Consider the following 115,343-nt stretch of genomic DNA (forward strand, 5'->3'; position numbering starts at 1 on the left):
TTCGAGCAGGGCAAGCTGGCCCTGGCCGATCTGCGCACGCTGGCGGCCAACAACGGCGAGCCCAAGCAGATCAGCGGCAAGCAGGAGCGTTACGAAAACCTCTTGAACCAGTATCTGTTGCGCTGACACTCGCCGTCGCATTAGCGTTGCCGACCCGTAGATCCTTACCCATTCGAGTTGCACTTACCAAAGGCATCCTATGAATAGCATTCCCCTTAGCAAGGCATCCGTAGATGGCGGCGAGAACACCAAGCTGATCATTCTGATCAGCTGCGTGGCCACCATCGGCGGCTTCCTGTTCGGCTTCGACAGCGGTGTGATCAACGGCACCGTCGATGGACTCAAGCAGACCTTCCATTCCAGTTCCGCCGGAACCGGTTTCGAAGTGGCCTCGATGCTGCTGGGCTGCGCGGTCGGCGCGTTCTTCGCCGGCCGTCTGGCCGATCGCTGGGGACGGCGGGCGGTGCTGATCATCTCGGCGGTGCTGTTCCTGTTTTCCGCATTGGGCGCTGGCATGGCCAACACCTCGACGGTCTTCATCATCGCGCGCGTACTGGGTGGTTTCGCGGTCGGTGCGGCCAGCGTGATGTCGCCGGCGTATATCGCCGAAGTGGCCTCGGCCCGCTACCGCGGACGCCTGGCGACGGTGCAGCAGATCGCGATTATCGGCGGCCTGTTCTGCGCCTTCCTCAGCAACTACCTGCTGGCGAAGACCGCAGGCGCTTCCACCGAAACGCTGTGGATGGGTTTTGCGGCGTGGCGTTGGATGTTCTGGATGATGGCGATTCCCTCTTTGATCTTCCTGCTGCTGCTGTTGCTGATTCCGGAAAGCCCGCGCTATCTGGTGGTCAAGGGCCGCAAGGAAGATGCGTTGAAAGTGCTGACCCGCCTGTACGGAGCAGGAGAAGCGAAGACCAAACTGGTCGAGATCGAAGGCTCTTTGTCGGCGGACCATCATCGTCCGCGTCTTTCCGATCTGGTCGACAAGGCGAGCGGGAAAGTCCGCAAGATCGTCTGGATCGGCATCGGTCTGGCCACGTTCCAGCAGTTGGTCGGCATCAACGTGGTGTTCTACTACGGTGCGGTGTTGTGGCAGGCGGTCGGCTTCTCCGAGAGCGACGCCTTGCTGATCAACGTGCTGTCCGGCGCGCTCAGCATCGGCGCCTGCCTGGTGACGGTGGTGTTGATCGACAAGATCGGCCGCAAGCCGTTGCTGTGGATCGGTTCGGCCGGCATGGCGGTGTCGCTGGGGTTGGTGACCTACGCCTTCGCCAGCGCCGGTCTGGATGCGCAAGGCAAGCTGGCGATGTCCGATTCGATGGGCATGCTCGCGCTGGTGGCCGCCAACGTCTACGTGGTGTTCTTCAACATGTCCTGGGGTCCGGTGATGTGGGTGATGCTGGGCGAGATGTTCCCCAACCAGATCCGCGGTTCCGGATTGGCGGTGGCGGGCGCGGCGCAGTGGACGTCGAACTTCGTCATCACCGTCACTTTCCCGATCCTGCTGACCAGCATCGGTCTGGCCGGCGCCTATGGCATCTACACGGTGGCCGCGGTGATCTCGGTGTTCTTCGTGCTGAAGTATGTGTACGAAACCAAGGGCCGGGAACTGGAACAGATGGAAGGCTGACACGGTTTTTGGGGGGCGTGGTCGGCGCTGCGCTTATCGGCGTCGGCGTCGGGCCGCGCAAGTCGGGTCGCACCATGACTTGCGCGCATCCGCTCGGCCTGGTTTGGAAGCAGGGCAAGGTCGGCCGGTACGGCTGGCCTGCACCTCATCTTATTTACGCTTGATGGAGCCACGACATTGAACACACTCGCTGCGTCTTCCTGTTTTCGTTTCCGCTCTCGTCCCGCTTTGCTGTTGGCCATTCCCGTGGCGTTGGCGTTGCTTGCCGCGGGCTGCCGGGACGAAGAAAAGCCCACCGCTGCCGCTACGACCGACGCCGCTTCGCCGTGGCCTGCGGTCGCCTGGCCGCTGGCCGAAGATCCGGCCCTCGAGAAGCGCATCGATGAGCTGATGGCGAAGATGACGGTGGAAGAAAAGGTCGGCCAGATCGTGCAGGGCGATATCGCCAGCCTGACGCCGGAAGACGTGCGCAAATACCGGCTGGGCTCGGTACTGGCCGGAGGCAATTCCGATCCCGGCGGCAAATACAACGCCACTCCCGCGCAATGGCTGGCGCTGGCCGATGCGTTCTACGAAGCGTCGATGGATACGAGCACGGGCGGCAAAGCCATCCCGATCCTGTTCGGCATCGATGCGGTGCACGGCCAGAGCAACATCGTCGGCGCGACGCTGTTCCCGCACAACATCGGTCTGGGTGCGACCCGCAATCCGGACCTGATGGAAAAGATCGGCAAGGTTACCGCCGTCGAAACACGTACCACCGGCATGGAATGGGCGTTCGCACCGACCGTGGCGGTGCCGCAAGACGATCGCTGGGGACGTACCTATGAAGGCTATTCGGAATCGCCCGAGGTGGTGGCCAGCTTCGCCGGCAGGATGGTCGAAGGCCTGCAGGGCAAGGCCGGTGCGCCGGACTTCCTGGATGGTTCTCATGTCATGGTGTCGGTGAAGCATTTTCTGGGCGATGGCGGCACCACCGGCGGCAAGGACCAGGGCGACACCAAGATCAGCGAAGCCGAATTGGCGCGCATACATAACGCCGGTTATCCGCCGGCGATCGCCGCGGGCGCGCAGACCGTGATGGCCTCGTTCAACAGCGTCAACGGCGAGAAGATGCACGGCAATCGGCATCTGCTGACCGAAGTGCTGAAAGGGCGGATGAATTTCGGCGGCTTCGTGGTGGGCGACTGGAACGGCCACGGCCAGGTCAAGGGCTGCACCAACGACAACTGCCCGGCCACGATCGTGGCGGGCCTGGACATGGCGATGGCGCCGGACAGCTGGAAGGGTTTCTACGAAACCGCGGTGGCGGCGGTGAAAGCCGGCACGCTGCCGATGGAACGATTGGACGATGCGGTGCGACGCATTCTGCGGGTGAAATTCCGCCTCGGTCTGTTCGAAGCCGGCAAGCCCTCGCAGCGGCCGCTGGGCGGCAAGTTCGAACTGCTGGGCGCGCCCGAGCACCGCGCGGTGGCGCGTCAGGCGGTGCGCGAATCGCTGGTGCTGCTGAAGAACCAGGGCGGCGTGCTGCCGCTGGATCCGCACAAGAACATCCTGGTGGCCGGCGATGGGGCCAACGACGTCGGCAAGCAGTCCGGCGGTTGGACCCTCAACTGGCAGGGCACCGGCACCACGCGCGCGGATTACCCGAATGCCGATTCCATCTGGGAAGGTCTGCAGGCGCAAGTGAAAGCGGCCGGCGGCAAAGCCGAACTGGCGGTGGACGGCAAGTACAAACAGAAGCCCGACGCCGCCATCGTGGTCTTCGGCGAAAATCCCTACGCCGAATTCCAGGGCGACATCGCCACCCTGCTTTATAACCCGGGCAACGACTCCGACCTGGAGCTGATCAAGCGCCTGAAGGCGGACGGAATCCCGGTGGTGGCGGTGTTCCTGAGTGGTCGCCCGCTGTGGATGAACCGCGAAATAAACGCCGCCGATGCGTTCGTCGCCGCCTGGCTGCCTGGGTCCGAGGGCGAAGGCATCGCCGATGTGCTGCTGCGCAAGTCCGACGGTGGCGTGCAGCATGACTTCAAGGGCAAGCTCGGCTTCAGCTGGCCGCGCACCGCTGTTCAGTACGCCAACAACGTGGGGCAGAAAGACTACGATCCGCAGTTCGCATTCGGCTTCGGTCTGACCTATGCGGACAAGGGCGACCTGGCGCCTCTGCCGGAGGATTCGGGTGTGTCCGGCGAGCAGTCGGCCAGCGGCGTGTTCTTCGCCAAGGGCAAGCCGTCCGTGGGCCTGGCGTTGCAGCTGTCCAGCGCTTCCCAAGCCAACATGCCGGCGACCACGATGCCGGCGGCGCTGGCCGATGGCAGCCTGAAACTGAGCGCGGTGGACTACAAGGCGCAGGAAGACGCGCGTCGCCTGCAATGGTCCGGCTCCACTGCGGCGAAGCTGGCGCTGGCATCCGGCACGCCACTGGATATCAGCCGCGAGAGCAATGGCGACGTACAACTGCAGTTGACCCTGCGCCGCGACAGTGCGATCACCGCACCGGTCTGGCTGGGCGTGGGCTGCGGCGAAGGCTGCAGCGGCCGCGTCGATCTGCACAAGACATTGGCAGCGCTGCCGCAAGGCCAGTGGAAGGTCGTCGGCGTGCCGTTGAAGTGCTTCGTGAAGGCGGGCGCGGACGTGAGCAAGCTGACCCAGGTGCCGGTGCTGGAGAGTGCGGCGGCACTGGATCTGTCGGTTTCGCGCATAGCGTTGGGCGCGTTGAACGAAGCGGAAGCAACGGCAGATTGCCCGGTCCAATGACCGGGCATCCGCATCATCGGTAGTACTCAAGGGGAGAGCATCGTGGGCCTGTCGACATTGGATATCGCCATCGTAGTGGCCTACTTGGCCGGCATCTTCGTGCTGGCGCAATGGGTTTCGCGCGAAAAAGGGGGCCATCAGAAGGATGCGAAGGATTACTTCCTGGCCAGCAAGTCGCTGCCATGGTGGGCGATCGGCGCTTCGTTGATAGCGGCCAACATCTCGGCCGAGCAGATCATCGGCATGTCCGGTTCCGGCTACGCCATCGGTCTGGCGATCGCTTCCTACGAATGGATGGCGGCGATCACCTTGCTCATCGTGGGTAAGTTCTTCCTGCCCATCTTCCTGCGCAACGGCATCTATACGATGCCGCAGTTCCTGGAGGAGCGTTACGGCACCAAGATCCGTACGCTGATGGCCGTGTTCTGGCTGGGGCTGTACGTCTTCGTCAATCTCACCTCGATCCTATGGCTGGGTTCGCTGGCCGTCGCCCAGATCACCGGCATGGACCAGATGCTGGCGTTGGCCTTGCTCGGAATTTTCGCGCTGGTCTACCAGTTGTACGGCGGACTGAAAGCGGTGGCGTTGACCGATATCGTGCAAGTGTCGCTGCTGGTGTTGGGCGGCCTGCTGGTGTCGGCGCTGACGCTCAGCAAGATCGGCGATGGCGCCGGCATCGTGGCCGGCTTCAGCAAGCTGTGGCAGGCGCACCCCGAGCATTTCCACATGATCCTGTCCAAGGACAGTCCCTTCTACAAGGACCTGCCGGGACTGAGCGTGTTGATCGGCGGCATGTGGATCATGAATGTCAGCTACTGGGGCTTCAACCAGTACATCATCCAGCGCGCGCTGGCGGCCAAGGACATCAAGGAAGCGCAGAAGGGCGTGGTTTTCGCCGCCTTCCTCAAGCTGCTGATGCCGGTGATCGTGGTGCTGCCGGGTATCGCCGCGGTGGTGTTGGCGAAGGATCTGCCGCGTCCGGATCAGGCCTACCCGACCATGATGACGATCCTGCCCAGCGGCATCCTGGGCCTGGTGTTCGCGGCGCTGGTAGCGGCCATCGTGGCTTCGCTCGCTTCCAAGATCAATTCGGTCGCCACCATTTTCACCCTGGACTTCTACGCCAAGCAGCACAAGAACCATGATGAAACCAAGCTGGTGCGCGTCGGCCGCATTGCGGCCACGGTTTCCCTCATTCTGGCCATTCTGACCGCGCGTCCGTTGCTGGGCAGCTTCGATCAAGGTTTCCAATACATCCAGGAATACACCGGCTTCTTCACTCCGGGCATCGTGGTGATTTTCGTGCTGGGCCTGTTCTGGAAGCGCGCCAACGAGGCCGGCGCGCTGGCCGCGGCGATCGGCTCGTTCGCGCTATCGGTGGCGTTGAAGCTGGCGTGGCCGTCGCTGCCGTTCATGGATCGCGTCGGCCTGGTGTTCCTGCTGGCCCTGGTGCTCGCGATCGTGGTGTCGCTGGCGAGCAAAGCCTCCGGGGTCAGCGACCGGATCAAGACCGGCGACGTCAGCTATGCGACCAGCCCGTCGTTCAATATCGCCAGCATCGCGGTGGTGGCGATCCTGTGCGCGCTGTACGCGAGTTTCTGGTGAAACAAGGGCTGCTGCTGGACCACGGTCTGTGTCCGCAGCAGCCTATCTCCCGATCGCATAACGCCGTTCAATGGGCGCTCGTCTTGGACAGCAGATTCAGCACCGCAACGCCGCTGACGATGAGGCCCATTCCGAGCAGCGCCCACGCATCGAGCTTCTGTCCGTGGAAGATCCAGGCGATGGCCGCGACCAGGACGATCCCCAGCCCGGCCCAGACCGCGTAGGCGATGCCGACGGGAATCGACTTCAGGGCCAGGGACAGGAAATAGAAGGCCACGCCGTAGCCGACCAGAACCACGGCCGAAGAAAACGGTTTGGTGAATCCCTCACTACTCTTCAGCGCCGAAGTCGCCACTACCTCGCCGACAATTGCAATAGCCAGAAAAAGCCAGTTCTTCATCGGGTATCTCCATAAGCGGGGCGGCATTCTGCTCGCCAAAAGCGAAGGAGAACAGTCTTGTTGTTCAGCCGAGGCTGTGAGCACTTTCATCGAAATCCGGCAGCGTTCTTCTGCGGTACCAGCGAAGCACTTCCGGCGCGAGCAGCGGCTCCAGCTCGATGCCCAGCGCAGCGTAGGCGTCCAGCGCGTCGCGCACGAAGCGTTGCGCCGGCGTCGGTCCTGCAGAACCCTCGAGTTCGTCCGGGGACAGTTGGGTCTGGGTCCACGCGTACAAACGATCGCTACGCGTTAGCAGCTCCGATCGCAGCCATGTCCGCAGCGGCGCGTGGACGGCATGGCCACGCTGTTCCAGCAGGTAGATCGCCCGCTCCAGTTGCGAGGAGGCGCCGCGGAACCATTCGGTATGCCCGGCGGCTTCCTTGCGCACGGTCAGCGGCGCGGGCGCGTTGTGAATGCGCAGCGGTCGCCGCAACTCGAGTTCCAGATCGCGTGCATCGCGCACGGTCTCGGTCTCCACCAGCACCGCGCGGTCGAGATCGAAGAATTCGAACCAGCGGCGATGCAAGGCCTGGATCCGCGACAGCGGGTCGCGCGAGAATCCTATCTTGCAGTGATCTTCCCACGCGCATGGGAAGACATAGACGAAGCAGTAGCCGTCCATCGTCGAGCCGGAGCCGGGCGCGGAAAACCGATTGGCATCCCGGGCTATACGGCTTGGTACGCAGGATGCGGCAACCCGGCCATGGGCGATGCGATCATCGAATCTCCGGCGCCTTTCGCCCGATGATTGATTTGCGGGCGCATGCGTTTCCATGTCTCGCGGATGACGGCCTCGGCGAGCGGCCAATCCAGGCACTGGTCGCTGTCCGTCGTCGCTTCGTATCTGGCGCGCATGGTGGGCAATAGCGCTTCCAGTCCGCTGCCATGATTCAGCAGATACATGTCGTATCCGAACTTGAGGGTGGGCAGATACTGGTCGAACGGACGGGACGTCCTGTGGAAGGCGGCCTGCGTGTAGTTCTGGCGCCAGTAGTCCAGTTCCGAATCGATATCCAGCATCACATTCTTGAATTCGCCCAGCGGAATCGCGGATCCCATTGTTGCCTCCTCCAGTGGAACCGATGTGCGGATCATCTTCATGAACGTCGCATCAGGGCTGCGTCCATGCTTTGTAAAATCACCGTTAAGCGATGGCCGGTGATCAAGATGTTCTCCGCCCTCGGGACCTGGCCGCCAGGGGCGGCCAGGCCCATCTTCTGCTGGAAGCGACGTCGCGCTCAGAGCAACCGATCGCGTGCCTGTTCGGCGCGTGAGGCGCCGATCGCGGTTTCCACCTTCTTCACTTCTTCGGGCGGCGGCAACACCGCAGGGAAACCCAGCGACTGGATCCAGAGTTCGCGGCACCAGCCTTTGGTGTGGTACAGGTGATGGTCCTCGTCCTTTTCCACCGCATCGAATGCGGTCTTGAGCACCTTGGCTTCGCCGCCGGTCGCGTGCTTGGCCACATGGCCGATCAGCTCCCAGTTCTGGTGGTCCTTGGTTTCGGCCAGGACGACGCATTCGGCCGCGACCAACTCCGCGGCAGCGGGATCGCCGGCCTCGATCGCCATCTTGATCGCCACGACCAGCGACTTGCCCTGCTGCGCGACTATCGAACGGCCGGGACTCCGTTGTTCGGTGTCCATTCCCAGCGCGCTGAACACGCGGACGAGAATCTCCTCGTGGGTTCGCGTTTCTTCCAGGTATTCCTGCCATTCCTCCTTCAGCTCTTCGTTCTGCGCTGCCGGTATCGCGGCCGTGTAGATCTGGATGCCGCCGCGTTCGGTCTCCAGCGCCTGCAGCAATAGTTCGGTCAACTGCTTCGAATCGTACTTAGATGTCCTGCCCATGGTGCTCGAACTCCTCGAATGGGAAAGGCCGGCGCCCGGGGGAGTCGCCGGCGTTATCGGCTGCGGTATCAGTGCTGTTGCTGGCGCTGGTGCTGCGGGTTCTGGTCGCCCTGTTGGCGTTGACGCCCCTTCTGCTGATCGTCCTGGCCCTGCTGGCGTTGGCCGGCCTGACGCTGGTCGTCCCGGTCCATCTGTTTTTGATTGCTGTCTTTACGCTGCTGCTGGTTAGGAGGGTTCTTGCTAGCCATTGTCGTATCTCAATCTTGCGACGCATTCCGTCGCGAGCAGGAATATAGGCAGTCGGGAATAAGAAGAGCGTGTGCGTTGGAAGCCCGCGTTTTCACAAAAGTTTTAGTGGCTTCAGGAATGGCCTCGAGCGGGCGGTTCCTGCCAGGCCAGGGCAGCGAAGACGGTCGATTAACACGCGGCCGATCAGGATGGCCGGCGTCGTGCTTCGCCACGGCAGAGGGCGGCCAACCCTTTAATGGCCAGCGAAGAAAGTGTGCATGCCGACTTGTAGGTGGGAAAGCTATGAAGCGCGCAAGCGCAATTGATGAATCTGATTCATGACTTCATGTGGTATTCGCGACCAATGCCCGCGTGCGCACCCGGTAGACTCATTTCGCTCAACAGGACGTAACAAGGTTTGGATTCAATGCGGTGATGGAACAGACGGCGGCATGGCGGTAGAGCAGGTTCGTTCGCCCGACCTTCGGACTAGGCTTCGCGGGCAACGGTGCGACCCGCGCAGCGCGTCAGACAATTCGGATTCGTAATTTCTAGGAGTTCCCTATGCATGATTCCGACGCTCCCAAGTTGACCCGCCGCGAGGTATTGATCGCCGGTGCCGCATCCGTGGCCGCGGCGGCCGTGCCCGGTGCCGGCTCATTGGCTGCGACCGCCACATCGTCTGCGGCGTCGAAGGCGCCGGTGATGGCCAAGACCTCCTTGACCGTCAATGGCAAAATTCGCGATCTCGAGCTGGATACGCGGACCACGCTGCTCGATGCCTTGCGCGAGCACCTGCACCTGACCGGCACCAAGAAAGGCTGCGATCACGGCCAGTGCGGCGCGTGCACGGTGATTGTCGACGGCCGCCGGATCAACGCTTGCCTGACTTTGGCGGTGATGCACGAGGGCGACACCATCACCACCATCGAAGGGCTCGGCACGCCCGAAGACCTGCACCCGATGCAGGCCGCCTTCGTCAAGCACGACGGTTACCAATGCGGGTATTGCACGCCTGGACAGATCTGCTCGGCGGTCGCGGTGCTGGACGAAATCAAGGCGGGAATTCCCAGCCACGCCAGCGCCAGCCTGACTTCCCGTCCCCGGGTAACGGCGGCGGAACTGCGCGAACGGATGAGCGGGAACATCTGCCGCTGCGGTGCTTATTCCAACATCGTCGATGCGATCAGCGAAGTCGCCGGGAGCCGCGTATGAAAGCCTTCAGCTACGAGCGCGCCGGTTCGCCGGCCGAAGCCGCTGCCGCCGCCGCACGCATCAAGGGTGCGCGGTTCATCGCCGGCGGCACCAACCTGCTCGATCTGATGAAACTCGAAATCGAGACGCCGACGCATCTGATCGACGTGAACCGCCTCGGCCTGGACAAGATCGAACGCACCCCGGACGGCGGCCTGCGCATCGGCGCGCTGGTGAGCAATACCGATCTGGCCGCGGATAGTGGCGTGCGGCGCAATTATGGGTTGCTTTCGCGCGCGTTGCTCGCCGGCGCTTCCGGTCAACTCCGCAACAAGGCGACGACCGCGGGCAATCTGCTTCAGCGTACTCGCTGTCCTTATTTTTACGACACCAATCAGCCGTGCAACAAACGTCTGCCGGGCAGCGGTTGCGCGGCGATCGGCGGCTACAGCCGCCAGCTCGGCATGATCGGCGTGAGCGATGCCTGTATCGCCACGCATCCCAGCGATATGGCGGTGGCGATGCGCGCCCTCGATGCGACGGTGGAGACGGTCAAGGCCGATGGCTCGGCCCGTGCAATCCCGATTGCGGAGTTCCATCGGCTGCCCGGTACCACGCCGCACATCGAAACGGCGCTCGAGTCCGGCGAGCTGATCACGGCGGTGACGCTGCCCAAACCGATTGGCGGCACGCACATTTATCGCAAGGTGCGCGACCGGGCTTCTTATGCCTTTGCCCTGGTTTCGGTGGCCGTGGTCGTTCAACGCGATGGTTCAGGACGCGTCGCGATCGGCGGCGTAGCGCACAAGCCATGGCGGGTCGAGGCCGCAGAAGCGCTGTTGCCGCAGGGCGCCAAGGCGGTGGCGGCAGGACTTCTCGACGGCGCCAAACCGACCCACGACAACGCATTCAAGCTGCCGCTGGTCGAGCGCACGCTCGGTGCGGTACTGGCACAGGCAAGGGGCTGACGCGATGAAATTCGATACCCCCGCGACCACCAACCCGATCGACCAGCTCAAGGTCGTTGGCAAGTCCACCGATCGGATCGATGGTCCGCTCAAGACCACGGGCACCGCACCTTATGCCTACGAGCGGCACGATGTAGCGCCCAACCAGGCCTATGGGCATGTGCTCGGCGCCTCCATAGCAAAGGGCCGGATCGCGTCGCTCGATACGAGCGCCGCCCGCGCCGCGCCCGGCGTACTCGCCGTGGTCACGGCCAAGAATGCCGGCAAGCTGGGCAAGGGCAAGTTCAACACCGCCAAGCTTCTCGGCGGCCCGGAGATCGAGCACTACCATCAGGCGATCGCGGTGGTCGTCGCCGAAACCTTCGAGCAGGCGCGCGCCGCCGCCCAGCTGATCCGCGTCGACTATGTCCGCAGCAAGGGCGCCTTCGACCTGGCGAGCGCCAAGAGCTCGGCGGTTGCGTCCACGCGCGAACAGGCGGACATTGCGGTGGGCGATTTTGCGGGCGCCTTCGCCGCGGCGCCCGTGCAGATCGATGCGACCTACACCACGCCCGACCATGCCCACGCGATGATGGAGCCCCATGCCTCCATTGCCGCATGGGAAGGCGACAAGCTGACGCTCTGGACCTCGAACCAGATGATCGACTGGAGCAAGAGCGACATGGCGACCACGCTCGGCTTGCCCAAGGAAAACGTCCGCCTGGTCTCGCCCTATATCGGTGGCGGCTTCGGCGGAAAACTGTGGATACGCGCCGACGCCCTGTTGGCGGCACTGGGGGCCCGGGCCGCCGGGCGACCGGTGAAGGTCGCGCTGACGCGGCCCTTCATGTTCAACAACACGACCCATCGCCCGGCGACGATCCAGCGCATCCGCATCGGCGCGACCAAGGAGGGCAAGATCACCGCCATCGGCCATGAAGGCTGGTCCGGCGATCTGCCCGGGGGCGGACTCGAGAATGCGATCGCGCAAACGCGGCTTCTCTATGCAGGCGCCAACCGCATGCTGGCTGCGCGGCTCGCCACGCTCGACCTGCCCGAAGGCAACGCGATGCGCGCGCCAGGCGAAGCGCCGGGTCTGATGGCGCTCGAGATCGCAATGGACGAAATGGCGGAGAAGCTCGGTATCGATCCGATCGAGTTCCGCATCCTCAACGATACGCAGGTGGATCCCGAAAAGCCCGAGCGGCGCTTCTCGCAGCGGCAACTGGTCGAATGCCTGCGGAGTGGAGCGCAGCGATTCGGATGGAACAAGCGTAGCGCCACGCCCGGCCGCACGCGCGAGGGACGCTGGCTGGTCGGCATGGGCGTCGCCGCCGGCTTCCGCAACAATCTGCTCGCCAAGTCGGCCGCTCGCGTCAGGCTGGACCGCAGCGGCGTGGTCACCGTCGAAACCGATATGACCGACATCGGCACGGGCACCTATACGATCATCGCCCAGACCGCCGCCGAGATGATGGGCCTGCCGCTGGACAAAGTGGTCGTGCGTCTGGGCGATTCCGCGTTCCCGGTCTCAGCGGGGTCGGGCGGCCAATGGGGCGCGAACAACTCGACCGCCGGCGTTTATGCCGCTTGCGTGAAGCTGCGCGAAGCCGTGGCGCAGAAGCTCGGCTTCGATGCCGCCACCGCGGAGTTCGTCGATGGCAAGGTCCGCTCGGGCGACCGCAGCGTGCCGCTTGGCCAGGCCGCGAGCGAGGCCGAGATCGTGGTCGAAGACCTGATCGAGTACGGCGATCTCGACAAGAAGTACCAGCAATCTACGTTCGCTTCGCACTTCGTCGAGACGGCGGTGGATGCGGCCACCGGCGAGATACGCATCCGGCGCATGCTCGCCGTGTGCGCTGCGGGTCGCATCCTCAATCCAAAATCGGCGCGCAGTCAGGTGATCGGCGCGATGACCATGGGAGCCGGCGCTGCGTTGATGGAGGAACTGGCGGTCGACAAACGACTGGGCTTCTTCGTCAATCACGATCTGGCCGGCTATGAGGTGCCGGTGCATGCCGACATCCCGCACCAGGAGGTGGTGTTCCTGGACGAGACCGACCCGATGTCCTCGCCGATGAAGGCCAAGGGCGTCGGCGAGCTCGGCATCTGCGGCGTCGGCGCCGCCGTCGCCAACGCGATCTACAACGCTACTGGCGTGCGCGTGCGCGAATACCCGATCACCTTGGACAAGTTGCTAGCGAAGCTGCCGTCGGTGGCCTAATCGCGCGGTTGCTCATATGGAGATGAGTATTGGCTATCAGCCACGGAGGGCGCCGACAACCCTTGAAGAACAAAGCGTTCGTGCAGTTGTCGTCGAGAATGAAGAAGAAAAGCGAGCGGCGATAACTTTTTCATCACACTTTCGCGCTGATCGATTGCTAGAAAGTCGTCCGGCCTTACCGGGAGACATGCGATGCGGATCACGATCATCGGCGCGGGATTCAGTGGCAGCACCTTGGCGACATTGTTGGCCTCAGAAGACGAGACCACGGAAGTCTGTCTGGTCGGCGTCGAAGACACTTTCGCGCGCGGCGTGGCCTACGGCGAAACGCGACCGGAGCACGTGCTGAATGTCCGTGCCGGGCATCTGGGTGCGGATCCGGACAATCCAGCGGAGTTCGCCGACTGGTTGAATCTGGGTCGGCAGGGACGGGAAGGTTTCCTACCTCGTCTGGCCTACGGCGAATACCTGATCGATCGCCTGCAGAAGGCGAAGGACCGGGCCAACAACCTGACCCTGCTGCGCCAGGAGGCCATCGCCATCAATCGGCTCGGCGATGGCTTTCGCGTGCACCTGGAGGACGGAAGCTATTTCGCCAGCGATCGGGTCGTGCTCGCACTGGGTGCGCTGCCGCCGCAGCGGCTGATAGGCATCGGACCCAGGCTGGCCCGGCATCCCCGCTACATCGCATGGCCTTGGCAGGACGATGCGCTGGGCCAGATCGATTCGCAGGCCCGCGTGCTGATCATCGGCACCGGCTTGACCATGGCGGACGTGGCGGCGAGTCTCGCGCGTAGAAATCACCGCGGGGAAATCGTGGCGATCTCCCGCCACGGGTTGCTGCCGCAATCGCATACGCCCGCGCCGGGCGCGCCGATCGAACTGCCACCCAGCGTTCACCAGGCGCTCCGCAAACACGATGTCCGCCAGCTCGTAGACGCCATTCGCTCCTTGTCCCATGTCGTACCGGATTGGCGTAGTGCGGTCGACGCACTACGGCCACACACCCAGACGTTCTGGCGCGGATTGTCGGCGCAGGAACGCGCGCGCTTCCTGCGCCATGTTCGTTCCTACTGGGAAGTCGTTCGCCATCGTGTCGCCCCCGAGGTGGGCGAGCTGTTGGAAGGCCTGCAGGTCTCGGGACAACTCAAGGTGCGCGCCGCGCGCCTGCTCAGGGCCGGGTTGCGGGCGAACGGCGCGGACGCGCTCATCCGCGAGCGCGGAAAGGAGCAGAACCGGGTCGAGCAGTACGACTATGTGATCCGCGCGACCGGTCTGGATACCGACATTCTCCGCACCACCCATCCGCTGGCATCGCATTTGCGCGAGGCGGGCCTGATCAGCGCCGATGCGCAGGGGTTGGGCGTCAATGTGACGGACGATCTGGAAGTACTGGATCAGCATGGCAGCCGCATTCCCGATCTCTATTGCGTCGGGCCGCTTCTGCGGGGGCATCTCTGGGAGATTACCGCCGTGCCGGAGTTGCGTACTGCGGCCAAGACGCTTTCACAACGGCTGCGCTCGAGCGACTCGTCGGCCACGACGAATGTCCGTGCCCGCACCCTGGAGCGCGAGCTGGTTTTGTCGCGGGGTTTCTGAAAGGGAGTGGCATCAGATGGTTGTGCATGGCGTTCGAATGAAACGCCGCCCCGGTGGAAGTGGTTGACCAATCGAATTAACGATTCGAGGCGGGAAGCACATTGCTCCATGTGAGGCAATGTGCGATGTCTTCCCGTTGAATAACTAGCTGAGACGCAGGCGCCTGGCATCTTGCTGCGGCGGTGCGCCGAATAGACGGCTGTACTCGCGACTGAACTGCGAGGGGCTCTCATAGCCGACAAGACTGCCGGCGTTACCTGCGTCGATATTCTGGTTGAGCATCAATTGCCGCGCTTCCTGCAATCTCAACTGCTTCTGGTACTGCAGTGGGCTGGTGCCGGTGATGGCGCGGAAATGCTGTCGGAACGTGGAGGGACTCATGTGCGCGCGAGCAGCCAGATCGTCCATCTGCAACGTCTGGGTAAAGTTCTGCTTCAACCAGGCGACCGTTTTGGCGATGTGCTGGCTGGGCGAACCGTTTGCAGCAAGGTGATGCAAGTGCGGGGAATGGGGGCCCGTCATTAGGCGTGTGGTGATCTCTTCTTGTATCAGCGGCGCCAGACGGGGAAGCAGTGCCGGTTCGTGCAGCAGTCCGATCAGCCGAATCAAGGCGTCGACGATGGACTGGTCCAAGGTTTCGATCGAGATCGATCGAAAGGCAGAGTCCCTCAGACGGTGCGGCAGCTCCATTTCGGAGGCCATCTGGACGATCTGGCGGCTCTCGAGCGTCAGCATCAAGCCCAGAAACGGCTCACGGATGCTGGCCCGCGTGACATGCGAGACGACCAGTAGATCGATAGTGGTCAGCATGGACTGCCCAGGAGCGTAGTCCATCACCTCCTCGCCCTGCATGACCTGCTTGGTGCCTTGTGCCACGACTCCCAATCCCAGGGTGTAGATGCAATGCAAGGGTTTGGTGGGCGCGTTACGGCGATGGAGCGAAAGCGCAGGAATGGCGGTGGTGTAGTCGCCGTCGGTATGGGCAACTCCCGAGATGGCTTGGGCCAGCGCGGCGATCGACGATGGCAGGGGAGGTAGATGGCTGCGCATGGCTGATTCCGGTGTATTTCCTGGCGGAAGCTACTTTAACGCGTGACTAACGTAAGCTGCGCGCCTTTTATCGCTGGATCGTCATTTTAGGCAAACAACGCGGCGGTTCCGGCAAACGGTTGAAGGGGCAGATGAGGAAACTGACTTACCTCGAAACTAACCCATCAACCAAGGAGACCGACATGGATAGCCCAAGTGACGCGCCCAGCTGGACCTTCTGTCCGTCCTCCAACAGATGCGCCATACCGACCAAGTAACTGCACAGGCGCAGACAAGTCTGGGCCCAGGCTTTTCGCAGCTAATTGACATCAGCGCGTACGGGTTCACTCCTGCGCGCACCAACAAGGGACACTCTCATGAAGAAAATATCTATCGGCGGACTGCAAGTCTCCCGCATAGGACTCGGCGCCATGTCGATGTCCGGTTACTACAACATTGGCGACGGCAGCGATGATGAATCCATTCGCACGATCCATCGCGCCATCGACCTGGGCGTTACCCATATCGACACCGCCGAAATATACGGCCCCTTCGCCAACGAGGAGCTCGTCGGTCGCGCCCTCAAGGGTCGCCGCGACCAGATCGTGCTGGCGACGAAGTTCGGCTTGGTCTCGCACGCCGGCGGTGGCCCCGGCATCATCGACAGCAGTCCGGCCAATGTACGGACCGCAGTCGAAGGTTCTCTGAAGCGGCTGGGCACCGATCACATCGACCTGTATTACCAGCATCGTGTCGATCCGGCCACGCCGATCGAGGAGACCGTCGGTGCGCTGGCTCAGTTGGTCGCCGAGGGCAAGATCCGCCACATTGGTTTGTCCGAAGCCGGTCCCGCCACGATCCGCCGCGCTCACGCCGTGCATCCGGTCGCCGCGCTGCAAACCGAGTACTCCCTGTGGACCCGCGATCCGGAAGCCGAACTGCTGCCGCTGCTGCGCGAGCTGGGCATCGGTTTCGTTCCGTACTCGCCGCTCGGCCATGGCTTCCTCACCGGTCAGATCCGTTCGCCCGACGATCTTTCCGACGACGATTGGCGCAAGACCAACCCGCGCTTCAGCGGCGAGAATTTCCAGCGCAACCTGCGCATCGTCGACGAGGTCAAGGCCGTTGCCGCAGAGACGGGCGCCACACCGGCGCAGATCGCTCTGGCCTGGCTGCTGGCGCAGGGCGAGGACATCGCCCCGATTCCCGGCACCAAGCGCGTCGCCCGCGTCGAGGAAAACACCGCCGCCGACGGCGTCGAGCTGAGCGTCGATCAGATCGAGCGGTTGAACGACCTCACGCCGGCCGCCGGCGAACGCCACGACGAAGGGAACATGGCCGTCATCGACCGCTGACATGCCGGCAGGGCACGGCAACTTCCCCGCTTGGATCCGAAGGATCAGCTCCAAACCGAGCCGCCGTCGTTTCGTCGGACGGCGGTATCATCTTCACCCAATGCGAGGTGCACCATGACAACGGAATCAAACAAGCAGGTAATGTCGCGCTTTCTGGAATTCATCAATACCGCCAGTGAAGCACTTGCCCAAGAACTCATATCTACCGACGCCGTCTTCCATGTGCCGGGGCGCGCCGATCCTGTGAAGGGACCTGAGGGTTACCTGGAGATCATCGCCATGATGCGCTCCGGCTTTTCTGACATCCAATGGACGCTGGAAGAGATGATCGCCGAGGATGACAAGATCGCGGCTCGCTTCATTATGCGTGGCACGCATAAAGGTCTCTTCTTTGGCGTTCCCGCGACCGGAAAATCCATTCAAGTTCAGGCCATGAACATCTATCGTTTGTCGGATGGGAAATTTGTCGAAGAGCGTGGGCAACCGGACTTACTGGGGTTATTGCAGCAAATCGGTGCGATTCCGTCCTAGTCATGTCCGCTTTGAGCGATAGCGGACATGGATATCTCGGATACTTGTGGAGTAGCGAGTGACAGTTTCCGAACCAAAGCAGGCATTCGAGACCCGTTAAGTCGGCCAATAGCAGCGATAGCTACGCCGTAGCCTGTAGTTGTTACGGAGAATTTACGCGGAATAGCTCCCTGCGAATGGAGCTTTTACGCACACCAAGCCGACACTTCGTTCCCTGGAATATCCGAGGAATACGCTGATGCCTGGCTGGTTGTCTTTGTTATGCGGAATCGTAGTGATCCTGGCGGCGGCTTATCTGCTGCTGGTGGTGCTGCGCCCGGAAAAGTTCTGAGCGGATTACGGACATGACCGAAATCCTGCTCGTCTTCGCGCTTGCCATCGGCCTGGCCTGGCCCTTGGGTCACTACCTGGCCAAGGTCATGCGCGGCGCTCCCATGCCTGGCGACCGCCTGTTCGGCTGGCCCGAGAAGTCGGTCTACAAGTTGCTCGGCACCGACCCTCGGCGCGGTATGAGCTGGCGCGGATATGCCAAGGCATTCCTGCTCAGCAACCTCGCGGTCGGCGTACTGGTCTGGCTGTTGTTCATGACCCAGGCCTGGCTGCCGCTCAATCCCGACGCCGTCCCCAACATGCGCTGGGATCTGGCGCTGCACACCATGGTGTCGTTCCTCACCAACACCAATCAGCAACACTATTCCGGTCAGGCACAGCTTTCCTATCTGTCGCAGATGGTCGGCATCGTCGGCCTGCAGGTAGTCACGCCGATGATGGGCTTGGCGCTGGTGGTGGCTACCTTACGCGCCTTGTTCGGCGGCAAGGAAAAGAATGCCCATGACACCGGCGAGGCCAATGTCGGCAATTACTGGGCAGACGTCACCCGCGCCACGGTTCGCTTCATGCTGCCGTTGTGCCTGTTGTGGTCTGTGCTGCTGACCTCGCAAGGCGTGCCTTCGACGCTGGCCGCAGGGCCGACGGCAACTCCAATCGATGCCAGCGCGCAGATGGCGAACACGCAGATGGTGAACCAGAAAATCCCGCTGGGACCGGTTGCGGCGATGGTCGCGGTCAAACAACTGGGGACCAATGGCGGCGGCTGGTATGGCCCCAACAGCGCGGTGCCGCTGGAGAATCCAACCCCGTTCTCCAATCTCCTGGAAGTCGTCGGCATCATTCTGATCCCGCTGGCCGTGGTCTTCATGGTCGGCCCGCTGGTCGGCCGCAGGAAACTCACCGCGATGGTCTTCGGCAGCATGCTGCTGATGTCGGCCGCCTCCACCGGCCTGGCGGTATGGTCCGAAGCGCATTCGGCCACTGCTTCCGACGCTGCGTTGATGGAAGGCAAGGAAGTGCGTTTCGGCGCGGAAGCGTCCGCGCTATGGGCATCGGTGACCACGCAGACTTCCAACGGATCGGTCAATGCGATGCACGATTCGCTAGCGCCGCTGACCGGGCTGGACACGCTGGTCAACATGCTGGTCAACGCCATCTGGGGCGGTATCGGCTGCGGGCTGCAGCAGTTTCTCGTCTACTTGTTGCTTAGCGTGTTTCTGGCCGGCCTGATGACCGGACGCACACCCGAGCTGTTCGGCCGCAAGATCGAAGCGCCGGAAGTCAAGCTGCTGGCGTTGCTGGTCCTGTTGCAGCCGCTGGTGGTGCTGGGGTTCACTGCGTTGACGCTCGCGATTCCGTCGATCACCGGCAACTCCAACCCGGGCTTCCACGGCATCAGCCAAGTGTTCTACGAGTACACCTCGGCCTACGCCAACAACGGTTCCGGATTCGAGGGCCTGGGCGACGCCACCTACTGGTGGAATCTGAGCTGCAGCGTGGTCCTGGCACTGGGACGTTATCCCGCCTTGATCGTGCCGCTGGCGGTAGCCGCATCGATGGCGCGCAAGCGTCCGGCGCCGGAAAGCACGGGCAGCCTGCATGTCGAAACGCCGACCTTCGCCCTGACCCTGATCGCGGTAGTGGCGATCCTCACCGTGCTGCAGTTCATGCCCGCGCTGGTGCTGGGCCCGATCGCCGATCACCTGTCGCTGACCGCGATGGCGCACTGAGAGCATTGAAATGAGCGAAACCACTTTCCACGGCCATCCACCGCGCAAACCCGCCCTGGTCGATGCTGCGGCGCTGCGCAGCGCGCTGCGCGACTCCTTCCTCAAGCTGTCGCCACGCCACCTGCTCAGAAGTCCGGTGATGGCCATCGTGATGGCGGGCACGCTGCTGTCGGCCGTCATCACGGCAGCAGGTGTGGCCGCGCCGGGCTTCGGCTGGTCGGTCACCGTCATCCTGTTCGTCACTGTGCTGTTCGGCAACTTCGCCGAAGCCATCGCCGAAGCGCGCGGCCGTGGCCAGGCCTCGTCGCTGCGGCGCGCGCGCAAGGATCTGGTAGCGCGCAAGCAGGGTGCGAATGGCGCCGAAACCAGCGTGCCCGCCGCCGACCTGCGCCCTGGCGATACCGTCATCGTCAGCGCCGGCGACCAGATTCCCGCCGATGGCGAGATCGTCCAAGGACTCGCCACCATCAACGAATCCGCCGTCACCGGCGAATCCGCACCGGTGCTGCGCGAAGCGGGAACCGACCGCTCCGGCGTGATCGGAGGCACCAAGGTGCTGTCGGACGAGATCGTCGTCCGTATCACCGCCGAACCCGGCCACAGCTTCCTGGATCGCATGATCGCGCTGGTCGAAGGCGCCAACCGGCAGAAGACGCCCAACGAAATCGCGTTGACCATGCTGCTGGCGGCGATGACGCTCACCTTCCTCATCGTTGTCGCCACGCTGCCGGCCATCGGCGCCTTCGTCGGCGTGCAGGTCGCGCCGCTGCTGCTGATCGCGCTGTTGGTATGCCTGATTCCCACCACCATCGGCGGTCTGCTTCCCGCCATCGGCATCGCCGGTATGAACCGCGCGCTGTCGGCGAACGTACTGGCCAAATCCGGCAAGGCGGTTGAAGTCGCCGGCGACGTCGACGTACTGCTGCTGGACAAGACCGGCACGATTACTCATGGCGACCGGCAAGCGACCGTGTTCCATCCGTTGGCCGGCGTCGATGCCTCGCAGCTGCGCGAAGCGGCGCTGCTGGCGTCGCTGGCCGACCCCACTCCCGAAGGAAAGTCCATCGTCAGGCTGGCGCGCGAACAGGGCTGTACCGCCCCCGAGCCGGATAGGGCGCATTACCTGCAATTCACCGCGCAGACGCGCATGTCCGGGGTGGATCTCGAAAGCGGCCGTTCGATCCGCAAGGGCGCCGGCGATGCCATCAAACGCCATGTGGAAGCGCTGGGTAGCTTGGTATCGAACGAGCTTACCGCGCGGGTCGAGCAGGTCGCGCGCAGCGGCGCCACACCGCTGGTGGTGAGCGAAGGCAAGCATGTGCTGGGCGTGGTCGAACTCTCGGACGTGGTCAAGCACGGCGTGAAGGAGAAGTTCGCCCGCCTGCGCGCGATGGGCGTGCGCACGGTGATGATCACTGGCGACAACCCGCTCACCGCCGCGGCCATCGCCGCCGAGGCGGGCGTGGACGATTACATCGCCGAGGCGACGCCGGAAGACAAGCTGGCACGGATCCGCAGCGAACAGGCCAAGGGCAGCCTGGTGGCGATGGTCGGCGACGGCACCAACGACGCGCCCGCGCTGGCGCAGGCCGACGTGGGCCTGGCGATGAATTCGGGCACGCAGGCGGCGAAGGAAGCCGGCAACATGGTCGATCTGGATTCGGATCCGGCCAAGCTGCTCGCCGTCGTCGAAGTGGGCAAGCAGCAGCTGATCACCCGCGGCGCATTGACCACCTTTTCGCTGGCCAACGACGTGTCCAAATATTTCGCCATTCTGCCGGCGCTGTTCGCGGCGGCCATTCCGCAAATGGCCGCGTTGAACGTGATGCATCTTTCCAGCCCCGCCAACGCCGTACTGGCCGCGCTGATCTTCAACGCGCTGATCATTCCCGCACTGATCCCGCTCGCCTTGCGTGGCGTTCGCTTCAAGCCCGCCAGCGCCACCGCGCTGCTGCGCCGGAACATGCTGATGTACGGCGTGGGCGGCGTACTGTTGCCGTTCGTCGCGATCAAGCTCATCGACCTGGCGCTGGCCGCCACCATCGGCGCTTAAGGAATCCACCATGAACTCCCTTGCCCACAATACGCAACTGCAGGATCGTGGCGCTTTGCGCGCATCGCTGGTCTTCGCCGCGGTCATCCTCTTCGGCATGGGCTTGCTGTACTCGCTGACCAGCACCGCGATCGGCCGTTCCCTGTTCCCGCAACAGGCCACCGGCAGCATCGTCACCCGCGACGGCAAGGCGGTCGGTTCCTCGCTGATCGCGCAACCCTTCGCCGATGCGCGCTATTTCCAGCCGCGCCCTTCCGCCGCCGGTTACGACCCGATGTCCGCGGCCGGCAGCAACCAGGCCCGCACCAATCCCGACTTGCGCAAGCGCATCGCCGAAATCACGGCCGCAGTGGCCGCGCGCGACGGTGTCGCCGCGCGGGACGTGCCCGGCGAACTCGTCACCCAATCCGGCGGCGGCCTGGATCCGGACCTCAGCCCGGCAGGCGCGCAGGTGCAGATCGCACGCGTCGCGCGGGCGCGGAACCTGGATCCGAAGCGGGTTGCGGAATTGGTCGCCGCGCATACGCAGGGTCCGCAGTTTGGATTCTTGGGCCAGCCGCGGGTGAACGTGCTGGAAATCAACCTGGCGCTGGATGCGAAAAAATGAAGCTGCACGAAGTAAGAAGATCGTCATCCCCGCGAAGGCGGGGACCCAGCGACTGTGATCTTCTACAGGCCAAGTCACTGGGTTCCCGCCTTCGTGGGAATGACGACTTCAAGATAAACGGCAGTGGCGCACAATAGGCGAATGATCGACCCCCGCACCCACCAGGCCGATGCCCTGATCGGCGAACTCCGCCGCGAAGGCAGCGGGCGGTTGACCATCTTCCTGGGCGCGGCCCCGGGCGTGGGCAAGACCTACGCGATGCTGTCGCGCGCTCGCGAACTGCGCAGACAGAATGTCGATGTGGTGGTGGGCATCGTCGAGACCCATGGACGCAGCGAAACCGCGGCGCTCATCGACGGTCTGGAATTGATGCCGCGCGCGCGCCTGGAATACCGCGACCGCATCTTCGAGGAAATGGACCTCGATGCGATCCTCGCGCGCAAGCCGGCGATCGTTCTGGTCGACGAACTGGCCCATCGCAACGCCGCCGGCAGCCGCCACGAACGCCGCTGGCAGGACGTGGTGGAACTGCTGGACGCCGGCATCGACGTCTACACCACCATCAATATCCAGCACCTGGAAAGCCTCAACGATGTGGTGTTCCGCATCACCGGCGTGCGGGTCAGCGAAACCGTTCCGGATCTGGTCTTCGACCGCCTGCGCGACATCGTGCTGGTCGATTTGCCGCCGCGCGAACTGATCGAGCGCCTACGCCAGGGCAAGGTCTATGTGCCGGATCAGGCGGCGCAGGCGCTGCAGACCTTCTTCTCGCCTTCCAACCTGATCGCGCTGCGCGAGCTGGCCATGCAGACCGCCGCCGACCGCGTCGACAGCGATCTGCGCGAAACCCAGGCCGCACGCGGAATTTCCGGCATGAACGTGCGTCGCCGCGTACTGGTCGCCATCGACGGTCTGGGCCAGTCCGAATACATGGTGCGCGTAGCCCGGCGCCTGGCCGAGCGGCGCGATGCGCCCTGGACCGTGGTCACCGTGCAGACCGGGGTCATCGACGAAGCGCGCCAGCAGGAACTCGACCAGGCCTTCGCCCTGGCGCGCAAGCTCGGCGCGGACACCGAAGTGCTGCGCGGCGCCAGCATCGCCGATGCCCTGCTGGATCACGCGGGGCGCAGCGGCGTATCGGCCATCGTGCTTGGGCGCACGCGCGAACGACCGGTGGCGCGCATGTTCAATCGCACGCTCACCCAGCAGCTGTTGCAGCGCGGCGCGCACTTCGAGCTGACCATCGTCAACACGCCGGAGGCGCGCGCGCGTTCACGGCGGGAATCGCACGCGCCGCGCCTTTCGTTCACGCGCCACGACTCGGCGCTCGTGTTGATGGCCACCGTACTGGCCGTCGCCATCTCCTGGCTGGCCGAGAGATGGGTGGGGCTGGACGATCTGTCCATGGTGTTCATCGTCGCCGTGGTCCTGGTCGCGGCGCGCACCCGCATGACCGCCGCGGTGGCCACCGCCGTGTTATGTTTTCTGGCCTACAACTTCTTCTTCATCGAGCCGCGCTTCACTCTGCACATCAGCGCGCGCCAGGGCGTGACCACGGTATTTCTGTTTCTCGTCGCCGCGCTGGTTGCCGGACGACTCGCCTCCAGGCTGCGCATGCAGGTGGTGGCGTTGCGGGCGGCGAACACGCATGCCACCGCCCTGCAGGAACTGGGACGGCAACTGGCCAGCGCCGCCGACCTAGGGCAGGTTCTCACCGCCGGACGTTCCGCCTTGCAAGCGGCGTTCGGCGGACCGGCTTGGGTCCGCATTGGCGACGACGTCGCCGTTTCCGAAGGTGCGAAGCTTACCGACACCGATTTTGGCGCCGCCGAATGGGCGCAGCGCCATGGCCAGGCCACCGGCCGCTACACCGATACGCTGGCCGGTTCGCCATGGTGGTTCCTGCCGTTGCGCAACGATCGGGGCACGTTGGGCGTGATGGGTTTGCGCTTCGCCGCGGACAACACGCGCCTGGCCTTCGAACAGCGCCGCCTTGCCGAAGCCATGGCCGACGATATCGGCCAGGCCGCTTTGCGCACGCGTCTGGTCTCCGATCTGGAAACCGCGCGCGTCAGCGGCGAGACCGAGCGTTTGCGTTCGGCGCTGCTTTCGTCGGTGTCGCACGATCTGCGTTCGCCGCTGTCCTCGATGATCGGATCGGCCAGCAGCCTGGCTAATTACTCTGAGGCGATGACTGCCGAAGACCGCAAGAGTCTGCTGGAAACGATCCAATTGGAAGGCGAACGTCTGGACCGCTACATACAGAACTTGCTCGACATGACACGGCTGGGCCACACCGGCCTGACCTTGAATCGCGACTGGATCGGCGTGGACGAACTTATCGGCTCGGCGACCAGTCGGCTGATTCGCTATCAGCCGCAGGTAAAGCTGAAGATACAGATCGAACCCGACATGAAGCCGATCTGGGTGCATCCGGCGCTGGTGGAACAGGCCTTCTTCAACATACTGGAGAACGCGGCCAAGTTCTCGCCACCGGACCAACCCGTTGAAGTCGACGCGCGGTTGGTCGAGGGCAAACTGCGCATCGATGTGCGCGACCATGGGCCGGGCATACCGGAAGAGGAGCGCGCGCGCATCTTCGACATGTTCTACAGCGTTGAGCGTGGCGATCGCGGACGCCATGGCACCGGCCTGGGACTGACCATCAGCCAGGGCATGATCGGCGCGCACGGCGGCAGCGTGGAGGCGCTGCCGGGTAATGATGGCCGCGGCACCACCATCCGGATTACCCTGCCGCTCATAGAACCGCTGCCGCAGAAGAGCGATGCCCAACCCGACTGATCCGATTTCCCAGATTTCCGCGCCGCCGGCGCGGGTGCTGGTGATCGACGATGAACCCCAGATCCGCAAGTTCCTGGACATCAGTCTGCGCGCGCAGGGCTATCAGGTGGTGCTGGCGGCGAACGGCGAGGAAGGCCTCGCGTCGCTGGCCACGCAGGGCGCCGATCTTGTCGTCCTGGACATAGGCCTGCCCGACAAGGACGGACATGAGGTGCTGGCGGAGCTGCGCCAGTGGTCGCAGGTGCCGGTCATTATGCTTACCGTGCGTGCGGACGAAGCGGAGAAAGTCGCGGCTTTGGATGCTGGCGCCAACGACTACGTCACCAAGCCATTCGGTGTGCAGGAACTGATGGCCCGCGTGCGCGGGCTGCTGCGATTGCATGCCGCCGACCAGCACGAGGACATGGCCGTTTTCGACGATGGCCACTTGCGCATCGACATCCCGCGTCGTGAAGTGCACTTGGATGGCGAGCCTGTTGCGCTGACGCGCAAGGAATACGCGTTGCTTGCGCTGCTGCTACGTCACGCCGGTCGGGTAGTCACGCAGCCGCAACTACTGAAGGAAGTATGGGGGCCGAGTCATCTGTATGACACCCACTACTTGCGCATTCTCGTCGGGAGGCTGCGACTGAAGCTGGGAGAGGAAGCAGCCGCGCCAAGATACATCGCGACGGAGCCTGGCGTGGGCTTGCGCTTTATTGGCTAGAAGCGCTCGATTCACCAGCAGCTGGCTATCGAGCAGAGGAGAGGAGAGATGACGCGATATCTGATCTCGTTCGATGACGGATCGATGACGTTTCCCGAGGAGGATTTCCCCGCTGTGGCCGAGGCGTCGCACGCAGTTGTGCGTGAGGCCAAGGCGGCTGGGGTCTGGATTTTCGGCGGTGGTATCCTGAACCAGCAGGCGAGCGTCATCGCCAGCGATGGCTCGGTCTCCGATGGACCGTACCCGGAGACCAAAGCGGTAATCGGTGGCTTCTCTATCATCGAGGTTCCATCCCGGTACGAAGCGCTGAGATGGGCGGCGAAGATAGCCTCGTCCTGTCGTTGTGCCCAGGAGGTGCGCGAGATTATGGACGATCCTGAGTCCTGATCGGACTTGTGGCGCCGCCACCGCGCATCAGCAGTTCATGAAGATGCGGGTGCTATTTTTCTGGCTTCGCGCCTTTCGCGTAAACACAGCTTTCAGGCACGGATTTGACGTGATAACGCTTGTAGTTGCTTGCGCTGCGGTCCATGCAGCCGGCAAGGTTGAGCAGTTCCACTTTGCGGAACTCGATGGGATGCGATTCGCTCTGCAATGAGATGTAGCCGCCTTCGATCAGCTTTCCGTCGGGTTTGTCGGCGGGATCGAAATCCGCTACTGCGCCGCCGCCGAATTGCGGCAATGCGTACTCGAGCACTTCTTCGCCATTGACGACATGGGTGATCTGGCCGCTGCCCAGCACCAGTACTTCGGCGCGGACCCATTGGTCGCCGTCGAAGGTCTTCGACGCGGAGTTGAGGCAATGTTCGGGATAGATCGAACCCTCATACACGACATCCGTTCCCGGCGTGCATAGATTCATGGTCGAGCGCGCTTTGCCATCGCTTAAGCCCCCTAAGAATTGCACTTCGATGGAAATGGGGAAGTCCTGATTAAGCCCCATCGTGCGCGGGTGCGGCGAATGCAGCATCGCGCCGCTGTTGCGCAGCGCCCAGACCCCGGGGCCATGTGGCGCTTGCTCACCGACGAAGCGGTATTCCACCACCAGGCGATAGTAGGAAAACGGATCCTTGTAGAAGAGGTGCCCAAACTTCTTGCCGAAAGACTCGTACTGGTCGTAGCGCACCTTGAGCAGCCCGTCTTCGACACGGAATGTGTTTGCGAAGTTGTCCCCTAGCGCGTGCCCCGTGATCTTCGGCGTCCACCCGTTGAGATCCCGGCCGTTGAACAGCGTGATCCATTCCTCCTTCTCAGCAGAGGTGTCCGCCGCGGCGCCGCCCGCGAACAGTGAGCCTAGAAGGAGAACGCAGCAGTGCGAGCGCGTGATGAGTCTGGAATGCAAATTCACCCGTCAGTCCTGTTTGAGATGTGGGGTTACTGCGTTAGTCGCTTTCGCGCCGTTGAAGGAATCAGAATCGATAACTTATCTCGGTGGCCCAAGTCTTGCCTTTCCCCGCCTGCGTCAGTGGCACACACGCGTGATACGCGCCGGGAACCGGGCGGTACTGCAATACCTGGGTGGCGCCGGGTTCGGAGATGAAGTAGCCGAGCATCGTGAGCTCTTTCATCGTGAGGATGAAAGGACGGCCCCGCTCGGCGACGGGAAGGTTCGACGCTCGATCCACCTCGACCGCCGGGTCATGCACCTGTTTCACCAGCGCCGCGCGCAGCGGCGGCTCCAACTCAAGGAAGGCGCGCCCGTGTTCGCGCTTGGCTTGGGTTTCAAGGTCCGCGAGTCCGGCGAAGAAGCGCGCCTGCTCATCCTTGGGGTAAACGTCCTTCAACATTTTGTCGATGAAGGCCGGAATACCGACATCCTTTGCGCCCGGGGTATCCGTGCGCGGAATCATGATTTCGGCGACTTCCGCCACCAGCGCGGCCTGCGCTTGGGTGAGGAACGTCGGCTTCCATTCGGCATCCGTCGGCGGCTCGGCCGAACAGCCGGCGAGCATGCCAAGGATGGCCGGCGCCGAAACGGCGCCTCCCATCATCAAGGCGACGCGGCGTATCGCCTCGCGGCGGTCGATGTCGGTCTTCATAGGTTCATCCGTTTCAGTTCCTGGACGGCGTGATCGGCGGCGCGCGCCGTCAACGCCATGTAGGTGAGCGATGGGTTCTGGCATGCCGAGGAGGTCATGCAGGAACCATCGGTGACATACACGTTCTTGCAGGCATGCACCTGGTTCCAGGCATTGAGCACGGACGTTTCCGGATCCCGGCCCATGCGCGCGGTGCCCATCTCATGGATGCCGATGCCCAGTACGTCGCCGCCGTCGTACTCGTGGACATCCTTGAATCCCGCGGCTTCCAGCATCGTTGCGGCCTCGGCCGCCATGTCCTTGCGCATCTTCAGCTCGTTCTCGCGCAACATCGCGTCGAACGTCAGCACGGGAAGTCCATGCTTGTCTTTGCGCGCGCGATCGAGGGTGACGCGATTGTCGTGATACGGAAGGACTTCGCCGAAACCGGTCAGTCCCATGTGCCACGGCCCGGGCTCCGCGGCCTTCGTTTTCAGGTCCGCGCCCAGGGTGGGATCTTCAAGCAGTCGGGTCCATCCCGAACGCCCGGCACCGCCCTGATAGCCGAAACCGCGCAGGTAGTCGCGCTTGTCCTTTCCGATATTGACGAAACGCGGAATGTAGATGCCGTTGGGCCGCTGGCCGCTGTAGTACTTGTCGTCGAAGCCTTCGGCAACCGCCGAGGCGCCGGCGCCCAGGTGATGATCCATGACGTTGCAGCCGAGCTCGCCGCTGTCGTTGCCGAAACCGTCGGGAAACCTGCTGGAGACGGAGTTCATCAGGATTTGCGTGGAACCGAACGTGGACGCGCACAGGAAGATCACCTTGGCGTGGAATTCTAGCTGCTCGTTCGTTTCCGCATCCAGCACGCGCACGCCGCTGGCCCTGTCGTTCTTCGCGTCGTGGATGAGCTCGTAGACGATCGAATTGGGCCGCAACGTCATGTTTCCGGTTTTTTCCGCCGCAGGAAGCGTGCTGGAGTTGCTGCTGAAGTAAGCCCCGAACGGACAGCCGCGCCAGCACAGATTGCGGTACTGGCAGGTGCCGCGCTGCGGGCTGTGCGCGAGCGGCGCGGTGAGATTCGCGGTCCTGCCAATGGTGAGCGCGCGGCCCATTTTGTCGGCAAGCGCCTGCTTCAGGTGCAGCTCGACGCAATTCAGCTCCATCGGCGGCAGGAATTTGCCGTCCGGCAATTGCTCGTAGCCTTCCGCCTGGCCGCTCACGCCGATGAAACTCTCCACGCGGTCGTACCACGGCGCGAGCTCCTCGTAGCGGATAGGCCAATCCACCGCGACACCGTCTTTCGCATTCGCCTCGAAGTCCATCGGACTCCAGCGGTACGACTGCCTACCCCACATGATGGAACGGCCGCCGACGTGATAGCCGCGCACCCAGGCGAAAGGCTTCTTCTCGATGTAGGGATGATCGATATCGTTGACGAACCAGTGTTTGGTCGCCTGCGAGAGCACACCGCCGCGTTGGGCGACCGATTGTTTCTTGAGATCCTCTTGCGTGGGACGGCCGCCATAGGGCAATTCCCAGAGCGGCAGGGTGGCGGTGGGATACTCGCCATGCTCCACCATCCGCCCGCGATCGAGCACCAGGGTTTTCAGTCCCTTCTCGGTCAGCTCTTTCGCAGCCCATCCACCGCTGATGCCGGTGCCGACCACGATCGCGTCAAAGGAATTGTTGTTGGCTGGCATGCATGCGCTTCCTCAAGCTCGCTCGATCAGGACTCTACCGCGAAAAGTAGGTAATATCGCAACGCCAATCAAGACGAGCGTCAAATAATGGGCGGCGCAATGAAGTTGTCGCGACGCAACATTACTCGATGGATATCAACCTATATATTTTTTGAAGGGGCAGGGAAACACGATGTTGACTCGACGTGCATTTCTCCAACGCAGCTCACTGGCGCTTGCCGCGATGACTTCCCTTGATGCTTTTGCCATGAGTGCCGCGCAACCGCGCCTAGGTCCTCTGAACAAGCCGGTCGGACTTCAACTGTGGACGCTCCGCGACGAGGTCGCGAAGGACCTACTGGCCACCCTTAAGGCGGTCAGTGCGATCGGGTATGGCGAGGTCGAGTTCGCGGGCATACCAAAAGCGACCACCGCGCAGGTGCGCGCCATGCTGGCGGACAACGGCCTAGCGGCTCCCAGCATGCACTGCGGCATGGCCGATGCGCAGAAGGACCTGCAGCAGCGCATCGATTATGCAAAGGCAATCGGCGCGCGTTACCTCGTGATTTCGTTTCCGTCGACCGCGGATGAGCGTTTCAAGGACGGCAATGCGCTGGCGGCCGGCATGACCCTGGACGATTGGAAATGGAATGCCGAGCAGCTCAACCGCATAGGCGAGCTCACGCGCGAGGCCGGCATCACCTGCGGCTACCACAACCACAACATGGAGTTCCGCTCCTACGACGGCGTGGTGGCCTATGACGAATTGTTGCGGCTGACGGATGCGAAGCTGGTGACGATGGAGCTCGATATCGGCTGGGTCGCCGCCGCCGGCGCCGATCCGCTGCGGCTACTCACCGTCCATGCGGACCGGATTTCGTCCCTGCACATCAAGGACGTACGCAAGGACGCGAAAACGGGCGTCGATCGCGTCGATACCCAGACCACCGAAATCGGCAACGGCCGGGTGGACTGGCCGAAGCTGTTCGCGGCCATGGATCCGCAGCGGATCCGCCATTACTTCGTGGAGCAGGAGAATTTCGAACGGGCGCCGCTGGAAAGCGTGAAGCTGAGCTTCGACTACCTTCGCCGTCTGAAAGCGTGACGCCGTGACTTTCATAACTGCGGGCGACATCAAGAAGAAAACGTATGACGTGATCGTGGTGGGCTCCGGCGCGGCCGGGGGCCAGACCGCCTACACGCTGTGCATGGACGGCGCCCGGGTGTTGATGCTCGAAGCCGGGCGCAACTACACGCCTGAGTCCGAAACCCCGATGTTCCAGACCCCGGAACAGGCGCCGCTGCGCGGTACGTCGACCCCGGAAAAAGCGTTCGGTTTCTACGACGCCACCGTCGACGGCGGCTGGCAGGTGCCCGGCGAACCGTACGTCAATGCAAGCCAGGACGATGCCGGCCGGTTCGACTGGTGGCGCGCGCGCATGCTGGGCGGCCGCACCAATCACTGGGGTCGGATCTCGCTGCGCAACGGTGCTTACGATTTCAAGCCCTATAGCCGCGACGGTCTGGGCTTCGACTGGCCGATCGATTACGCCGATGTAGCGCCGTACTACGACAAGGTCGAAATGCTGATCGGCGTATACGGCGACAACGACGGTCTGGAGAACACGCCCGATTCGCCTGCCGGCGTATTGCTGCCGCCGCCCAAGCCCAAGGTCAGCGACCTGCTGGTACAGCAGCGCGCCGGACGCCTGGGGGTTCCGGTGGTTGCCGGCCATCGCGCGGTGCTGACCCGGCGCCTGGATGCGGACAACCTGCCGGCCAAGCTGCATCCGGGCAATCCGGAGGCGCAGCGCATCCTGCGCGAGTCGATGCTGCGTCGCGCCGCCTGTTGGTGGGCGACGCCTTGCGGCCGCGGCTGCTCGACCGGCGCCAACTACCAGTCGACCACCGTGCACCTGCCACCGGCGCTGGCGACCGGCCGCCTGGACATCGTCTGCGATGCCATGGTGCGCGAGGTGGTGCTGGGCGCGAACGGCAAGGCCGAGGGCGTGCGCTTCATCGACAGGACCAGCGGTAAGGAATTCGCGGCCTCCGCGCGCGTGGTGGTGCTTGCGGCCAGCGCCTGCGAATCGGCGCGGATCCTGCTCAACTCCAAATCCACCTCGTTTCCCGATGGGCTGGCCAATTCCAGCGGCAAGGTCGGCCGTTATCTGATGGACACCGTCGGCACCAGCCTGAACGGGCAGATACCGTTGCTGGAGAACCTGCCGCTGCACAACGAGGACGGCGCCGACGGCGGCCACATGTATTCGCCGTGGTGGCTCTACAAGGAGCAACTGGCCGGCAAGCTCGGTTTCGCGCGCGGCTACCACATCGAGTTCGGCGGCGGCCGACGCATGCCCGAGATGCATACCGGCGCCGGGCTCGAATGGCTCACCGGCGGCAGCTACGGTCAGAAGTTCAAGCAAGACATGCGCCGCTACTACGGGTCCTTCGTCGGCTTCGCCGGTCGCGGCGAGATGATTCCGAACGAGCATTCGTATTGCGAGATCGACCCGCAGGTGAAGGACAAGTGGGGCATCCCGGTGCTGCGTTTCCACTGGCAGTGGTCCGAGCACGAAACCCGCCAGGCCGCGCACATGAAACGCACCTTCGCCGAGATCATCGAGGCGATGGGTGGGCGCGTGCAGGGCCAGGTCGAGACCGACGGCGCCAAAGCCATCCATGCGGGCGGCTCGATCATCCACGAACTGGGCGGCGCGATCATGGGCGCCGATCCGAAGACTTCGGTCACCGATCGGTGGTGTCGGACCTGGGACGTGGACAACCTCTACATCACCGACGGTGCGGTCTTCGCGTCCAATGCCGACAAGAACCCGACGTTGACGATCATGGCGCTGGCCTGGCGCGCCTCCGACCACATGCTGGCGCGCATGCGCCGCAAGGAGCTTTGATGGACCGCCGCACTTCGCTGAAGTGGATGTTGAGCGCGGCAGCGCTGCCGATGATGCATCTGGCCGGCTGCAGTTCCGAGCCGCCGCCGAAACTGCCTTCGGGCGTGGGCTACGGCACCGACCCGGATCTGCTCAAGGTCTATGGACCCGGTTCGGTCTGGCCGCTGACGCTGAGCGAACAACAGCGGCGCACCGCCACCGCGCTGTGCGACCTGATCGTCCCGGCCGATGCGGAGGGGCCGGGCGCGGTCGCGGTCGGCGTGGTCGATTTCATCAACGAATGGGTCAGCGCGCCGTATCCGCAACAAGTCGCCGATCGCAAAGTGATACTGGTCGGATTCGACTGGCTGGACGCGCAGGCGGACCAGCGCTTTTCGCGCAGCTTCGGCGAATCCAGCGCGAGCCAGCGCAGCGCGATCTGCGACGACATCAGCTATCTGCCCAGGACCCGCGCCGAATTCAAGCAGGCCGCGGAGTTCTTCGCCCGTTATCGCGATCTGACCATCGGCGGGTTCTGCACCTCGCCGCAAGGTCGGCAATACCTGGGCTATGTCGGCAACGTGCCATTGGCCAGTTTCGACGGTCCGCCGCCAGAGGTTCTGAAACTCGTGGGGGTGGGCTGATGCCGCCGATCACGCGTCGCGCGCCGCAATGATCACGATGTTCACGCCGACGGCGGCATCGTGCCGATTCCTGCCGGCTGTGCGCCGGTCCGCCTTGAGGAGATATCGCATGTACATTCGTTTGCTCGGCGCCTGTCTGCTGGCCTTGGTCGGTTGCATGAGCGCGCACGCTGCAAAACCGAAAGGTTACAGCTGGCAACCATTATTCGATGGCAAGACGCTGGACGGCTGGCGCGCCAGCGAGGCGCCGGGTTCGTTCGAAGTGCGCGACGGCGCGATCGTGGTGCGGGGTCCGCGTTCGCATCTGTTCTACGTAGGCGCGGTGCAGAGTCACGATTTCCGCGACTTCGAATTGCAGCTGGAGGTCATGACCAAGCCCGGCGCCAATTCCGGCGTCTATTTCCATACCGCCTGGCAGGACGAAGGTTGGCCGGCCAAAGGCTATGAAGTGCAGGTCAACAACAGCCAGAGCGACCCCAAGCGCACCGGCGGCCTGTACGCGGTCGAGGACAACTATCAGGCGCCGGCCAAGGACGATGTCTGGTTCACGCTGCGCATCCGCGTCGAGGGTCGTCGCGTCCGCACCTTCGTCGACGACAAACAGATCGTCGACTACACGCAGCCGGAGCACCCGGAGCGACCGGCCGACATGAGCGGCCGGGTGCTATCCTCGGGCACCTTCGCGCTGCAGGCGCACGATCCGGACAGCGAAGTGCATTACCGCAACATCAAGGTGCGCCCGCTGCCATAAAGCATGCTTCGATAAAGCATGTTGCCCTGAAGCCTTCGTCCCATTCGCCATTCGCGGAGAAACGTATGAACCCGCAGCGCCTGTTCGTCGCCAGTTGCATCGCCCTGTTGGCCACCGCGATGTCGTTCGCCATCCGCGGCGACATCATGGGCGAGCTGGAACTCGCGTTTGGGCTCGACAAGATCCAATTGGGCTGGATCAGCGGCGCCGCATTCTGGGGCTTCGGCCTGTCGATCCTGTTCGGCGGCACGTTGTGCGATCTGCTGGGCATGGGGCGGCTGCTGAAACTGGCGGCAGTAGGGCATATCGCCGGCGTGTTGCTCACCGTGTTCGCCACCGATTTCACCATGCTGTTCGCGGCCACCGTGCTCATCGGCATCGCCAACGGCTTCGTCGAGGCTGGCATCAATCCGCTGATCGCCACGCTGTACCGCGACAACAAGACCGCGCGACTGGTCAAGCTGCACGCCTGGTTTCCGGGCGGCATCGTGGTCGGCGGCGTGCTCGCCTTCGCCTTCACCCAGCTGGGCCTGAACTGGCAGTCCAAGATGCTGCTGATGCTGCTGCCCTCGGCGATCTACGCGACGATGTTCTTCGCCCAGCGTTTTCCGGAGACCGAACGCAAGGCGGCGGGCGTTTCCACCGCAGCCATGTATGGCGAACTCAAGCGCCCGCTGTTCCTGGTGGTGTTCGTCTGCATGTGGTTGACCGCGGCCACCGAACTCGGCCCGGGGCAATGGGTCAGCAATATCTTCAACGAGGTCATGCACAGCACGCTGCAGGCCGGCGTACTGCTGCTGGTATGGATCAACGGCATCATGTACGCGCTGCGGCAGTTCGGCGGAGGCCTGGCGCATCGCTTCTCGCCGGTGACGTTGATCGCGGTGACGGCGCCGATCGCGGCGCTCGGGTTGTGGCTGTTCGGGCGTGCCGATACGCCGGTACTGGCGTTCGCCGCCGCGGCATTGCTGGCGGTGGGCACCGCGTTCTGGTGGCCGACGATGCTGGGGCTGACCTCCGAGCGCTTCCCGCGCGGCGGCGCGCTGGCGCTGGCGGCTGTCGGCGCGGCCGGCGCGTTCTCGACCGCGGTGGCCGGCCCGGTCATGGGCTGGATCAACAATACCTACGGCGCCGCGCACGTGTTGCCGATGTGGGCGGTGCTGCCGATCGCCATCGCATTGATCTTCGGCATCGTCCATTGGGTCGATCGCGCCCGCGGCGGCTATCGCATCGAACGCGTCGATGCATGAATAAGTTGGTGCATGAATAATTAGGAGTTTTCGCTATGCCACGTCCTGTCACGCTCTTCACCGGGCAATGGGCCGACCTCTCGCTCGACGAACTCGCCAAGCAGACCGTTGCCATGGGCTACGACGGTCTGGAGCTGGCGTGCTGGGGCGATCACTTCGATGTCGAACGCGCGCTGGCTTCGCCGGACTACGTGCATCAGCGCTGGAGCGTGCTGCAGGCGCAGGGGTTGTGCTGCCATGCGATCGCCAATCATCTGGTCGGGCAGGCGGTCTGCGACCTGATCGACGAGCGGCACCGCGCGATCCTGCCGCCGGAAATCTGGGGCGACGGCGAGCCGGAAGGCGTGCGCCAGCGCGCCGCCGCGCGGATGATCGACACGGCCAAAGCCGCGCGCGCGTTCTTCGATGCGCGGCCGGGCGCGGCGGCGATCGATTTCCCGGCGACGGTCACCGGCTTCACCGGCTCGTCGATCTGGCATGCGGTCTACGCCTTCCCGCCGACCTCGCAGGCTTATCTGCAGCAGGGCTTCGATGATTTCGCACGGCGCTGGCGGCCGATTCTCGACGCCTTCGATGCGGTCGACGTGAACTTCGCCTTGGAAGTGCATCCCACCGAGATCGCATTCGACATCGCCAGCGCGCAGCGCGCACTGGAAGCGGTCGACCACCACCCGCGCTTCGGCTTCAACTTCGATCCTTCGCACTTCGCCTACCAGGGCGTGGATTACATCCGCTTCCTGCGCACCTTCGGCGAGCGCATTTTCAACGTCCACATGAAGGACGTCTGGTGGGGGCGCGGCGACGGCAGCGTGGGCGTGTTCGGCGGCCATACCGATTTCGGCGACGCACGCCGCCACTGGGACTTCCGTTCGGTCGGGCGTGGCGACGTCCGCTTCCAGGACATCATCGTCGCCTTGAACGACATCGGTTATCGCGGCCCGCTGTCGGTGGAATGGGAGGATGCGCGCATGGATCGCGTGCACGGCGCCACCGAGGCCGCGGCCTACGTGCGCCGGCTCGATTTCCCGCCCAGCGCGGTGGCGTTCGATGCGGCTTTCGAGGGTCGCGGCCGTGGAGGGATGGGGTGACCGGACGCAAGCTTCGCTTCGGCATGGTCGGCGGCGGCCGTGGCGCGTTCATCGGCGCCGTGCACCGGATCGCCGCGCAGATGGACGGGCAGGCCGAACTCGTCGCCGGCGCCTTCTCATCGGACCCGCAGCGCTCGCGCGATTCGGCGGCCGATCTGTTCGTGTCCGCCGAACGCGCGTACGGCAGCTATCGCGACATGGCGGTGGCCGAGGCGGCGCGCCCGTCCGGCGAGCGGCTGGACTTCGTGGTGATCGTCACCCCGAACGACCAGCATTTCCCGGCCGCGACGTTGTTCCTGGAGCACGGCTTCAACGTGGTCTGCGACAAGCCGGTCACGCTGACGCTGGCCGAAGCGCGCGCCTTGCGCGAGGCGGTCGCGCGCAGCGGCAAGGTGTTCGTGCTGACCCACAACTACACCGGCAATGCGATGGTGAAACAGGCGCGCGCACTGGTGCGCGGCGGCGCGCTCGGCACGCTGCGCAAGGTGGTGGTGGAGTATTCGCAAGGGTGGTTGGCGAGCGACATCGAAAGCGGCGGCCACAAGCAGGCCTCTTGGCGCACCGACCCGGCGCGCAGCGGCGCGGCCGGATGCATGGGCGACATCGGCGTGCACGCGGAAAACCTGGCGCGCTACGTCACCGGCTTGCGCATCACCGAACTGTGCGCCGACCTCACCACCTTCGTGTCTGGTCGTCGCCTGGACGATGACGGCAATCTGCTGCTGCGCTTCGAAGGCGGCGCGCGGGGCGTTCTTCACAGCTCGCAGATCGCGGTGGGCGAAGAGAACAAGTTGAGCCTGCGTGTGTACGGCAGCGAGGCTTCGCTGGAGTGGCAGCAGGAACATCCCAACGAGTTGGTCGTCAAATACCCGGACCGCCCGCGCGAGATCCTGCGCCGCGGCAATGGTTATGTCGGCGAGGGCGCGCAACGCGTGACGCGCATCCCGGCCGGGCATCCGGAAGGCTACCTGGAGGCCTTCGCCAACCTGTACCGCGAAGCTTTTCGTGCGATCGCCGCGGAAGTCGCTGGCGAGCCGCTGCCGGACGATCTCGATCTGCCCGGCATCGACGACGGCGTCAGCGGTATGGCCTTCATCGAGGCCGCGGTGGCCAGCGCACGACAAGGTGCGGCATGGGTGCCCGTCGCCTCATAGCAATCGTTCCCTAGCAGCGAGAGCTGCCGCGATGGCGCTTGCGAGCTGGCAAAGAGCGCAGCGACAAGGAACATTACGCCGTGGCCGGCCAGCTGCAATGCAGTGCTTTCCGCTACTGGCCAAAAGCGGGCATCACCCCGGACCAATAACAGGAGAGCAAGATGACATCGATGGTTTCCGCCGGCCTTATTGCTATGGCCGCCTTGTTAGTAAGCGCGGGATCGCAGGCGCAGACGATGCGGCCGTTCCTCGATTTCAAGACAGCGGACGCCATCCGCGACCATTGCCTGGCCAATGCCGGACAGGCCGGCCATGCGGTCGCTGTCGCGGTTTTCGATGGTAGTGGCGACCTGGTGAGTTTCTCCAACCATGGCGCTTCGCCGGCTGCCGCTGCCTTGGCGCAGTGGAAAGGACGCTCCGCGGCGGTCTACCGGAGTTCGACGCGCGACACCGCCACCTGGAACACGCCGACTGCGCCGATGATCGCCACCATGGAGGGCGGGGTGCCGCTGTTTGCCCGCGACGGTACGGCGATCGGCGGGGTTGGCGTTTCCGGTGCGTCATCAGAGTTCGATTCCGAATGCGGAACCCGGGCGGCGGAGGCAGCGAATCTGCTGGTTTCGCGCCCGAAACCGAAGTCGGATTAGCTATCGACGCCGATGCGATATACCGCTGCCTTCATTTCGGGACTGGCATCGGGAGCGGTGCGGCAACCTGCCACAACCTCGACGTTATCACGCGAGGCGGAGGCTGAAATCGCGTCCACGTCGCTAGAGCCATTCCTGTGCACAATACCGTCGGCTCGCCGATCTCAATGTCTGCCGAAAGCTGCCGAAGCGGCCAACTTATGCTTTTCTATGGGCGGCCAACTTATGGTTACTCCCACAGTTTTCGGGTTTCTACATAGATCGGCCGCTTTGGCCGATCTATGAGAGAAATCTCGCAAGTTTGGCCAACTAAGGAACAGCCCGTCCCCGCCATTCCCTCGGCGAAACCCTCACCTGCGCCTTGAACGCCCGTGACAAGGCCGACTCGCTCGCGTAGCCCACTTCATCCACCAGCAGCTTCAAGGGTTTGCCGCTCCGCAGCCCCTTCTGCACCAGCAAGATCCGCCACCGCTGCAGGTACTCGCCGGGCGTGCTGCCCACGGTGCTGCGAAACGTCTGCGCGAAGGAGCTGCGCGACATGCCGGCAGTCGCGGCCAGTGTCTCCAGCGTCCAGTTTTCACCGGGCCGCTCGTGCATCGTGGTGATCGCGCGGCGCAGGCGCGGATGCGCTAGCCCCGACATCAATCCTGCGTGCCCCTGCTGTCCTTCCATCTGATGCCGCAGCACCTGGATCAGCACCAACTCGAAAAGGCGCGCCAACACTTCGCCACGGCCGCAGCGCTGGTCGAATGCCTCTTCGAATAGCAGGTCCAGCAACGGGCGCGCACTGCCCAGCTTGTCCAGCGGCAGGCAGACGAAGTCCGGTAGCGCGGCCACGAGTGGATGTTCGGCCGCGCCGTCGAAGCCGAGGTCGGCGCAGGCCAATTCCGCGCCCTCAGGGTCGTCGATCACGAAGCGATGGGCGCAGGGCCGCGGATACAGCAGCAGGCTGGGCTCGGTGAGGGTGATCGGCTTGCCCGCGGCGTGGTGCACGACCACGGTGCCGCGCCGGACCAAGTGCAACTGGCCCAGGGTTCCGCGCGGCGGCAGTTCGTGGATGCCGCACAGGGCGCCGGCGTGCAGGATGGATGCCCGCACCGGGAAGTGACCCAGCAGAGCCTCAAGTCGGTCGGTCATTCTTGGACTCATTGATAAGTTATATGGACTTTACAGTACGCAAACGCCAAATGAAACGAGGATAGTAGCGTCACCGGGAACGACCCGGCCCACCCACTCTTAAGGAGCCACCCATGAACATCCTCGCCCCCTTGGTCCTCGCTACCGCCCTCAGCCTGGGCACCGCGTCTGCCGCCACCCCCACTCCGATCGCCGATACCCGCCCGACCGTGGTGCTGGTCCACGGCGCCTTTGCCGACGGCTCGTCATGGAACAAGGTCATCCCTCTGCTCCAGGCCCAAGGCTTGAACGCGATCGCGGTGCAGAACCCGCTGACCTCGCTGGAAGACGACGTGACCTTCACCAACCGCGTCGTCAACGCGCAGTCCGGCCCGGTCGTGTTGGTCGGCCATTCCTGGGGTGGCTCGGTCATCACCCAGGCCGGCGGTCACGACAAGGTCAAGGCCCTGGTCTACGTCGCCGCCTTCGCGCCTTCGCTCAATGCCGCGCCGGTGGTCGACACCAAAGACTTCCCGACTCCACCGGGCTTCGCCCACTTCATCGCCGACGCCGACGGTTACCTGACCCTGCCCGCCGACGCAATCGCCCGCGACTTCGCGCAGGACGTCAGCGCCGAGGAGGCAAACCTGATCCACGCCACCCAGGGCGCTGTGCGTGGCGCCAACTTCGAACAGCCCGTCACCGTGGCCGCGTGGACCAGCAAGCCTTCGTGGTACATCGTTGCCGCTCAGGACCGCATGATCGACCCGGGTGCGCAGCGTGCGTTAGCCAAGAAGATTCGCGCGACAACCGTGGAGCTGCAAACCAGCCACGTGCCGATGGTGTCCGACCCCGAATCGGTGGCCAAGGTGATCGTCGAAGCAGCACAAGCAGCGGCGAAGTAATCCGGGCAAGGATCGCTGCCGGGGGTTGCAACGACCCCCGACAGCTTGTCGAAGCATAGGGTATGTCGTCTCAGTCCGTTATTCGGCCCAAGCACGCAGGGCAGGTCGCAGCGCGGCGAAAACTCGAGGAATCTTGAGGTTCCCTCGCTAGTAGCGCCCAACAGTTCATTCAAGCAGACGCCGCTCTGCGGTGCGACTTAGTTCAGCGTTCTTGGAATGTCCCGCTTCTGGCCGATAGCGGCCATTCGTTGCCGTGTGTTCGAACCGCCGCAAATGTCCTTCCTGCCCGAATCGGACGTTGTTGCATCCCACGTTCGGGAAGTCCAATGACAGTGGTCCAGCGCCAATTCGCCGCAGTCCAGCGCCGCGACAGCGGACTCGTTTTGCATTCCGTGGGCCAACGCATCTAGCGATGGCTCGCTGCCATCGCAGGCATCCTTCGCATGCTCTCGCGAATTGCGCACTCCGGGCCATGCGGCATCCGGCGTCGCAGCTGTTTTCCCTAAGAAGTCCCCGTCGCCGCGGTGCGGCTGAGAATCGATCCATCCATTCAGAAGGACTGCGGCGCGACCGCGTTCAATCGCACTTGGCGGGACGGCAAGCCTTCGGCCTCGATGTCGACCACGATGGGTCCGGCCTGGGTGCCGGCGCGGACCACGGCGACCACTCGTCCGTGGAAGGTCTTGCGTTGGCCGGACTGGAAGCTGGAAACGTCTATTGGATTGCCGTTGCCGATACCGGCCAGGGTTCCTGCGCCGCGCACGCGCACGCGTATCTGCCTGTCGTCGTCGCCGGCATAGATCGGCGTGCCGTCGGCGTCGTGCAGTTCCACGGCGACGTAAACCAGATCCTCGCCATTCGCCGTGAGCTGCGACCGGTCCGCCGTCGCGACGGCGGCGGTCGGCTGGCCCGCCGTGCGCAGTTCCCAGCGACCGGCCTCGCGTCCGTCGCGATAGCCCACCGCGAGCAGGCGTCCCGGTGCGTAGGGCACCTGGTAGACAGCCTTGTATTCGCTGTCCTCGCCGATCGGCTTGCGACCCAGGCTCTTTCCGTTGAGGAACAGTTCCGCTTCCGGAAATTCGGAATAGATCACCACTTCCTGGCGCTGGCCTTCCTGTCCCGGCCAGGTCCAGCTGGGATGCACGTCGTCCAGCGACCAATCGAGGTGCGGCGGCGTGATCGGATACAGGTGCCGGTCGGGCAGGTCCTCGGTGCCCTTGGGCTGCCGGACGAATGCGGAGATGGGCGATGCGCCAGTCTTCCAGACGACCTGGCGGTAGTAGGCCGCCGGACGCATGCGCCCGGTCGCGTCGATCTCGCCGCAGTACGCCAAGTGCCAAGGGTAGGGGCCCAGCTTCTGCCAGTCCTGGCTGTACCCCATCCAGCCGATGCCGGATTCGCCCAGATAGTCCACCGCGGTCCAGACGAAGTCGCCGATCACCCACGGCATGCTTTCGACCGCGCGCCAGTAGGAAAAGAGATCCTTCGACGTGGATTCGGAGGTGTACATCGTCAGCTTGGGAAGCCGCTCATGCTCCTTGGCGAAGAGATGGGCGTGATAGTTGTAGCCGACCACGTCCAGTACCACAGCCTGGTTCGTGCTCTTCGGCGGGTCGGCGTTGATGCCTTGGGTGACCGGCCGCGTCGGGTCGAGCTCGCGCACACGCTCGGCGAGCTTGCGGCCGGTTTCGACGCCCTCGGGCGTGCCGTCTTCGGGAATCTCGTTGCCGATGCTCCAGAACAGCACGCTGGGATGGTTGCGGCCGCTGACGACCAGACTGTCGATGGCGCGCGGCCAGTCTTCGGCGAAGAAGCGCGAATAGTCCTGCGGCTTCTTGCTCTTGTTCCAGCTATCGAAGGCTTCGTCGATGACCAGCATGCCCAGTTCGTCCGCCGCGTCGAGCGTGGCCTGGCTGGCCGGATTGTGTGCGCTGCGGAGGGCGTTGTAGCCGGCGGCTTTCATCAGGGCGACCTTGCGTGCGTCCGCGTCGGCCGCGCCCGCGGCGCCGATCATGTAATTGTCGTGATGAATATTGCCGCCGCGCAGCAGCACCCGCTGGCCGTTGATGCGCAGGCCGTTCGCGGCGTCCAGAGAGATCGTGCGGATCCCGAAGCGGGTCCGCCTCTCGTCGACGGTCGCCCCGTCGATGCGGATTTCCTGCACCAGGGTGTAGAGATTGGGGGAGTCCGGAGACCACAGGCGCGGCTGGGTCAGGATGAGTTCCTGCGATCCTTCCGCGCGCGCTTCGGCGGGCACCGTCTGCGTCTGCCTGGCCTCGGCGACCGTCTCGCCGCTGGCCGCCACTATCCGGGTCACCCATTCGGCGGACTGCGCCTTGTTCGATCGGTTGGCGATGGCCGCGCTGACCGAGACCACGCCCCGGTTTTCGGTCGCCACTGGAGTGGAGACGAATACGCTTTCGGGTTCGATGTGGACTGGATCGAGAAGCTCCAAGGCGACCGGCCTGATGAGCCCCGAGCCGGCATACCAGCGCGACGATGGATCGGCGTGGTCGACGCGCACGACGATGGTATTGCTGCCGGCGCGGACCTTGCCGGTCAAATCAACGGAAAAAGCGGTATAGCCGTAACGATGCTTCTTCAGATGTTCGCCGTTCACCCAGAGGTCGGCGTCCATGTACACGGCTTCGAAGTTCAGCCGAACGATGCGGGAAGCCTCGGTCGGCGTAAGCGTGAGGTGGCGGCGATACCAGCCGGTGCCGCCTGGCAGATAGCCCGAATCCTGGCCGCTGATGGCGTCCGAATCGAAAGGCGCGCTCCTATCGGGGCCGCTCCGGTCTGCTCTGTCCATGATCGAGAAGTCGTGCGGTACGGTCACCCGCTGCCACGTCTGGTCCTCGAAAGTACTTCGTTCCGCGCCCGTGACCTCGCCGGCATGGAACAGCCAGTCCTGCGACAGGTTGCGGACTTCCGCCCAAGCCGGCGAGGCGGACATCGCCATGAGCAGTGCGGCCGCCAGGCGCCGTTGCTTGGCCGCAGTCGTTCTCATGTTGGGTCTTCTCCTTAAGTCAGTTCTGCTACCAGGGACCCACCGTCGCGGCCGAATCGCAGCAGGCTGCGCCGGAGCGGTTTTTCGGATGAGCCCACGGACGAAGCGATCCTTCGGAATGGGGTTGCGGAAACCGGATCCGTCGATCGCGCGGCGGCGCTGTACGGGGTTGATGCTACAAAACATAGCAATGCTTAAAAAATAACAATATCGCCAATACCGATATCTTTTCGGATATGGATTCTCCAGCTGTGGAATCGAACCAAAAGCGATGGGCGCGTCACATATATATCGATTCGTATATCGATGCTGATGTTTTACGCATTTGTCGCATATCTATGCAGCCCGCAGAATCAGGGTGTTCCAGCTGCCTGGGCAGCTGCATTTTCATCAGGAGGGGATTCCTGTCCATGAAATTAGCCCGTCGACCATTTGCCCCATCCGCGGTCGCGGCGGCCTCGCTTCTCTTAGGGGAGCCAAGGGCTGCGGCGCCATCTCTTCAAGAGCATTGCTCCTCTCTTGAACCCGAAGTGGAGTAAGCGATGACACAACAATATCTGCGGGGCATGGTGGCCCTGTCCGTTCTGTTCGGCCTGGTGGCCTGCGGTGGCGGCACAACGTCGTCATCTCACGCTCCCGCGCCCAAAGCCGCAGCCGCTGCGACGCCGCAGCGAGTAATGGCAGGCCCACTCCCAGCGAGGCGGATGGGCGACAAGACCTGGAACAGCGTGAAGTTCGGCGGCGGCGGCTACGTCAGCGGCCTGGTCTTCCACCCGACCACGGCCAACCTGCTGTACGCGCGCACCGACATCGGTGGCGCTTACCGCTGGAACCAGGGCGCGTCGTCCTGGACGCCCATCACCGATGGTCTGGGCTTCGGTGCAGCCGAGGCCCGGTACCACGGCGTCGAAAGCATCGCCGTCGATCCGAACAACGACCAGCTCGTCTACATGGCCGCCGGCATGTACACGTCCGAAGGCAACGGCCGCCTGTATTTCTCCAGCGACCGCGGTGACCAATGGACCTACGTCACCCTGCCTTTCCCGCTGGGCGGCAACAACCCCGGCCGCGCCATCGGTGAACGCCTGATGGTCGATCCCAACAAGCCGTCGACGCTGTTCTACGCCACGCGCACGGCCGGCCTATGGAAGAGCGTTGACTCCGGCCTCACCTGGGCACAGGTCACGTCGCTGTCGAGCGCCAAGTTGACCCAGGACCAGGTCAATGCCTTGGGCATCGGCAGCGCGATGGGCGTCGAGACGGTCGTCTACGACACCGGCACCAAGGGCAGCGGCACGGCCACCCAAACGATCTACGCCCCCATCGCGCCGGACTACGTCCAGACAGCGGGCCTGGCCTCGAACCTGTACAAGTCCAGCAACGGCGGCGCCTCGTGGACCCCGGTCTCAGTCCCGATCTCCGGCTATCACATACCGCACATGGTGCGCGCCGCAGACGGCGTGTTCTATGTCGTGTTCACCAAGGAGACCGGGCCGGGCGCTGGCGGCCCTGCCCGGCTCTACAAGTTCGACGGCAACAACTGGACCTTGCTGAAGGACCCGAACAGCGGCGGGACCGGGACGGGCCTCGGCCTCGGCGGCGTGTCCGTCTCCGGCACCGGCACGAGCACCCGCATCGCACTGGGCGTGACCAACTCCTGGGGCAACTACAGCGGTCAGCAGGCCATTCAGTGGTCCGTCGATGGCGGCAAGACCTGGCGCGAGATCGCGGCCACCATGCCGCGTACGCCGGCCGACGGCGCCTTCTGGGGTTGGCCCGACGATGTCGAGATCGATCCGCTCAACCCCGACCGCGTGCTGCACGTCCATGGCGGTGGCATCTGGGAAACCCGCAACGCCTCCTCGACCACGCCGAGCTGGACCGAGGCGATCGACGGCATCGAGGAGACCGCCGTCCTGGGCGTGGCCACGCCTCCGGCCGGCGCCACGTACACCGTGATCAACACTATGGGCGACGTCGGCACCTGGGTGCACACCAACCTCGCGACCAAGCCGACGCTGACGCCGGCCACTGGCTGGAGCAACGGCTTCGCCGCCGACATGGCGTGGTCCGATCCGCAGTACATGGCCACCATCGGCGTCGTCCTGGGCAACAGCACCAGCTACGGCGTGTGGTCCGGCGACGGCGGCAAGACCTGGGCGAAGTTCGCCACCTACCCGACGGGCGTCGCGGAAAACAAAGGTGGGGAAGCGAGCATCGCCATCACCGCGCGCAACAAGGCGGTCTGGGCGCCCGGCTATTCGGTGCCGTCCTACACCACGGACAACGGCGCCACCTGGGTGCCGACCAATCTGCCGGCGATCAACAGCATCTTCCCCCGCGCCTATCATCTGGTCGCAGATCGCAAGAACCCGAACAAGGTCTATGCCTACGATTCCGGCGGCCACTGGTGGGGCACGCCGGGCAAGGTCTACGTGTCGACGGATGGCGGCCACACATTCACGTTGAGCCAGGGCTCGGTGGCCGCAGGGCTGGCCCCCAACTACTTCGCGAACACCTCACTGGCGGTCAACCCCAACGCCGAGGGCGAGCTCTGGCTGGCCGATGGAAACGCCGTGTACCACTCGGTGGATTCAGGAGCGACCTGGAAGAAGCTGAGCCAGTTTGCGTCGATCATGGGCAGCAATCCGTGGCCCGACGTCCAAGGCGCCACCTTGGTGGCATTGGGCAAGGCAGCGCCTGGTGTGGCGTACTCGGCCTCGGTCTACGTGGTGGGCGTGGTGAACGGCGTGTGGGGCGTGTACCGCTCCGATGACGCCGGCGTCACCTGGACTCGCTTCAACGACGACGCTCACCAGTTCGGCGGCATCGGCGTGATGGCGGCCGATCAGAACCTCTACGGACGCATCTACGTGAGCGGCACCGGCCGCGGCCTGTTGTACGTGACCGCGCCGCAGGTGTCGCAGGTGTCGCAGGAACGCGCCGCAGTGCGCGTGCAGACAGGATCCAGCAGTGCGTCACAGCAGCCTTGGTCGCGCGACCGGCTCCATTTGTACAGAAGGGAACGCTGATGAAAGCACTCGCGGGAATGGTTGTTGCGGTCTGGGCGGTGGCAGCAGGTTCGGCCTTCGCGGGGCAGGTGGCGATCCCGTCGCCGGCCGGCCATGCGGAGATCCGCATCGAAGACGATGCCAGCCGGTTCTCGGTGCGGTGGCGCGGGGAAACCGTCGTCGCCGCTTCTCCGCTGGGGCTGGAACTCGACGACGCGCCAGCGTTCGGCACTCTGACCCTCGAGCGCCGCGAAGATACCGAGGTCGATCGCGAGATCCCGCTGGTCGCGACCAAGGCCTCCGTGGCGCGCGACTACTACCGCGGCACCACGCTAACGTTCCGCGAAACCGCCGCGCCCAAGCGAAAACTCATCCTCGACGTGCGCGCCTACGACGACGGCGTCGCCTTTCGTTATCGCATCGACGATCCGGCGCCGGTGCGGCTGAAGGACGAGCGCACCGCCTTCGTGCTCGCCGGCGATCCGCAGTGCCTGGCGACCGAGGTCAACGGCTCGCACGAGATGCTGTTCGAACGGCTGGCGGTTTCGCAACTGTCGACGGACAAGCCCTACGACGTGCCACTGGTGTGCACGGCTGCGTCGGGCCAGGCGTCGTTCGCGATCGCCCAGGCGCATCTGCAGGGTTATGCCGGCGCTTCGCTGCGGCGCGAAGGCGACGCGCTGCGCGTGCGGCTGTCATCGGTGCCGAAGCGGCCCGGGCCGGCCTTCGTCTCCGACGGCGGCCTGCGCACCGCCTGGCGCGTGGTGATGTTGGGCAACCGACCGGGCGACATGATCGCCTCGCACCTGATCGGCAACCTTAACCCGCCTCCGGAGGGCGACTTCGATTGGGTCAAGCCCGGCAAGGCGGCGTGGGACTGGTGGTCCGGGCCGTTGGAAGGCGTGAAGCCGGACACGGCCACCTACCGTCGCTTCATCGACTTCGCGGCGGAGTCCGGGTTTCCCTACTATCTGATCGACGCCGGCTGGTCCCTCGGCGCCGGCCCCTGCTGCGAGGCGCGGCCGGAGACCGACATCACCCGCGCCGCCGCAGGCGTCGACATGCCGGCGCTGGTGCGCTACGCCGCCGACAAAGGCGTCGGCCTGCTGCTGTGGGTGCACTGGGCGCATTTGGAGCCGCGCATGGACGAGGTGCTCGACACCTACGCGCGCTGGGGCATCAAGGGCGTCAAGGTCGACTTTATGGACCGCGACGACCAGCAGATGGTCGCGTTCTACCAGCGTCTCGCCGCTGCGACCGCCCAACGTCGCCTGCTGCTGGACCTGCACGGCGCCTATGTGCCGGCCGGGCTGCAGCGCAGCTATCCCAACTTCATCACCCAGGAAGGCGTGCTGGGCGCCGAATGGAACAAGATGGACAAGCGCGTCACGCCACGGCACAACCTGATGCTGCCGTACACGCGCATGCTCGCCGGCCCGATGGACTACACGCCCGGCGGCTTCCGCCACGTCGCGCCGTCCAAGTTCGAGGTGCGCGCGGTGATGCCGCTGACCCAGACCACCCGTGGCCAGGCACTGGCGATGTACGTGGTCTACGACAGTCCTTTGCAAATGGTGTCCGACGCTCCGGAGGCCTATCAGGGCGCGGAGGGTTTCGAGTTCGTCCGGCGCGTACCCACGGCATGGGACGAAACGCGATTCCTCTCGGGCGAGCCGGGCCGTGACATCGTGCTGGCACGGCGCTCGGGCGCTGATTGGTACGTGGGCGCGATGACCGCCGACGAAGCCCGCACCGCGCGGGTGCCGTTGAGCTTCCTGCCTGCGGGTAACTACCGCGCGACGGTGTGGGAAGACGGCGAGGCGCTCGACCAAGTCAAGCGCAGCGAGCGCATCGTGACCACGCGCGACACGCTCGCGCTGCGCCTGTCGTCGGCCGGCGGCGCTGCCGTGATCCTGGAGCTTACGGACCAATGAAGGCGAGGTATCCGATGGTCGCCGCCTGGAAGTTGGCCTTCGCACGGTACTGTCCATGAGGCTGATCGGCGCTTTGGCCTGTGTCTTCTTGCTCTCCATCGCCGGCGCTTCGTTCGGCCAGGACAAGGAGCAGGTCACTTCCGAACGGGCGCGCGCCAACTTCGCCCGGCCCATCGTGCTCGGCCCGGACGACGTGCGTGCGTTTGCCGATGCGCCGGCCGGTTTCAGGGACGTGCACGCCGGCGTTGCGCAGGGGCAAGTGGTGGAGTTGGCCTACGATTCGGGCATCACCGGTACGCTTCGGCGGGCGCAGATCTATCTGCCGGCGGGCTATTCGGCCGACCGGAAGTATCCGGTGCTCTACCTTCTGCACGGCATCGGCGGCAACCAGGACGAATGGCGGGGCTATGTGCGCGCCCATACGATCCTGGACAACCTCATCGCCGACGGTAAGGCCGTGCCGATGATCGTCGTCATGCCCAACGGCCGCGCGCTGCCGGACGACCGCAGTCCGCCGGAGGAGCGTGTCTTCACTCCGGGGAACGCGGCTGGGTTCGCTAAGTTCGAACACGACTTGCTGGATTTCCTCATACCTGCGGTGGAAGCGAAGTATTCGGCTTACGCCGACCGCGAACACCGGGCGATCGCCGGGCTCTCGATGGGCGGCGGACAGGCGCTGAACTTCGGCCTTAGCCATCCCGATGCGTTCGGCTGGGTCGGCGCCTTCTCGCCGGCGCCCAACACCCGGCCGCCCGCGGAATTGCTGCCCGATCCCGAAGCGGTGCGCGAGCGAGTCGCGTTGCTATACCTGTCGTGCGGCAACCGCGACGGATTGATCAACGTCTCCCAGGATCTGCATGCGTATCTGAAGCGGCACGGCGTCCCGCACGTTTGGAACGTCGACGACCACGGTCACGACGGCGACAGCTGGGCCAACAATCTCTACCACTTCGCACAGAGGATCTTCCGCTGATGCGGCGCGGATCGTTGGCGCACCGCCACCAGCGCAGCGATCCAATGTCGCGCGACCCACGCTTGCGTTCGGCCTTCGATGGCAGGGCATGACTCTAGGAGACAGATACGTGGCCTCACCCATAACGACGACCGCAACGTCCGCCGTACCGCCAGCGCAGGAGGGCGTGCGCTATGGTCCGGCCCTCACTCTGCTCGCCACACTGTTCTTCATGTGGGGTTTCATCACGGTCATCAACAACACGTTGCTGCCCCACCTGCGCAGCGTGTTCGAGCTCAGCTACACGCAGACGACCCTGATCGAATCGGTCTGGTTCATCGCCTATTTCGTCGCCTCCTTGCCCTCGGCGAAACTGATCGAACGGATCGGCTATCAGAAGTCGCTGGTCGCCGGCCTGGGCATCATGGCGCTGGGCGCGCTGGGCATGATTCTGGCGGCGCGCCTTCCCTCCTACGGGGTGACGCTGGCGGCGCTGTTCGTGATCGCCAGCGGCATCACTCTGCTGCAGGTGGCCGCTAACCCTTATGTCGCGGTGGTCGGCAAACCGGAAACCGCCTCCTCGCGGCTCAACCTGGTGCAGGCGTTCAATTCGCTCGGCACGACGCTCGCTCCGCTTTTCGGCGGCTACCTGATCCTGGGCCGTTCGGCGTCGGGCACGGCTGCGGCCGGCGCGGCCGCGATCACTCCCGCGCAGCGCCTGGCCGACGCGCAGTCGGTGCAGCTGCCTTATCTGATCGTCGCGGCCACGCTGGTGGTGCTCGCCATCGTCATTGCCCGCTTTCCGCTGCCCGCCATGGGCGCCGCGACCCAACGCGCGGCCAAGGAAGAACGCAAGCATCATTCGTTGTGGAAACATCGCAACCTGGTGCTGGGCGTGCCGGCGATCTTCATCTACCTGATCGCGGAAATCGGCGTCTCCAACCTCTTCATCAACTTCGTCTCCCAGCCGCGGATCGGCAACCTGACCCACGAGCAAGCGTCGCATTATCTGTTCCTACTGTGGGGCGGCATGATGGTCGGCCGCTTCTTCGGCAGCTTCGCGATGCGCGCCATCGCGCCCGAACGCGCGCTGGCGATCGCCAGCGTCGGCGCCTTCATCGTGGTGTTGGTCGCGGCATCGACCACCGGCCACCTGGCGATGTGGGCGCTGATCTCGGTGGGGCTGTTCCACTCGATCATGTTCCCCACGATTTTCACCCTAGGCATTCGCGGTCTTGGCCCGCTAACCGAGGAGGGATCGGGTCTGCTGATCATGGCGATCGCAGGCGGCGCATTGGTGGTGGTGCAGGGCTGGCTTGCCGACCGCTTCGGACTGCAGACCTCCTTCCTGCTGACGGCCGCCTGCGAGCTCTACGTGCTGTTCTATGCACTGTGGGGATCGAAGCCGACCCACCGTTTGCCCGACCATCGAATCGGCTGATTCGTACAAACACAGGTGCTTTAAAGATGAGACGCATGGCCGAAGTCGCCAGCTCGCTGTAATCCGCCTTGCCTGTAGGCTTGCGCTCTGTCGCCGCGAAGACCGCGCGACGCGCGTAAGGCGAGTCAAGAACCTCCCCAGGCAGATTAAATTTCAGATAGGGCGGGTTTTAACTCGCCTCCCTCGAATGTTGCGCTACAGCATAGTCATCGCGTGGCGCTTCGCTTCTTCGCCGCTAACGTGCGGCGCACGAGGCAGGCGCATCTGCGGTCCACTGCATCTATTCGTTTACGGAATGGCACCTGCTCAATACTTCATTTGTCGTGCAAGTGGGATTCGACGAAGCTTCGCACAGGCATGTGAACATCGCCGCTTCTATTGGTTTGTGGTCGGTAGTGCGGCTGATCGCGCCGCCGATTCGATACACCCGAAAACTCCGCTCGCTGATGGCTGCCAGAACGAAACGATTTGTGCTGGCGTTTGTCGCCTGTAGCGCTGATCGTCAATGCAGCAAACAGGAACAGTGAGAAACACCGGTGTTGATGCGTTTGCATCGCACCCGAAAGCGCTGCGATTCTTCCAACCGAAACAGGGGCAGACACGTGATGACCTGGACCATGCGCGGCCTGCGCAAGATGAGCCTGATGTTGTGCGCCGCCGCGATGGCTGCCAATGCCTACGCCCAGCAGCCTGTCGACGTTCGCCTGACGGTTACCGCTGAGGCCGCCGGGCCGCGGATTGAGCCGGCGGTGTACGGCCAGTTCGCCGAGCATCTGGGCGCCGGCATCTATGGAGGCCTGTGGGTCGGCCCGGATTCCGACATCCCCAACACGCGCGGCTGGCGCAACGATGTGGTCGGGGCGCTGCGCCATATCAAGGTGCCGGTGGTGCGCTGGCCCGGCGGCTGCTTCGCCGATGACTACTACTGGCGCGACGGCATCGGCGATCCGGACCAGCGCCCGGTGCGGTTGAACCGATGGTGGGGCGGCGTATCTGAGAACAACCGCGTCGGCACGCACGAGTTCATGGACTTGGTGGAACAGCTTGGAAGCGACGTATTCGTCTCCGGCAACATGGGGTCGATGACGCCGCGCGATATGAGCCAGTGGCTGGAGTACATGACGGCCGAAGGCAAATCGACGCTCACCGACGAGCGCAGGCGCAACGGTCGGGACAAGCCTTGGAAGGTGAAGTACTTCGGCCTGGGCAATGAAATGTGGGGCTGCGGCGGCAACATGCGGCCGGAGTACCAGGCCGACCTGCACAACCAGTACGCCACTTTCCTGTCGGGGTCGGTGCTGCGCGTGGCCTCCGGCGACGGTACGCAAAACGACCACCTGATCGAGATTCTGATGGAGCGTTCGCGCAAGCACATGGACGCGCTGACGCTGCACCAGTACACCATCCCCGGCGGTTGGGAGAGCAAGGGTCAGGCCACTGGCTTCGACGCGGAGCGCTGGGCCAAGACGCTCGATGCCGCGATGAGCATCGAGCAGCGCATCAAAGCCATCTCGGCCATCATGGACAAGCACGATCCCGACAAGCGCATCGCGCTTTACGTCGACGAGTGGGGCGCCTGGCACGACCCGGAGCCCGGCACCAACCCCGGCTTTCTGTATCAGCAGAACACCTTGCGCGACGCGTTGCTGGCCGCATTGTCGTTCAATGCGTTCCACCGCCACACCGACCGCGTGAAGATGACCAGCATCGCGCAAATGGTGAACGTGCTGCAGGCGATGGTGCTGACCGACGGCTCACGGATGCTGCTGACGCCGACTTACCACGTGTTCGATCTGTATCAGCCGTTCATGGGCGCGACACCGCTGAAGACTGCGATCCAGACGCCGAAGTGGCGGCAGGGCGATGTCGAACTTCCGGCGGTGGATATCACGGCGGCGCGCGCCGCCGACGGCACGGTCCACCTGGCACTGGTCAATCTCGATCCGGCGAGGCCGGCGCGCGTGACCACGAATCTGAAGACTGGCAAGCCGGTGCAAGGGCAGATCCTGACCGCTGCCGCGATGGACGCGCACAACACCTTCGAGCAGCCGCGCGAGCTCGTGCCAGCAACGTATACCGCGCAAGCCGGCGCGTCGGGACTTGCGCTGGAGCTGCCGCCGAAATCGATCGTCGTGGTTGAGGTGCCTGCACCGTAGATTTCTGTCGGCTAGGCAGGCCGAGATCGCCCAGCGGCAATACTTGGAAGAGAAACGTTCATGCAAGACGACAACGGATCCCGGAGTGCAGGCTGGACAAGGCGCTCGTTCCTCCAAACCTCGGCTTGGGCTGCGGCCGGCGCGCTGAGCCTGCCGCACGCGCGTGCCGCGTCCACGGCGTTCACGCCGTCATGGTCATCGCTGGTCGACAACTATCGGGTACCGGATTGGTTCCGCGACGCCAAGTTCGGCATCTGGGCGCACTGGAGTGCGCAGTGCGTACCCGAAGCGGGGGATTGGTATGCCCGCCACATGTACCTCCAGGGCCACCGCCACTACGACCATCATGTGCGGACTTACGGCCATCCCACCAAAGTCGGCTTCATGGAAATCCAGAACCGCTGGAAGGCGGAAAACTGGGACCCCGAGGCATTGATGGATCTGTACGTGAGCGCCGGCGCGCGCTACTTCGTCGCACTGGCCAATCATCACGACAACCAGGACTGCTACGACTCCAAACACCACGCTTGGAATACTGTCCGCGTGGGACCTAAGCGCGACATCGTCGGCACTTGGGCAAACCTCGCGCGTGCGCGCGGTTTGCGCTTCGGCGTGAGCAACCACTCGGCACACGCGTGGCACTGGTTTCAGACAGCATATGGTTACGACCCGGAAGGGCCTCTGGCCGGCCAGCGCTACGATGCATACCGGCTGACGAAAGCCGATGGCCGTGGCACTTGGTGGCAGGGGATGGACCCGCAGGCGCTCTACACCGGCCGCAACATCGTGATACCCGACGGCATCACCACCATCCGCACAGCCAACGAATGGCACGAGCAGAACGACCGTGTCTGGGACGAGAAAGCGCCACCGCAGAACCCCGCGTTCGCGCGTCAATGGTTCCTGCGCTGCCGCGACCTGATCGACAGCTACCGGCCGGACCTGGTCTATTTCGACAACTCCGGCCTGCCGCTGGGCCAGGCCGGGCTGGACATTGCCGCCCACTACTACAATGCCAGCATGGCCTGGCATGGCGGCAAGCTGGAGGCCGTGATCAACGCCAAGGTGCTGCCGGCCGAACGGCGCGCCGGCCTGGTGGAGGATGTGGAGCGGGGCTTCCGCGAAGGCATAGAGCCACTGCCCTGGCAGACCGACACCTGCCTGGGCGATTGGCACTACGACCGTTCGATCTTCGACAACCATCAGTACAAGTCGGCGACGATGGTGATCCATCGCCTGTGCGACATCGTTTCCAAGAACGGCAACCTGCTGCTGTCCGTACCGGTGCGCGGCGATGGCACGATCGACGCGGACGAGCGCAAGATTCTCGGTGAGATCGCTACCTGGATGGGGCGCAACAGCGAAGCGATCCACGGTACGCGGCCTTGGCGCACCTTCGGCGAAGGGCCGACGCGCGTGGCGGGCGGCATGTTCAGCGAGCACGCGTCGCAGCCTTTCACTGCCGAGGACATCCGCTTCACTAGCAAGCAGGGTGCGCTGTACGTCATCGCGCTCGGCTGGCCCACCAGCGGCGTGCTGCGCATCGCCGCGCTCGCGGAGGACTCGGCGCTGGCGCCGGGGACGATCGAACGCGTCGAGGCGTTGGGCGCCACCGATAGTCTGCCGTTCACGCGCAGTCGCAAAGGTCTGGAGGTGCGTTTGCCGGAGGGGCTGGCCGGCGCGATCGCGGTTGCGCTGAAGATAAGCGGCGCCGGACTTGCTTGAAGACCGCTGCCATGACCACGAGCGCACGCATCATGCGGGTGATGATCGAACGAACCAACCGCATAGGCATGAGCGAATGAGATCGAAACTCGCAAAACTGGCCGTCGCATGCGTCGTCGCCGGAAGCTTCTTGTGTCACGGCCTGGCGCGGGCGCAGAGCGCAGAAGGCCGCAGCGACTGGCCGGGCGCCGGCCAACTCTTCGTCGGCACCAACTACCAGTCGGTGGATCGCAGTAACGAGCAGATCGAGCGCGACATCGCGCGGATGAAGCAGGCCGGGTTTAAGGTCGTGCGCGTGGGCGACCTGTCCTGGGACCACTTCGAGCCCGCCGAGGGCAAGTTCGACTTCAAGACCTTCGACTGGATGATGGACGAGATGCATGCCGCCGGCCTCAAGGTCATCCTCGACATCCCAGGCCAGCCAGCACCGATTTGGCTGCACCACAAGTATCCAGGCGTCGATATCGTCACCCAGAATGGCGTGCAGCTCGACCCTGCCGAGCGCTACATGGACGACATCAGCGACCCCGACTACAAACGCCTGCTTGCGCGCATGGCCGACATGCTGACCAAGCGCTACGCCAAGCATCCGGCGCTGTTCGCGATAGGCTACAACAATGAGATCGGCAACGGCTTTATCTCGTACTCCGAAGCGGACCGTCTGCGCTTCATCGGCTGGCTGAAGAAAAAGTACGGCAGCATCGAGACCCTGAATAAGGCCTGGGCCACGCAGCGCTGGTCGCGCCACCTCAACACCTGGGACGAGGTCCGGCTGCCGTACGCGGACGGTCCCGGACCCTTCGAGCGCCAGCTCGATCTGCGGCGCTACTGGTCCGACGTGACCATCGGAACGCTCAGGGAGTTGGAAGCGATCCGCAGGAGAAATGCACCCGACAAGCCGGCCATCTCCAACCTCTGGGATAGCGCCGGGCGCAAGGGCTTCGACTATCTGTCCACTTACCGCGACTACGTGAGCTACGGCGCGATGGGCTTCTATCCCGGCGAGCCGCTTGGCGCTGCTTTCGAGGCGACGATGATGAAAGGCGGCCTGTCGACGCCGATTTGGTTCAACGAATTCACCGCGGGCGGCGGCGGTTATTACGGCACCAAGGGCCGCGCGCGCATGTGGGCGCACTTCGGATTGCTGATCGGCGCGCAGGCGGCATTGGCGTGGACTTACCATAGCCACCACGGCGGTGAGGAGCAGGCGCTGTTCGGTTTGATCGATCATGACGACCGGCCGTCTTGGAAGCTCGATGAATTCGCCACCATCGCCCAGGATTTCTCCAAGCTGGAGAAACTGGGTTTTCCGCGGATGGGCCAACCGAAAGTGGCGATCGCCTATGCGTTCGACAACGTCATCGCCTCCGAACCGAAGGGGCCGTCGAACACGGTCAAGCAATACATCAATACCCCGTACCTGAAGCAGGCGCACAACGCCTACGAGCCGCTGTTCAAGGACAACATCGACATCGCCGTCATCAACATCGGCCACGAGGACCTCAGCCGATACTCGCTGGTCATCGTGCCGGGCCTGTACCTGCTGGACAAGGCGGCGGCCGACAACCTGCGCAGATTCGTCGCTGAAGGCGGTACCGTCATCATGACCGCGTATTCGGCCAAGGTTAATGAGCACAACCAGTGGTTCGACACCTCGCTGCCGGGGCGGCTGACCGACGTCTTCGGCCTGCGTACCAACGAGTTCTACAACACCGGCGAGGTGATGACCAAGATCGGTGGCAAGGAGATCAAGGGCGATATCGGTTACTACGAGGTGCTGGAGCCCTCTACTGCCGAGGTGCTGGCGCGCTTCACCAATGTCGAAGGCAAGACGCCGTCGATCACGTTGAACAAATTCGGCAAGGGGCGTGCGATCTATGTCGGTACGCCGGCGCAGCCGCAGATCATGGGGCCGCTATACCGGCAGCTTTACGCAAGTCTGGGAATAGAGCCAGGGCCGAAGACTCCGGACGGTGTCTCCGCGCGCTTGGTCGAAGGCAGGGTGCTCTATGTCAACGCTACCGGAGAACCAAAGGGCATCGCGATCGACGGTACGATGACCGGTGTACTTTCCGGCAAGCGCTGGACAGGCGAGCTTCGTCTTGAATCGTTTGGCGTGGACTTACTGGAGAAGTGAGATGTTTGCATTCTTGTTGAATCTACGGCGCGTCAGCTTGCCGCTGATGGCCTGGGCAGCGGCTGCTGTCAGCGTCGCGCCCGGTGCGGTCAGCGCCGCCGAGGCTCCCCCACGCGAGATCACGATCGACCTCGCGCGAGCCGAACGGCCGCTGGACCGGCTCTTCGACCTGTCTATCGGCTCGGATTTTCCGGGCACGTTGATACGCTCCGACAGCCAAGCCCAGTTGAAGGTCGCCGTCGATGAGCTGGGCTTCCGCTACATTCGATTCCACGACATCTTCCACGATGTGCTGGGCACCGTCCGGGTCGTCGACGGTCGTACCGTGTACGACTGGACCAAGATCGATCAACTCTACGACGACCTGCTGTCGAAAGGGATCAGGCCGTTCATCGAGCTCGGATTCACACCCAGCGCGATGGCCACGTCCAAGCAGACCATCTTCTACTGGAAAGGCAATACGTCCCATCCGAAGCTGGAGCCGTGGCGCGATCTCGTCGATGCGTTCGTTCGCCACCTACGCGATCGCTACGGAGTGGCGGAGGTGCGGCACTGGTACTTCGAGGTCTGGAACGAGCCGAATCTCGACGGATTCTGGGAGCGGGCCGACCAACAGGCTTACTTCCAGCTCTACGACGTCACCGCCAGAGCAATCAAGGCGATCGATTCCACGCTGCAGGTCGGCGGCCCATCGACCGCGGGCGCTGCATGGGTCCCGGAATTTCTCGAGCATGCGCATAAGAACGGCGTGCCGGTGGATTTCGTGACTACCCACGCTTATGGCGTCGACGGTGGTTTCCTGGACGAGAAAGGCGAGGCAGACACCAAGCTTTCTCCTTCTCAGGACGCCATCACCGGCGACGTGCGCAGGGTCAGGGAACAGATCAGCGCATCGCCGTTCCCGTCGCTGCCGCTTTACTTCACGGAGTGGAGCACGAGCTACACGCCGCGCGACGCCGTGCACGACTCGTATATCAGCGCGCCGTACATCCTCAGCAAGCTCAAGGCGACGCAGGGGCTGGTGCAGGGCATGAGCTACTGGGCTTACACCGATCTGTTCGAGGAGCCGGGTCCGCCGCCCACTCCGTTTCACGGCGGCTTTGGGCTGCTCAATCGCGAAGGCATCCGCAAGCCGGCGTTCTTCGCTTACAAATATCTGCACGCGCTGCGCGGCAAGGAGATTCCATCCTCCGATGCTGAGTCGCTGCTGGCGACGGAGGGTTCCAACGCTTCGGCATTGCTCTGGAGTTGGGAACAGCCTCAGCAGAACGTCAGCAATCGCCCGTTCTACACCAAGCTCGTTCCCGCTTCGCCGGTATCCGCGGCGCGGCTGACCTTCAAACACCTCACCGAGGGCACGTACCGGCTTCAGGTCAAGCGCACCGGGTTTCGTGCCAACGACGCGTACTCGGCCTATATCGAGATGGGGGCGCCCGCTTCCTTGAGCGCCAGTCAGCTCGGCAAGTTGCGCGACCTGACGCGCGACTTTCCGGAGACCGATCGCAGGATCAAGGTCGGACCTGCTGGAGAGCACACGTTAGAAGTTCCGATGCGCAGCAACGATGTCGTGCTTGTAACGCTGACGTCGGAGCCGGACGAGCGCTGATGTTTGCGTGCCGAACGCCCCACTGGGCCTCGCCTACAGCCGACCCGTGTCAACCGTTCTAGTTCCGGAGCGTTAAGCAGATGAGCCGATATTTCGGAGCACTGCATGCCTCCCCCACGGACCGCTTCCGTTCTCAACAGATTCGGGTTGGGAGCCAAACCCGGCGAAATTGAAAGCGTTCGCAATCCGCGTGCGTGGCTGCTGGAACAGTTGGAAGCACGCGGATCGCTGCCTTCGGCAATGAGGGGGCTGCCCTCGAGTCTTGACTACTTGCAGCGCGAGATCGCCTACAACCGGGAACGCCTGATGGAGCGTCGGTCGCGGCGGACGAAGGAGCCACAGGAAAAATTGGCCGTCGATGGGATGGCGATGGCAGAGGGAGGGCAGGATGCCGTCGACAAATTCAAGACGAGCTTCCGCAAAAGTTTCGGCCAGGACCTGCTGGCCGAGATAGGCGCGCGTTATCGCGTGGCCACGACCACCGACGCCGGCTTCAACGAACGCCTGGTCCATTTCTGGTCCAACCATTTCGCAATCTCCGCCGACAAGCGCCAAGCCTCGCTGTATGCCGCGCCGATGGAACGCGAGGCGATCAGACCCCACATCTTCGGACGCTTCGAAGACCTGCTGCTGGCCGCGGAAACGCACCCCGGCATGTTGCGCTATCTCGACAATGCGCAATCGGTGGGAGAAGGCTCGATGTTCGCCGCACGCGGCGAGCGACGGCGACGCAAGCGGCAAGGCGAGGGCGCGCCCAAGCGCAAGCTCGGCCTCAACGAGAACCTGGCGCGCGAGATCCTGGAACTGCACACGCTTGGCGTGGACGGCGGCTACACGCAAACAGACGTCACCGAACTCGCGCGCGCCATCACCGGTTGGGGCACGCCGCTGGCGCGCGATTTCAGCGCCGGCCAGACCGTAGACTCCGCCTTCGTTTTCCGGGCCACCGCGCACGAACCGGGACCGCGCACCGTGCTGGGCACACGCTATGCAGAAGGCGGTATCGAACAAGGCCGCGCCATTCTTGCCGATCTGGCGCGGCGTCCGGCCACGGCGAAGCATTTGTCGTTGAAACTGGCGCGGCATTTTGTCGCCGACGTTCCGCCGCCGGTCCTGGTCGAACGCATGACGGCGGCTTATCTCAGCAGCGGCGGCGACTTGAGTAAGGTGTATCGCGTTCTGATCGAAAGCGATCTCGCCTGGGGCGTTGACGCGCGCAAGTTCAAGACGCCCGACGATTTCCTGGTGTCGGCGATGCGCGGAAGCGGAATCGACGCCGGTGTCAGACCCGACGCCGTAGTGGCTTTGCTGCGCCAACTCGGGCAACCGCCGTTTACCCCTCGCTCGCCCGCTGGTTTCGCCGATACCGCCGCCGATTGGACCGGGCCGGACGCGCTGTGGAAGCGCGTGCAGGCAGCACAGGCCTTGGCGCAACGCGTACCGGAGCAACGGCTGGATCCCTTGCGCCTGGCGAGCGATGCGTTCGGCGACGCGCTCGATACCGAAACAGTTACCGCACTCAGACGCGCCGAATCGGCGCGCGACGGCGTGGCCCTGCTGTTCGCCAGCCCCGCCTTCCAGTGGAGAACCTGACATGAGCATGACCCGACGCCAGTTCGTCGCCGCGCTTGGGGCCAGTTCGTTGCTGACGCTCTGGCCGGGCACGAACGCGCTCGCTTCCGGCAGCGATACGCGCATGCTGGTGGTACTGCTGCGCGGCGGTCTGGATGGCCTGCATGCGCTGCCGCCGGTCGCCGATCCGGCCTACGTCCGTCTGCGGGGCGCGCTGGCGCCCGACGATCCGCTCAAGCTCGACGGCAGCTTCGCGCTGCATCCATCGCTTAAGTTCATGCACCAGCTCTACGCCGACAAGCAGCTGCTGCCGGTGCTGGCGGTGGCGCCGCCCTATCGGCAGCGTTCGCATTTCGAGGCGCAGGACTGCCTTGAGAACGGCACCGCCAAACCGGGCGGAAGTACCGGTTGGCTCAACCGCTGCGTGGCGGCGTTGCCGGGCTCGGACGGTCTGGCGATCGCCACGGTGATGCCGTTGATCCTGCGCGGAGAGGGCGAAGCCACCACCTGGTCGCCGCCGCTGCCGCAGGAAGTGAATCCGATCCTGCTGCAGAGTTTGCAGCCGCTTTATGCCGCCGATCCAGTTCTGGCGGAAGCGTTTTCGCGCGCCATCGAGACCGAAGCTGCGGGCGAGATGGCCATGCAAGGTAAAGGAGGCAAGCGTGCGGGCGTGCAGTTGCCGCAGACCATGGCGGCCGCGGCGCGTTTCATGAGCAAAGCGGAGGGGCCGCGGATCGGTTTTGTCGAAGACTCCGGCTGGGACACGCACGGCAATCAGGCCGGCGTGCTGGCACGCAAGCTGAGCGAGCTGGACAATGCGTTGCGCGCCTATCGCGACGGGATGGCGGCGCGATGGGAGCGCACCACGGTGCTGGTGGTGACCGAATTCGGCCGCACCGCTGCGGTCAATGGCACCGGCGGTACCGATCATGGCACCGGCGGCGTGGCGTTTCTGCTCGGCGGAGGCGTTCGTGGCGGCCGTATCGCCGGCGACTGGCCCGGACTGAATGCGCGTGATCTCAACGAGGGCCGCGATCTGCGTGCCACCACCGATCTTCGTGCGCTGTTCAAGGGCGTACTGGCGAAGCAGCTACAGTTGTCCGAGTCTGTTCTGGACACACGCGTGTTCCCTGATAGCCGGGACGTGAAACCGCTGGACGGATTGCTCGTCTGAGATGGACGTCGGGGTTGCACCCCCCAAGAGTTTTACTGAACCAGCGAGCGGATAAATCCGGCCACCGCCTCGGTATATGCCGACGGCACGCCTAGCTCGCGGTTGATCTCCGCATGCGACATTGGCTCAGGCAGTACTTCCATGCGCACGCCAAGTTGTGCGGCTTTTTGCGCCAGTTTTCGGCCTTCTTCGCAGGGCGATGCCGGAAACCGGCGCTCGCTGGAACAGACAATCAACATCGGCAACGCGGCGCGGTCCAATTGGTGCTGCGGCGAAGTGGCGACCCAGTAGTTCTTGTCGTCGCCGAAGGCGTCGCGGTACAGCTTCGGCAAGCGCGGCATGCCCATCAGCGCCGGCACATCCAACGCGCCGCTGTCCAGCGAAATCACGCCGAGCGGACGTCGCGCGCCGGCATCGGCAAGCCTCTTCGGATCGGCGCCGAGCAGCGCGACCAGATGCGCGCCTGCCGAGTGGCCGACCAATACGAAACGCTTGGGGTCCAGGTTCCATTCGCCCGCGCCGTGCTGCGCCGCGGCCACCGCCTGCGCCACGTCACGAGCTTGTTGCTGCGGCGCCGCCTTGGGCAGCATGCGGTAGTTGGCGGAGATCACCGCGTAACCGTTCGCCAGCCAGAAGTCGATCTTGTTCTCGATGCCTGGATTGGTCTTGTCGCCGTTGGCCCAGCCGCCACCATGGACGAAGAAGAACACCGGCGCGCGCTGGACGCCCTTGGGCAGGTAGACATCGAAGCGCTGCGCCGGATCGGTACCGTAGGCGACATTGCGCACGGCCTTGGCACCGGCGGGAAGCGCGACCGCGCGTTCGCGCTTGCTGGCTTCACGCAGTTGCGCCAGGCGTTCGAGCCGGTCCGGCGCGGGTGACGCTTTCGCGTCGAAGCGCACCGCCGCCAGTAGCAGGCATAGACAAAGCAGCGTGCCATGGATCTTCCCATTCATAGCGATTCCTTACCTGTTCGATCAAAAAAGTTCTGCGCTCACGCGCCACGCAATACCAGCATTGCGCGCAGTCCCTGCGGCGCATTGGCGATCAGCCGCAACTCGCCGCGATGCTGATGCGCGACACGTTCGACGATGGCCAGCCCAAGCCCGCTGCCTCCAGTCTCGCCTGCATGCACGAAGGGCTGGCGCACCCGCTCGACGGCTTCCGCCGAAAGGCCTTGGCCCTGGTCCGACACCTCGATCTCCCACGCGTCGCCCTGGCGCTCGAGCTTCAGCGCGAACGGAAACGCGCCATGCCGCTGCGCGTTGACCAGCAGGTTCTCCACGGCGCGCAGCAAGGCCATCGGCTTGCCGTGCATCAGTGCGGAATCGGGCAGGGATACCCGCCAGCCCGGATCGGCGGCGGCCAATGCATTGCGGCAGATCTCCGTCAGGTCCAGCGCTTCGCTGGGCTCGTCGCGACCATCGCGCGCATAGGCGATGAACTGGGTGAGGATGGCGTCTATTTCGCCGATGTCGCGATCGATGCCGGCGCGCAGGTCCGGATCGGTTTGCGGCAGCAGCTCCAACGCGAACTGCACGCGCGTCAGCGGCGTGCGCAGGTCGTGCGAGATGCCGGCGAGCATGAACGCGCGTTCTTCGGCGGCGGTGCGTACGTCGTTGCTGGAACGCGTGAGCGCCTGCGCCAGTTCCACCACTTCGCGAGGACCGGAGTCCAGGCCTTGCGGCGGATCGCCACGCACTATCCCGGGCGCCGCTTGCGCCAGACGGCGCAACGGCAGTACCAGCCGCCGCGCGAAGTAGGCGGCGGCCAGCCACACCAGCAGCACGCAACCGGCCAACATCAGCAACGAGAAGCGGCGTACGCCTTGGCCGCGTCGCTCCAGCGCGAACGACACCCAGATCGGTTCGCGGGTGGCCAGCTTCAGCCAGAACACGTTGCGTCCCTGCTGGCGTCCCAGGCGGATTTCGCGGCCGGGACCGAGTTGGGTGACGGAACGCTCGCGCAGCTCGCGCAGAAATGGCGCGATCCGCGGCCGTCGCTCTGGCGGTGGCGTCTGCCGTACTTCCAGCCCTGCTGCACGAAGCTGTTGCACGACTTTCGTGCTGCCTTCGGACTGATCGAGTTCCTCTACCACACTGGCGAAACCATCCATCGCCTGCAGCAATTGTTCGCTGGCCGGCCGCATGGCCAGTTCGCGACCCAGCAGCAAGGCCAGCAAGCCAGACCCCAACAACACCAGCGCGATGACCAGCGCCAGCTGCCCGAATACGCTGCTCGGCAGCAGTCGCCACTTCATGCGGATTCTCCAGGCGGCACGTACACGTATCCCACGCCCCACACCGTCTGCAGCAGGCGCGGGGAATGTGGATCTTCTTCCAGCAGTTTGCGCAGGCGCGCGATGGATACATCGATGCTGCGTTCGAAGGCGTCATGTTCGCGACCGCGCGCCAGGCTCATCAGACGATCGCGGCTGAGCGGCTGGCGTGGATGCCGCAACAGCACCGATAGCACCGCGAACTCGCCGGAGGTGAGTTTCAACGCGGCGCCCTCGCGGGTGAGCTCGCGCCTTCCCAGATCGAGCTTGAAAGGACCGAATGCGATCTCTCCCCCTTCCGCATGCGGCGCACCCACGGCCGGTTGAACGCGCCGTAGTACCGAGCGGATGCGCGCCAGCAGTTCGCGCGGATTGACCGGCTTGGGCAGATAGTCGTCAGCACCTATCTCCAGGCCGACGATGCGGTCGATCTCGTCGCCCTTGGCGGTGAGCATGACGATGGGCGTCGTGTCGCCCTGACCGCGCAGGCGTCTGCAGATATCCAGCCCGTTTTCTCCTGGCAGCATCAGGTCCAGCACGATCAGGTCGTAGTGGCCGCGATCCAGCGCCTGTCGCATCTGCACCGCATCGCCCACGCCCTTGACGGCGAACCCCTGAGTTTCCAGATAACGCACCAGCAGCTCGCGCAGGCGCACATCGTCGTCGACCAAGAGCAGGCGAGCAGTGGTTTCATCCATGCCGACACTATCGCCGGTGCCGGCCCTGACCGGCAAACGCCTGCAGGCGCGATTTGTAAGCAGATATTTCCGGATGGCTTATCCGAAACATCCGCTCGCAATGACGAAACACCTGCCGCGCCGCGCCGCCCTACTGTGTCCCCACCGCGATGCATCCCGTGTCGCGCTACCCACAGGAGACACCCCATGAGCATCCCGAAACTCCCCTTGCTGTTGGCCGCGCTGACCTTGTCCGGCGCCTTCGCCACCATTGCGGTAGACGTCGAAGCGCGTGAGCGCACCCGCAGCCGTACCGCCGGCAACGTCGACGGCGTGCGTAGCGCTGCGGTCAACGCCAGTGGCAGCGGCGCCAATGGCAGCTACGCGCGCGGCCGCCAGTGGCAGGCCGACGGTCAGGGCAACGCCTCCGGTTCCAGCGGCGGCACGGTCGATGGCGTCAACGGCGGCTCGGCCAGCCGCCAGGGCGGCTTCTACCGCAATGCCGACGGCAGCGCCGGCCGCCAGGGCAGCGCCTCGGCCACCGGGCCGAACGGCGGCAGCGCTTCCACCTCCGGCGGTGTGACCCGGGACGCCAACGGCAATGTCGTCGGCGGCCGCTCGACCACCGCGACGGGCCAGAACGGCAACAGCTACGACGGCTCTACCACGGTCTCCGACGGCAACGTCACCCATACCGGCACCTGCACCAATGCGGCCGGAGAAGTCATTCCCTGCCGCGGGGACTGATCCGCTTGCTTGATCGCTCCTTCCCCTTGGCGTTGCGAAGCCAATTCCGTGTTCCCCCCTCGTACGGCTTCGCAACGCTTTTTTCTCCAACATCGAGTAAAGCCATGAACATTCCTCGCCTATCGAAGACCGCCGCCGCTGCATTGATCCTGTTTTCCGGCATCGCCTGCGCGCAGCAATCCATTTCCGACGAACAGAAGCAGGCCGCGCTCGAACGCCTGCAGGGCGCCGATGCCAACAAGGACGGCTTCATCGACAAGACAGAAGCCGAAGCCAAACTTCCACGCGTGGCGAAGAACTTCGACAAGCTGGATTCCAACCGTGACGGCAGATTGTCCCCCGAGGAATTCAGGGCAATGGCGTCGAAGTTCGCCAGCCGCAGCCGCTGAGTCATGGCGATGGAGTTCAACCGCCAATGGTTGCTGCTGCCGGCGCTGTCTCTGGTGCTGGTCGCGGCGATCGAAGGCTGGGTGTTGATGCGCCGCGGCCACGACTACGACTGGAAGGGCTTCTGGGCCTCGCTGGGCGACGTGTTGGGACGTGGCGTATTCAACCTGCTGATCCAGGGCGGAGTGGTGGGGGTAGTTCTTTATGGCATCTGGAACTTCCGTATCGCCACGATCGCCATGGACCAGTGGTGGCATTGGGTGCTGCTCTTCGTCGGGCAGGAGTTCTGCTATTACTGGATGCATCGCGCCGACCATCGCGTGCGCTGGTTCTGGCTCAACCATTCGGTGCATCACTCCTCCAATCAGTACAACTTCTCGGCCGCCTACCGCCTGGGCTGGACCGGCAAGCTGATCGGTGCGGCGATCTTCTTCGGGCCGCTGGTGTGGATGGGCTTTCCGGTGCCGTACGTGATCGGCGCGCTGGCGGTGAACCTGCTCTACCAGTTCTGGCTGCATACCGAACTCATCGGCAAGCTGCCGCGCCCCATCGAGTTCGTGTTCAACACCCCGGCGCACCATCGCGTGCACCACGCCAGCAATCCGGCGTATATCGATTGCAACTACGGCGGCGCGCTGATCGTGTTCGATCGGTTGTTCGGTACTTTCCGCCGCCAACGGGAGGAAGAACCTCCGCGCTACGGCCTGACCAAGCCATTACGCACCTACAACCCGATACGCATCGCGTTCCATGCTTGGATAGAAATGCTCCACGACCTGAAGTGCGCGCGCGACTGGAAGGAGCGGGGGAGAGTGGTACTCGGACCACCGGAGTACAAGCCCCCAAGAGCACTTTTCCAACAGCACCGACTAGCGCAGGCAAGCCCTGACGGACGTAGATTCGATGACCTGAATGCGCGATCGGAAGACGATAAGAACCTAGGTTAACCGGTCAGACGGACAACCAGTCGGCGTACCCGAGGCGCAAGGAGGGTCACTGCGACAAAGGCCACGGGCCAGGTCGTCGCCCCTGGGTAGTCGCCAGAACGAAGGCGGAGACGATGGCGACCATGGCGGCCGAGAGAAGAGCGCCGAAGAGGATCGGAGCGAAACGAGCGGGAATGCGCATTGGATTGTCCTGTTGGAAATGGTTGGGTGAATGAATGCGCGATTGCGATGGACCGCGATCATGGCGCGCATAGCGAACCGACAATCCAGCCCGCTGCGTAGAGGCCGAGGCCGAAAATCGTGTGGGTGACGAGGCTTTGAAATCGAGTGGCGGCAGGGCGCGGGGTGCGGCTTCCGGCGATGCCGGCGCCCATGCCCGGTTGCATCGCGAGAAACGGCGCCGCGATGGTGCCGATCCCCACGGCTAGCGCGGGGCCGATCGAGGGGTGACGAATCCATGCGAGCCCACAGAGGCCAAGCAGCACCGCCGCAAACGCAATGCCGATCAGGTAGTGCGCAGTCCAGCCGATGAGAGCTTCGCCCTTCACGGGTAGCGCGGCCTTGATGGAATCATGGCGAAAGCGCCCTCGCGGCATATGGGCCAGCCAGCGGCCCACCAGCGCATAGTCCGGTGGAGGGATGTCGAACAGGCGCCTGCGCGCGATCGCCCAAAGATCCACCGCCATCGTCGCCATCGCTCCGATGAGAAGGGTGCATATCGAATAGACCAAGACCGCCTCCAATCGCTTGCCTTTAGCCGGCACAGGCAACACAGTGCCACTTCAAGTCGACTTGAGGTCAAGGGGTGGGAGGTGGACATTGCCGAGGTAGCGAAACGGTCCGGGGTTCCCGCCTCGACGCTTCGTTTCTATGACGAAAAAGGCTTGATCGTCTCGGTCGGCAGGCGTGGCCTTCGTCGCCTGTTCGACGCCGGCGTGCTGGAACGGCTGGCGTTGATCGCACTGGGGCGAGCTGCCGGTTTCTCGCTCGATGAAATCGGGCGCATGTTCGCGCCCAATGGCGGTCCGCAGATCGATCGTGACACGCTCGCAACCAAGGCGAAGGAACTGGACGAGACGATTCGCAGATTGGGCGCCATGCGCGATGGCTTGCGGCACGCCGCCGTCTGCCCCGCGCCCAGCCACTTGGAATGCCCGACGTTCCGTCGCTTGTTGTTGGGAGCTGCGGCTAGAACCAGCGATGAGAAAAGGAAGAAAAAGTCATCGGCACCGCGCCGGTCCGGCAATCCGCTGCAGAGGTGACTGGCTGGAACGTGAAGAGACCTTGCGAGCCCTGGTGATGGGGCAGTCGATTCGTTCGATCGCCGCCTCGCCGACGTACTCGCGTTACCGCAAGATCCATGTCAGCTTGGCATGGCAGCGGCCAATCTTTTCATTGGACCCACGGTCGCCGTCCGTCCTAACCTGCCCACAGGACGCGGCCCAACGCGTCTTCCGTGGCTGCTGTCCGGGCCGCCCAGAGGTACGGGAGTGGTCCATGCGTCAATCGAACTTTCTGCGACGTCTAAGCATCTTGCTGCTCACCGGCAGTCTGTCCGTGGCGACTGTCGCGGCAATCGCCGCGCCGCCAGCGAACGATTTCCATCAATGGGCCGCCACGCCACCGATGGGCTGGAATAGCTGGGATGCCTTCGGCACCACGGTGACCGAAACGCAGATCAAGCAGCAGGCCGACTTCATGGCGGCCAAGCTCAAGGCGCACGGCTGGCAATACATCACGGTGGATATCCAGTGGTACCAGCCCACCTCCAAGGGTCACAGTTACGAAGAAGGCGCCATCCTGACCATGGACGGCTTCAGCCGCCTGGTGCCGGCGCCGGAGAAGTTTCCCTCGGCCGCCGGCGACCAGGGCTTCAAGCCGCTGGCCGACTACGTGCATGGCAAGGGGCTGAAGTTCGGCATTCACATGATGCGCGGCATTCCGCGCCAGGCGGTCAAGCGGAACACGCCGATCCTGGGCACTGACCTGCGCGCCGCGGACATCGCCGATATCAATAGCATCTGCACCTGGAATCCGGACATGTATGGCGTGGACATGTCCAAACCGTGTGCGCAGGCCTACTACGATTCGCTGATGCAACAGCTGGCCGATTGGGGCGTGGACTTCGTCAAAGTCGATGACCTCAGTCGCCCTTACGATCAAAACCGGGCCGAAATCGAGGCCATCCGCAAGGCGATCGACAAGACCGGCCGGCCCATCGTGTTCAGCACCTCGCCGGGCGAGACTGCTTTGTCCGCCGGCGCGCACGTCAACCAGCATGCCAACATGTGGCGGATCAGCGACGATTTCTGGGATCGCTGGGACTTGCTGCTGGCTCAGTTCAAGCGCTTGCACGACTGGACGCCGTACCGGATCGCCGGCGCTTGGCCGGATGCGGACATGTTGCCGCTGGGCATCGTCGCGTTCGACCGCCCAACCAAGTTCACCCGCGACGAGCAGATCACGCTGATGACCTTGTGGAGCATCGCGCGCTCGCCGCTGATCCACGGCGGCGACATGACCCGTACCGATCCGTTCACGCTGTCCTTGCTCAACAACGACGAGGTGCTCGCCGTCAATCAACACAGCGCGCACAACCGCCAGCTGTTCCGCACCGACGACGGACTGATCGCCTGGGTCGCCGATGCGGCGGACGGAAGGTCCAAATACTTGGCGGTGTTCGATACCCGCGATGCTGCCGCAGCAGCAGCCGGCACTCGCCCGATTCCGGTAGAGCTGGCCACGCTCGGACTGCAAGGACAGGTGCAGGTGCGGGACCTGTGGAGCCATGCGCAGTTGAAGCCGGTTAGCGGCACTTTCAAGCCGCAGGTCGCAGCGCACGGCGCGCGTCTGTTCCGTCTCACTCCCAGCACTGGCTCGTCGACGTCAAAGCCGTGACGATGTCGCCTCGTCACCGTCCATTGCACATCGATCCCTCATGAGCATCGACTACGCCAACGGACTCAGTCGACGCAGCTTCGTCAAATCCCTGGCCTTGGCCGCGGCCGTGCCGCGTCTTGCATGGGCTAGTAGCGCCGCCACCGTCGGAACCGGCGCTACCCGCATGTTCGCGCTTGCCGATATCCATCTCGGCGAAGGCGTGTTCGCCCACTCCCATGCGCTCAATCGTCGCTATCTGGCCGCGCTGGCGGTGGACCGCTTGGTCGCGCCTTATCGGATCGAAGCGGCGTTGGCGCCGCGCGCATCCAAGTACCCCAACTGGGAGTCGATGGGTCTGGACGGGCATACGGCCGGGCACTACTTGTCGGCCTTGGCCCAGGAAACCGCTCAGGGCGACGACGAACTGCGTCGACGACTCGACTACATGGTGGCGGAACTGGCCGCTTGCCAGCAGGCCAACGGCGACGGTTATGTGGGCGCCGTCCCGAATGGTCGCGAGTTGTGGAATAGCGTCGCGGCGGGCACGGTCGATGCCAGCTCTTTTTCGCTGGGCAATGCCTGGGTGCCGTTCTACAACCTGCACAAGATGTTCGCCGGCCTACGCGATGCCTGGCTCTATGCGGGCAACCGCCAGGCCCGCGAGATGCTGATCGCCTTCGCCGGTTGGGCCGATCGCCTGGTGGCCGGACTCGACGAACCGCGGATGCAGGCGCTGCTCGCCACCGAACATGGCGGCATGAACGAGGTGCTGGCCGACGTCTACGCCATCACCGGCGACCGGCGCTATCTGGCCTTGGCCCGGCGCTTCTCCCATCGCGCCCTGCTCGAGCCGCTGCTGCGCCGCGAAGACACGCTGGACGGTCTGCATGCCAATACCCAGATTCCCAAAGTCATCGGCTTTGCCCGCATCGGCGAACTGGACAACGATCAGGCCTGGATCGACGCGGCCGCCTTCTTCTGGGAGACGGTCACCCGGCGGCGCAGCATCGCCTTCGGCGGCAACAGCGTGCGCGAGCATTTCAATCCCGTCGGCGACTTCAGCGCGATGGTGGGATCGCCGGAAGGGCCTGAGACTTGCAACAGCTACAACATGTTGCGGCTGAGCACGCAGCTGTATCGGCTGGATCCGCAGCCGCGCTACGCCGATTTCTACGAGCGCACGCTTTTCAACCACATTCTCTCCAGCCAGCATCCGCAGCACGGTGGCCTGGTCTACTTCACCCCGATCCGTCCACGCCATTACCGGGTCTATTCGCAACCGCAGGAATGCTTCTGGTGCTGCGTCGGCACCGGCATCGAGAACCACGGTCGCCATGGTTCGTTCGCCTACGCCCATGACGCGCACTCGCTGACCGTCAACTTGTACATGGCTTCACAATTGCAATGGCGCGAGCGCAACTTGGTATTGCGCCAGGACACGCGTTTCCCGGACGAGGAATCGAGCCGGTTGTCCTTGCAGCTGCGCAAGCCGCAACGCTTCCGCCTGCGTCTGCGCCACCCGCACTGGTTGGAAGGACCGTTCAACGTACGCGTCAACGGCAAGCACTGGCCGCTGCAGTCGACGCCTTCCTCTTATGCCAGCATCGAGCGCGAGTGGGTCAACGGGGATACCGTCGAGATCGACTTGCCCATGCGTACCCGCGCCGAAGGATTGCCGGACGGTTCGGACTACGTGGCATTGATGCATGGCCCGATCGTGCTGGCCGCCCGCACCGGTACCGAGAACCTGGACGGATTGATCGCCGACGATGGCCGCGGTAGCCACGTCGCCCCGGGCCCGTACCTGCCATTGGACCGTGCGCCGATGCTGGTCGGCGATCGGAAAGCGCTGGCTACGCGGATCAGGCCGGTACCGGGACGCCCGCTCACCTTCGAGGCCGGTGGACTGATCCGACCTACCGCGTTCAACGCACTCCAGTTGGAGCCGCTGTTCCGTGTGCATGACGCGCGCTACGTCGTGTACTGGCGTACCGCCACTGCCTCCGCTTATCCCGCCGTGGTCCGCCAGATCGAGGCCGACGAACGTCAGCGACAGGCGCTGGAGGACCGCACTCTGGACCAGGTGGTTCCTGGCGAACAGCAGCCCGAGATCGACCATCAGTATCAGGGCGAGGGCAGCAGCACCGGCACCCGCATGGGGCGCCACTGGCGCGATACCGGCAAGTGGATTTCCTATCGGCTGAAAGCACGGGACGGCACCGATCCAACGACCGGCCTCGAGCTGATGCTTAGCTTCTACGGCGGAGACCACAACGGGGGCTTCGATCTGTTGGTCGAGGGACGTCGCCTGACGACGATCAGGCTGCAGGGCGATGCGAAGGACGCGTTCGTCGAGCGCAAGATCGCGTTGCCTGAGGACCTCGCTCAAGCCGCTGTTCGGCGAGGCGTCACGATCAAGTTGGTCGCCGCCGCCGAACGGCGAACCAGTGCCTTGTTCGGTCTGCGACTTCTGCGTATCGAAACGACGGCAGACCTTAGGCGACCACAGACGAACTAGATCTGTCCGTAGTAGGTCATGCCCGATAACGCAGAGCGTCGACCAGCAGGGAAAACGCCGGCGAGTGCTGGCGGCGGCTGGGATAGTAGAGGTGGTAGCCGGCAAACAGCGGACACCAGTCGTCCAGCACTTGTCGCAATCTTCCGGCCGCGATGTCGGCTTCGACCATATCCTCCGGCAGGTAGGCAAGCCCGAAGCCGGCGCGCACGGCGGTGAGGATCTGCGCGATGCCGTTGAAGGTGAGGCGTCCTTCGACCCGCACATTGAGCACGGAATCGCCTTTCTCGAACTCCCACGTATACAGCCCGCCATGGGTCAGGAAGCGGATGTTGATGCAGTCGTGATGGGTAAGGTCGCGCGGCGTCCCGACCGCAGGCCGCGAATCCAGATAGGCGGGCGTGCCGACCACTACCAGGCGCATCGGTGGCCCGATCGGCACGGCCACCATGTCCTTGGCTATCGATTCGCCCAGGCGGATCCCGGCGTCGAAGCGTTCGGCCACGATGTCGGTCAGCCTCGCATCGGTGACCACTTCGACGCTGACATCCGGGTACTCCGGCAGGAATTTTTCCAGCACTGGCCATAGCAGGGTGATGGCGGCGTGTTCGCTGGTGGTGATCCGTATGGTGCCGCTGGGCTTGTCGCGCAGTTCTCCCAGCGCGGCCACGGCCACATCGATGTCCTGGAAGTGCGGCCCGAGTTCGCGCGACAGGCGCTCGCCTGCTTCGGTGGGGGAAACGTTGCGGGTGGTGCGGGTAAGAAGGCGCAGGCCCAGCCGTTTTTCGAGCGAGTGGATGGTGTGGCTGAGAGCGGACTGCGACACGCCGAGTTGCGCTGCGGCGCGGGTGAAGCTGCGCTCGCGAGCTACCGCGAGAAACGCGAGCAAGTCGTTGTAGTTCTCGCGCGCCATCGGATCGATCGACCGAATTGATGAGCAGGAAGCATAAGTCCATTCGAATTGTCCTGTCTAATCAAGTCAGGAGCGCCGAGCCAGACTTGTTCCCTGATCCGACAGGAGCAAAGAAATGAAAAAGCGCGCCTTGGGCAACAGCGGCCTGGAAGTCTCGGCCCTCGGACTCGGATGCATGGGTCTGAGCTACGGCTACGGACCGGCGACCGACAAGCAGCAAGCGATCGACCTTATCCGTTCCGCCTACGAACTGGGCGTCACCTTTTTCGACACGGCCGAGGTCTATGGTCCTTTCGCGAACGAAGAACTCGTGGGCGAAGCCCTCACTCCATTCCGCGAGCAGGTGGTCATCGCCACCAAGTTCGGTTTCGATATCGATCCGGCCGATGGCAAACAACGCGGCCTGGATAGTCGACCGGAGCATATCAAGCAGGTCGCCGAAGCATCGCTCAAGCGACTGAAAACCGACTTTATCGATTTGTTCTACCAGCACCGGGTCGATCCGAACGTGCCGATCGAAGACGTGGCAGGCGCAGTCAAGGAATTGATCGCCGAAGGCAAGGTCCGGCACTTCGGCCTGTCCGAGCCCGGTGCGCAGACCATCCGGCGTGCCCATGCGGTCCAGCCGATCACGGCGGTGCAAAGCGAATACTCCCTGTGGTGGCGGCAACCGGAGGAGGAAATCCTGCCGACGCTAGAGGAACTCGGCATCGGCTTCGTGCCCTTCAGTCCTTTGGGCAAAGGCTTCCTGACCGGCGCCATCAGCGCGGACACGACCTTCGACAGTTCCGACTTCCGCAACGTCGTTCCGCGTTTCTCTACAGAATCCCGCAAGGCCAACCAAGCTCTTGTGGACCTTATCGGGCAGATCGCCAAGGAAAAAGAGGTGACGCCAGCGCAGATCGCGCTCGCCTGGCTGTTGGCCTGCAAGCCGTGGATCGTTCCGATTCCGGGCACCACCAAGCTGCATCGCCTGAAGGAGAACGTGGGCGGAGCGGAAGTGCAGCTGACAGCCGATGAACTCCGCGAAATCGAGACCGCCCTATCGAGCATCAAGGTCGAGGGCGATCGCTATCCGCCGCACCTGGCGGGGTTGGTGGGCCGCTAACCGCCAACGCTCCGCAAACAAACCCGCCCTGCGGGTGCCATTAATGATGTCTTGTTGATTTGGCTTCGGCTGATTCCGCTCGAGGTTTCGAAGTGGAGTCCGCGTGCGACCGGTAGGCGGCTGGTCCGGCGATCCTCTGTTCGGGCCGCCCTTGGCGATGCGTCCGAATGCGCACCGGCTGGATTAAGCAATCAGGAACCTCGATGTCTCGCGGCGGTTCCTCGATTCGAGCGGGCCGGCTGGCCAGGCGTCGGCGATGCGCCTGACGGCCTGCACCAACTCCTCCTCCGGCTTGGCGTACGGAATCCGCAGCCAGCTGTCGGATCCGCCTTCAACGCTGAAGACAGGGCCGGGAGCCAGATACACGCCCGCGCGTTCCATATCGGCAGCCAGTCGCGTCGCGCTGCCATGGGGCATCTGCATCCATAGCGTCAGGCCGCCGTCCGGCAGCCTGAAGCGCCAGCTTGGCAGGTGCTCGCGCAAAGCCCGTGCCAGTGCATCGCGGCGTTGCCGCAACTGGTCGCGCCGGGTAGCGAGGAGGTCGACGGCGCCGAGCAATTCGGTGGCCACCAATTGATCGAACAGCGAGCTGCCCAGGTCGATCTGCACGCGTGCCGCGATGATGCGGCTGACAAGGTGATGCGGGGCCCTGATCCATCCCACGCGCAAGCCGCCCCAGTACATCTTCGATGCGCTGCCGACGGTGATGGCGTCGGGCGCATAGGCGGCGAAGGGAGCGGGCATCGGATCGTCGGACAGACGAGTCGGCTGCAGCGTCTCGTCGACGATGGCGATGGTCCGCGCCGCCCGCAGCGCGTCGGCGTATCGCGCCCGGGCAGCGTCGCTCATCAGAAAGCCGGTGGGGTTTTGGAAATCGGGAATCAGATACGCAAGATGCGGCGAGGTCTGCCGCAAGGTGGCTTCGATGCCGTCCATATCCCAGCCTTCGTCACCCAGCGCATCCGACAACGGCGAGCTGATCAAGCGGCCGCCGCCGAGCCGCAGAGCCTCGATCGCATTGGAGTAAACCGGCGACTCGATCATGACGCGGTCGCCGGGACGGGAGAGTGCGCGGGCGATGATGGCGATGCCCGACAGTGCGCCGGAGGTGATCACGATCTGTTCGGCGGTCGTGGGCAGCCCACGTCGCACATACGACTCGGCGATGAGGGTCCGTAGCCCTGGCAATCCCGACGGCAGGTAGCCGTCGCTGGCCAGATAGGCAGGCAGGGCGGCGAGGGCGCGCTCGTACGCCGCGGCGACTCCCGGCGTCGCCGCGCCGGCCGCGCAGTTCAGGTCAATCGCACCTTCGAACGACTGCGTCGCGCCCAAGGAGTGCAGGGCATGGTCATGCGCGCGTCGGCGATCCAACGGGGCGGCCGCATAGGTCCCCGATCCCTGCCGGGCGGCGGCGAAGCCGGCCGCGATCAGGTCCGCGTACGCGCGGGTAACCGTGTTGCGGGAAACGCCGAGCGCTTCGGTGACGGCACGTTCGCTGGGAAGGCGGGTGCCGACGGGGATCCGTCCATCGCCGATCAGTTCCTGTAGCGCTTGACGCAGGCCGCGATAGGCAGGCGAACGATTGAAGTCGCCGACGAGCGCGGCGAGGCGATCTGGGGCCAGGGATCGGTTCATGAGGCCACTATCGCACGATTGGCTCTATATAAAAGAGCCAATTGACGCGATCGTGGCGGCATGAAAACAACCACTTCCCTTTCCGGCCTGGCCAATCTGGGTCCCCTCACGCAACTCAAGGCCGGGCGACTTCCGGAACGCCTGCTGCGGCTCCTGGTCGGCCTGTGGCTTTACGGCCTGGCCATCGCGTTGATGATCGAGGGCGCCGTCGGCGCCTCGCCGTGGGACATCTTCCACCTGGGCGTTTCGCTGCACGTGCCGTTGTCCTTCGGCACGATCATGATTGTCACGGCGGTTGGTGTCCTGCTGGCCTGGGTTCCTCTGCGTCAGATGCCGGGCCTGGGCACGGTGGCCAACACCCTCTTGCTGGGTCCGTTCGCGGACCTCAATCTGACCCTGCTCGCCACGCCGGATAGCCTGCTGCTGCGGTGGGCCTACCTGCTGGGCGGCGTGGTGGTCTGCGCGTTTGCCACGGCCCTGTACGTTGGCGCCCAGTTGGGGCCGGGGCCGCGCGACGGCCTGATGACCGGGCTAGCGCGCCGGACCGGATGGTCCATCCGCTGGGTCCGTACCGTCATCGAGATCACGGTGCTGGTCATCGGTGTGTTGCTGGGCGGCATCGTCGGTGTCGGCACGGTGGTGTTCGCGCTTGGTGTCGGTCCGCTGACGCAGTTTTTCCTGCGCTATCTGGTGGTGCGGCTGGACCCGCCCCTCCGCAGCGCGTTGGCCGAGGAGGCCCGATGAACCCCGTCGTTCTGCGTTACAGCGCCTTCACCGCCGATCCGGCAGGCGGCAACCCGGCCGGCGTGGTGCTCGATGCGCGCGGCATCCCGGAAGCCGAGATGCAGCGTATCGCCGCTCAAGTGGGCTACTCCGAGACCGCCTTCCTGCTGCCGCGAGCGGACGGCGAATTCGATGTCCGCTACTTCAGCCCGCGCGCGGAAGTCAGTTTTTGCGGGCACGCCACCATTGCGGCGATCGTGGCGCACGCCGAGCGCAACGGCCTTGGCGAAAGGGTGCTGCACACACGGGCCGGGCGGGTGCGGGTCTGCGTCGACGACACGTTGGCGGCTACGCTGATCAGCGTCGAACCGCAGGTGGCAGCGCTCGATGCGGGCGATCTCGATCTGATCCTGGCCGCGCTGCATTGGCGCAGCGACGAACTCGACCCGGCGCTGCCGCCCGCCATCGCGTATGCGGGGGCTTGGCATCCGGTCATCGCCGTGGCCACGCGGGCGCGCCTGGCGCAGTTGGACTATGCCTTCGATGCGCTCGCCGAGCTCATGGCACGGCGCAACTGGACGACGTTGAATCTGGTGTGGCGCGAAAGCGCGGCGACGTTCCACGCCCGCAATCCGTTTCCTCCTGGCGGCGTGGTGGAGGATCCTGCCACCGGAGCCGCCGCGGCGGCGCTCGGCGCCTACCTCGCAGCCCGCGACGCATTGCCTGCCCAGCGGACCTTCACTATCCATCAGGGCGAGGACATGGGCCGCCCCAGCCGGCTCACCGTATCCGTGCCCCAGGACATGCGCACGGGTATCTGGGTCAGCGGTACCGCGGTGAAGATCGAAGAGGCTGCCAGCGAAGCGCATGGACTTGGCTGAGGGTTGTGCCGATGTCCGCTATTGGCCGCGGTGGTCGGCTAGTCCGTATGGAAGTGGCGCTTGAACACGACGTCGCCGGTCGGATCCGCATCCAGTTCGCGCGCATAACGATGGCCTTCATAGACCGCATGCGCGATGAGCCCCGGGGCCAGCGCATCGCCGATGCAGCGCGCGGAGCGGATGCCGGCGTCGGTCCATTCTTGCTGGCGCGACAGCAGCGACTGGTAGAGCGCGTCGTCGGGCAGGCGCGCGGTGATAGCGACCACCGCATCGCATTCCAGCGTGCGCGGCTTTCCGCTCCAGACGTGTTCGAGCGACAGCGTCGTACCCTCGAGACCGACGATGTTGTGCGACACCACCTGGTCGACCTCGAGTTCCGCCATACGGACCTGGATATGCCGGTAGTCCAGCGTATGCACGCTCCACGAGGCGATGGTGTCGTCGGCGGTGAGGTAGACCACCTCGCAGCCGTGTTTGCGTAGCGCTTCGGCGATCACGCTGCCCAGATAGAAATAGTCGTCGTCGAAAATGACCACCCGGCCCTGCGGCAGGCGGCCGTCCATGATGTCGTCGGGCGTGAAGATGCGGTCGCTATCGGCGAAGCCTGCGATCCCCAATCCGTTGCTGCGCCCATAGCCATCGCGGCGCCAGTGGCAGCCGGTGGCCAGCACCACGTGCTCGGCGCCGAAGTCGAGAACGTCCTGCGCCGTCAGTTGCGAATCCTGATAGACGCTCACGTTCTGCAGCTTGCCGATCTGGCTCACGCGCCAGTCGCGTACGCGCGCCCACTCGGACAGGCCGGGCAGTCGTGATTCGCGGGTGACGCGGCCGCCGAGTTCCTTGCGTGCTTCGGCCACATTCACCTCGTAGCCGCGCTGTCCCAGTGCGCGCGCGGCTTCAAGACCGGCCGGTCCGGCACCGACCACCAGCACGCGCGATTCGGATCGACGTACGGGGATCTTCTCCGGATGCCAGTCCTTGCGCCACTCTTCGCCCATGGTCGGATTCTGCGTGCAGCGGATCGGCGACACGGTCATGTCGCCCGACACGCAGATATTGCAGCCGATGCACTCGCGGATGTCGTCGATACGGCCTTCCTCGATCTTCTTCGGCAGGAAGGGATCGGCGATGGACGGGCGTGCGGCGCCGATCAGGTCCAGCACCCCGCGCTTGATCTGCGAGACCATGGTGTCGGGCGAAGTGAAACGGCCCACGCCGACCACCGGCTTGCTGGTGGTCTTCTTGACGAAATCGATGAAGGGCTCTTGCGCCCCTTCGGCCGCGAAGCGGGAGGGCAGGGAATCGTTGTACCAGGCGGCGACGTTCACGTCCCACAGATCCGGAATCTCCGCCAGCATGCCCACGATGTCGCGCGCTTCGTTCAACTCCATGCCGCCGGGTCCAAGCAACTCTTCGGTGGCGAAACGGAGGGCGACGCCGCAGGTATCGCCGACCGCGTCCTTCGTGTCCTGCAGCACTTCGCGCAACAGGCGCACGCGGTTCTCCAGCGAACCGCCGTACTCGTCGGTGCGCTGGTTGCGGCGGCGTTGCAGGAAATGCATCGCCAGCGACAGGTCGTGCCCGGCGTAGACGTAGATGATGTCCATGCCCGCGCGTTTGCCGCGGATGGCCGCCTCGCGGTGCCAGCGACGGTATTCGCGGATGTCGTGCAGGTCCATGGCCCGCGCCTGCGCCGGGTAGCCGTACTTGGTGGGCTGGTGCGAAGGGGCTATCAGCACTTCGCGCGAATACAGATTGGAAGCGGTCGGCCCGTTATGCGACAACTCCAGCGCCGCCAGCGCGCCGTGCGCGTGCACTTTGTCGCTCATCAGCGCCAGCGCGGGAATGTCGCGGTCGTCCCACAGGCGCGCTTCGACGTACGGGGTCAGGTCGCTGCTGGGGTGGATCTCGCATTCTTCGGTCGAGATCACCGCCCAGCCGCCTTCGGCCTTCACCTCGCGCATCGCCGCATGCGCCAGCGGCATGGCGTGGCCCATGCCGTTGCAATGCGGCACCTGGAAGAAACGGTTCTTGGCGGTCACCGGGCCGATCCGCACCGGCGTGAACAGCAGGTCGTAGCGTGGATCGCGGGCCATGGTTCAGACCGTTTTCGGGCGCAGGCGCATGAAGAGATAGAGGGGGAGGCCGGCGGCCCCCAGTCCCAACGCCAGCAGGAAAGGCTCGTGACCCAGCCCGACGAAGGCGAACAACACGTAGGCCGTTCCCATGATCGCGATCACCAGCATGTCGCGAATGCCTTGACCAGTCATCTTCTTGCCGCGCCACCACAAAATGCCCAAGGCGAGCGAGCAGCACAGGTACAACGGAAGATTGGCGGCGGTCACCACCGTGCTGAGGAAGGTGAAGCCCGACACCAGCGATTTGCTGTAACTCATCAAGATCATGATGCTGGCCAGCGCAGCGGTGACCAGCAGGGCGAATGCCGGCGCGCCGCGGCGGTTATTGCGCGACAGAAACGTGGGCAGCACGCCGTTGTCGGCCATGGTGCGGGTCAGCTCGCCGACCAGCAAGGTCCAGCCATTCAGCGCACCCAGGCCGCTGATCACCACGAACAAGGCCAGCCAGCGCCCGAAGCCATCGCCGACGAATCGGTCCATCAGCAGCGCGAACGGGGCGGGCGCGGCTGCCAGTTCCTGCGAGGGAATCAGCAGCAGCGGCACCGTCGAGACGATGAGGTAGATCATCGCGGTGAGCAAGGTGCCGACGATGGTCGCGCGCGGAATCGTGCGCCCCGGATTCTCGACCTTGGCCGCCGGCACCGTGGCCGACTCTATGCCCAGCATCGCGAACAGGGCGATGGTCGAAGCCGCCATCGCATCGCTTAGCGCGATCGGTTTGGTGGGCAGATGCGCCACGTAAGCCTGCGGCGACCTGAGCAGCATCCAGGCGCCCAGCAGGGCGATGGCCAGCATCGGCAGCAGCTTCAGGGTCGTGGTCACGATCTGCACGCCGCCGCCGGTGCGCACGCCGAACAAGTTGATGGCAACGAACGTCCACAGCAGGCCGAGCGCGAACAGCGAAGGTTGCAGTTGTCCGAGTTCCGGAACGACCGCGGTGATGTAGGCGACCACACCGGTGGCCAGCGCCGCATTGGTGATCCATACCGAAACCCAGTAGCACCACAGCGCGATATAGGCGGGCAAGTCACCCAGGGTGCTGCGCACATAACCATAAGGGCCGTCGGCATGCGCCAGTTCGCGCGCCAGCCGCGCGAACACCCGCGCCAGCGCAATGCAACCGACGACGGTGATGCCCCAGCCGATCATCGCGTTGTAGCCGTAGGGCGCCAGCGAGGCTGGCAACAGGAAGATGCCCATGCCGATGGTGTTGCCTACTACCAGTGCGGTGCAGGTCCAGAAGCCGATCTTCTTGGTATCGTTCATGCTGCTCCGGGTTGCGATGCGCTGGCCATGCAAGGAGAGGATGGATTGTTCCCTTCTCCCCTTGTGGGAGAAGGTGGCGCGTAGCGCCGGATGAGGGGTTGCCGGAGAACGTCTGCATTGGAGCAAGGGGACGGATCTAACGCCGCAACCTCGCCAGTTCGGCTTCGGACAGAGAATGAACGCCCAAGTGTCACCGACTTCGGCGACCCCTCTCCCGCCGCGCAAGGCGCGTCGACCTCTCCCACAAGGGGAGAGGTGGTGCGTTCAGCGAAGCGAATAGTGGTCATCTTCGTTCGCCGAAACTCAATCCATCGACACCAGTTGTCCAGCCTTCACTACTCCACGCACCTCGCGCAGGCATTCCACGTCCCGCAGCGGATCGCATTCCACCGCGACCAAATCCGCGAACTTGCCCACGGTAATCGAGCCCAGCTCCTTCTCCTTTCCAAGCAAGGTGGCCGAACCGATCGTCGCCGACTGGATCGCCTGCAGCGGGGTCATTCCGTACTTCACCATGTAGGCGAACTGGCGCGCGTTGTCGCCGTGCGGATAGACCCCGGCATCGGTGCCGTAGGAAATGTTGACGCCGGCCTTGACCGCTTTTCTGAACCCTTGGCGCTGCGCATCGGTGGTTTCCAGGTTCTTGCGCATGATCTCCTCGGACCAGCCGGCCTGGCGGCCGACAGTATCGATGTAGTCGCCGTTGTAGATGTCCGCGTCCAGCCAGGTCCCATACCGCTTCATCAGAGCGATGGATTCGTCGTCCATCAGCGAGCCGTGTTCGATCGAACGGACACCCGCGCGCACCGCGCGCTTGATGCCCTCGGCGCCATGGGCATGAGCGGCGACGAAGGTGCCGTGTTTCTTCGCTTCCTCGACCGCCGCGCGGATCTGGGCTTCGGTGTATTCCGATTGGCCCGGTTCCGTGCCCGCCGCCAGCACCGCGCCGGTGGCGATGACTTTGATGAAGTCGGCGCCATGGTCCAGCAGATAATCGACGTGCTCGCGGATCTCCTGTTCGTTGTTGGAGACGCCCAGACGGAATTCAGGCGGCACCACCGTTCCCGCAGGCAGACCGGTGATCTCGCCGCCGCCGCCGCTGATGGTGATGTAGGCGCCGGCCACGAACATGCGCGGTCCCGGCACCAGGCCCGCATTGATCGCATCGCGCAGGGTCACGTCGGCCAGGCCGCGGAATACGCCGACGTCGCGCACGGTGGTGAAGCCGGCGCGCAGCGTGTCCCGCGCATTCTTCGCGCCGATGAAGGCGTCGCGCCCGGGATTGCTTTTCAGCGGCGTGGCGGGATCGGCGGACTGGCCTTCGTCGGCCAGGTGGGTGTGCATGTCCATCAAGCCGGGAACGACGGTGTAGGCCGACCAGTCGAGAACCTGCGTGCCGGCGGCAGCGGCGTTCCAGGGCGTTATGGAAACGATCTTTCCGTCTTCGATGCCGATGGCCTGGTCCGTCAGCACTTTTCCCGTCTCGACCTCCAGCAGATGTCCGGCGCGGACGACGGTATGTTCCGCGCAGCCCGCATCGGCAGCGAATGCGCAAAGCGAGAATGCGGCTACCAACAGGGAAGCGCGAAGGGTCATGCGGATGCTCCAGCGTCGTCGGCATAGGCCGCGCGCAACAGATTCTGAAAATGCCAGACGCCGCTTTCGCGTTTGGGGCAAAGCCGGCCGGCTTCGTAGAAACCGGAGGCCAGCCCTTTCTGCACCGCTTCGCAGATGGTCACGTCCTCGATCTGCACTTCGTCGCTGAAGGCCTGGTCGGCGGCGATGCGCGACATGGCTTTGTCGTCCTGCGCGTAGTAATAGTCGAACTCCACGCGGCAGCGTCCCGGACCCAGCGGCAGGATGCGGTTGGTCTGCAAGCGCCCCGGCATGATGTTGAGCATCACGTTGGGATAGACGTGGTAGTAGAACGCCTCGCCTTCGCCATAGAACTCGCCGCCATCGCGCAGCGGCGAGGATTGCAGCGAATACCACGGAAAGATCTCGGTGCCGTAGGCGCGGTAGTCCAACACCTTGGACAGGCCGGGATGCACGTGCGGCAGGTGGTAGCCTTCCAGGAAATTGTCGATGTAGACCTTCCAATTGCAGTCTATGTCGTAGGAATCCCGGCGCAGGTAGCGCATCGCCGACAGGTCGATCGGGGCGATCCGTTCGACGATGCCGCCATAGACTTCTTCGAAGGCCGGCACGTCGTCGCTCAGGGCCACGAACACCAGACCCTGCCATTCGTGCACGCGCAACGGCGGCAGGCGGATGTCGGCCACGTTGAAGTCGGCGGCGGCCTGCATTTCCGGCGCGCTGCGCAGCTGGCCTTCCAGCGTGTAGGTCCAGCCGTGGTACTTGCAATGCAAGGCGCGCGCGCCCTTGCCGTTGCACAGCGCCAGCGGGCCGGCGCGATGGCGGCAGACATTGGGGAAGGCGCGCAGCACGCCGTCCTGTCCGCGGATCACGATCACGGGAACTTCACCGATCTTCTCGACCACATGGTCGCCCAGCTCGGCCAGCTGATCGTGGCGCGCCACCAGTTGCCAGCTGCGTGCGAACACCGAGCGATGTTCCATCGCCAGCATGTCCTCGCCGAAGTAATAGCGCGCCGGCAAGGCGCTCGCCAGCTCCAGTTTCTTTGCCGCATCAACTGCCCGCATCGCGTCCTCCCGTGGTTGTAAGCATCATTGCCGCCCGGCTCTGTTTGCGGGGCGTCGCATGATCCGTTCCCCCGCCGCAGCCGCATTGTGCGCGTTCTGCGCGCCGGCGTCCGCTGCCACGTGCGATATGCAGGACAACGACGGGCGCGTCGATGCGATCCCGCATCTTGAATCGGTGGGGCGGTTGAAGTGATTCAGAAGGTACACGCCACGGAATGAGTTCACAGCAGAATATAAATTTGTCATCCCGAACGCAGTGAGGGATCTGCTTTTGCTTTTGTCCGGCCGCAGACAAACAGATCCCTCACTGCGTTCGGGATGACAAAGATTATTGATCTTGCTTAAGTCGTACATTATGTGGATCAAGGCTTCAGGTACTTGTCGTACCACGCCAGATTCCGCTCCAGCCGGTCGCGCAGGTAGCTAGGCACGGTCAGGCCGTGATTCTCGCCGGGATAGATCACCAGCTGCGTGGGCACATTCAACGAGCGCAGCGCCTGGTACATCTGCTCGGCACCCAGACACGGCACGTTGAAGTCCTTCTCCGCGCACTGGAACAAGGTCGGTGTCTTGATGCGGTCGGCATGCAGGAACGGATAACTGGCTTGATCGTACAGCTTGCGATTGTTCCAGGGTGTGCCCAGCTCAAGCTCGTATTCGCGGATGTACTGGTCATGGCCGTACATGGCGTACATGTTGGATGCGCCCGCGCCGCTGACCGCCGCCTTGAAGCGGGCGTCGCGCGCGATTACGGCGTTGGTCAGGATGGAACCGTAGCTCCAGCCGCCGATACCCAGGCGTTCCGGGTCGGCGATACCCATCTTGATCACGTGGTCCACGCCGGCCAGCACGTCCTGCACGTCCTTGTTGCCCCAGTCGGCATAGATCTCTTTCGCGAAATCGAAGCCCTTGCCGGAACTGCCGCGTGGATTAAGCGCGACGACGGCGTAGCCATGCGCCGCATAGACCTGCCAGTCGGCCATGAATTCGTGGCTGTATTCGTACACCGGACCGCCGTGGAGGCGCAGCAGGGTGGGGTAGCGCTTGCCGCTCTGGTAACCGACCGGCTTGACCAACATGCCTTCGATCGTGTCGCCGTCGTCATTCTTGAAGCCGATCTTCTCCACCTCGGCCAGTTGCTTCTGCGCCAGCCATTCGTTGTGTTTCCCCAACGCGCGAAGACCGTCGCCCTCCAATGCCGAGATCTCATAGGGATGATGATCGTCGCCGCCGAGCACCACGATGCGATCGTTGGCGGCGACGTCCAGGTCGTAGTCGAAGCGGTCGCCGTGGGTCAGTTCGGTGACCTTGCCGTCGGCCAGGTCGATGCGCGAGAGATGGGTGACCAGGCTTTGCTCTATCAGCGCATAGACGCTCTTTCCGTCCGCGGACCAGCGCGGCTTGTAGAAGCAGCGGTCGATCGGCGCCGGAATCGTAGCCTGGCCGGTGGCCACGTCCACGACGGCGAGCTGCCAAGGCGCGTAATAGATCCACTTGTCCTCGCCGCTTTGCAGGTAGGCGATGCGTGTGCTGTCGGGACTCCACGCCGGCCGGGTTTCCCAGTAGGGATCGAGGTCGGAGCCTGGGAACGTGGTGACCTGGCGCTCGCTGGCCCCGGCCCTGGGTTCGATGACGTAGAGATCGAAGTTGAGGTGACGGTCCGGGTCGTTTCCGCGCTTGCTGACATAGGCGATCAGTTGTCCATCCGGCGACCACGCGGGAAGCTGCTCGTCGTGCGCACCTGAAGTCAGTTGCTGGACCTCGCCGCTGGCGATGTCCAACAGATACAGATGCTTGCGCCGCGAACCCAGGTAATCGGCGCCGTCTTCCTTGAACTGGTAGCGCTCGGTGACGATCGGCGGCGGGTTCTTCGGCTTGGGCGTTCCTGTGGGAAACTCCGGATCGAGCGCGATCACCGCAAGCCGTTTGCCGTCCGGCGACCAGACGAAATCTTCCACGCCATCGGCGAAGGCGGTGAGCCTGCGCGCGCTGCCGCCTTGCGCAGGAATCGTCCAGACCTGCGTGATCGCATTCTCTTTCTCTTTTTCTTTTTTGAGCTTTTGATCGGAGAGGAAGGCGATCTGCCGTCCGTCCGCCGACCATTGCGGACGCGATTCGCTGCTGTCGGGGGTGTGGGTCAGTTGGGTTCTGCCGCCGCCATCGAAACCTACGCGCCACAGATCGGACTGGGCCTTGTCCTCGGCCGGATTGGCGGTACTGACCGTATAGACCAGCGTTTGCCCGTCGGGCGCGAATTCCGGTTCGGCCACGTCGGCCAGCCGCGCCAGGTCGGAAGGAAGAAAGCGGTTGTCGTGCGGCAGCGAAACAGCGGGGTAGGCAAGCGCGGGAAGAACAATCAGCGCGATAAGCGACAAACTACGTTTGTGACGCGTCTTTGTATTCCGTTCGTGGTGAGCTTGTCGAACCACGCTCTTGGCGCGATGCCGGCGAATCATGATTGTCCATCCTGGCCGCGAAAAGCGTGGTTCGACAAGCTCACCACGAACGGATTGAGAGGCAGTAGCCGAACCGAATCTGGGCCATGCGCAGTCTGCATAGGTCAAGCGCCAGATTTTAGGGATTCATCAATGCTTTTCCTGAGCATCTCTATCGCCTCGTCGACTTCTTCCGCACTCACGTTCAACGGCGGCATGAACCGCACCGTGCTCGCGCCGCAGGAAAGCAGCAGCAGGCCGTTGTGGAAGGCGCGGGTGACGATGTCGTCGCAGAGGTTGCGTGCGGGCGTCTTCGCACCATCGTCCTCGATCAGCTCCATGCCGATCATCAGTCCCTGGCCGCGCACTTCGCCGATACAGGGATACGACTGCGCCAGTTCGCGCAACCTGGCCATGAAGCGCGCACCGACGGTCGCCGCGTTGTCCATCAGTCCGCCACGGACCAGGTCCAGCGTCGCATTGGCGGCCGCGCAGGCCAGCGGATTGCCGCCATAGGTATTGCCGTGGGCGCCCCGTTTCCACTGCGACATCAACGATTTCCTGGCTACCACCGCGCCGATGGGAAGGCCTGAGCCCAGGCCTTTGGCCAGGGTCATGATGTCGGGCGCCACGCCAGCGTGTTCGCAGGCGAACATCTTGCCGGTGCGTCCGACGCCCGATTGCACTTCATCGAAGATCAACAGGATGCCGTGCTCATCGCACAACGCGCGCAGGCCGGCCAGGAATCCGTCCGGCGGAACCACGTAGCCACCTTCGCCCTGCAGCGGTTCCACCAGGATGGCCGCGACTTCGGCGGCGGGCACGTTGCGCTCGAACAGCATGCGCAAATAATCGAGCACGGCCTTGCCCTGGTCGTCGCCGGCGAACAGCGGGCGGTAAGGATTGGGGTAGGGCACATGGGTGACGCCCGGCATGGTCGGTGCGAAGCCGAGTTGCTGGGTGTATTTGCTGGAAGTGAAAGACAGCGAACCCATGGTGCGGCCATGGAAGCCGCCCAGAAAGCCGATGAAGCGCGGACGCCGGGTCACATAGCGCGCCAGTTTCAATGCGCCTTCCACCGCTTCGGTGCCGGACTGGCACAGGAAGCTCATCGCGGGTTCGTCGGCAATCGTCCGCATGGGCGCGATGGCGGCCAGGCGCTCGCCCAGAGTGGTCATGCCTTCGTGCCAGTAGTCGCTGGAGATATGCAGGAAATCGTCCGCCGCCGCTTTCACTGCGCTCACTACCTGCGGATGCGCGTGCCCGGTGGCGCATACCGCGATGCCCGCGGCGAAATCGAGGAAGCGGTTGCCGTCCACGTCCCAGACCTGGGTGCCCCGTCCATGCGACATCACGAACGGATAGTCGCGCGGATAGGAAGGGGAAATGACTTCCGCGTCGCGCGCGATCATGGCGCTGGCCTTGGGGCCGGGAAGCGCGGTCTTGAGGTGCGGATGGCTCATGGAAGGTCTCTGGATCGGTTCGTGGGATCGCGTTTGCGGCAGCGCATTACTACAAGGGAAGCGCGACGGGCTGCGCATGCGCGGCCCGCGTCCGCGCATGCAGATCGCGCAGGATCTCCAGTTCCCTGACCTCGGGCGCATCGATGATGCCGACATGGTCGGCCAGCGCCAGCGGCCAGCCCACAGCGGCGCGGGCTTCCTCCACATGCACTCCGCAGAACAAAGCGCACAACTGCAATTCCTGTGTCTGCGGATGCGGCGCCAGCATGCCGAAGTCGGTGATCACCGAACACGGCCCGCGTCCCGGAGCGCCGCTCCGCGCCCGCGCGCCCGAGCCCTGCAGATAGCCGGCGGTGGTGCGGAAATCCAGGCTGGTCACGAAGCTGCGCGGCGAAGCTTTCAGCATGACGAAGGTCTGCCTGGCGTGGGCGGCTATTTCCGGTGCGCCCCCGGCGCCGGGCAGGCGCGCATGCGGCACGTCGTAGGAACCGATCACGGTGCTGTTGAGATTGCCGTAGCGATCGATCTGCGCCGCGCCCAGAAAACCCACGTCCACGCGTCCGGCCTGCAGGTAGTAGCTGAAGATTTCCGGCAGCGGGACCACGCAGGCGGCGGTACGGGCGAGTTCGCCGTCGCCGATGGACAGCGGCAGCACGTCGGGACGCGTGCCGAGAGTGCCCGACTCGTAGATCAGCACGATCTCCGGCGCATGAGTGAGGCGGGCCAGGTTGCAGGCGGCGCTGGGCAAGCCGATACCGACGAAGCAGACACAACCATCCCACAGCAACCGCGAGGCGGCGATCGTCATCCATTCTTCGCGCGTGCAGGCGGTCATGCCGCGTCTTCCAACAGGCCGCCGAGGAAATCGCGGTGGTCGGCGCTGCGCAGCACGTGCGCGTCCATCCATGCCAGGAAGCTTTCGCGGTCGCGCGAGATGGCGTCCCAATGCAGATAGAAAGCGTTGTCGCGTTCGTAATGACCCTGCGCATAGGACGGATAGGCGCCGCCAGGGCAGTGCGCGACCGCGCTCACGATCCAATGAGGCAGCAGGATGGCGTTCATGGCGGGGGCGAGATTCTCGACCAGTTCCTCCACCGTGACCACCAGCGTCTTGGCCGCCAGCGCCGCTTCGCGCGCCGCGCCGACGATGCCGTGCAGGGCGATGTTGCCCTGGCGATCGGCGCATTGCGCATGCAGGATGGTCACATCCGGGTTGATCGCCGGCACCGCGGCCAGCGTTTCTCCGGTGTACGGACACTGCACGCTGCGGATGCCGGGATTGTGCGCCGGCAGGTCGGTATCCAGATAGCCGCGCAGCACGCCGAACGGCAATCGCGCCGCACCGGCGCAATAGGCGGCCGCCATGCCGGCGTGACTGTGTTCGTCCAACTGCAGCGGTGCGGGCCAGCGCTGCTCCACCGCATCGCGCAGGCGGTGCAGGGAGCCGACCCCGGGATTGCCGCCCCAGGAGAAAGTCAGCTTGCGCGCGCAGCCCATGCCGATCATCTGGTCGTAGATGAGATCCGGCGTCATCCGCACCAGGTGCAGATCGTGGCGGCGCTGGCGGATGATCTCGTGGCCGGCGGCGAAGGGAATGAGATGGGTGAACCCTTCCAGCGCGACGCAGGCGCCGTCGTGCACGTGCTCGGCGATCGCGTCGGCCAGGGTGAGGAAGCGCGCGCTCATTCCACCACCGTGCGCGATTGTTCCCGCAGGTACTGCGCCAGGTAATAGAACGATGCGATGGCCTTGCCGGTGGAGCCGGAACCCTTCCAGCCACCGAATGGCTGGTAGCCCGGCCATGCCCCGGTGGTGGCGCCCTGCGGCCGGTTGGCGTAGGTGACGCCGGCTTCGATATGTTCGAAAAAATACTCCAGATCGTCGTCGCTGCCATAGCAGCCGGCGGTCAGACCCAGCGGAGAGTCGTTGGCCAGCCGCAGCGCTTCCTCGCGATCCTTCACCCGGCACAGCATGACGATGGGCAAGAACATCTCTTCGCGGAACAAGGGGTGATCGGCCGGCGCTTCGACCAGGGTCGGTGCGACGAAATAGCCGTGGGCCAGCTCGCCGTCGTCGAGGCGCCGCGCGCCGGCCAGCACCCGTCCGCCGTACTGCGCGAGCAGGGTCGAATAGCGCCCGTAGTTCGTCAGTGCGTTGGGGGTGGCGACCGGTCCCAGCCAGTTCTCTTTCAAGCTGGGATCGCCGATGCGCAGCGCCTGTATTTTCGCCAGCAGGTTCTCGATCAGCGCATCGGCGATCGTTGCGTCCGCGTAGACGCGCGAAAGCGCCGAGCATTTCTGCCCACCCATGCCGAACGCCGAACGCACGATGCCGGTGGCAGCGCGTTCCAGATCCGCGTTTGCGGTGACCACGCAGGCGTTCTTTCCGCCCATTTCGGCGATGCACGGCCGTGGATAGGCGCCAGCGGCCATCGCCCGATAGATGCGCATGCCCACATCGAAGGAACCGGTGAAAGTAACGCCGGCGGTACGCGGATGATCGACTAGCGTCTGCCCGATCTCGCTGCCATTGCCATTGAGGTAATTGAAAGCACCCGGCGGAAATCCGGCGTCGCGCAGACAGTCGGCCAGCAGGCGGCCCGACCAGGGCGTATCGCTGGCGCTCTTGAACACCACGGTATTGCCGGTGACCAAGGCCGCGGCGACCGGGCCGCCGGCCAGGGCGAACGGGAAATTGAACGGCGCGATCACCACCCAGACGCCGTAGGGCCGCATCACGCTGCGGTTGCGCGAACGGAAACCCGGCAGCGGATCGTCCGGCAACACGTGGTCGTAGCCTTGCTGGCGTTCGAAATCCTCGGCGTAGTGGCGGAAGAAGTCCGCCGTCTCCTGCACTTCGCCCAAGGCTTCCATGCGGTTCTTGCCGACTTCCAGGGTCAGCGCGGCCGCGATGGAGTAGACGCGTTCCTCGATCAGCGCGGCGACGCGCTTGAGCAGGCGTACGCGCTCGGCCAAGGAGGTCGCGCGCCAGCCGGCGAAGGCGGCCTGCGCCGCTTCCATCGCCTGATTGGCTTGCGCCACGTTCGCCAGGGCGAATTGGCCCAGTACCCGACGCTGGTCGATAGGACTGCGGCGTTGCTCCGAATCGGCGCCCGCGCAATCCTTTCCATCGATATGAAGGGTATGCGCTGCGCCCAGTCCCGCTTCGATCCCGGCCAACGCGGCATCGAAGCGGACGTGCAGGTCCGCCGGCGGATCGAACATCGTCGCGTAGGTCAGCTTGTAGCTCATGCGGGCTCCGCCACCACATTCGTCATCGCGCCGATCAGGCGGTCCAGCAGGTCCAGCGCGTCGGCCAGTTCGTCCTCGGCGATCACCAGTGGCGGCGCCAGGAGGATCAGATTGCCGCGTGCGGCGAACGACACGCCCTGCGCAAGCGCTTCGTCCAGCAGCGCTTTCAGCGGCGGCGCCATCTGCGGCCACGGGGCCAACGGGGTGCGGCTGGCGCGATCGGAAACCAGTTCTATCACCGCGAACAAGCCATGGCCGCCACGCACGTCGCCGATCGCCGGATGGCGCGACTGCATGTGCCGCAACGACGCGAACATCCGCCCGCCGAGCACGCGCGAGCGCTCGATCAGCTTCTCGTCCTCATAGGCCTGCAGCGCCGCCACGCCGGCGGCGCAGGACAACGGGTGACCGCAGTAGGTCAGGCCGGTGTAGAGCATTTCGTGCTCCAACAATGCGGCGATGCCCGCGGACACGACTACCGCGCCGAGCGGCAGGTGCGCGCCGGTCAGGCCTTTCGCCAGGGTCATCAGATCCGGCCTGGCGGCATCGCCATGACGCTGCCAGGCGAACCATTCGCCGCAACGGCCGAAGCCGCTCATCACTTCGTCGGCGATCAGCGGGATGCCGCATTCGCGGGTCAGCTCCCACAGCCCTGGCCAATAGTTGTCGGGCGCGACGATGCCGTTGGTGCCGGCGTTGGGTTCCATCATCACCGCGGCGATGTTCTGCGCACCGTGCTGGTCGACGGTTTCGGCAACCGCGGCGACGGCGCGCGCGCCGCATTGTTCGTCGCTGTCGCTGCCGAAGGGGCAGCGATAGGCGTACGGCGGCGGAACATGCAATACATGGAAGGCTTCGGGATCGACTTGCAGGCGCGTGCGCGAGTCGCCCGACAAGGCCATGCCCGCATAGCTGGCGCCATGATAGGAACGGTCGCGGGCGATCACCATGCCGCGCGGCAAACGGCGCGCCTGGCGCGCGAACTTGACCGCGTGCTCGTTGGCGTCGGCGCCGCCCAGGGTAAAGAACACGCGGCCGCCGTCGAAGCCGGATTTCTCCAACAGCATCTCGGCCAGATCCGCGCGCGGCTGCGCACCCCAGGCCGAAGTCACGAAACACAGGTGTTCGGCCTGTGCGCGGATGGCCGCAACGACATGCGGATGTTGGTGACCGAGATTGCTGCATTCGGCCAGACTGCTCATGTCCAGGTATTCGCGTCCCGCCTCGTCACGCAGGCGTGCGCCCTGGCCGCCGACAATGGTCGGCGCCCGCCATTCCGACTGCACGCACCAACTGTGCAGCACGTTCTCGCGCTCACTCGTCACAATCCATCCCGGCCCAGAGTTTGTGTATTTGTGCGGTAATCGAACACTAATTCGTATTGCGAACCCATTGGAAACCTTCTACGCTCGGGCTGTCAATCCACACGCGGTTGCGCATGGCAGCGAATCACTTCGAAGAAAGTCCGGACTATGTGCAATCGCTGGCGCGCAGCCTGCAGGTGCTGCGCGCGTTCGGACACGACCTGCCCAGTCCCAGCCTGTCCGAGATCGCGGTAAGCACCGGCCTGTCGCGCGCGGTGGTGCGGCGCATCCTGCTGACCTTGCAGCACCTGGGTTACGTGGGCGCGCGCGGACGCAGTTTCTTCCTCACCCCGCGGGTGCTGGAACTGGGCTACAGCTACCTGTCCTCGCTGGATCTCAACGAGCTGGCGCAGCAGACCATGGAACAGCTGGCGCAGAAAGTCGGCGAGTCGTGCTCGCTGGCGGTGCTCGACGGCAACGACATCGTCTATGTGCTGCGCGTTCCGGTGCGGCGGGTGATGAGCATCGCGCTGGGCGTGGGAGCGAGGCTGCCCGCTTTCGCCGCTTCGATGGGGCGGGTGATGCTGGCCGATCTGCCGGACGCCGAACTGGACGTCTGGATGCAGGGAAACAAATTCCAGGCCTACACGCCGAAGACGCTGCGCAACGCGCGCGCGCTGAAGAGCGAACTGCTGGCGGTACGCAAGCAAGGCTATGCGATGGTCTCGCAGGAACTGGAGCTGGGTCTGTGTTCCATCGCCGTGCCGATCCGCGCCGCCAACGGCTGCGTGGTCGCCGGCCTCAACGTCAGCATGCAGTACTCCGACAAGGCGCAAGGCCGCGCCGTGAAGGAAATCCTGCCCGCCTTGCGCGCGGCGCAACCCGAAATTGAGCAAGCGATCCGGCAGGGCGGCTGGGACCCGCACGTTTACAGGAGACAGGGCCTGTGACCTGCGCCTACCTCGTCGATGCGACGCGAACGCCATTCGGGCGTTACGGCGGCGCGCTCGGTGGGGTGCGCTGCGACGACCTGGCCGCCCTGCCGCTGATCGCATTGATGAAACGCCACCCGGCGCTGGACTGGGCGGCATTGGATGAGGTGATCCTGGGTTGCGCCAACCAGGCCGGCGAAGACAACCGCAATGTCGCACGCATGGCCACGCTGCTGTCGGGGCTGCCGGAAAGCGTGTCGGCGGTGACGGTCAATCGATTGTGCGCGTCCGGTCTGGAAGCGATCGGGCAGGGCGCGCGTGCGATCGTCTGCGGCGAAGCGGAGCTGGTCATCGCCGGCGGCGTCGAGAGCATGACCCGGGCGCCCTATGTCATGGGCAAGGCCGGCGGCGCGCATGCGCGCGATCAGCAGCTGGCCGACACCACGCTGGGCTGGCGCTTGGTCAATCCGCGCATGCAGGCCGACTACGGCGTCGATTCGATGGCCAGCACCGCGGAGAACCTGGCGCGCGAACACGGCATCGCCCGCGCCGACCAGGACGCCTATGCGTTACGCAGCCAGCAGCGCGCCGCCGAAGCCCAGCGGCAGGGCTGGTTGGCCGAAGAGATCACTCCGGTCCGGACGGTGGAAAGGAACGAGCCGATCGATTTTTCCCAAGACGAACACCCGCGGCCGGACGCCCGCCTCGATCGCCTCGCCGCATTGGAGCCATTGCCGGGGATGGAAACCATCACCGCCGGCAACGCCTGCGGCATGAACGATGGCGCCGCGGCCGTGCTGCTGGCCTCGCCGGCGGCGATCGAGAAACACGGATTGCAACCGTTGGCGCGGATCACCGGCATGGCCTCGGCAGGTGTAGCGCCGCGGGTCATGGGCATCGGTCCGGTGCCCGCCATCCACAAACTGCGCGCGCGCATGGGCCTGGACCTTGCCGACTTCGACCGTATCGAGATCAACGAAGCCTTCGCCGCGCAGGTGCTGGCCTGCACCCGCGCGCTGGGATTGGCGGACGACGCCGAGCACGTCAACGGCAACGGCGGCGCCATCGCCCTGGGCCATCCCCTGGGCGCCAGCGGCGCGCGCCTGGCCATGACCGCGGCCTACGCGATGCGCCGCCACCGGCAACAACGCGCCTTGGTCAGTCTGTGCGTCGGGGTCGGCCAGGGATTGGCGCTCGCATTGGAAGCTCCATGAGCACCCGCTCGAGGAGCACTCGCTCGAAAGCACCGGCACAGGAACAGGAATGAAACATCGGAGTTCGAAGAAAATGCGCGCGACCGTTTCGGCGGCCTTGCTGTTGCTGCCTTTCGCAGCGCCGGCGGCCGAGCAGGCGCCGGCCGCCCATCAGGCGCTCGGCCGCGAGCTGCTGCAAGAGCTGATCGACATCGACACTACGCCCGATCATGGCAGCACCACTGCGGCGGCGCAGGCCATGGCCAAGCGCTTCCTGGCTGCGGGCTTCGACCCGGCCGATGTGCAAGTGGTCGGCGACAATCCGCTGAAACGCAATCTGGTGGTGCGACTGCGCGGGCGCGGGGAGCGCGAACCGATCCTGCTGCTCGCCCACCTGGACGTGGTGGAAGCCAAGCGCGAGGACTGGCACTACGATCCTTACCGGTTGACCGAGGACGGCGGCTACTTCTACGGCCGCGGCACGTCGGACATCAAAGGCGGCGCCGCCGGTCTGGTCGCCGCGCTGTTGCGCCTGCGCCAGGAAGGCATCGTGCCGCGCGGGGACTATGTGCTGGCGCTGACCGCAGGCGAAGAGGACGGCGGCGACAACGGCGTGGAATGGTTGCTGGCGCACCGTCCCGAACTGATCAAGGCGCAGTATTCGCTCAATGTCGATGGCGGCGGTCCCGAGATCCGCAACGGCAAGCCGGCGGTGCTGTCGGTGGAAACCGCGGAAAAGGTCTACCTCAGCTTCACCCTCACCGTGCGCAATCCGGGCGGCCACAGCTCCCTGCCCACGCCGGACAACGCCATCTACCGGCTGGCGCATGGGCTGGCCAAACTGTCGGCGTTGCAGTTCCCGCTGCACACCAACTCGGCCACGCGCGGTTACTACGCCGGTCTGGCCCAGTTGTATTCCGGAGATGCCGGCGCCGCGATGCTGGCCGCTTCGCGCGAACCGCAGGATCCGGCGGCGCTGGCCCGGTTGGCGGCGACTTCCAGCTACAACAACGCGCAACTGCGCACGACCTGCATCCCCACCTTGCTGAAAGGCGGGCATGCCGAAAACGCCCTGCCGCAGATGGCGCAGGCCACGGTGAACTGCCGCGTGTTGCCCGATGAAGACCTGGCCGGGGTCGATCTCGCCCTCAAGCAGGCGCTCGCCGATCCGGGCATCGAGCTGGCCCGCGTGGCCGAACCCAAACCCAGCCCGCCTTCGCCGGTCAATGCGGAATTGTTCGCCCGTATCGCCGAAGCGGCGAAGGGCGTATGGAGTGAAATCCCGGTTTCACCCTACATGTCTGCGGGCGCCACCGACAGCGTATTCCTGCGCGCAGCCGGGATGCCGGTCTACGTATTCAACGGCATGCCCTACGATGTGGACGACGACCGCGCCCATGGCCAGGACGAACGCATTCTGGTGAAGTCCTACTATCAATCGCTGCAATTCAACTATAGATTGCTGAAAGCGCTGTAGAGGCGGACTGCCCCATCGTCGGAGTGTTGCAGTGAAGCGCGAAATCGAAAAAACACGGAGAGGCGAAGCCATTCAGGCTGCTTGGCGCTGTGCGAATCCCGCGGGTGCGCCGGCTTGAACGCTGCGGCCGGGCCCGTTGCGACACTGGAAACCGCATTGGCCCACGCCTCGCGTCTGCTGGCGACGGATCCGGCGCTGGCTGGCGAACAGGCGACGGAAATCATCAAGGCCGTCGGCGACCATCCCATGGCCTTGCTGGTGTTGGGCGTTTCGCGCCGCGCCCGGGGCGACATCGACGGCGCGCTGGGAATCCTGCAACCATTGGCGACCGCGCAACCGAATTCGGCCATGGCTCAGCTGGAACTGGGCATCGCGCTGGGTCGCGCGCGGCAGGGCGACGAGGCGGTCGCGGCATTGCGCCGTGCGGTGAAGCTGAAGCCCGATCTGCCGCAGGCCTGGCTCGCGTTGGGCGACCACTTGATGGCGATGGACGATGCCGAAGGCGCCGACGCGGCTTACGCCAACCACGTTCGCTACTCCACCCGCGACCCGCAACTGCTGGCCGCCGCCAATGCCTTGCACGAACAGCGCATCCCGGAAGCCGAGGCACTGCTGCGCGCGCACCTGAAGCGTTCGCCGACCGACGTCGTTGCGATCCGCATGCTGGCCGAACTCGCCGTGCGCCTGGGCCGCAACGAGGACGCCGAGCACCTGCTCGCCCGTTGCCTGGAACTCGCCCCCGGGTTCCACGCCGCGCGCCAGAACTACGCCCTGGCGCTGCATCGGGCCAACAAGCCGGCCCGGGCGCTGGCGGAAGTCGAAACGCTGCTCGCGGTGGAGCCGGACAACGCCGGCTATCGCAACCTCAAGGCGGTGGTGCTGTGCCGTATCGGCGACTACGAACCGGCACTCGAGCTGTATGCGGCGATCCTCGAAGACTATCCCCGCCACGCCAGAATCTGGATGAGCTATGGCCATGCGCTGAAGACCGCCGGCCACCAGGATCGCGCGATCGAGGCGTATCGGAGGAGCTTGCAACTGAATCCCGGCTTCGGCGAAGTGTGGTGGAGCCTGGCCAATCTCAAGACCGTCCGCTTTTCCGCCGAAGATCTGGCGATCATGCGCGGCCAGCTGGACAAGCCCGGTATGGAAACCGAGCACCGCCAGCACCTGGAATTCGCCATTGGCAAGGCGTTGGAGGATGCGAGCGAATTCGAAGCTTCCTTTCGGCATTACCAGCGCGGAAATGACCTGCGCCGCGAGGTCCTGCAGTACCGTGCCGGCGACACCACCAAGCGGGTGGCGCGCATCGTGCGCGGCTACACCCGGGAGTTCTTCGCGCAGCGTGCCGGCTCCGGCAGCGATGCGCCGGATCCGATCTTCATCGTCGGCTTGCCGCGCGCCGGCTCCACCCTGATCGAGCAGATCCTCTCCAGCCATTCCGCGGTGGAAGGAACGATGGAGCTGCCGGAGATCACTTCGATCACTCGCGAACTGCGCGGCCAGGGCGACGCCGGCCAGACGATGCCGTACCACGACGTGGTCGAATCGCTGGGGGCGGACGCGCTGCGCCGGCTCGGCGAGCGCTATCTCGAGCACACCCGCATCCAGCGCAAGACCGAAGCGCCGTTCTTCATCGACAAGATGCCGAACAATTTCCTGCACATCGGCCTGATCCAGCTGATGCTGCCCAAGGCGAAGATCGTCGATGCGCGCCGGCATCCGCTGGCCTGCTGTTTCTCGGGCTACAAGCAGCATTTCGCGCGCGGACAGAGCTTCACCTATAGTCTGGAAGACATCGGCCGCTACTACGCGGATTACGTCGAACTGATGGCGCATTTCGACGACGCTCTGCCGGGCCGGGTGCACCGGGTTTTCTACGAGGACATGGTGGACGACACCGAAACCCAGGTGCGCCGCCTGCTCGAATACTGCGGGCTTCCGTTCGAAGACGGTTGCCTGCGCTTTTTCGAGAACAAACGCGCCGTGCGCACCGCAAGCTCCGAACAGGTGCGCAAGCCGATCTATCGCGAGGGCGTGGACCATTGGCGAAATTACGATCCATGGCTGGGACCGCTGAAGCAGGCGTTGGGTCCGGTCTTGGACAGTTATCCGGCAGTGCCGGAGTTTCCGTTGGCAAGGTAGTTATCCAAGCACCGACAACCATCACTGGAGAGAGTGACGCAGATGAGCAGACACGAAACGAAACGAAGCGAACGAAGAAAACCCCCGTCGTCTTTTGCCAGATTGCCGCTGACGGCCGCCATCTACCTTGCGGTCGGGTCGGCGGCCTTCGCGCAGGAAGCCACGCCTGTGCCGACGCCTGCTGCGGAACGAGAAGCGGCCACTCTGGATACCATCACGGTGACCGCGCAGAAGCGCACCGAGAACCTGCAGAAGGTGCCGATCAGCCTGCAGGTACTGGGTGAGCAGAAACTCGACGAGCTCAACGTCACCGACTTCGACGACTACGTGAAATTCCTCCCGAGCGTCTCCTACCAGACCTTCGGTCCGGGCTTCGCGCAGATCTACATGCGCGGCGTGGCCAGCGGCGGCGATGGCAACCATTCCGGTTCGCTGCCCAGTGTGGGCGTGTACCTGGACGAGCAGCCCATCACCACCATCCAGGGTCCGCTCGACCTGCACATCTACGACATCTCCCGGGTGGAGTCGCTGGCCGGTCCGCAAGGCACGCTGTACGGCGCCAGCGCGCAGGCGGGCGCCTTGCGCATCATCACCAACAAGCCCGATCCGAGTGGATTCGAAGCCGGCTACGGCCTGGAAGCCAACAGCGTCAGTCATGGCGGCACGGGCTACGTGGCGGAGGGCTTCGTCAACATCCCGCTCGCCGACAACGCCGCCATCCGCCTGGTCGGCTGGCAGAAGAAGGACGCGGGCTACATCGACAACAAGGCGGGCGACCGACAGTTCCCGGTCCGCATCGACGACGGTGGAACCCCGGCCGATCCCAGCGACGACACCCAGACGAGCTGGGGCGGCGTGCTCACCAACCGCAACTGCACCTCCACCGACCTGCTCGTCTGCACTGGTCGCGCGAAGGACGACTACAACGACGTCGAGACCACGGGCGCGCGCCTGGCATTGAAGGTGGACCTCAACGAGAACTGGTCGATTACCCCGACCATCATGGGTCAGAACCAGGTGTCCAACGGCAACTTCGCCTTCGACGAGAACGTCGGCGACCTGGCCCTGAACCACTTCTACAAGGAGCGCTCCGACGACCGCTGGTGGCAGGCCGCGTTGACCGTGGAAGGCAAGATCGGCAACTTCGACCTGACCTACAACTTCGCGCACCTCAAGCGCGACGTCGATGTCGATTCGGATTACAACGACTACGGGTTCTGGTACGACACGCTGTACTCCTACAACGCGTACGACGCCGACGACAATCTGATCAATCCGTCGCAGTACATCCAGGGCAAAGACGGTTACAAGAAGGACAGCCACGAGTTGCGCCTCGCCTCGCCCAGCGAGAACCGGCTGCGCTTCGTGGCGGGCCTGTTCTGGATGACCCAGAAGCACGATATCCAGCAGCGCTACAAGATCGACGGTTTCGGTCCGCAGTATTCGATCACCGGCTGGCCCGATACCATCTGGCTCACCAAGCAGGAGCGCGAGGACCACGACGAAGCGGTGTTCGGCGAACTGTCGTACGACTTCATTCCCGACGTGCTGACCGGCACCATCGGCGGTCGCCATTTCCGCTCCGACAACAGTTTGAAGGGCTTCTTCGGCTTCAGCGCCGGCTGGGCTCCCAGTTCTACCTATGGCGAGGCCTACTGCGTCTCCCAGTTCGGCGCGGATCCCGCAGCGTGGCCGGCGTTCAACGGCGCCCCTTGCACGGTCTTCGACAAGAACGTCAAGGAAAGCGGCAACCTCGGCAAGGCCAACCTGACCTGGCAGATCACGCCCACCAAGATGGTCTATGCCACCTGGTCCGAGGGCTACCGCCCCGGTGGCCTCAACCGACGCGGCACCTTGCCGCCGTATCTATCGGATTACCTGACCAACTACGAGCTTGGCTGGAAGACCAGCTGGGCCGACAACCGGGTGACCTTCAATGGCTCGGTGTTCCATCAGGAATGGAAGGACTTCCAGTTCAGCATCCTCGGCGCGAACGGTCTCACCGAGATCAAGAACGCCAACCAGGCCAGCATCGACGGTTTGGAAATGGAGCTGAACTGGGCCGCGACCTACAACCTGCATTTGAGTGCCGGCGCGTCGTTTTATGACGCCAAGTTGACGGCTAACTATTGCGGCTTCACCGATGATGCAGGAGTTCCAGTCACCGACTGCGCGGATCCAGAAGCACCGGACGGCACGCAATTGCCGGTCACCCCGAAGTTCAAGGGCAACCTGATCGCTCGCTACGTCTTCGACATCGGCGCTTTCCAGGCCTATGTGCAGGGCGCCGGGGTGCACGTGGGGGATCGCAAGTCCGACCTGCGCATCGCCGAGCGCGAGATCCTCGGCGATCTGCCGTCCTACACCACCGTCGATTTCTCCGCCGGCATCGCCAAGGACAGCTGGGCGCTGGACCTCTTCGTGAGCAATGCCTTCGACGAACGCGCGACGATTTCCAGGTTCACGAACTGTGCGGAGTCGGTCTGCGGTGCCTCGGGCGTGGTGCCCGAGTATCCCAACGGACAGGTCTACACCATCACCAACCAGCCGCGCACGTTCGGCGTCCGCTTCTCGCAGAAGTTCTGATCGTTCGGTTTATCGCATGGCGCAACACCAGACCCCGGCAATGCCGGGGTCTCTTTTATCGCAGATAGGTTGGGGAAGGCGAATGAATACGCGTCCTCGGACGTGTCGCGCAGCGTTGCGGTCGGGCGCTCTCCGCAGTTGGTGAGATCGCGGCCTATCGGCCACAATAGGCTATGGACAACGCCACCGATCTGCTTGAAACCGTAGAACAGGAAACCGGCCCGTCGCCGCAGTGGGCGGTCATCTGGCTGCATGGCCTGGGCGCCGACGGCCACGACTTCGCGCCGCTGGTGCCGGAACTGGTGCGCCCGGACTGGCCTTCGCTGCGCTTCGTGTTTCCGCATGCGCCGGTGCGCGCGGTCACCATCAACAACGGCGTGCGCATGCGCGCGTGGTACGACATCGTCGGCATGGACTTCCCGACCCGCGCCGACAGCGAGGGCGTGGACCAATCCATCCTGCAGACCGGCGCATTGATCGACCGCGAACACGCGCGCGGCATCGACCCGCAGCGGATTCTGCTGGCCGGCTTCTCCCAGGGCGGCGCCATCGCGCTGGCGGCGGGCCTGCGGCGGAAAACTCCGCTTGGGGGATTGATCGCCCTGTCGACCTATCTGCCCGGCGCCGAAGCCGCGGGCGAGTCCATGGCCGACGGCGCGGCCACCCAACCGGTCTTCATGGCCCATGGCGCAGCCGATCCGGTAATTCCGATAACGTATGCCGAGCGCAGCGGACAGCTGCTGCGGTCGTTCGGTTTCGAAGTGGAATGGCATCGCTACCCGATGGCGCACCAAGTCTGCGCCGAGGAAATTAGCGACCTGGGCGACTGGATGGCGCAACGGTTCGCACACGCCTAAGTGTGCGCCGCGTCGCAGAGTGACGCTGACCGGAACCGTCGCTACCATGGGTAGCGTCTTCTACGCAGAACCGAGGAAGCAGGCACCGTGAAGGTGGTCATCGCCGACGACGAACCCCTGGCTCGCGAGCGCCTGCGTGCGCTGTTGGCCGAGCACGCCGGCGTGGAAATCGTCGCCGAGGCGGACAACGGGCTTAGCGCCTTGCAAGCCTGCGCCGAATTCCGGCCCGACCTGGTGCTGCTGGACATCGCCATGCCGGGCGTCGATGGTCTGGAAGCCGCCCGCCATCTCACCGCGTTCGATCCGCGGCCGGCCGTGGTGTTCTGCACGGCCTACGACGAACACGCGCTGTCGGCATTCGATGCGGCGGCTATCGATTACCTGATGAAACCGGTGCGCGCCGAACGGCTCTCGATAGCGCTGGAGCGCGCGCGCACTTTCATCGCCGGCCGCGAAACGCAGGGGCCGGCGCTGCCGGGCCGAACCCCGCGCAGCCACCTGTGCGCGCGCATGCGCGGCAGCCTGCGCCTGATTCCGGTGGAGGACGTGCACTACCTGCAGGCGGAAGAGAAATACGTCGTGGTCCACCACGCGCGCGGCGAAGACCTGATCGAGGAATCGCTGCGCTCGCTGGAGGACGAATTCAACGGACGCTTCGTGCGCATCCATCGCAACTGCCTGGTGGCGCGGCACGAAATCACCGAACTCAAGCGTATCGGCGACGGCCGCGTGCAGGCCGTGCTTCGCCACGGCAAGGAACCGCTTGAAGTCAGCCGCCGTTGTGTGGCGGGTCTGCGCGATACGGTCAAGAACCTCTAGCGGCGCCCGCAACTACAAAACCCGTTCGTGGTGAGCCTGTACCCGTTCGTGGTGAGCCTGTCGAACCACGCTCTTAGTGGAATCTTCCAGCTTGCGGCAATTTACGCATCCCGCAGAAAGCGTGGTTCGACAGGCTCACCACGAACGGAATATTGAAACAGGATATTGAGTTGCCTATTCAGCCCCTTGCACCGGCTTCATAATGGGCCAATGAAGCTGATCCGCATCGCCACCCGCAAGAGCCCGCTCGCCCTCTGGCAGACCGAACACGTGGCCGCGCTGCTCCGCGCCGCGCATCCCGGAATCGAAGTCGGCCTGGTGCCGATGAGCACTCGCGGCGACGACGTGCTGGATCGCTCGCTGGCCGCGATCGGCGGCAAGGGCCTGTTCCTGAAAGAGCTGGAGCTGGCCATGCTGAGACGCGAGGCCGATTGCGCGGTGCATTCGCTAAAGGACGTGCCGATGGAGCTGGACGCGCCGTTCGCATTGTCGGCGGTCCTGGAGCGCGCCGATCCAGCCGATGCCTTCATCAGCAATCTCTACCCTTCGCTGGATGCCTTGCCGCAAGGCGCGCGGGTGGGCACGTCCTCGTTGCGGCGGCAAGCGCAGCTGCGCGCGCGCCGGCCCGACCTGCAACTGCTCGATCTGCGCGGCAACGTCAACACCCGGCTGGCCAAGCTGGATGCGGGCGACTACGAGGCGATCGTGCTGGCCTGCGCGGGTCTGGATCGCCTTGGATTCGAACAACGCATCCGGGTGCGTCTTGCCGCACCCGACTGGCTGCCCGCGCCGGCGCAAGGGGCGATCGCCGTCGAATGCCGCGCCGAAGATAGGGAGCTGCAGTCCCTGCTGACGGTGCTGGAACATGGCCCCACCCGCACCTGCGTGGAAGCGGAGCGGGCCATGAACCGAGCTTTGCACGGGAGCTGTCACGTGCCGGTGGCGGCCTATGCGCAATTTCGCCTGGGCCGCCTGCACCTGGATGGACTGGTGGGTTCGGCCAGCGACGGCCGCCTGGTGCGCGCGCAGGACGAGGCGGCAAGCGACGCGCCGGAAGCGCTGGGGCAGGCGGTGGCTCGTGAGCTGCTAGCGCAGGGAGCGGGCGACTTTCTCTAAGGGTTGGTGGGTCGGAGAAGGCGAGCGCGACAGTTCGAGCGGCTACTTGAAGCGATACACGACGTTCATGGTGGTCAGCGTGTCGGTCTTTTTGCGGTCGGCCTCGACTTCGCTGTTGCGGCGTGCTTGCAGGCCTGCCTTCAACGCAAGGTGCGAATTCATCGCCACCGAAACGCCCAGGTCGTTCTGGGTATAGGTGTTGTACTTGCCCGATTCGACCAACAGCTTGTTCTCCAGCTCGGTGTTCTCGGTCAGGTCGAATTTCAGGCCGACGAAACCGCGGCCGATCAGCCCGCTCTCGGTCTGGTTGTCCTGAGTGTTATGCGCGCGCCGGAAACCCGGACCTATCTGCACGTCCAGCTTGGTGCGTTCGCCATCCATCATCCGCGTGCCGTAGCCCACGCTGGCGCTCTGCTGCCAGTCGTAGGTGGCGAAGTCGTCCTGTTCCAGGCGCAGGGCCGTGGTGAACTGGCGGTGTTCGCCTAGCTTGAGCGCGCTGTTGGTGCCGAAGGTGTAGCGGTTGGCCGTGGTCTCGGCCCTGCGGGTCACGCCGCCGTTCTCGTCTTCCACACGGTACTCGGCGCGGGCGCGCAGACCGAACAGATCCATGCTGTGGATCCAGTCGCCCTGGGTGTACTGCAGATTGAAACGGCCATTGAGGCTTTCGTTGATGCTGTTGCCGCGGGCCGAGGCGAAGCCCAGCTCGCCGCCGCCGGTCCAGTGCGAAACCTCGGCCGATTCCTCCTTGCCGTCGCACTTGCAGTCGGCGTCCGGGTTCGCCCAGGCAGCGGGCGCCAGCGAGGTCAGCAAGAGAAGAGTCGGCAAGGCGTAGTGGGGCATGGGTGGGCCTGGAAGGAGGTCGGGGTATTAATGCGAGGCGATGAAATCGTTTACAGCATACCTGCGATATTCGGTCGATACCAGTTCAAGTGCTTGTTCCAAATGGTGTTTGTGACCGGTTGGCCATTGTCTGTTCAGGGTCGGCAGTATTCGCGATCGCGACGAAGTTCCTCGTCCAGCAACTCGCGTTCGCGGTCGGAAGTGGCGGTGAGCAGACCGGAAATTCGAGCCTGGATGCGCGGACAGGGCGGTCCGGGGTCGCCGAAAGCCTTGCCTATGAAGCCGACCACTTTTGCCGCACTGAGCGGCTCACGCATGCGGAAGCTTCCCCGGCGCTCGCCACCCGGCAATTGCGGGCGACGACTGCGAAGCGGATCCGCGGCGAAAGAGGGCGGCGCCTGTTCGCGCGCCTGCTCTCGGCCCTGCTCCAGCAATTCGGCTGCCGTAATCGGAAGGTCCGAGGTGGGATTTGCAATCGTCGGGGGAGGAGAGAGCACGACCGCGGGCCTATTTGCCATCGAAGCCGACTGCCGGATCTGCGCTTGCGGCACGGCAGACGGTGTCGGCGGGGAAGGGGGAGTGGGTCGAGGCACCGGATCGATGAACAACAGGCGCAAACGCGCGCTGTTTTCCAGCGGCCGCGATTCGCGGTCCTGATAGGTCAGGACCCAGAACAACCCCACATGCACCGCCATCACCCCGAGCCACGCAGCGATCTGCGCGGCATACCCCTGCTTCCCTTCGGATCCCATCCTGACCCCCGCCTGTGTCGCGAAAAGTCTGGCGGTCTGCCTCCGTTGGCGCAGGTTAAACGGCGGTTAGGAATTCATTGCGGCGCATCGATGGTTATCGTCGGGTCATCGAAGCGCGAATAACGCAGGGTCATCGAATACGGTTTGCCCTGCGCCTGTCCCTGGTGCAGCAATTGCAGCGGCAACCCATCGTCGGCGATCCAGAAAGTGAACTCATTGGGTCCGGGCTGGCCGGGCTCGGGCTGCGTGTTCCTGACCAGGTACTTCTTCGCCGCCTGGCCCTCGACGCTGTCGCTGCCCAGCGCCTCGACGCTCAGTCCGGCCTTGTTCTCTTCGATCTTAAGCGGATCGCGCCATTGGCTCAGCGTGCCCTTCGGCAGCGGCACCTTCATCGAGCGGCCGTCGGCCTGCATATACATGGTGTCGCCGATGATCACCTGGGTCCCCACCGGCATCTTCATGCGGTAACGGTCGGGAGCGACGAAGTCCATTTCATTGGTCATCCCGCGTGCGCCTTCCATGGTCATCACCGCATGGAAGGATTTGGCTTTCAGGAACTTGTCCATCGAAGCCTTCACCTCGTCCTCCGGACTGGGCAACGGATTGAGCGCGGCGGCGGTATCGGCCACGACGTTGGCGGGAGCGGCGGCGGTTGCGGGCTCGGCCGGTGTGGAGGGTTTGCAGGCGGCCACAGCCAGGACCAGACAGCCAAGCGCGATCGAACGAAGGGTCATGCGGAACTCCAGGGCTTGGGCACAGGTTGGGAAGCGCATTAGGAGCAATCGGTTCCGGAACCGCAAACGACGGCAGCTTGGGTCCGCGCGTTGGGGGTCGCTGCGCGCGATAGATGCGCAGCGGTATCCGGCACCGCACGGGCCCAAGCTGCCGGGCAGCGGGTCCATATACGATCCAACGACAACTTCAGCACGAAAACGGCCACGGCTCGGCCATAATCGGCGCATGGACAAGATCGAACGCATCACCGCCCTGCACCGCATCCTCAAGGCCGCACGCTATCCGGTCACGGTCAAGCGCCTGCAGGAGGAACTGGGCTGCTCGCGCGCCACCGCCTACCGCGACCTGGCCTATCTGCGCGATGCGTTGATGGCGCCGATCGAGGGCGACGGCGAAGCCGGTTTCCGCTACCAGGCCGGCGAAAGCGAACGTTTCGAGTTGCCGGGCCTGTGGCTGAGTTCGGAAGAGCTTTATTCGCTGCTGGCCGCGCAGCAGTTGCTGATGCGTACCGGCGGCGGCGTGCTGGCCGGCGCGTTGGCGCCGCTGCAGAAACGCATCGAAGGCCTGCTGGCCGACCATGCTGGCGTCGACCACTGGCCGGTGGAGCGGGTGCGGGTGATTCCGCACCGCGGACGCCGGCTGGACGAAGCCAGTTTCCGCAGCGTGGCCTCGGCGGTGCTGGAGCGCAAGCAGCTCAATTTCGAATACCGGGCGCGCTCCACCGACGAACGCACGCGGCGTACGGTTTCCCCGCAACGCATCACCCACTACCGCGACAACTGGTACCTGGACGCGTGGGATCACGAACGCGATGGCCTGCGCAGCTTCGCCGTGGATCGCATCAGCAACGCGAAAGTGTTGGAGGGGGCGGCGCGCGATCTGCCCGACAGCGAGTTAAACCAGCATCTGGCTTCGAGCTACGGCATCTTCTCCGGAGAACCCAAGGGCTGGGCCACCATCGTGTTCAGCGCCAAGACCGCGCGCTGGGTCGCCGACGAGCAATGGCACTCGAAACAGGAGGGCCGTTTCCTGCCCGATGGCCGCTACGAATTGAAAGTGCCCTACAGCGTCTCGCGCGAATTGTTGATGGATATCCTGCATTACGGCGCGGATGCGGAAATCATCGAGCCGCCGGTGCTGCGCGAGCAGGCCAAGTCGTTGCTGGAACTGGCGCTGAGCAACTACGAGCGTTGAGCGGTCGCATCGGCTTGCTGGTCGCGGGCCTGCAGGATGTCCGGTAGTCGGGTTTCAACCCAGTCGACTAGGGTCTGCACATGCACCGCCACCTGCTGTCCCATGGGGGTCAGGCGGTAGTCCACGTGCGGCGGCACCACCGGATATTTCATCCGCTGTACGAAGCCATCGCTTTCCAGCGCCTGCAGAGTCTGGGCCAGCATCTTTTCGCTGACGCCGCCGATCCGGCGTCGCAGCTCGCTGAAGCGCAGCGTGCCATCCAACAATGCGACCAGCACCAACGTGCCCCAACGACTGGTGACGTGGTTAAGCACCCCACGCGAAGGGCAGTCGGCCGCGAAGACCTGGCCGCGGCGCATCAGTTCGATGACCGGCACGGCAGCTGCGCGTGCGGCCTGTGCGGATGACTGAACGGGCATGGGACTAACCTCCAGGTACGTACTTACTAAAAGTTAGTTTAAGGCCTAGGCTGGGGTTTTCCCATCCCTCGAGGAGTCTTTCCATGATCGTTGTCACTGGTGCCACCGGCCAGCTTGGCCGCCTTGTAATCGATGCGCTGCTGCGCACGCAGCCTGCGGCGCAGATCGTTGCCGCTGTGCGTAGTCCCGACAAGGCCGCCGACTTGGCCGCCCGCGGCGTGCAGGTGCGCAAGGCCGATTACAGCCAGCCTGAGACGCTCGACGGCGCCTTTGCCGGCGCCGAGAAAGTGCTGCTGATTTCCTCTAGCGAAGTCGGTCAGCGTGCCTCCCAACACCAAGCCGTGATCGACGCCGCCAAGCGCGCTGACGTAGCTTTGCTTGCCTATACCAGCCTGTTGCATGCGGACAGCTCGCCGTTGGCTCTGGCCCACGAGCACGTGCAGACCGAAGCGGCGCTGGCGGCATCCGGCCTGCCAGTGGCGCTGCTGCGCAATGGCTGGTACACCGAAAATTACGCGCAGACCATACCGTCGGCGCTCGAGCATGGTGCCGTGCTGGGCAGCGCCGGCGACGGACGGATCGCTTCCGCAGCGCGTGCTGACTACGCCGACGCTGCTGCTGCCGTGCTCGTCAGCGCCCAGCCGCAGGCCGGCCGGGTCTATGAACTGGCTGGGGACAGCGCCTATACGTTGGCGGAATTCGCGGCCGAGATCGCGGTGCAGTCGGGTAAGTCGGTCGTATACCGCGATCTGCCGCAGGCCGATTACCGCGCAGCGCTGGAACAGATTGGCCTGCCGTCGCCAGTGGCCGATTTGCTGTCCGATTCCGATGCCGGTGCGGCTAAAGGCGGCCTGTTTGACGACGGACATGCGCTGAGCCAACTCATCGGTCGGCCGACCACGCCGCTGGCCAAGGTCGTGCAAGATCAGTTGGCCTTGAGCGGCCAGTAACGACATGTAAAACCGGCGGCGTCACTCATGCGGCGCTGCCGGTCAATGTGGCATCTGCGCAAAAACGCCTTGAAGGTCAGTCGGTGTATTGCGCTGCGCTCGCCCATCAAGGTATGGCCGACGTGCCGGGAGATGGTCGCAGTCTCTGAGATCAAGCTGCGCCACGCTGGCCTCCTCGCCACAAGGAGCCAACGTCATGCCAAAGCTCGTACCCCGTAAGGACGCCGCCGTTACCGCCGATCCGCAACTCGAGCGCACCCTGCGCCTGTTGCTGCTGACCGGATTGGCCCTGGTCCTGTTGCTGCCGGCGGCGCGCGGGCAGAGCGACTGGCTGGGCTGGCTGCCGATGTGGCTGGTGGGAATGCCCGCGGTGGCGCTCTGGTCGCTGCACCGCTTCCGGCTGCCGTTGCGCAAGGCCGCCTCAGGCAACGAGACCTTGCAGCCCTCGCGTCGCCGCCGTCCGGGCGCGCAGGCGCGGCGCCGGGCGATACCCGTCCTACCCGTCCTGAAGCGTCTGCCCCGGGCCGCCTGACCTTCGGCAGGAGGGGTGGGTTGACGGCTGTGCTAGCGTGGAGAATTGATCCGGAAACCGGAGTATCCATGCCCAAACTCACCCATGCCTGCCAGACAATCGTCATCGCCGCGGGTCTTGCCGCTGCCGCCGGCAGCACTTTCGCCCAGGAGCCCGCCGCAGTGACCGATGACAAATACGCCTGGCTGGAAGAAGTGGAAGGGCAGAAGCCGCTGGAATGGGTCAGGGCGCAAAACGCCAAGTCCGAAGCCGAAATCGCCGCCACTCCCGAGTTCAAGCAATTGGAGGGCAAGATCCTCACGATGCTCGATTCCGACGCCAAGATTCCGGGCGTGGAAAAGATCGGCGACTACTACTACAACTTCTGGAAAGACAAGAACCACGAGCGCGGTCTCTGGCGCCGGACCACGCTGGAGGAATACCGCAAGCCGCAGCCCCTGTGGGAAACAGTCATCGACCTGGATGCGCTGAATGCGGCCGAAGGCCTGCAGGACGAGAAGAAATGGGTCTGGCATGGCGCCGACTGCCGCAAGCCCGACTACACGCGTTGCCTGATCGCGCTGTCGCGTGGCGGCTCCGACGCCGACGTCACCCGCGAGTTCGATCTCACCACCAAGCAATGGATCAAGGACGGCTTCTTCCGTCCCGAAGCCAAGGGCGCGCTGGGCTGGAAAGACGCCGATACCGTCTACGTCTACACCGACTTCGGTCCCGGCAGCATGACGCCCTCCGGTTACCCGCGCATCGTCAAGGAATGGAAGCGCGGCACGCCGCTCAGCGCCGCCAGCGTGGTGTACGAAGGCACCAACAAAGACATGTACATCGCGGCCTATCACGACGCCACGCCCGGTTTCGAGCGCGACTTCGTCAGCCGCACCATCGCCTTCTACAACGACGAACTCTATCTGCGTGGCAGCGACGGCAAGCTAACCAAGATCGATGCGCCGAACTCGGCCAACAAAGGCGTAAATCGTGAGTGGCTGACGTTGGAGTTGCGGGAGCCGTGGACGACCAGCCTGCAAAGCAGCCGCACCTATAAAGCAGGTTCGTTGTTGGCAATACGCCTCGACGACTTCCTGGCCGGCGGTCGCGATTTCGAAGTTCTTTTTGAACCCACCGAAAAGACGTCGTTGGCAAGCTTCGCTTGGACCCGCAACCACCTGGTCCTGAATGTCCTCGATGATGTGAAGAACAAACTCAGCGTACTTACGCCTTCCGCCACGGGCTGGAAGAAGAGCGAATTCGCCGGCGCTCCCGCGCTGGGCACCATCGGCGTCAGCGCGGTAGACAGCGACGAAAGCGACTCGGTGTGGATGACCGTCACCGATTACCTGACTCCGACCACGCTGATGCTGGCCGAAGCCGGCGGCCCGGCGTCGGCGGTGGAAGCGCTCAAGACCATGCCCGCCTTCTTCGACAGCTCCAAGGAAACGGTGGAACAGCACTTCGCCACTTCCAAGGACGGTACCAAGGTGCCTTACTTCCTGGTGCGGCCCAAGGATCTGAAGTACGACGGCAGCGCGCCGACGTTGCTGTACGGCTACGGCGGTTTTGAGATCTCGTTGACGCCGGCCTATTCCGGCGGCGTGGGCATGGGCTGGCTGGAGAAGGGCGGCGTCTACGCCGTGGCCAATATCCGCGGCGGCGGCGAATACGGTCCGCGCTGGCACCAAGCCGCGCTGAAGCAGAACCGCCACAAGGCCTACGAGGATTTCGCGGCGGTGGCGCAGGACATGATCGCGCGCAAGATCACCTCGCCCGCGCGCCTGGGCATCCAGGGCGGCAGCAACGGCGGACTGCTGACCGGCAACATGCTGATGCAGTATCCGCAGCTGTTCGGCGCCGTGGTGGTGCAGGTGCCGTTGCTGGACATGAAGCGCTACAGCCACCTGCTGGCGGGCGCTTCGTGGATGGCCGAGTACGGCAATCCGGACACCGCCGATTGGGAGTTCATCCGGAAATTCTCGCCCTATCACTTGTTCGATCCGTCCAAGACCTATCCGCCCACCTTGTTCATGACCTCCACCCGCGACGACCGCGTGCATCCGGGCCATGCGCGCAAGATGGCGGCCAAGATGCTGGAGGCGGGCAAGGACGTGCGCTACTTCGAGAACATCGAAGGCGGCCACGGCGGCGCGGCCAACAACAAGCAGTCGGCGCACATGAGCGCGCTGGCTTATACGTTCCTTTGGCAGCAGCTCAGCAAGTAAGCTCAATGGCGTCATCCCCGCGAAGGCGGGAACCCAGCGACTTTTCACCTTTGCAACAAAACAATCATGACGTCATCCCAGCGCAAGCTGGGATCCATCTTGATCTTGCTCTGGCTTTTAACTTTCCATTGAAGAAAAAGCGTTTCGCGCGATGCGCGAGTCACCCTTCGACAAGCTCAGGACATGCTTTTCTTTGAACGGCAAAGAAAAGTAACCACTGCGCCGCAGGAGCGGCGCGAACGGCGCAGCCGGCCCGAAGGGCGTAGGGCAGGATGCCCGGAGTAAAAGAAAGTCGCCCTAGCGTCGCGCCCGGCGATAAAGCCGCCGGGTCCGCAAGCAGGTCGGGAATTTCCGTAAGGCGCATCCCCGTATCAAGTACGGGGCAGGCTCTGCGCCTCCGGAAACGGCGCACATCCATGTGCGCCGCCCCCTTCGGGGTTTATCCCGTCCTGCTTGCCGCGCCTCACGGGAGGGAGCCAGAGCCAGAGCTAGAGCACACGTCGTTCCTCCAGGCTGTTTCCCCCTATCGCGGAACGACGGCCGATAGTTCAAGATCGCTCCCAACCATTGCGCAGTGCCCAACAAGGACACACTTGTAATGAAACCAATCTATTTCCTGCTCGCGGCCACTCTCCTAATGACTACCTTCCCCAGCTCCGCCCTCTCGCCGGTCGCCACTGCGCCGGATGCCGCCAAGAAGCCGCATGAAGTCAAGGCTCCTTTCGGCGCCACGCGCAACGATGATTATTACTGGCTGCGCGACGACGATCGCAAGAGTCCGGAGATGCTCGCCTACCTCAATGCGGAGAACGCCTACACCGACGCGGTGCTGGCGCCGACCAAGCCGCTGCAGGAGAAGCTCTATAACGAGATCGTCGGCCGCATCAAGCAGGACGACGCCAGCGTGCCCTACCGCGAGCGCGGTTACTGGTACTACACGCGCTTCGAGACCGGCAAGGACTACCCCATCCAGGCGCGCCGCAAAGGCAGCATGGACGCGCCGGAGGAAATCCTGCTGGACGTCAACGCGATGGCTGAAGGCAAGGGCTATTTCAGCGTTGGCGATGCGCAAGTCAGCCAGGACAACAAGCTGCTGGCCTGGGCCGACGATGCCGTGGGCCGCCGCCAGTACGTGATCCGTTTCAAGAACCTGGAGACCGGCGAGACCTATCCCGACACGATCGGCGGCGTGTCCGCCAACCTGGTCTGGGCGGACGACAACAAGACCCTGTTCTACGTCGAGAACGATCCGGAAACGCTGCTGACCGTACGCGTCAAGTCGCACGTGCTCGGTACGCCGGCCTCGGCCGACAAGCTGGTGTACGAGGAAAAGGACGACAGCTTCTACATGGGCATCGGCCGCAGCCGCGACGACAAGTTCATCTGCATCTCGGTGGAAAGCACGGTGTCCTCCGAACAGCGCTGCGCACCGGCGGGCGATCCGTCGCGGTTCACGGTATTGGCGCCGCGCGAACGCGACGTGGAATACAGCGCCGACCACCTGGACGGACGCTGGGTGATCCGCACCAACTGGAAGGCGAAGAACTTCCGCATCATGACCGCGCCTTCCGCCTCCACTTCGCGCGAGGAATGGAAGGACTGGGTGGCGCACAGCGACGAGGTCTACATCGAAGGTTTCGAACTGTTCGACGGTTTCACCGCCATCAGTGAACGCTCCAACGGGTTGGAACGCCTGCGCCTGCTGCGCGCCAACGGCAAGGAGGAATACGTCAAGGCCGACGAGCCGGCGTACTCGATGGGCCTGGACGTGAACTCCGAACACGACACGCCGTGGCTGCGCTACAGCTACACCTCGATGACCACGCCCGCCACCACCTACGAACTCAACGTGGAAACCGGCGAGCGCAAGCAGCTCAAGCAGCAGCCGGTGATCGGTTACGACGCGAGCAAATACGCCACCGAACGTCTGTGGGCGACCGCCCGCGACGGCACCAAGGTGCCGGTATCGCTGGTCTACAAAAAGGGTTTCGAGAAGAACGGCAAGGCCACGCTGTTCCAGTACGCCTATGGCAGCTACGGTTCCTCGACCGATCCGGGTTTCAATTCGACCATCGTCAGTCTGTTGGACCGTGGCGTGGTCTACGCCATCGCCCACATCCGCGGCGGCCAGGAAATGGGCCGCGACTGGTACGACAACGGCAAGTTGCTGCACAAGAAGAACACCTTCACCGATTTCATCGACGTCACCGACACGCTGGTCAAGCAAGGCTATGCCGCGCCGGACCGCGTCGCCGCGTCAGGCGGCAGCGCCGGCGGCCTGCTGATGGGCGCGATCGCCAACATGGCGCCGGAAAAATACCGCGTGATCGTGTCGCAGGTGCCGTTCGTGGACGTGGTCACCACCATGCTGGATCCGAGCATCCCGCTGACCACCAACGAATACGACGAGTGGGGCAATCCGGAGAAGAAGGAGTTCTACGACTACATCCTTACCTATTCGCCTTACGACAACATCAGCAAGCAGGCCTATCCGGCGATCTTCGTGGGTACCGGTCTGTGGGATTCGCAGGTGCAGTACTGGGAGCCGGCCAAGTACGTGGCCAAGTTGCGCGACGACAACACCGGCACGCTGCCGCTGCTGTTCCGCATCAACATGGAAGCCGGTCATGGCGGCAAGTCCGGTCGCTTCCGCCGCTATCGCGAGGCAGCCGAGTATTACGCCTTCGTGCTGGATCAGCTGGGTGTGGCCGAACCCGGTAGCCACTGATCCACTTGTCGTGGGAGCGGCCTCTGACTTGAAAAGCTCGCGGCCAGAGGCCGCTCCCACGCAAAATCTCAGCGACACGCTCGACTCTGGTAAAACATAAGGTCGTGAATTCCCCGCCTCCGTCCCCTTCATCAACGGATTCCGGTACCAGGCGTAGCTCCCGCTTCCGCTGGGCCTGGTGGCTGTTGGCCTACGCCAGCCTGGGTGTCGGCATCGTCGGTATCTTCGTTCCGGGTCTGCCGACCACCGTATTCATCCTGGTGGCCGCCTACGCGGCCTCGCGCGGATCCGACCGTCTGCACCACTATCTGCAAACGCACTCGCGCTTCGGCCCGATGATCCGCGACTGGCAGGCCCATGGCGCGGTATCGCGTCGCGCGAAGTGGGCCGCCACACTGACCATGCTGGCCTGCGCCGGGGTGCTGCTGGCGATCATGGTCAGCGTGGCCTCGCACCGCTGGTGGATGGCGGCGTTGCCGATCGCTTGCATGGCACTGGTTTCGGCTTGGCTGTGGACGCGTCCCGAACCCCCGGCCTGACCCTGTCGGTTCATGCCCATCTGGCTATACTTCGGCCATGAATAAATCACTCCGCATCGCATTATTCCTGTCCCTCTGCGCTGCCCTGTCGGGCTGCGGCGCCAAAGGCCCGCTGATCCTGCCGGAGAAGGCGGCACCGATCGAGGTGCCTGCGGAAACGGTCCCGGAAACGCCCGTGCCCACCGACAACACGACCACTCCCGCCGACCAGCAGGCGGAAGACGCGGTCGACGATCCCGCAACGCCGGCTGAGAATGACTGACCAGGCTGCCCCGGGCACGCCAGTGTTGCGTTTCTCCAAGATGCACGGCGCCGGCAACGATTTCGTCGTCATCGATCTGCGCAACGGCACGCCTCCGCCGGATTCGGCGCTGGCTTCGCAGCTGGCGGACCGCCACTTCGGCGTCGGTTGCGATCAGATCCTGACCATCGAGAAACCGCGCAGCGCCGGGGCGGTGGCGTCCTACCGCATCTGGAATTCCGACGGATCGACCTCGCAGCAATGCGGCAACGGCGCGCGTTGCGTCGCGGCCTGGCTGGTGCGCGATGGCGTGGCCCAAGGCAACCGTTTTCGCGTCGACAGTCCACTGGCGACGCATGACGTCGAGCGTCTGCCAGGCGATCGCTATGCCATCGCAATGGGCGTGCCGGAGTTCGATCCGGCCAAGATCCCGCTGGCGGGATTCGCTTCCGGACAGGACGGCTACGAAATCGCGCTCGACGGGAAAGCCATCAGCTTCGGTGCGGCGTCGATGGGCAATCCGCACGCTGTGATCGAAGTGCAGGACATCGACGCTGCGCCCATCGCGACGCTCGGTCCTGCGCTGCAGTCCAGCGCCGCGTTCCCGCAATCGGCCAATATCGGCTTCGCCCAGGTCGTTGCGCGCGACCGGTTGCGCCTGCGCGTATTCGAGCGCGGTGTCGGCGAAACGCTGGCCTGCGGCAGCGGCGCCTGCGCGGCGGCGGCAGTGCTGATGCGGCGAGGAAAATTGGACCGCGCGGCGACCGTCTCGCTGCCCGGCGGCGATCTGCAGATAAGCTGGCCCGATGACGCCGCCGAGGTCATCATGTCCGGACCGGCGGCATTCGTATTCGAAGGGGAATGGAAGCAATGAGCGAAGCACAAGAAAAGCTGGGCGCCCACGAGATCGCGGCCTGGCTGCGCCGGCACCCGACCTTCCTCAAGCAGTTCCCCGATCTGGCGCTCACCCTGATCGTGCCGCGCGAGGAAGGCCCCACTGCTTCCCTGGCCAGCTACCAGCTGGAAGTGCTGCGCGACAAGAACCGCGAGCTGTCCAAGCGCCTCAACGACCTGTTCGCCAACGCGCAGGAAAACGAGCGCCTCGCGGTCCGTACCCACCAGTTGACCCTTTCGCTGTTGAAGCAGAACACCGCGCAGGACACCTTGCGTGCGATGGCCGCCTCGCTGGCGGAGGATTTCAACGGCGACCTGGTGCGCGTCGTGCTGTTCGAGCCGATTCCCGGCCTGGACGACGCCGAGTGGCTGCAGGTCGTGGCGGAAAACAGCTCGCACCTGAATTCGTTCCGCGATTGCCTGAAGGACGGCGAGCCTCTATGCGGCCGCCTGCAGCCTGAGAAGAACGCGGTTCTTTACGGCGCACGTGCCGAGGAAGTGCAGTCGTCGGCGCTGCTGCCTTTGCCCGGCCTGGGCTTGGTCGCGGTGGGCAGCCGCGACGGCAACCGTTTTTACCCGGGCATGGGCACGCTGTTCCTGCGCATGATGGGCGAAGCGCTGGCGGTTGCGATGAAGCGGTATGGGGATTGACCGTCAATTTTCAGGTCGTCATTCCAGCGTAAGCTGGAACCCATTTTGCTTTTGCGTTGACTCGTGAAAGCGAAAGTCAAAATGGATGACCGGCTAGCGCCGTTGAAAGACACCTCTGGCGTTCGCCAGGATGACGAGCGGGGGAGTTTCGAGGACTTTCTCTCCCATCTCCAGGTCGAACGCCGCATGTCGGCGCATACGCTCGATGCCTATCGTCGCGACCTGACAGCGCTGGGCGATTGGGCCACCGAGCAAGGCACGGCCAACCTCGCCGAACTCGATACCGAACAGCTGCGCGCCTTCGTCGCCGCCGAACACCGCCGCGGCCTGTCTCCGAAAAGCCTGCAACGCCGGCTCTCCGCCTGCCGCAGCTATTTCAACTGGTTGCTCCGGCATAGTCGCATCGCAGCCAGTCCCGCCGCCGCTTTGCGCGCGCCGAAGTCGCCGCGCAAGTTGCCGCAGGTCCTGGATGCCGACGAGGCCTCGCGCCTGGTGGAAGTGCCGACTGACGTGCCGCTGGGATTCCGCGATCGCGCCTTGCTGGAACTGTTCTATTCCTCGGGCCTGCGTCTGAGCGAGCTGTGCGGGTTGCGCTGGAACGATCTGGATCTGGCTAGCGGTTTCGTGACCGTGCTCGGCAAAGGCAACAAACAGCGCAAGGTGCCGGTCGGTTCGCACGCGCGCAAGGCATTGCAAGCATGGCGCGACGAACAGAAGCCTGCGGGCGATGCGCCCGTGTTCCCGGGACGCAATGGCGGCCCGATTTCGCAGCGCGCCGTGCAGATCCGCATGAAGCTGCTGGCGCAGAAGCAAGGCATGTTCAAGAACGTGCATCC

The 115,343-nt window shown here is 64.4% G+C and carries 94 protein-coding genes and 1 pseudogene (1 of these 95 running past the window's edge); 63 read left to right on the top strand and 32 right to left on the bottom strand.

Annotated features, from left to right (window positions below):
• Positions 1–199: 199 nt before the first annotated feature.
• The 3 genes from J2W94_RS14585 to J2W94_RS14595 all read left to right on the top strand — a co-directional run bounded on the left by J2W94_RS14585 (position 200) and on the right by J2W94_RS14595 (position 5,995).
• Positions 200–1,630 carry a sugar porter family MFS transporter gene (locus J2W94_RS14585; protein WP_310094912.1) on the top strand — a complete coding sequence of 477 codons (1,431 nt, stop codon included), beginning with the start codon at positions 200–202 and terminating at the stop codon, positions 1,628–1,630.
• 177 nt (positions 1,631–1,807) lie between these two features.
• Positions 1,808–4,390: a glycoside hydrolase family 3 protein gene (locus tag J2W94_RS14590; protein ID WP_310094915.1), complete on the top strand. Its 2,583-nt coding sequence runs from the start codon at positions 1,808–1,810 to the stop codon at positions 4,388–4,390.
• A gap of 42 nt (positions 4,391–4,432) precedes the next feature.
• Positions 4,433–5,995 carry a sodium/sugar symporter gene (locus J2W94_RS14595; RefSeq protein ID WP_310094919.1) on the top strand — a complete coding sequence of 521 codons (1,563 nt, stop codon included), beginning with the start codon at positions 4,433–4,435 and terminating at the stop codon, positions 5,993–5,995.
• Between the two features lie 67 nt (positions 5,996–6,062).
• On the opposite strand, the gene J2W94_RS14600 is transcribed toward J2W94_RS14595, so the two are convergent.
• From J2W94_RS14600 to J2W94_RS14620, 5 genes are all read right to left on the bottom strand, one after another.
• Positions 6,063–6,395 (bottom strand): Qac family quaternary ammonium compound efflux SMR transporter, encoded by a 333-nt coding sequence (locus tag J2W94_RS14600; RefSeq protein WP_310094921.1) that lies wholly within the window; start codon positions 6,393–6,395, stop codon positions 6,063–6,065.
• A 64-nt stretch (positions 6,396–6,459) separates the two neighbouring features.
• On the bottom strand, positions 6,460–7,056 hold the full coding sequence (locus tag J2W94_RS14605; RefSeq protein WP_310094923.1) for a GIY-YIG nuclease family protein: 597 nt from the start codon (positions 7,054–7,056) through the stop codon (positions 6,460–6,462).
• A gap of 44 nt (positions 7,057–7,100) precedes the next feature.
• Complete coding sequence (locus J2W94_RS14610; protein WP_310094926.1) at positions 7,101–7,493, bottom strand: hypothetical protein; 393 nt, start codon at positions 7,491–7,493, stop codon at positions 7,101–7,103.
• A gap of 179 nt (positions 7,494–7,672) precedes the next feature.
• Positions 7,673–8,284, bottom strand: a complete 612-nt coding sequence (locus J2W94_RS14615; RefSeq protein ID WP_310094929.1) for a DUF892 family protein — start codon at positions 8,282–8,284, stop codon at positions 7,673–7,675.
• 68 nt (positions 8,285–8,352) lie between these two features.
• Complete coding sequence (locus J2W94_RS14620) at positions 8,353–8,532, bottom strand: hypothetical protein (RefSeq protein ID WP_310094932.1); 180 nt, start codon at positions 8,530–8,532, stop codon at positions 8,353–8,355.
• A gap of 544 nt (positions 8,533–9,076) precedes the next feature.
• Between J2W94_RS14620 and paoA the strand changes: the two genes are divergently transcribed.
• The 4 genes from paoA (at position 9,077) to J2W94_RS14640 (ending at position 14,476) form a co-directional block, all read left to right on the top strand.
• Positions 9,077–9,727, top strand: a complete 651-nt coding sequence (gene paoA, locus J2W94_RS14625; RefSeq protein ID WP_310094935.1) for an aldehyde dehydrogenase iron-sulfur subunit PaoA — start codon at positions 9,077–9,079, stop codon at positions 9,725–9,727.
• The gene (locus J2W94_RS14630; protein ID WP_310094939.1) at positions 9,724–10,674 is read left to right on the top strand and encodes an FAD binding domain-containing protein; all 951 of its coding nucleotides are present in this window, start codon (positions 9,724–9,726) and stop codon (positions 10,672–10,674) included. The genes paoA and J2W94_RS14630 overlap by 4 nt, the downstream gene beginning before the upstream one ends.
• Positions 10,675–10,678: 4 nt before the next feature.
• Positions 10,679–12,877, top strand: a complete 2,199-nt coding sequence (paoC, locus tag J2W94_RS14635) for an aldehyde oxidoreductase molybdenum-binding subunit PaoC (RefSeq protein ID WP_310094941.1) — start codon at positions 10,679–10,681, stop codon at positions 12,875–12,877.
• A 192-nt stretch (positions 12,878–13,069) separates the two neighbouring features.
• The gene (locus J2W94_RS14640; protein WP_310094943.1) at positions 13,070–14,476 is read left to right on the top strand and encodes an FAD/NAD(P)-binding protein; all 1,407 of its coding nucleotides are present in this window, start codon (positions 13,070–13,072) and stop codon (positions 14,474–14,476) included.
• A 144-nt stretch (positions 14,477–14,620) separates the two neighbouring features.
• Here J2W94_RS14640 and J2W94_RS14645 read toward each other — a convergent pair whose 3' ends face one another.
• Positions 14,621–15,526, bottom strand: coding sequence for an AraC family transcriptional regulator (locus J2W94_RS14645; protein ID WP_310094946.1), 906 nt, complete (start codon positions 15,524–15,526; stop codon positions 14,621–14,623).
• Positions 15,527–15,882: 356 nt separating this feature from the next.
• Here J2W94_RS14645 and J2W94_RS14650 point away from each other — a divergent pair, with 356 nt between their 5' ends.
• From J2W94_RS14650 to J2W94_RS14690, 9 genes are all read left to right on the top strand, one after another.
• Positions 15,883–16,860, top strand: a complete 978-nt coding sequence (locus J2W94_RS14650) for an aldo/keto reductase (protein ID WP_310094949.1) — start codon at positions 15,883–15,885, stop codon at positions 16,858–16,860.
• A 114-nt stretch (positions 16,861–16,974) separates the two neighbouring features.
• Positions 16,975–17,391: an ester cyclase gene (locus J2W94_RS14655; RefSeq protein WP_310094952.1), complete on the top strand. Its 417-nt coding sequence runs from the start codon at positions 16,975–16,977 to the stop codon at positions 17,389–17,391.
• 238 nt (positions 17,392–17,629) lie between these two features.
• Entirely contained in the window at positions 17,630–17,722 is a 93-nt protein-coding gene (locus J2W94_RS14660; protein ID WP_310094955.1) for a potassium-transporting ATPase subunit F, read from the top strand.
• Positions 17,723–17,735: 13 nt separating this feature from the next.
• A complete protein-coding gene (gene kdpA / locus J2W94_RS14665; protein ID WP_310094958.1) occupies positions 17,736–19,451 on the top strand; it encodes a potassium-transporting ATPase subunit KdpA in 1,716 nt (571 codons plus the stop codon).
• 10 nt (positions 19,452–19,461) lie between these two features.
• Complete coding sequence (gene kdpB, locus J2W94_RS14670; RefSeq protein WP_310094961.1) at positions 19,462–21,504, top strand: potassium-transporting ATPase subunit KdpB; 2,043 nt, start codon at positions 19,462–19,464, stop codon at positions 21,502–21,504.
• A gap of 10 nt (positions 21,505–21,514) precedes the next feature.
• The gene (gene kdpC, locus J2W94_RS14675; RefSeq protein ID WP_310094964.1) at positions 21,515–22,111 is read left to right on the top strand and encodes a potassium-transporting ATPase subunit KdpC; all 597 of its coding nucleotides are present in this window, start codon (positions 21,515–21,517) and stop codon (positions 22,109–22,111) included.
• Between the two features lie 141 nt (positions 22,112–22,252).
• A complete protein-coding gene (locus J2W94_RS14680) occupies positions 22,253–24,913 on the top strand; it encodes a sensor histidine kinase KdpD (RefSeq protein ID WP_310094968.1) in 2,661 nt (886 codons plus the stop codon).
• Positions 24,897–25,619, top strand: coding sequence for a response regulator transcription factor (locus J2W94_RS14685; protein ID WP_310094971.1), 723 nt, complete (start codon positions 24,897–24,899; stop codon positions 25,617–25,619). The genes J2W94_RS14680 and J2W94_RS14685 overlap by 17 nt, the downstream gene beginning before the upstream one ends.
• A 48-nt stretch (positions 25,620–25,667) precedes the next feature.
• A complete protein-coding gene (locus tag J2W94_RS14690) occupies positions 25,668–26,006 on the top strand; it encodes a YciI family protein (RefSeq protein ID WP_310094973.1) in 339 nt (112 codons plus the stop codon).
• A 52-nt stretch (positions 26,007–26,058) separates the two neighbouring features.
• Here the strand turns inward: J2W94_RS14690 and J2W94_RS14695 are convergent, their stop codons facing one another.
• The 3 genes from J2W94_RS14695 to J2W94_RS14705 all read right to left on the bottom strand — a co-directional run bounded on the left by J2W94_RS14695 (position 26,059) and on the right by J2W94_RS14705 (position 29,340).
• Positions 26,059–26,967, bottom strand: coding sequence for a 3-keto-disaccharide hydrolase (locus J2W94_RS14695; protein ID WP_310094975.1), 909 nt, complete (start codon positions 26,965–26,967; stop codon positions 26,059–26,061).
• Positions 26,968–27,028: 61 nt separating this feature from the next.
• The gene (locus J2W94_RS14700; RefSeq protein ID WP_310094977.1) at positions 27,029–27,658 is read right to left on the bottom strand and encodes a gluconate 2-dehydrogenase subunit 3 family protein; all 630 of its coding nucleotides are present in this window, start codon (positions 27,656–27,658) and stop codon (positions 27,029–27,031) included.
• Complete coding sequence (locus tag J2W94_RS14705; RefSeq protein ID WP_310094980.1) at positions 27,655–29,340, bottom strand: GMC family oxidoreductase; 1,686 nt, start codon at positions 29,338–29,340, stop codon at positions 27,655–27,657. Before J2W94_RS14705 ends, J2W94_RS14700 begins: the two co-directional genes overlap by 4 nt.
• A gap of 151 nt (positions 29,341–29,491) precedes the next feature.
• On the opposite strand from J2W94_RS14705, the gene J2W94_RS14710 reads away from it, so the two are divergent.
• From J2W94_RS14710 to J2W94_RS18215, 8 genes and pseudogenes are all read left to right on the top strand, one after another.
• Complete coding sequence (locus J2W94_RS14710) at positions 29,492–30,424, top strand: sugar phosphate isomerase/epimerase family protein (protein ID WP_310094982.1); 933 nt, start codon at positions 29,492–29,494, stop codon at positions 30,422–30,424.
• A gap of 4 nt (positions 30,425–30,428) precedes the next feature.
• Entirely contained in the window at positions 30,429–32,234 is a 1,806-nt protein-coding gene (locus J2W94_RS14715; protein WP_310094985.1) for a GMC family oxidoreductase, read from the top strand.
• Positions 32,234–32,857, top strand: a complete 624-nt coding sequence (locus J2W94_RS14720; protein ID WP_310094988.1) for a gluconate 2-dehydrogenase subunit 3 family protein — start codon at positions 32,234–32,236, stop codon at positions 32,855–32,857. The genes J2W94_RS14715 and J2W94_RS14720 overlap by 1 nt, the downstream gene beginning before the upstream one ends.
• A 109-nt stretch (positions 32,858–32,966) precedes the next feature.
• Positions 32,967–33,608: a 3-keto-disaccharide hydrolase gene (locus J2W94_RS14725; protein WP_310094991.1), complete on the top strand. Its 642-nt coding sequence runs from the start codon at positions 32,967–32,969 to the stop codon at positions 33,606–33,608.
• Positions 33,609–33,673: 65 nt separating this feature from the next.
• Positions 33,674–34,858: an MFS transporter gene (locus J2W94_RS14730; protein ID WP_310094994.1), complete on the top strand. Its 1,185-nt coding sequence runs from the start codon at positions 33,674–33,676 to the stop codon at positions 34,856–34,858.
• A gap of 35 nt (positions 34,859–34,893) precedes the next feature.
• The gene (locus J2W94_RS14735) at positions 34,894–35,946 is read left to right on the top strand and encodes a sugar phosphate isomerase/epimerase family protein (protein ID WP_310094996.1); all 1,053 of its coding nucleotides are present in this window, start codon (positions 34,894–34,896) and stop codon (positions 35,944–35,946) included.
• Positions 35,943–37,100: a Gfo/Idh/MocA family protein gene (locus tag J2W94_RS14740; RefSeq protein WP_310094999.1), complete on the top strand. Its 1,158-nt coding sequence runs from the start codon at positions 35,943–35,945 to the stop codon at positions 37,098–37,100. The genes J2W94_RS14735 and J2W94_RS14740 overlap by 4 nt, the downstream gene beginning before the upstream one ends.
• A 236-nt stretch (positions 37,101–37,336) precedes the next feature.
• Positions 37,337–37,639 (top strand): annotated as a pseudogene (locus tag J2W94_RS18215) (heme-binding protein); the annotation flags it as partial.
• A 417-nt stretch (positions 37,640–38,056) separates the two neighbouring features.
• Here J2W94_RS18215 and J2W94_RS14750 read toward each other — a convergent pair.
• Positions 38,057–38,884 carry an AraC family transcriptional regulator gene (locus J2W94_RS14750; RefSeq protein WP_310095005.1) on the bottom strand — a complete coding sequence of 276 codons (828 nt, stop codon included), beginning with the start codon at positions 38,882–38,884 and terminating at the stop codon, positions 38,057–38,059.
• Between the two features lie 113 nt (positions 38,885–38,997).
• Here J2W94_RS14750 and J2W94_RS14755 point away from each other — a divergent pair, with 113 nt between their 5' ends.
• Entirely contained in the window at positions 38,998–39,768 is a 771-nt protein-coding gene (locus J2W94_RS14755; protein WP_310095006.1) for an alpha/beta fold hydrolase, read from the top strand.
• 550 nt (positions 39,769–40,318) lie between these two features.
• Here the strand turns inward: J2W94_RS14755 and J2W94_RS14760 are convergent.
• Complete coding sequence (locus tag J2W94_RS14760) at positions 40,319–42,778, bottom strand: glycoside hydrolase family 2 TIM barrel-domain containing protein (RefSeq protein ID WP_310095009.1); 2,460 nt, start codon at positions 42,776–42,778, stop codon at positions 40,319–40,321.
• Positions 42,779–43,320: 542 nt separating this feature from the next.
• On the opposite strand from J2W94_RS14760, the gene J2W94_RS14765 reads away from it, so the two are divergent.
• The 10 genes from J2W94_RS14765 (at position 43,321) to J2W94_RS14810 (ending at position 60,486) form a co-directional block, all read left to right on the top strand.
• Positions 43,321–45,810 (top strand): sialidase family protein, encoded by a 2,490-nt coding sequence (locus J2W94_RS14765; RefSeq protein WP_310095012.1) that lies wholly within the window; start codon positions 43,321–43,323, stop codon positions 45,808–45,810.
• Positions 45,810–47,723 carry a glycoside hydrolase family 97 protein gene (locus tag J2W94_RS14770; RefSeq protein WP_310095016.1) on the top strand — a complete coding sequence of 638 codons (1,914 nt, stop codon included), beginning with the start codon at positions 45,810–45,812 and terminating at the stop codon, positions 47,721–47,723. Before J2W94_RS14765 ends, J2W94_RS14770 begins: the two co-directional genes overlap by 1 nt.
• A gap of 55 nt (positions 47,724–47,778) precedes the next feature.
• A complete protein-coding gene (locus J2W94_RS14775) occupies positions 47,779–48,696 on the top strand; it encodes an alpha/beta hydrolase (protein WP_310095018.1) in 918 nt (305 codons plus the stop codon).
• 109 nt (positions 48,697–48,805) lie between these two features.
• On the top strand, positions 48,806–50,116 hold the full coding sequence (locus tag J2W94_RS14780; protein ID WP_310095022.1) for a sugar MFS transporter: 1,311 nt from the start codon (positions 48,806–48,808) through the stop codon (positions 50,114–50,116).
• 605 nt (positions 50,117–50,721) lie between these two features.
• Complete coding sequence (locus tag J2W94_RS14785; protein ID WP_310095025.1) at positions 50,722–52,272, top strand: alpha-N-arabinofuranosidase; 1,551 nt, start codon at positions 50,722–50,724, stop codon at positions 52,270–52,272.
• Positions 52,273–52,332: 60 nt separating this feature from the next.
• Positions 52,333–53,997, top strand: coding sequence for an alpha-L-fucosidase (locus J2W94_RS14790; RefSeq protein WP_310095028.1), 1,665 nt, complete (start codon positions 52,333–52,335; stop codon positions 53,995–53,997).
• 76 nt (positions 53,998–54,073) lie between these two features.
• Positions 54,074–56,134, top strand: coding sequence for a beta-galactosidase (locus tag J2W94_RS14795; protein WP_310095032.1), 2,061 nt, complete (start codon positions 54,074–54,076; stop codon positions 56,132–56,134).
• Position 56,135: 1 nt separating this feature from the next.
• The gene (locus tag J2W94_RS14800) at positions 56,136–57,740 is read left to right on the top strand and encodes a GH39 family glycosyl hydrolase (protein ID WP_430540625.1); all 1,605 of its coding nucleotides are present in this window, start codon (positions 56,136–56,138) and stop codon (positions 57,738–57,740) included.
• A gap of 105 nt (positions 57,741–57,845) precedes the next feature.
• Positions 57,846–59,333, top strand: a complete 1,488-nt coding sequence (locus J2W94_RS14805; RefSeq protein ID WP_310095035.1) for a DUF1800 domain-containing protein — start codon at positions 57,846–57,848, stop codon at positions 59,331–59,333.
• Position 59,334: 1 nt separating this feature from the next.
• Positions 59,335–60,486, top strand: a complete 1,152-nt coding sequence (locus J2W94_RS14810) for a DUF1501 domain-containing protein (RefSeq protein WP_310095038.1) — start codon at positions 59,335–59,337, stop codon at positions 60,484–60,486.
• 32 nt (positions 60,487–60,518) lie between these two features.
• Here J2W94_RS14810 and J2W94_RS14815 read toward each other — a convergent pair whose 3' ends face one another.
• The 3 genes from J2W94_RS14815 to ompR are packed head-to-tail and all read right to left on the bottom strand — an operon-like array spanning position 60,519 to position 63,462.
• On the bottom strand, positions 60,519–61,442 hold the full coding sequence (locus tag J2W94_RS14815; RefSeq protein ID WP_310095041.1) for an alpha/beta hydrolase: 924 nt from the start codon (positions 61,440–61,442) through the stop codon (positions 60,519–60,521).
• 38 nt (positions 61,443–61,480) lie between these two features.
• Positions 61,481–62,746, bottom strand: a complete 1,266-nt coding sequence (locus J2W94_RS14820; RefSeq protein ID WP_310095043.1) for an ATP-binding protein — start codon at positions 62,744–62,746, stop codon at positions 61,481–61,483.
• Positions 62,743–63,462: a two-component system response regulator OmpR gene (ompR, locus tag J2W94_RS14825; RefSeq protein ID WP_310095046.1), complete on the bottom strand. Its 720-nt coding sequence runs from the start codon at positions 63,460–63,462 to the stop codon at positions 62,743–62,745. Before ompR ends, J2W94_RS14820 begins: the two co-directional genes overlap by 4 nt.
• Positions 63,463–63,648: 186 nt before the next feature.
• On the opposite strand from ompR, the gene J2W94_RS14830 reads away from it, so the two are divergent.
• From J2W94_RS14830 to J2W94_RS14840, 3 genes are all read left to right on the top strand, one after another.
• On the top strand, positions 63,649–64,188 hold the full coding sequence (locus J2W94_RS14830) for a hypothetical protein (protein ID WP_310095049.1): 540 nt from the start codon (positions 63,649–63,651) through the stop codon (positions 64,186–64,188).
• A gap of 104 nt (positions 64,189–64,292) precedes the next feature.
• The gene (locus J2W94_RS14835; RefSeq protein ID WP_310095052.1) at positions 64,293–64,577 is read left to right on the top strand and encodes a hypothetical protein; all 285 of its coding nucleotides are present in this window, start codon (positions 64,293–64,295) and stop codon (positions 64,575–64,577) included.
• A 9-nt stretch (positions 64,578–64,586) separates the two neighbouring features.
• Entirely contained in the window at positions 64,587–65,522 is a 936-nt protein-coding gene (locus tag J2W94_RS14840) for a sterol desaturase family protein (protein WP_310095055.1), read from the top strand.
• Between the two features lie 46 nt (positions 65,523–65,568).
• On the opposite strand, the gene J2W94_RS14845 is transcribed toward J2W94_RS14840, so the two are convergent.
• Both J2W94_RS14845 and J2W94_RS14850 read right to left on the bottom strand, forming a co-directional pair.
• Positions 65,569–65,703 (bottom strand): hypothetical protein, encoded by a 135-nt coding sequence (locus J2W94_RS14845; protein WP_310095058.1) that lies wholly within the window; start codon positions 65,701–65,703, stop codon positions 65,569–65,571.
• A gap of 58 nt (positions 65,704–65,761) precedes the next feature.
• Positions 65,762–66,253: a DUF2938 domain-containing protein gene (locus J2W94_RS14850; RefSeq protein WP_310095061.1), complete on the bottom strand. Its 492-nt coding sequence runs from the start codon at positions 66,251–66,253 to the stop codon at positions 65,762–65,764.
• An 81-nt stretch (positions 66,254–66,334) separates the two neighbouring features.
• Between J2W94_RS14850 and J2W94_RS14855 the strand changes: the two genes are divergently transcribed.
• The 3 genes from J2W94_RS14855 to J2W94_RS14865 all read left to right on the top strand — a co-directional run bounded on the left by J2W94_RS14855 (position 66,335) and on the right by J2W94_RS14865 (position 70,920).
• Positions 66,335–66,784 carry a helix-turn-helix domain-containing protein gene (locus J2W94_RS14855; RefSeq protein ID WP_310095064.1) on the top strand — a complete coding sequence of 150 codons (450 nt, stop codon included), beginning with the start codon at positions 66,335–66,337 and terminating at the stop codon, positions 66,782–66,784.
• A gap of 235 nt (positions 66,785–67,019) precedes the next feature.
• The gene (locus J2W94_RS14860; RefSeq protein WP_310095067.1) at positions 67,020–68,420 is read left to right on the top strand and encodes a glycoside hydrolase family 27 protein; all 1,401 of its coding nucleotides are present in this window, start codon (positions 67,020–67,022) and stop codon (positions 68,418–68,420) included.
• Between the two features lie 40 nt (positions 68,421–68,460).
• Entirely contained in the window at positions 68,461–70,920 is a 2,460-nt protein-coding gene (locus tag J2W94_RS14865) for a glycoside hydrolase family 127 protein (RefSeq protein ID WP_310095069.1), read from the top strand.
• Positions 70,921–70,936: 16 nt separating this feature from the next.
• Here the strand turns inward: J2W94_RS14865 and J2W94_RS14870 are convergent, their stop codons facing one another.
• Entirely contained in the window at positions 70,937–71,830 is an 894-nt protein-coding gene (locus tag J2W94_RS14870) for a LysR family transcriptional regulator (protein ID WP_310095071.1), read from the bottom strand.
• A 115-nt stretch (positions 71,831–71,945) separates the two neighbouring features.
• On the opposite strand from J2W94_RS14870, the gene J2W94_RS14875 reads away from it, so the two are divergent.
• Positions 71,946–72,938 (top strand): aldo/keto reductase, encoded by a 993-nt coding sequence (locus J2W94_RS14875; protein WP_310095074.1) that lies wholly within the window; start codon positions 71,946–71,948, stop codon positions 72,936–72,938.
• A gap of 183 nt (positions 72,939–73,121) precedes the next feature.
• Here J2W94_RS14875 and J2W94_RS14880 read toward each other — a convergent pair whose 3' ends face one another.
• Positions 73,122–74,573 carry a PLP-dependent aminotransferase family protein gene (locus tag J2W94_RS14880; RefSeq protein WP_310095078.1) on the bottom strand — a complete coding sequence of 484 codons (1,452 nt, stop codon included), beginning with the start codon at positions 74,571–74,573 and terminating at the stop codon, positions 73,122–73,124.
• A gap of 60 nt (positions 74,574–74,633) precedes the next feature.
• Between J2W94_RS14880 and J2W94_RS14885 the strand changes: the two genes are divergently transcribed.
• Both J2W94_RS14885 and J2W94_RS14890 read left to right on the top strand, forming a co-directional pair.
• Positions 74,634–75,317, top strand: a complete 684-nt coding sequence (locus J2W94_RS14885) for a YczE/YyaS/YitT family protein (RefSeq protein WP_310095081.1) — start codon at positions 74,634–74,636, stop codon at positions 75,315–75,317.
• Complete coding sequence (locus tag J2W94_RS14890; protein WP_310095083.1) at positions 75,314–76,177, top strand: PhzF family phenazine biosynthesis protein; 864 nt, start codon at positions 75,314–75,316, stop codon at positions 76,175–76,177. Before J2W94_RS14885 ends, J2W94_RS14890 begins: the two co-directional genes overlap by 4 nt.
• 38 nt (positions 76,178–76,215) lie before the next feature.
• On the opposite strand, the gene J2W94_RS14895 is transcribed toward J2W94_RS14890, so the two are convergent.
• The 4 genes from J2W94_RS14895 to J2W94_RS14910 all read right to left on the bottom strand — a co-directional run bounded on the left by J2W94_RS14895 (position 76,216) and on the right by J2W94_RS14910 (position 82,244).
• Entirely contained in the window at positions 76,216–78,273 is a 2,058-nt protein-coding gene (locus tag J2W94_RS14895) for an FAD-dependent oxidoreductase (RefSeq protein WP_310095085.1), read from the bottom strand.
• A gap of 3 nt (positions 78,274–78,276) precedes the next feature.
• Complete coding sequence (locus J2W94_RS14900; protein ID WP_310095088.1) at positions 78,277–79,581, bottom strand: APC family permease; 1,305 nt, start codon at positions 79,579–79,581, stop codon at positions 78,277–78,279.
• Between the two features lie 303 nt (positions 79,582–79,884).
• Positions 79,885–81,177: a metal-dependent hydrolase family protein gene (locus J2W94_RS14905; RefSeq protein WP_310095091.1), complete on the bottom strand. Its 1,293-nt coding sequence runs from the start codon at positions 81,175–81,177 to the stop codon at positions 79,885–79,887.
• Positions 81,174–82,244, bottom strand: a complete 1,071-nt coding sequence (locus tag J2W94_RS14910; protein WP_310095094.1) for an aromatic ring-hydroxylating oxygenase subunit alpha — start codon at positions 82,242–82,244, stop codon at positions 81,174–81,176. The genes J2W94_RS14905 and J2W94_RS14910 overlap by 4 nt, the downstream gene beginning before the upstream one ends.
• Before the next feature lie 58 nt (positions 82,245–82,302).
• Here J2W94_RS14910 and J2W94_RS14915 point away from each other — a divergent pair, with 58 nt between their 5' ends.
• Positions 82,303–82,437: a hypothetical protein gene (locus J2W94_RS14915; RefSeq protein WP_310095097.1), complete on the top strand. Its 135-nt coding sequence runs from the start codon at positions 82,303–82,305 to the stop codon at positions 82,435–82,437.
• A gap of 169 nt (positions 82,438–82,606) precedes the next feature.
• Here J2W94_RS14915 and J2W94_RS14920 read toward each other — a convergent pair whose 3' ends face one another.
• The 6 genes from J2W94_RS14920 to J2W94_RS14945 form a co-directional block, all read right to left on the bottom strand.
• On the bottom strand, positions 82,607–84,619 hold the full coding sequence (locus J2W94_RS14920) for a S9 family peptidase (RefSeq protein WP_310095100.1): 2,013 nt from the start codon (positions 84,617–84,619) through the stop codon (positions 82,607–82,609).
• Positions 84,620–84,804: 185 nt separating this feature from the next.
• The gene (locus J2W94_RS14925) at positions 84,805–86,142 is read right to left on the bottom strand and encodes an acetyl ornithine aminotransferase family protein (RefSeq protein ID WP_310095102.1); all 1,338 of its coding nucleotides are present in this window, start codon (positions 86,140–86,142) and stop codon (positions 84,805–84,807) included.
• Between the two features lie 49 nt (positions 86,143–86,191).
• The gene (locus J2W94_RS14930) at positions 86,192–86,977 is read right to left on the bottom strand and encodes a CoA-transferase subunit beta (protein WP_310095105.1); all 786 of its coding nucleotides are present in this window, start codon (positions 86,975–86,977) and stop codon (positions 86,192–86,194) included.
• Complete coding sequence (locus tag J2W94_RS14935; protein WP_310095108.1) at positions 86,974–87,828, bottom strand: CoA transferase subunit A; 855 nt, start codon at positions 87,826–87,828, stop codon at positions 86,974–86,976. The genes J2W94_RS14930 and J2W94_RS14935 overlap by 4 nt, the downstream gene beginning before the upstream one ends.
• Complete coding sequence (locus J2W94_RS14940; protein ID WP_310095111.1) at positions 87,825–89,393, bottom strand: aldehyde dehydrogenase family protein; 1,569 nt, start codon at positions 89,391–89,393, stop codon at positions 87,825–87,827. Before J2W94_RS14940 ends, J2W94_RS14935 begins: the two co-directional genes overlap by 4 nt.
• Complete coding sequence (locus J2W94_RS14945; RefSeq protein ID WP_310095115.1) at positions 89,390–90,718, bottom strand: aminotransferase class III-fold pyridoxal phosphate-dependent enzyme; 1,329 nt, start codon at positions 90,716–90,718, stop codon at positions 89,390–89,392. The genes J2W94_RS14940 and J2W94_RS14945 overlap by 4 nt, the downstream gene beginning before the upstream one ends.
• 113 nt (positions 90,719–90,831) lie before the next feature.
• On the opposite strand from J2W94_RS14945, the gene J2W94_RS14950 reads away from it, so the two are divergent.
• The 8 genes from J2W94_RS14950 (at position 90,832) to hemC (ending at position 101,822) form a co-directional block, all read left to right on the top strand.
• The gene (locus tag J2W94_RS14950) at positions 90,832–91,647 is read left to right on the top strand and encodes an IclR family transcriptional regulator domain-containing protein (protein WP_310095118.1); all 816 of its coding nucleotides are present in this window, start codon (positions 90,832–90,834) and stop codon (positions 91,645–91,647) included.
• Complete coding sequence (pcaF, locus tag J2W94_RS14955; protein WP_310095120.1) at positions 91,644–92,843, top strand: 3-oxoadipyl-CoA thiolase; 1,200 nt, start codon at positions 91,644–91,646, stop codon at positions 92,841–92,843. Before J2W94_RS14950 ends, pcaF begins: the two co-directional genes overlap by 4 nt.
• A 73-nt stretch (positions 92,844–92,916) precedes the next feature.
• Positions 92,917–94,299: a M20/M25/M40 family metallo-hydrolase gene (locus J2W94_RS14960; protein WP_310095123.1), complete on the top strand. Its 1,383-nt coding sequence runs from the start codon at positions 92,917–92,919 to the stop codon at positions 94,297–94,299.
• Positions 94,300–94,413: 114 nt separating this feature from the next.
• The gene (locus J2W94_RS14965; protein ID WP_310095126.1) at positions 94,414–96,444 is read left to right on the top strand and encodes a tetratricopeptide repeat-containing sulfotransferase family protein; all 2,031 of its coding nucleotides are present in this window, start codon (positions 94,414–94,416) and stop codon (positions 96,442–96,444) included.
• Between the two features lie 42 nt (positions 96,445–96,486).
• A complete protein-coding gene (locus tag J2W94_RS14970) occupies positions 96,487–99,030 on the top strand; it encodes a TonB-dependent receptor (protein ID WP_310095129.1) in 2,544 nt (847 codons plus the stop codon).
• A gap of 191 nt (positions 99,031–99,221) precedes the next feature.
• Positions 99,222–99,887 carry an alpha/beta hydrolase gene (locus J2W94_RS14975; RefSeq protein WP_310095628.1) on the top strand — a complete coding sequence of 222 codons (666 nt, stop codon included), beginning with the start codon at positions 99,222–99,224 and terminating at the stop codon, positions 99,885–99,887.
• Between the two features lie 87 nt (positions 99,888–99,974).
• Positions 99,975–100,706 carry a LytR/AlgR family response regulator transcription factor gene (locus J2W94_RS14980; protein WP_310095132.1) on the top strand — a complete coding sequence of 244 codons (732 nt, stop codon included), beginning with the start codon at positions 99,975–99,977 and terminating at the stop codon, positions 100,704–100,706.
• A 210-nt stretch (positions 100,707–100,916) separates the two neighbouring features.
• Positions 100,917–101,822 (top strand): hydroxymethylbilane synthase, encoded by a 906-nt coding sequence (gene hemC / locus J2W94_RS14985; protein ID WP_310095135.1) that lies wholly within the window; start codon positions 100,917–100,919, stop codon positions 101,820–101,822.
• A gap of 42 nt (positions 101,823–101,864) precedes the next feature.
• Here hemC and J2W94_RS14990 read toward each other — a convergent pair whose 3' ends face one another.
• The 3 genes from J2W94_RS14990 to J2W94_RS15000 all read right to left on the bottom strand — a co-directional run bounded on the left by J2W94_RS14990 (position 101,865) and on the right by J2W94_RS15000 (position 104,148).
• Complete coding sequence (locus tag J2W94_RS14990; protein ID WP_310095138.1) at positions 101,865–102,662, bottom strand: DUF481 domain-containing protein; 798 nt, start codon at positions 102,660–102,662, stop codon at positions 101,865–101,867.
• Positions 102,663–102,796: 134 nt separating this feature from the next.
• Entirely contained in the window at positions 102,797–103,414 is a 618-nt protein-coding gene (locus J2W94_RS14995) for a hypothetical protein (protein WP_310095141.1), read from the bottom strand.
• Between the two features lie 74 nt (positions 103,415–103,488).
• Positions 103,489–104,148 (bottom strand): LolA family protein, encoded by a 660-nt coding sequence (locus J2W94_RS15000; protein ID WP_310095144.1) that lies wholly within the window; start codon positions 104,146–104,148, stop codon positions 103,489–103,491.
• A gap of 226 nt (positions 104,149–104,374) precedes the next feature.
• On the opposite strand from J2W94_RS15000, the gene J2W94_RS15005 reads away from it, so the two are divergent.
• Positions 104,375–105,343 carry a helix-turn-helix transcriptional regulator gene (locus tag J2W94_RS15005; protein ID WP_310095147.1) on the top strand — a complete coding sequence of 323 codons (969 nt, stop codon included), beginning with the start codon at positions 104,375–104,377 and terminating at the stop codon, positions 105,341–105,343.
• Here J2W94_RS15005 and J2W94_RS15010 read toward each other — a convergent pair.
• Positions 105,331–105,762, bottom strand: a complete 432-nt coding sequence (locus tag J2W94_RS15010) for a helix-turn-helix domain-containing protein (protein WP_310095149.1) — start codon at positions 105,760–105,762, stop codon at positions 105,331–105,333. The two genes, J2W94_RS15005 and J2W94_RS15010, sit on opposite strands and share 13 nt — an antisense overlap.
• An 83-nt stretch (positions 105,763–105,845) precedes the next feature.
• Here J2W94_RS15010 and J2W94_RS15015 point away from each other — a divergent pair, with 83 nt between their 5' ends.
• From J2W94_RS15015 to xerC, 9 genes are all read left to right on the top strand, one after another.
• The gene (locus tag J2W94_RS15015; protein ID WP_310095152.1) at positions 105,846–106,712 is read left to right on the top strand and encodes an SDR family oxidoreductase; all 867 of its coding nucleotides are present in this window, start codon (positions 105,846–105,848) and stop codon (positions 106,710–106,712) included.
• Between the two features lie 196 nt (positions 106,713–106,908).
• Positions 106,909–107,244 carry a hypothetical protein gene (locus J2W94_RS15020; protein WP_310095155.1) on the top strand — a complete coding sequence of 112 codons (336 nt, stop codon included), beginning with the start codon at positions 106,909–106,911 and terminating at the stop codon, positions 107,242–107,244.
• Positions 107,245–107,312: 68 nt separating this feature from the next.
• On the top strand, positions 107,313–109,454 hold the full coding sequence (locus J2W94_RS15025; RefSeq protein WP_310095158.1) for a prolyl oligopeptidase family serine peptidase: 2,142 nt from the start codon (positions 107,313–107,315) through the stop codon (positions 109,452–109,454).
• Between the two features lie 598 nt (positions 109,455–110,052).
• On the top strand, positions 110,053–112,182 hold the full coding sequence (locus J2W94_RS15030; RefSeq protein ID WP_310095161.1) for a S9 family peptidase: 2,130 nt from the start codon (positions 110,053–110,055) through the stop codon (positions 112,180–112,182).
• 104 nt (positions 112,183–112,286) lie between these two features.
• Complete coding sequence (locus tag J2W94_RS15035; RefSeq protein ID WP_310095163.1) at positions 112,287–112,721, top strand: YbaN family protein; 435 nt, start codon at positions 112,287–112,289, stop codon at positions 112,719–112,721.
• 37 nt (positions 112,722–112,758) lie between these two features.
• Positions 112,759–112,983 carry an LPS translocon maturation chaperone LptM gene (gene lptM, locus J2W94_RS15040; protein WP_310095166.1) on the top strand — a complete coding sequence of 75 codons (225 nt, stop codon included), beginning with the start codon at positions 112,759–112,761 and terminating at the stop codon, positions 112,981–112,983.
• The gene (dapF, locus tag J2W94_RS15045; protein WP_310095170.1) at positions 112,976–113,836 is read left to right on the top strand and encodes a diaminopimelate epimerase; all 861 of its coding nucleotides are present in this window, start codon (positions 112,976–112,978) and stop codon (positions 113,834–113,836) included. The genes lptM and dapF overlap by 8 nt, the downstream gene beginning before the upstream one ends.
• Positions 113,833–114,507 (top strand): DUF484 family protein, encoded by a 675-nt coding sequence (locus tag J2W94_RS15050; RefSeq protein WP_310095172.1) that lies wholly within the window; start codon positions 113,833–113,835, stop codon positions 114,505–114,507. Before dapF ends, J2W94_RS15050 begins: the two co-directional genes overlap by 4 nt.
• Before the next feature lie 81 nt (positions 114,508–114,588).
• Positions 114,589–115,343, top strand: the 5' portion of a protein-coding gene (gene xerC, locus J2W94_RS15055; protein ID WP_310095175.1) for a tyrosine recombinase XerC. The gene runs 181 nt beyond the window's last position; the window shows 755 of its 936 coding nt (coding positions 1–755); it begins with the start codon at positions 114,589–114,591; its stop codon lies beyond the right edge, outside the window.

The sequence above is a fragment of the Pseudoxanthomonas sacheonensis genome (assembly GCF_031455975.1).
GTDB classification, from domain to species: domain Bacteria; phylum Pseudomonadota; class Gammaproteobacteria; order Xanthomonadales; family Xanthomonadaceae; genus Pseudoxanthomonas_A; species Pseudoxanthomonas_A sacheonensis_A.

What these genes read in the sequence shown, in the direction of transcription:
- J2W94_RS14905 (WP_310095091.1), bottom strand. Translation starts at nt 81,177, where the DNA reads ATGACCCTTCGCGCTTCCCTGTTGGTAGCCGCATTCTCGCTTTGCGCA.
- J2W94_RS14875 (WP_310095074.1), top strand. Translation starts at nt 71,946, where the DNA reads ATGAAAAAGCGCGCCTTGGGCAACAGCGGCCTGGAAGTCTCGGCCCTC.
- J2W94_RS14680 (WP_310094968.1), top strand. Translation starts at nt 22,253, where the DNA reads ATGATCGACCCCCGCACCCACCAGGCCGATGCCCTGATCGGCGAACTC.
- J2W94_RS14720 (WP_310094988.1), top strand. Translation starts at nt 32,234, where the DNA reads ATGGACCGCCGCACTTCGCTGAAGTGGATGTTGAGCGCGGCAGCGCTG.
- J2W94_RS14630 (WP_310094939.1), top strand. Translation starts at nt 9,724, where the DNA reads ATGAAAGCCTTCAGCTACGAGCGCGCCGGTTCGCCGGCCGAAGCCGCT.
- J2W94_RS14735 (WP_310094996.1), top strand. Translation starts at nt 34,894, where the DNA reads ATGCCACGTCCTGTCACGCTCTTCACCGGGCAATGGGCCGACCTCTCG.
- paoC (WP_310094941.1), top strand. Translation starts at nt 10,679, where the DNA reads ATGAAATTCGATACCCCCGCGACCACCAACCCGATCGACCAGCTCAAG.
- J2W94_RS14650 (WP_310094949.1), top strand. Translation starts at nt 15,883, where the DNA reads ATGAAGAAAATATCTATCGGCGGACTGCAAGTCTCCCGCATAGGACTC.
- J2W94_RS14840 (WP_310095055.1), top strand. Translation starts at nt 64,587, where the DNA reads ATGGAGTTCAACCGCCAATGGTTGCTGCTGCCGGCGCTGTCTCTGGTG.
- J2W94_RS15030 (WP_310095161.1), top strand. Translation starts at nt 110,053, where the DNA reads ATGAAACCAATCTATTTCCTGCTCGCGGCCACTCTCCTAATGACTACC.
- J2W94_RS14765 (WP_310095012.1), top strand. Translation starts at nt 43,321, where the DNA reads ATGACACAACAATATCTGCGGGGCATGGTGGCCCTGTCCGTTCTGTTC.
- J2W94_RS14885 (WP_310095081.1), top strand. Translation starts at nt 74,634, where the DNA reads ATGAAAACAACCACTTCCCTTTCCGGCCTGGCCAATCTGGGTCCCCTC.
- J2W94_RS14785 (WP_310095025.1), top strand. Translation starts at nt 50,722, where the DNA reads ATGACCTGGACCATGCGCGGCCTGCGCAAGATGAGCCTGATGTTGTGC.
- hemC (WP_310095135.1), top strand. Translation starts at nt 100,917, where the DNA reads ATGAAGCTGATCCGCATCGCCACCCGCAAGAGCCCGCTCGCCCTCTGG.
- J2W94_RS14940 (WP_310095111.1), bottom strand. Translation starts at nt 89,393, where the DNA reads ATGAGCTACAAGCTGACCTACGCGACGATGTTCGATCCGCCGGCGGAC.
- J2W94_RS14645 (WP_310094946.1), bottom strand. Translation starts at nt 15,526, where the DNA reads ATGCGCAGCCATCTACCTCCCCTGCCATCGTCGATCGCCGCGCTGGCC.
- J2W94_RS14790 (WP_310095028.1), top strand. Translation starts at nt 52,333, where the DNA reads ATGCAAGACGACAACGGATCCCGGAGTGCAGGCTGGACAAGGCGCTCG.
- J2W94_RS14915 (WP_310095097.1), top strand. Translation starts at nt 82,303, where the DNA reads ATGATCCGTTCCCCCGCCGCAGCCGCATTGTGCGCGTTCTGCGCGCCG.
- J2W94_RS14895 (WP_310095085.1), bottom strand. Translation starts at nt 78,273, where the DNA reads ATGGCCCGCGATCCACGCTACGACCTGCTGTTCACGCCGGTGCGGATC.
- J2W94_RS15025 (WP_310095158.1), top strand. Translation starts at nt 107,313, where the DNA reads ATGCCCAAACTCACCCATGCCTGCCAGACAATCGTCATCGCCGCGGGT.
- J2W94_RS14835 (WP_310095052.1), top strand. Translation starts at nt 64,293, where the DNA reads ATGAACATTCCTCGCCTATCGAAGACCGCCGCCGCTGCATTGATCCTG.
- J2W94_RS14655 (WP_310094952.1), top strand. Translation starts at nt 16,975, where the DNA reads ATGACAACGGAATCAAACAAGCAGGTAATGTCGCGCTTTCTGGAATTC.
- J2W94_RS14750 (WP_310095005.1), bottom strand. Translation starts at nt 38,884, where the DNA reads ATGACCGACCGACTTGAGGCTCTGCTGGGTCACTTCCCGGTGCGGGCA.
- J2W94_RS14600 (WP_310094921.1), bottom strand. Translation starts at nt 6,395, where the DNA reads ATGAAGAACTGGCTTTTTCTGGCTATTGCAATTGTCGGCGAGGTAGTG.
- J2W94_RS14870 (WP_310095071.1), bottom strand. Translation starts at nt 71,830, where the DNA reads ATGGCGCGCGAGAACTACAACGACTTGCTCGCGTTTCTCGCGGTAGCT.
- J2W94_RS14730 (WP_310094994.1), top strand. Translation starts at nt 33,674, where the DNA reads ATGAACCCGCAGCGCCTGTTCGTCGCCAGTTGCATCGCCCTGTTGGCC.
- J2W94_RS14830 (WP_310095049.1), top strand. Translation starts at nt 63,649, where the DNA reads ATGAGCATCCCGAAACTCCCCTTGCTGTTGGCCGCGCTGACCTTGTCC.
- J2W94_RS15020 (WP_310095155.1), top strand. Translation starts at nt 106,909, where the DNA reads ATGCCAAAGCTCGTACCCCGTAAGGACGCCGCCGTTACCGCCGATCCG.
- J2W94_RS14880 (WP_310095078.1), bottom strand. Translation starts at nt 74,573, where the DNA reads ATGAACCGATCCCTGGCCCCAGATCGCCTCGCCGCGCTCGTCGGCGAC.
- kdpB (WP_310094961.1), top strand. Translation starts at nt 19,462, where the DNA reads ATGAGCGAAACCACTTTCCACGGCCATCCACCGCGCAAACCCGCCCTG.
- J2W94_RS14610 (WP_310094926.1), bottom strand. Translation starts at nt 7,493, where the DNA reads ATGGGATCCGCGATTCCGCTGGGCGAATTCAAGAATGTGATGCTGGAT.
- J2W94_RS14660 (WP_310094955.1), top strand. Translation starts at nt 17,630, where the DNA reads ATGCCTGGCTGGTTGTCTTTGTTATGCGGAATCGTAGTGATCCTGGCG.
- J2W94_RS14800 (WP_430540625.1), top strand. Translation starts at nt 56,136, where the DNA reads ATGTTTGCATTCTTGTTGAATCTACGGCGCGTCAGCTTGCCGCTGATG.
- kdpA (WP_310094958.1), top strand. Translation starts at nt 17,736, where the DNA reads ATGACCGAAATCCTGCTCGTCTTCGCGCTTGCCATCGGCCTGGCCTGG.
- J2W94_RS14760 (WP_310095009.1), bottom strand. Translation starts at nt 42,778, where the DNA reads ATGAGAACGACTGCGGCCAAGCAACGGCGCCTGGCGGCCGCACTGCTC.
- J2W94_RS14950 (WP_310095118.1), top strand. Translation starts at nt 90,832, where the DNA reads ATGGCAGCGAATCACTTCGAAGAAAGTCCGGACTATGTGCAATCGCTG.
- J2W94_RS14990 (WP_310095138.1), bottom strand. Translation starts at nt 102,662, where the DNA reads ATGCCCCACTACGCCTTGCCGACTCTTCTCTTGCTGACCTCGCTGGCG.
- J2W94_RS14865 (WP_310095069.1), top strand. Translation starts at nt 68,461, where the DNA reads ATGAGCATCGACTACGCCAACGGACTCAGTCGACGCAGCTTCGTCAAA.
- kdpC (WP_310094964.1), top strand. Translation starts at nt 21,515, where the DNA reads ATGAACTCCCTTGCCCACAATACGCAACTGCAGGATCGTGGCGCTTTG.
- J2W94_RS14925 (WP_310095102.1), bottom strand. Translation starts at nt 86,142, where the DNA reads ATGAGCCATCCGCACCTCAAGACCGCGCTTCCCGGCCCCAAGGCCAGC.
- J2W94_RS14935 (WP_310095108.1), bottom strand. Translation starts at nt 87,828, where the DNA reads ATGAGCGCGCGCTTCCTCACCCTGGCCGACGCGATCGCCGAGCACGTG.
- J2W94_RS14845 (WP_310095058.1), bottom strand. Translation starts at nt 65,703, where the DNA reads ATGCGCATTCCCGCTCGTTTCGCTCCGATCCTCTTCGGCGCTCTTCTC.
- J2W94_RS14810 (WP_310095038.1), top strand. Translation starts at nt 59,335, where the DNA reads ATGAGCATGACCCGACGCCAGTTCGTCGCCGCGCTTGGGGCCAGTTCG.
- J2W94_RS14585 (WP_310094912.1), top strand. Translation starts at nt 200, where the DNA reads ATGAATAGCATTCCCCTTAGCAAGGCATCCGTAGATGGCGGCGAGAAC.
- J2W94_RS14820 (WP_310095043.1), bottom strand. Translation starts at nt 62,746, where the DNA reads ATGAAGTGGCGACTGCTGCCGAGCAGCGTATTCGGGCAGCTGGCGCTG.
- J2W94_RS15015 (WP_310095152.1), top strand. Translation starts at nt 105,846, where the DNA reads ATGATCGTTGTCACTGGTGCCACCGGCCAGCTTGGCCGCCTTGTAATC.
- J2W94_RS14690 (WP_310094973.1), top strand. Translation starts at nt 25,668, where the DNA reads ATGACGCGATATCTGATCTCGTTCGATGACGGATCGATGACGTTTCCC.
- J2W94_RS14930 (WP_310095105.1), bottom strand. Translation starts at nt 86,977, where the DNA reads ATGACCGCCTGCACGCGCGAAGAATGGATGACGATCGCCGCCTCGCGG.
- J2W94_RS14910 (WP_310095094.1), bottom strand. Translation starts at nt 82,244, where the DNA reads ATGCGGGCAGTTGATGCGGCAAAGAAACTGGAGCTGGCGAGCGCCTTG.
- J2W94_RS14995 (WP_310095141.1), bottom strand. Translation starts at nt 103,414, where the DNA reads ATGGGATCCGAAGGGAAGCAGGGGTATGCCGCGCAGATCGCTGCGTGG.
- J2W94_RS14890 (WP_310095083.1), top strand. Translation starts at nt 75,314, where the DNA reads ATGAACCCCGTCGTTCTGCGTTACAGCGCCTTCACCGCCGATCCGGCA.
- J2W94_RS14860 (WP_310095067.1), top strand. Translation starts at nt 67,020, where the DNA reads ATGCGTCAATCGAACTTTCTGCGACGTCTAAGCATCTTGCTGCTCACC.
- J2W94_RS14615 (WP_310094929.1), bottom strand. Translation starts at nt 8,284, where the DNA reads ATGGGCAGGACATCTAAGTACGATTCGAAGCAGTTGACCGAACTATTG.
- J2W94_RS14700 (WP_310094977.1), bottom strand. Translation starts at nt 27,658, where the DNA reads ATGAAGACCGACATCGACCGCCGCGAGGCGATACGCCGCGTCGCCTTG.
- J2W94_RS14685 (WP_310094971.1), top strand. Translation starts at nt 24,897, where the DNA reads ATGCCCAACCCGACTGATCCGATTTCCCAGATTTCCGCGCCGCCGGCG.
- J2W94_RS15000 (WP_310095144.1), bottom strand. Translation starts at nt 104,148, where the DNA reads ATGACCCTTCGTTCGATCGCGCTTGGCTGTCTGGTCCTGGCTGTGGCC.
- J2W94_RS14770 (WP_310095016.1), top strand. Translation starts at nt 45,810, where the DNA reads ATGAAAGCACTCGCGGGAATGGTTGTTGCGGTCTGGGCGGTGGCAGCA.
- J2W94_RS14815 (WP_310095041.1), bottom strand. Translation starts at nt 61,442, where the DNA reads ATGAATGGGAAGATCCATGGCACGCTGCTTTGTCTATGCCTGCTACTG.
- J2W94_RS14725 (WP_310094991.1), top strand. Translation starts at nt 32,967, where the DNA reads ATGTACATTCGTTTGCTCGGCGCCTGTCTGCTGGCCTTGGTCGGTTGC.
- J2W94_RS15050 (WP_310095172.1), top strand. Translation starts at nt 113,833, where the DNA reads ATGAGCGAAGCACAAGAAAAGCTGGGCGCCCACGAGATCGCGGCCTGG.
- lptM (WP_310095166.1), top strand. Translation starts at nt 112,759, where the DNA reads ATGAATAAATCACTCCGCATCGCATTATTCCTGTCCCTCTGCGCTGCC.
- paoA (WP_310094935.1), top strand. Translation starts at nt 9,077, where the DNA reads ATGCATGATTCCGACGCTCCCAAGTTGACCCGCCGCGAGGTATTGATC.
- J2W94_RS14970 (WP_310095129.1), top strand. Translation starts at nt 96,487, where the DNA reads ATGAGCAGACACGAAACGAAACGAAGCGAACGAAGAAAACCCCCGTCG.
- J2W94_RS14705 (WP_310094980.1), bottom strand. Translation starts at nt 29,340, where the DNA reads ATGCCAGCCAACAACAATTCCTTTGACGCGATCGTGGTCGGCACCGGC.
- J2W94_RS14805 (WP_310095035.1), top strand. Translation starts at nt 57,846, where the DNA reads ATGCCTCCCCCACGGACCGCTTCCGTTCTCAACAGATTCGGGTTGGGA.
- dapF (WP_310095170.1), top strand. Translation starts at nt 112,976, where the DNA reads ATGACTGACCAGGCTGCCCCGGGCACGCCAGTGTTGCGTTTCTCCAAG.
- J2W94_RS14620 (WP_310094932.1), bottom strand. Translation starts at nt 8,532, where the DNA reads ATGGCTAGCAAGAACCCTCCTAACCAGCAGCAGCGTAAAGACAGCAAT.
- J2W94_RS14900 (WP_310095088.1), bottom strand. Translation starts at nt 79,581, where the DNA reads ATGAACGATACCAAGAAGATCGGCTTCTGGACCTGCACCGCACTGGTA.
- ompR (WP_310095046.1), bottom strand. Translation starts at nt 63,462, where the DNA reads ATGGATGAAACCACTGCTCGCCTGCTCTTGGTCGACGACGATGTGCGC.
- J2W94_RS14605 (WP_310094923.1), bottom strand. Translation starts at nt 7,056, where the DNA reads ATGGACGGCTACTGCTTCGTCTATGTCTTCCCATGCGCGTGGGAAGAT.
- J2W94_RS14775 (WP_310095018.1), top strand. Translation starts at nt 47,779, where the DNA reads ATGAGGCTGATCGGCGCTTTGGCCTGTGTCTTCTTGCTCTCCATCGCC.
- J2W94_RS14755 (WP_310095006.1), top strand. Translation starts at nt 38,998, where the DNA reads ATGAACATCCTCGCCCCCTTGGTCCTCGCTACCGCCCTCAGCCTGGGC.
- J2W94_RS14960 (WP_310095123.1), top strand. Translation starts at nt 92,917, where the DNA reads ATGCGCGCGACCGTTTCGGCGGCCTTGCTGTTGCTGCCTTTCGCAGCG.
- J2W94_RS14795 (WP_310095032.1), top strand. Translation starts at nt 54,074, where the DNA reads ATGAGATCGAAACTCGCAAAACTGGCCGTCGCATGCGTCGTCGCCGGA.
- J2W94_RS14640 (WP_310094943.1), top strand. Translation starts at nt 13,070, where the DNA reads ATGCGGATCACGATCATCGGCGCGGGATTCAGTGGCAGCACCTTGGCG.
- J2W94_RS15005 (WP_310095147.1), top strand. Translation starts at nt 104,375, where the DNA reads ATGGACAAGATCGAACGCATCACCGCCCTGCACCGCATCCTCAAGGCC.
- J2W94_RS15010 (WP_310095149.1), bottom strand. Translation starts at nt 105,762, where the DNA reads ATGCCCGTTCAGTCATCCGCACAGGCCGCACGCGCAGCTGCCGTGCCG.